This window comes from Tigheibacillus halophilus, assembly GCF_042683165.1.
GTDB classification, from domain to species: Bacteria; Bacillota; Bacilli; order Bacillales; family Amphibacillaceae; genus Tigheibacillus; species Tigheibacillus halophilus.
This window is the reverse complement of sequence record NZ_JBHUIZ010000013.1, coordinates 115343-228958: the sequence shown is the minus strand read 5'-3', so window position 1 is coordinate 228958 and position 113616 is coordinate 115343. Positions and strand designations below refer to the sequence as shown.

The 113616-nt window shown below is 42.0% G+C and carries 105 protein-coding genes, 3 pseudogenes and 1 riboswitch; of the genes and pseudogenes, 28 read left to right on the top strand and 80 right to left on the bottom strand.

The features are described 5' to 3' along the window. Window positions 1–475: 475 nt before the first annotated feature. Window positions 476–1855 (bottom strand): PTS transporter subunit EIIC, encoded by a 1380-nt coding sequence (locus tag ACFSMW_RS14520; protein WP_390356799.1) that lies wholly within the window; start codon window positions 1853–1855, stop codon window positions 476–478. Between the two features lie 521 nt (window positions 1856–2376). On the opposite strand from ACFSMW_RS14520, the gene ACFSMW_RS14515 reads away from it, so the two are divergent. Beyond that, complete coding sequence (locus ACFSMW_RS14515; protein ID WP_390356797.1) at window positions 2377–3003, top strand: C39 family peptidase; 627 nt, start codon at window positions 2377–2379, stop codon at window positions 3001–3003. An 89-nt stretch (window positions 3004–3092) separates the two neighbouring features. Here the strand turns inward: ACFSMW_RS14515 and ACFSMW_RS14510 are convergent, their stop codons facing one another. The 6 genes from ACFSMW_RS14510 to ACFSMW_RS14485 form a co-directional block, all read right to left on the bottom strand. Beyond that, entirely contained in the window at window positions 3093–3560 is a 468-nt protein-coding gene (locus ACFSMW_RS14510) for a flavodoxin (RefSeq protein WP_390356796.1), read from the bottom strand. Between the two features lie 282 nt (window positions 3561–3842). Then, window positions 3843–5429 (bottom strand): plasmid pRiA4b ORF-3 family protein, encoded by a 1587-nt coding sequence (locus ACFSMW_RS14505; RefSeq protein WP_390356794.1) that lies wholly within the window; start codon window positions 5427–5429, stop codon window positions 3843–3845. A 240-nt stretch (window positions 5430–5669) separates the two neighbouring features. Continuing rightward, window positions 5670–6005: a thioredoxin family protein gene (locus tag ACFSMW_RS14500; protein WP_390356827.1), complete on the bottom strand. Its 336-nt coding sequence runs from the start codon at window positions 6003–6005 to the stop codon at window positions 5670–5672. A 438-nt stretch (window positions 6006–6443) separates the two neighbouring features. Further along, a complete protein-coding gene (locus ACFSMW_RS14495; protein ID WP_390356825.1) occupies window positions 6444–6842 on the bottom strand; it encodes a spore coat protein in 399 nt (132 codons plus the stop codon). A 406-nt stretch (window positions 6843–7248) separates the two neighbouring features. After that, a complete protein-coding gene (locus tag ACFSMW_RS14490; protein WP_390356793.1) occupies window positions 7249–7506 on the bottom strand; it encodes a hypothetical protein in 258 nt (85 codons plus the stop codon). Window positions 7507–8213: 707 nt separating this feature from the next. Then, window positions 8214–9506, bottom strand: coding sequence for a glycosyltransferase family 2 protein (locus ACFSMW_RS14485; protein WP_390356791.1), 1293 nt, complete (start codon window positions 9504–9506; stop codon window positions 8214–8216). Between the two features lie 291 nt (window positions 9507–9797). Here ACFSMW_RS14485 and ACFSMW_RS14480 point away from each other — a divergent pair, with 291 nt between their 5' ends. Further along, a complete protein-coding gene (locus ACFSMW_RS14480; protein WP_390356789.1) occupies window positions 9798–10280 on the top strand; it encodes a uracil-DNA glycosylase in 483 nt (160 codons plus the stop codon). 438 nt (window positions 10281–10718) lie between these two features. Here the strand turns inward: ACFSMW_RS14480 and ACFSMW_RS14470 are convergent, their stop codons facing one another. The 5 genes from ACFSMW_RS14470 to ACFSMW_RS14450 form a co-directional block, all read right to left on the bottom strand. Next, window positions 10719–10871 (bottom strand): hypothetical protein, encoded by a 153-nt coding sequence (locus tag ACFSMW_RS14470; protein WP_390356786.1) that lies wholly within the window; start codon window positions 10869–10871, stop codon window positions 10719–10721. A gap of 207 nt (window positions 10872–11078) precedes the next feature. Continuing rightward, a complete protein-coding gene (locus tag ACFSMW_RS14465; RefSeq protein ID WP_390356785.1) occupies window positions 11079–11936 on the bottom strand; it encodes a MurR/RpiR family transcriptional regulator in 858 nt (285 codons plus the stop codon). Window positions 11937–11950: 14 nt separating this feature from the next. Beyond that, window positions 11951–13414, bottom strand: coding sequence for a PTS transporter subunit EIIC (locus ACFSMW_RS14460; RefSeq protein WP_390356784.1), 1464 nt, complete (start codon window positions 13412–13414; stop codon window positions 11951–11953). A 55-nt stretch (window positions 13415–13469) separates the two neighbouring features. Further along, window positions 13470–14363 carry an N-acetylmuramic acid 6-phosphate etherase gene (murQ, locus tag ACFSMW_RS14455; RefSeq protein ID WP_390356783.1) on the bottom strand — a complete coding sequence of 298 codons (894 nt, stop codon included), beginning with the start codon at window positions 14361–14363 and terminating at the stop codon, window positions 13470–13472. Beyond that, window positions 14350–15432 (bottom strand): DUF871 domain-containing protein, encoded by a 1083-nt coding sequence (locus ACFSMW_RS14450; RefSeq protein ID WP_390356781.1) that lies wholly within the window; start codon window positions 15430–15432, stop codon window positions 14350–14352. Before ACFSMW_RS14450 ends, murQ begins: the two co-directional genes overlap by 14 nt. A gap of 246 nt (window positions 15433–15678) precedes the next feature. Here ACFSMW_RS14450 and ACFSMW_RS14445 point away from each other — a divergent pair, with 246 nt between their 5' ends. After that, window positions 15679–16755: a MupG family TIM beta-alpha barrel fold protein gene (locus ACFSMW_RS14445; RefSeq protein ID WP_390356823.1), complete on the top strand. Its 1077-nt coding sequence runs from the start codon at window positions 15679–15681 to the stop codon at window positions 16753–16755. A 121-nt stretch (window positions 16756–16876) separates the two neighbouring features. Further along, complete coding sequence (locus tag ACFSMW_RS14440) at window positions 16877–17038, top strand: hypothetical protein (RefSeq protein WP_390356779.1); 162 nt, start codon at window positions 16877–16879, stop codon at window positions 17036–17038. Between the two features lie 246 nt (window positions 17039–17284). Here ACFSMW_RS14440 and ACFSMW_RS14435 read toward each other — a convergent pair whose 3' ends face one another. From ACFSMW_RS14435 to ACFSMW_RS14425, 3 genes are all read right to left on the bottom strand, one after another. Beyond that, a complete protein-coding gene (locus tag ACFSMW_RS14435) occupies window positions 17285–17506 on the bottom strand; it encodes a hypothetical protein (RefSeq protein ID WP_390356778.1) in 222 nt (73 codons plus the stop codon). A 55-nt stretch (window positions 17507–17561) separates the two neighbouring features. Beyond that, the gene (locus ACFSMW_RS14430) at window positions 17562–18074 is read right to left on the bottom strand and encodes a hypothetical protein (RefSeq protein WP_390356776.1); all 513 of its coding nucleotides are present in this window, start codon (window positions 18072–18074) and stop codon (window positions 17562–17564) included. Window positions 18075–18804: 730 nt separating this feature from the next. Further along, window positions 18805–19260: an 8-oxo-dGTP diphosphatase gene (locus ACFSMW_RS14425; protein WP_390356774.1), complete on the bottom strand. Its 456-nt coding sequence runs from the start codon at window positions 19258–19260 to the stop codon at window positions 18805–18807. A 183-nt stretch (window positions 19261–19443) separates the two neighbouring features. Here ACFSMW_RS14425 and ACFSMW_RS14420 point away from each other — a divergent pair, with 183 nt between their 5' ends. Beyond that, a complete protein-coding gene (locus tag ACFSMW_RS14420) occupies window positions 19444–19971 on the top strand; it encodes an AAA family ATPase (RefSeq protein ID WP_390356772.1) in 528 nt (175 codons plus the stop codon). A 73-nt stretch (window positions 19972–20044) separates the two neighbouring features. On the opposite strand, the gene ACFSMW_RS14415 is transcribed toward ACFSMW_RS14420, so the two are convergent. Beyond that, the gene (locus ACFSMW_RS14415) at window positions 20045–21340 is read right to left on the bottom strand and encodes an NCS2 family permease (protein WP_390356770.1); all 1296 of its coding nucleotides are present in this window, start codon (window positions 21338–21340) and stop codon (window positions 20045–20047) included. A 314-nt stretch (window positions 21341–21654) separates the two neighbouring features. Then, window positions 21655–21756, bottom strand: a riboswitch (purine riboswitch). A gap of 160 nt (window positions 21757–21916) precedes the next feature. Here ACFSMW_RS14415 and ACFSMW_RS14410 point away from each other — a divergent pair. After that, window positions 21917–23980 (top strand): thioredoxin domain-containing protein, encoded by a 2064-nt coding sequence (locus ACFSMW_RS14410; protein WP_390356821.1) that lies wholly within the window; start codon window positions 21917–21919, stop codon window positions 23978–23980. A gap of 90 nt (window positions 23981–24070) precedes the next feature. Next, window positions 24071–24205, top strand: coding sequence for a hypothetical protein (locus tag ACFSMW_RS14405; protein WP_390356768.1), 135 nt, complete (start codon window positions 24071–24073; stop codon window positions 24203–24205). Window positions 24206–24244: 39 nt separating this feature from the next. Here the strand turns inward: ACFSMW_RS14405 and ACFSMW_RS14400 are convergent, their stop codons facing one another. The 3 genes from ACFSMW_RS14400 to ACFSMW_RS14390 form a co-directional block, all read right to left on the bottom strand. Beyond that, window positions 24245–24484, bottom strand: coding sequence for a DUF362 domain-containing protein (locus tag ACFSMW_RS14400; protein ID WP_390356766.1), 240 nt, complete (start codon window positions 24482–24484; stop codon window positions 24245–24247). Window positions 24485–24686: 202 nt separating this feature from the next. After that, a complete protein-coding gene (locus ACFSMW_RS14395; RefSeq protein WP_390356764.1) occupies window positions 24687–25994 on the bottom strand; it encodes a DUF5068 domain-containing protein in 1308 nt (435 codons plus the stop codon). 348 nt (window positions 25995–26342) lie between these two features. After that, entirely contained in the window at window positions 26343–28520 is a 2178-nt protein-coding gene (locus tag ACFSMW_RS14390; RefSeq protein WP_390356762.1) for a DNA topoisomerase III, read from the bottom strand. A gap of 345 nt (window positions 28521–28865) precedes the next feature. Between ACFSMW_RS14390 and ytaF the strand changes: the two genes are divergently transcribed. Next, window positions 28866–29492: a sporulation membrane protein YtaF gene (gene ytaF, locus ACFSMW_RS14385; protein ID WP_390356760.1), complete on the top strand. Its 627-nt coding sequence runs from the start codon at window positions 28866–28868 to the stop codon at window positions 29490–29492. Window positions 29493–29536: 44 nt separating this feature from the next. Here the strand turns inward: ytaF and ACFSMW_RS14380 are convergent, their stop codons facing one another. After that, the gene (locus ACFSMW_RS14380; RefSeq protein WP_390356758.1) at window positions 29537–29827 is read right to left on the bottom strand and encodes a hypothetical protein; all 291 of its coding nucleotides are present in this window, start codon (window positions 29825–29827) and stop codon (window positions 29537–29539) included. Window positions 29828–30132: 305 nt separating this feature from the next. Here ACFSMW_RS14380 and ACFSMW_RS14375 point away from each other — a divergent pair, with 305 nt between their 5' ends. Beyond that, window positions 30133–31338 carry a dicarboxylate/amino acid:cation symporter gene (locus ACFSMW_RS14375; protein WP_390356756.1) on the top strand — a complete coding sequence of 402 codons (1206 nt, stop codon included), beginning with the start codon at window positions 30133–30135 and terminating at the stop codon, window positions 31336–31338. A 33-nt stretch (window positions 31339–31371) separates the two neighbouring features. Here ACFSMW_RS14375 and ACFSMW_RS14370 read toward each other — a convergent pair whose 3' ends face one another. Then, the gene (locus ACFSMW_RS14370) at window positions 31372–31515 is read right to left on the bottom strand and encodes a hypothetical protein (protein WP_390356754.1); all 144 of its coding nucleotides are present in this window, start codon (window positions 31513–31515) and stop codon (window positions 31372–31374) included. A gap of 129 nt (window positions 31516–31644) precedes the next feature. Between ACFSMW_RS14370 and ACFSMW_RS14365 the strand changes: the two genes are divergently transcribed. After that, on the top strand, window positions 31645–32430 hold the full coding sequence (locus tag ACFSMW_RS14365) for an HAD family hydrolase (protein WP_390356752.1): 786 nt from the start codon (window positions 31645–31647) through the stop codon (window positions 32428–32430). 55 nt (window positions 32431–32485) lie between these two features. Here ACFSMW_RS14365 and ACFSMW_RS14360 read toward each other — a convergent pair whose 3' ends face one another. The 7 genes from ACFSMW_RS14360 to fdrA all read right to left on the bottom strand — a co-directional run bounded on the left by ACFSMW_RS14360 (window position 32486) and on the right by fdrA (window position 42665). Then, window positions 32486–33748 (bottom strand): MFS transporter, encoded by a 1263-nt coding sequence (locus tag ACFSMW_RS14360; protein ID WP_390356750.1) that lies wholly within the window; start codon window positions 33746–33748, stop codon window positions 32486–32488. A gap of 338 nt (window positions 33749–34086) precedes the next feature. Beyond that, window positions 34087–34818, bottom strand: a complete 732-nt coding sequence (locus ACFSMW_RS14355; RefSeq protein ID WP_390356748.1) for a response regulator transcription factor — start codon at window positions 34816–34818, stop codon at window positions 34087–34089. A 3-nt stretch (window positions 34819–34821) separates the two neighbouring features. Next, window positions 34822–37440, bottom strand: a complete 2619-nt coding sequence (locus ACFSMW_RS14350; RefSeq protein ID WP_390356746.1) for an ATP-binding protein — start codon at window positions 37438–37440, stop codon at window positions 34822–34824. Between the two features lie 220 nt (window positions 37441–37660). Further along, window positions 37661–38596 (bottom strand): carbamate kinase, encoded by a 936-nt coding sequence (arcC, locus tag ACFSMW_RS14345; RefSeq protein WP_390356744.1) that lies wholly within the window; start codon window positions 38594–38596, stop codon window positions 37661–37663. Between the two features lies 1 nt (window position 38597). Then, window positions 38598–39509, bottom strand: a complete 912-nt coding sequence (locus ACFSMW_RS14340) for an oxamate carbamoyltransferase subunit AllH family protein (protein WP_390356742.1) — start codon at window positions 39507–39509, stop codon at window positions 38598–38600. A 1-nt stretch (window position 39510) separates the two neighbouring features. Continuing rightward, on the bottom strand, window positions 39511–40773 hold the full coding sequence (locus tag ACFSMW_RS14335) for a YlbE family protein (protein WP_390356740.1): 1263 nt from the start codon (window positions 40771–40773) through the stop codon (window positions 39511–39513). A 146-nt stretch (window positions 40774–40919) separates the two neighbouring features. After that, window positions 40920–42665, bottom strand: a complete 1746-nt coding sequence (gene fdrA / locus ACFSMW_RS14330; RefSeq protein ID WP_390356739.1) for an acyl-CoA synthetase FdrA — start codon at window positions 42663–42665, stop codon at window positions 40920–40922. Between the two features lie 310 nt (window positions 42666–42975). Between fdrA and ACFSMW_RS14325 the strand changes: the two genes are divergently transcribed. Further along, the gene (locus tag ACFSMW_RS14325) at window positions 42976–43857 is read left to right on the top strand and encodes an alpha/beta hydrolase (protein WP_390356737.1); all 882 of its coding nucleotides are present in this window, start codon (window positions 42976–42978) and stop codon (window positions 43855–43857) included. Window positions 43858–44051: 194 nt separating this feature from the next. Here ACFSMW_RS14325 and ACFSMW_RS14320 read toward each other — a convergent pair whose 3' ends face one another. From ACFSMW_RS14320 to ACFSMW_RS14255, 14 genes are all read right to left on the bottom strand, one after another. Then, entirely contained in the window at window positions 44052–44792 is a 741-nt protein-coding gene (locus ACFSMW_RS14320; protein WP_390356735.1) for a LytR/AlgR family response regulator transcription factor, read from the bottom strand. Continuing rightward, the gene (locus ACFSMW_RS14315) at window positions 44789–46528 is read right to left on the bottom strand and encodes a LytS/YhcK type 5TM receptor domain-containing protein (RefSeq protein ID WP_390356733.1); all 1740 of its coding nucleotides are present in this window, start codon (window positions 46526–46528) and stop codon (window positions 44789–44791) included. Before ACFSMW_RS14315 ends, ACFSMW_RS14320 begins: the two co-directional genes overlap by 4 nt. 152 nt (window positions 46529–46680) lie before the next feature. Continuing rightward, the gene (locus tag ACFSMW_RS14310; RefSeq protein ID WP_390356819.1) at window positions 46681–47637 is read right to left on the bottom strand and encodes a threonine ammonia-lyase; all 957 of its coding nucleotides are present in this window, start codon (window positions 47635–47637) and stop codon (window positions 46681–46683) included. Between the two features lie 28 nt (window positions 47638–47665). Continuing rightward, entirely contained in the window at window positions 47666–48037 is a 372-nt protein-coding gene (gene dhaM / locus ACFSMW_RS14305; RefSeq protein WP_390356731.1) for a dihydroxyacetone kinase phosphoryl donor subunit DhaM, read from the bottom strand. A gap of 4 nt (window positions 48038–48041) precedes the next feature. Then, complete coding sequence (gene dhaL, locus ACFSMW_RS14300) at window positions 48042–48662, bottom strand: dihydroxyacetone kinase subunit DhaL (RefSeq protein WP_390356730.1); 621 nt, start codon at window positions 48660–48662, stop codon at window positions 48042–48044. 53 nt (window positions 48663–48715) lie between these two features. Further along, window positions 48716–49711, bottom strand: coding sequence for a dihydroxyacetone kinase subunit DhaK (gene dhaK / locus ACFSMW_RS14295; RefSeq protein WP_390356729.1), 996 nt, complete (start codon window positions 49709–49711; stop codon window positions 48716–48718). Between the two features lie 101 nt (window positions 49712–49812). After that, entirely contained in the window at window positions 49813–51306 is a 1494-nt protein-coding gene (gene glpK / locus ACFSMW_RS14290) for a glycerol kinase GlpK (protein ID WP_390356728.1), read from the bottom strand. Between the two features lies 1 nt (window position 51307). Further along, window positions 51308–52144 carry an MIP/aquaporin family protein gene (locus ACFSMW_RS14285; RefSeq protein ID WP_390356726.1) on the bottom strand — a complete coding sequence of 279 codons (837 nt, stop codon included), beginning with the start codon at window positions 52142–52144 and terminating at the stop codon, window positions 51308–51310. A gap of 417 nt (window positions 52145–52561) precedes the next feature. Beyond that, entirely contained in the window at window positions 52562–52765 is a 204-nt protein-coding gene (locus tag ACFSMW_RS14280; protein WP_390356724.1) for a small, acid-soluble spore protein, alpha/beta type, read from the bottom strand. Window positions 52766–52884: 119 nt separating this feature from the next. Further along, window positions 52885–53841: a dipeptidase gene (locus ACFSMW_RS14275; protein ID WP_390356722.1), complete on the bottom strand. Its 957-nt coding sequence runs from the start codon at window positions 53839–53841 to the stop codon at window positions 52885–52887. A 68-nt stretch (window positions 53842–53909) separates the two neighbouring features. Further along, window positions 53910–54650 (bottom strand): gamma-glutamyl-gamma-aminobutyrate hydrolase family protein, encoded by a 741-nt coding sequence (locus ACFSMW_RS14270; protein WP_390356720.1) that lies wholly within the window; start codon window positions 54648–54650, stop codon window positions 53910–53912. Window positions 54651–54917: 267 nt separating this feature from the next. Beyond that, the gene (locus ACFSMW_RS14265; protein ID WP_390356718.1) at window positions 54918–56339 is read right to left on the bottom strand and encodes an APC family permease; all 1422 of its coding nucleotides are present in this window, start codon (window positions 56337–56339) and stop codon (window positions 54918–54920) included. Window positions 56340–56542: 203 nt separating this feature from the next. Then, entirely contained in the window at window positions 56543–57094 is a 552-nt protein-coding gene (locus ACFSMW_RS14260) for a chromate transporter (RefSeq protein WP_390356716.1), read from the bottom strand. Next, window positions 57091–57648, bottom strand: a complete 558-nt coding sequence (locus tag ACFSMW_RS14255) for a chromate transporter (protein WP_390356817.1) — start codon at window positions 57646–57648, stop codon at window positions 57091–57093. Before ACFSMW_RS14255 ends, ACFSMW_RS14260 begins: the two co-directional genes overlap by 4 nt. 286 nt (window positions 57649–57934) lie before the next feature. On the opposite strand from ACFSMW_RS14255, the gene tatA (ACFSMW_RS14250) reads away from it, so the two are divergent. After that, window positions 57935–58114 (top strand): twin-arginine translocase TatA/TatE family subunit, encoded by a 180-nt coding sequence (gene tatA, locus ACFSMW_RS14250; RefSeq protein WP_390356715.1) that lies wholly within the window; start codon window positions 57935–57937, stop codon window positions 58112–58114. Window positions 58115–58207: 93 nt separating this feature from the next. On the opposite strand, the gene ACFSMW_RS14245 is transcribed toward tatA (ACFSMW_RS14250), so the two are convergent. Together ACFSMW_RS14245 and ACFSMW_RS14240 are read right to left on the bottom strand one after the other, a co-directional pair. Beyond that, on the bottom strand, window positions 58208–58888 hold the full coding sequence (locus ACFSMW_RS14245; RefSeq protein WP_390356713.1) for an HAD family hydrolase: 681 nt from the start codon (window positions 58886–58888) through the stop codon (window positions 58208–58210). 185 nt (window positions 58889–59073) lie between these two features. Then, window positions 59074–59769: an N-acetylmuramoyl-L-alanine amidase gene (locus tag ACFSMW_RS14240; RefSeq protein WP_390356711.1), complete on the bottom strand. Its 696-nt coding sequence runs from the start codon at window positions 59767–59769 to the stop codon at window positions 59074–59076. A gap of 428 nt (window positions 59770–60197) precedes the next feature. Here ACFSMW_RS14240 and ACFSMW_RS14235 point away from each other — a divergent pair. Continuing rightward, a pseudogene (locus ACFSMW_RS14235) lies at window positions 60198–60662 on the top strand (hypothetical protein); the annotation flags it as partial. A 193-nt stretch (window positions 60663–60855) separates the two neighbouring features. On the opposite strand, the gene cyoE reads toward ACFSMW_RS14235, so the two are convergent. Beyond that, window positions 60856–61782, bottom strand: a complete 927-nt coding sequence (gene cyoE / locus ACFSMW_RS14230) for a heme o synthase (protein WP_390356709.1) — start codon at window positions 61780–61782, stop codon at window positions 60856–60858. A gap of 327 nt (window positions 61783–62109) precedes the next feature. On the opposite strand from cyoE, the gene ACFSMW_RS14225 reads away from it, so the two are divergent. Beyond that, on the top strand, window positions 62110–62571 hold the full coding sequence (locus ACFSMW_RS14225; RefSeq protein ID WP_390356707.1) for a CoxG family protein: 462 nt from the start codon (window positions 62110–62112) through the stop codon (window positions 62569–62571). 243 nt (window positions 62572–62814) lie between these two features. After that, a complete protein-coding gene (locus ACFSMW_RS14220) occupies window positions 62815–63063 on the top strand; it encodes a hypothetical protein (RefSeq protein ID WP_390356705.1) in 249 nt (82 codons plus the stop codon). 192 nt (window positions 63064–63255) lie between these two features. On the opposite strand, the gene ilvA is transcribed toward ACFSMW_RS14220, so the two are convergent. From ilvA to ilvB, 8 genes are all read right to left on the bottom strand, one after another. Next, window positions 63256–64251, bottom strand: coding sequence for a threonine ammonia-lyase (ilvA, locus tag ACFSMW_RS14215; RefSeq protein ID WP_390356703.1), 996 nt, complete (start codon window positions 64249–64251; stop codon window positions 63256–63258). A gap of 85 nt (window positions 64252–64336) precedes the next feature. Beyond that, the gene (leuD, locus tag ACFSMW_RS14210; RefSeq protein WP_390356701.1) at window positions 64337–64918 is read right to left on the bottom strand and encodes a 3-isopropylmalate dehydratase small subunit; all 582 of its coding nucleotides are present in this window, start codon (window positions 64916–64918) and stop codon (window positions 64337–64339) included. Between the two features lie 36 nt (window positions 64919–64954). Next, the gene (gene leuC / locus ACFSMW_RS14205; RefSeq protein ID WP_390356699.1) at window positions 64955–66391 is read right to left on the bottom strand and encodes a 3-isopropylmalate dehydratase large subunit; all 1437 of its coding nucleotides are present in this window, start codon (window positions 66389–66391) and stop codon (window positions 64955–64957) included. Between the two features lie 15 nt (window positions 66392–66406). Then, window positions 66407–67513 carry a 3-isopropylmalate dehydrogenase gene (leuB, locus tag ACFSMW_RS14200; RefSeq protein WP_390356697.1) on the bottom strand — a complete coding sequence of 369 codons (1107 nt, stop codon included), beginning with the start codon at window positions 67511–67513 and terminating at the stop codon, window positions 66407–66409. A gap of 87 nt (window positions 67514–67600) precedes the next feature. Further along, the gene (locus ACFSMW_RS14195; protein ID WP_390356695.1) at window positions 67601–69148 is read right to left on the bottom strand and encodes a 2-isopropylmalate synthase; all 1548 of its coding nucleotides are present in this window, start codon (window positions 69146–69148) and stop codon (window positions 67601–67603) included. Beyond that, on the bottom strand, window positions 69135–70175 hold the full coding sequence (gene ilvC / locus ACFSMW_RS14190; RefSeq protein ID WP_390356694.1) for a ketol-acid reductoisomerase: 1041 nt from the start codon (window positions 70173–70175) through the stop codon (window positions 69135–69137). The genes ACFSMW_RS14195 and ilvC overlap by 14 nt, the downstream gene beginning before the upstream one ends. 308 nt (window positions 70176–70483) lie before the next feature. Next, window positions 70484–71005, bottom strand: coding sequence for an acetolactate synthase small subunit (gene ilvN, locus ACFSMW_RS14185; RefSeq protein WP_390356692.1), 522 nt, complete (start codon window positions 71003–71005; stop codon window positions 70484–70486). Then, window positions 71002–72723 (bottom strand): biosynthetic-type acetolactate synthase large subunit, encoded by a 1722-nt coding sequence (gene ilvB / locus ACFSMW_RS14180; RefSeq protein ID WP_390356690.1) that lies wholly within the window; start codon window positions 72721–72723, stop codon window positions 71002–71004. The genes ilvN and ilvB overlap by 4 nt, the downstream gene beginning before the upstream one ends. A gap of 954 nt (window positions 72724–73677) precedes the next feature. Here ilvB and ACFSMW_RS14175 point away from each other — a divergent pair. Then, on the top strand, window positions 73678–74364 hold the full coding sequence (locus tag ACFSMW_RS14175) for a metallophosphoesterase (protein WP_390356688.1): 687 nt from the start codon (window positions 73678–73680) through the stop codon (window positions 74362–74364). A gap of 84 nt (window positions 74365–74448) precedes the next feature. On the opposite strand, the pseudogene ilvD reads toward ACFSMW_RS14175, so the two are convergent. Both ilvD and ACFSMW_RS14165 read right to left on the bottom strand, forming a co-directional pair. Further along, window positions 74449–76127: pseudogene (ilvD, locus tag ACFSMW_RS14170) on the bottom strand (dihydroxy-acid dehydratase). Window positions 76128–76246: 119 nt separating this feature from the next. Next, window positions 76247–77218, bottom strand: a complete 972-nt coding sequence (locus ACFSMW_RS14165) for a bile acid:sodium symporter family protein (RefSeq protein WP_390356686.1) — start codon at window positions 77216–77218, stop codon at window positions 76247–76249. A 272-nt stretch (window positions 77219–77490) separates the two neighbouring features. On the opposite strand from ACFSMW_RS14165, the gene ACFSMW_RS14160 reads away from it, so the two are divergent. Further along, entirely contained in the window at window positions 77491–78588 is a 1098-nt protein-coding gene (locus tag ACFSMW_RS14160; RefSeq protein ID WP_390356684.1) for a branched-chain amino acid aminotransferase, read from the top strand. 110 nt (window positions 78589–78698) lie between these two features. On the opposite strand, the gene ACFSMW_RS14155 is transcribed toward ACFSMW_RS14160, so the two are convergent. From ACFSMW_RS14155 to ACFSMW_RS14140, 4 genes are all read right to left on the bottom strand, one after another. Then, the gene (locus ACFSMW_RS14155) at window positions 78699–78965 is read right to left on the bottom strand and encodes a YciI family protein (protein ID WP_390356683.1); all 267 of its coding nucleotides are present in this window, start codon (window positions 78963–78965) and stop codon (window positions 78699–78701) included. A 124-nt stretch (window positions 78966–79089) separates the two neighbouring features. Next, on the bottom strand, window positions 79090–79452 hold the full coding sequence (locus ACFSMW_RS14150) for a cytochrome-c oxidase (RefSeq protein WP_390356681.1): 363 nt from the start codon (window positions 79450–79452) through the stop codon (window positions 79090–79092). Window positions 79453–79671: 219 nt separating this feature from the next. Then, on the bottom strand, window positions 79672–80502 hold the full coding sequence (locus tag ACFSMW_RS14145; RefSeq protein ID WP_390356679.1) for an aldo/keto reductase: 831 nt from the start codon (window positions 80500–80502) through the stop codon (window positions 79672–79674). 95 nt (window positions 80503–80597) lie between these two features. Further along, window positions 80598–80810 (bottom strand): hypothetical protein, encoded by a 213-nt coding sequence (locus ACFSMW_RS14140; protein WP_390356678.1) that lies wholly within the window; start codon window positions 80808–80810, stop codon window positions 80598–80600. A 272-nt stretch (window positions 80811–81082) separates the two neighbouring features. Between ACFSMW_RS14140 and corA the strand changes: the two genes are divergently transcribed. After that, window positions 81083–82030, top strand: a complete 948-nt coding sequence (gene corA / locus ACFSMW_RS14135) for a magnesium/cobalt transporter CorA (protein WP_390356676.1) — start codon at window positions 81083–81085, stop codon at window positions 82028–82030. A gap of 141 nt (window positions 82031–82171) precedes the next feature. Here corA and ACFSMW_RS14130 read toward each other — a convergent pair whose 3' ends face one another. Further along, window positions 82172–83533, bottom strand: a complete 1362-nt coding sequence (locus ACFSMW_RS14130; protein ID WP_390356674.1) for an FAD-binding oxidoreductase — start codon at window positions 83531–83533, stop codon at window positions 82172–82174. 181 nt (window positions 83534–83714) lie between these two features. Here ACFSMW_RS14130 and tatA (ACFSMW_RS14125) point away from each other — a divergent pair, with 181 nt between their 5' ends. Continuing rightward, on the top strand, window positions 83715–83897 hold the full coding sequence (gene tatA / locus ACFSMW_RS14125; RefSeq protein ID WP_390356673.1) for a twin-arginine translocase TatA/TatE family subunit: 183 nt from the start codon (window positions 83715–83717) through the stop codon (window positions 83895–83897). A gap of 172 nt (window positions 83898–84069) precedes the next feature. Then, complete coding sequence (locus ACFSMW_RS14120; protein ID WP_390356815.1) at window positions 84070–85044, top strand: proline dehydrogenase family protein; 975 nt, start codon at window positions 84070–84072, stop codon at window positions 85042–85044. A 213-nt stretch (window positions 85045–85257) separates the two neighbouring features. Here ACFSMW_RS14120 and ACFSMW_RS14115 read toward each other — a convergent pair whose 3' ends face one another. Then, window positions 85258–86670, bottom strand: coding sequence for a vWA domain-containing protein (locus ACFSMW_RS14115; RefSeq protein ID WP_390356672.1), 1413 nt, complete (start codon window positions 86668–86670; stop codon window positions 85258–85260). 255 nt (window positions 86671–86925) lie between these two features. Between ACFSMW_RS14115 and pxpB the strand changes: the two genes are divergently transcribed. The 3 genes from pxpB to ACFSMW_RS14100 all read left to right on the top strand — a co-directional run bounded on the left by pxpB (window position 86926) and on the right by ACFSMW_RS14100 (window position 89518). Next, the gene (gene pxpB, locus ACFSMW_RS14110) at window positions 86926–87642 is read left to right on the top strand and encodes a 5-oxoprolinase subunit PxpB (RefSeq protein ID WP_390356670.1); all 717 of its coding nucleotides are present in this window, start codon (window positions 86926–86928) and stop codon (window positions 87640–87642) included. Then, window positions 87629–88648, top strand: coding sequence for a 5-oxoprolinase subunit C family protein (locus tag ACFSMW_RS14105; protein ID WP_390356668.1), 1020 nt, complete (start codon window positions 87629–87631; stop codon window positions 88646–88648). The genes pxpB and ACFSMW_RS14105 overlap by 14 nt, the downstream gene beginning before the upstream one ends. Window positions 88649–88759: 111 nt before the next feature. Further along, the gene (locus ACFSMW_RS14100; protein WP_390356667.1) at window positions 88760–89518 is read left to right on the top strand and encodes a LamB/YcsF family protein; all 759 of its coding nucleotides are present in this window, start codon (window positions 88760–88762) and stop codon (window positions 89516–89518) included. Window positions 89519–89631: 113 nt separating this feature from the next. Here ACFSMW_RS14100 and rpiB read toward each other — a convergent pair whose 3' ends face one another. The 6 genes from rpiB to ACFSMW_RS14070 all read right to left on the bottom strand — a co-directional run bounded on the left by rpiB (window position 89632) and on the right by ACFSMW_RS14070 (window position 95386). Further along, window positions 89632–90087 (bottom strand): ribose 5-phosphate isomerase B, encoded by a 456-nt coding sequence (gene rpiB / locus ACFSMW_RS14095; RefSeq protein ID WP_390356665.1) that lies wholly within the window; start codon window positions 90085–90087, stop codon window positions 89632–89634. Between the two features lie 154 nt (window positions 90088–90241). Continuing rightward, complete coding sequence (gene glpX / locus ACFSMW_RS14090) at window positions 90242–91204, bottom strand: class II fructose-bisphosphatase (RefSeq protein WP_390356663.1); 963 nt, start codon at window positions 91202–91204, stop codon at window positions 90242–90244. Between the two features lie 25 nt (window positions 91205–91229). Then, window positions 91230–91886, bottom strand: a complete 657-nt coding sequence (gene dhaL / locus ACFSMW_RS14085; RefSeq protein ID WP_390356661.1) for a dihydroxyacetone kinase subunit DhaL — start codon at window positions 91884–91886, stop codon at window positions 91230–91232. 12 nt (window positions 91887–91898) lie between these two features. Next, window positions 91899–92903, bottom strand: coding sequence for a dihydroxyacetone kinase subunit DhaK (locus tag ACFSMW_RS14080; RefSeq protein ID WP_390356659.1), 1005 nt, complete (start codon window positions 92901–92903; stop codon window positions 91899–91901). Between the two features lie 60 nt (window positions 92904–92963). Continuing rightward, window positions 92964–94253: an MFS transporter gene (locus ACFSMW_RS14075; protein ID WP_390356657.1), complete on the bottom strand. Its 1290-nt coding sequence runs from the start codon at window positions 94251–94253 to the stop codon at window positions 92964–92966. Between the two features lie 23 nt (window positions 94254–94276). Further along, the gene (locus ACFSMW_RS14070; RefSeq protein WP_390356655.1) at window positions 94277–95386 is read right to left on the bottom strand and encodes an MDR/zinc-dependent alcohol dehydrogenase-like family protein; all 1110 of its coding nucleotides are present in this window, start codon (window positions 95384–95386) and stop codon (window positions 94277–94279) included. Window positions 95387–95675: 289 nt separating this feature from the next. Between ACFSMW_RS14070 and ACFSMW_RS14065 the strand changes: the two genes are divergently transcribed. Then, window positions 95676–96449 carry a DeoR/GlpR family DNA-binding transcription regulator gene (locus ACFSMW_RS14065; protein ID WP_390356654.1) on the top strand — a complete coding sequence of 258 codons (774 nt, stop codon included), beginning with the start codon at window positions 95676–95678 and terminating at the stop codon, window positions 96447–96449. A 130-nt stretch (window positions 96450–96579) separates the two neighbouring features. Here ACFSMW_RS14065 and ACFSMW_RS14060 read toward each other — a convergent pair whose 3' ends face one another. The 10 genes from ACFSMW_RS14060 to ACFSMW_RS14015 all read right to left on the bottom strand — a co-directional run bounded on the left by ACFSMW_RS14060 (window position 96580) and on the right by ACFSMW_RS14015 (window position 107052). Continuing rightward, window positions 96580–97599 (bottom strand): DUF1646 family protein, encoded by a 1020-nt coding sequence (locus ACFSMW_RS14060; protein WP_390356652.1) that lies wholly within the window; start codon window positions 97597–97599, stop codon window positions 96580–96582. A gap of 177 nt (window positions 97600–97776) precedes the next feature. Further along, window positions 97777–98313 carry a DUF6241 domain-containing protein gene (locus ACFSMW_RS14055; protein WP_390356651.1) on the bottom strand — a complete coding sequence of 179 codons (537 nt, stop codon included), beginning with the start codon at window positions 98311–98313 and terminating at the stop codon, window positions 97777–97779. A 253-nt stretch (window positions 98314–98566) separates the two neighbouring features. After that, window positions 98567–100054 carry an argininosuccinate lyase gene (gene argH / locus ACFSMW_RS14050; RefSeq protein WP_390356649.1) on the bottom strand — a complete coding sequence of 496 codons (1488 nt, stop codon included), beginning with the start codon at window positions 100052–100054 and terminating at the stop codon, window positions 98567–98569. 42 nt (window positions 100055–100096) lie between these two features. Next, complete coding sequence (locus ACFSMW_RS14045; protein ID WP_390356647.1) at window positions 100097–100921, bottom strand: carbohydrate ABC transporter permease; 825 nt, start codon at window positions 100919–100921, stop codon at window positions 100097–100099. 11 nt (window positions 100922–100932) lie between these two features. Beyond that, window positions 100933–101853, bottom strand: coding sequence for a carbohydrate ABC transporter permease (locus ACFSMW_RS14040; protein ID WP_390356646.1), 921 nt, complete (start codon window positions 101851–101853; stop codon window positions 100933–100935). Between the two features lie 68 nt (window positions 101854–101921). Further along, on the bottom strand, window positions 101922–103217 hold the full coding sequence (locus tag ACFSMW_RS14035) for an extracellular solute-binding protein (RefSeq protein WP_390356644.1): 1296 nt from the start codon (window positions 103215–103217) through the stop codon (window positions 101922–101924). Between the two features lie 195 nt (window positions 103218–103412). Further along, window positions 103413–104099 (bottom strand): bacillithiol biosynthesis deacetylase BshB2, encoded by a 687-nt coding sequence (bshB2, locus tag ACFSMW_RS14030; protein WP_390356642.1) that lies wholly within the window; start codon window positions 104097–104099, stop codon window positions 103413–103415. Window positions 104100–104121: 22 nt separating this feature from the next. Then, entirely contained in the window at window positions 104122–104478 is a 357-nt protein-coding gene (locus tag ACFSMW_RS14025) for a DUF1806 family protein (RefSeq protein WP_390356640.1), read from the bottom strand. Between the two features lie 17 nt (window positions 104479–104495). After that, the gene (locus tag ACFSMW_RS14020; protein WP_390356638.1) at window positions 104496–105701 is read right to left on the bottom strand and encodes an ROK family transcriptional regulator; all 1206 of its coding nucleotides are present in this window, start codon (window positions 105699–105701) and stop codon (window positions 104496–104498) included. A gap of 403 nt (window positions 105702–106104) precedes the next feature. Beyond that, window positions 106105–107052 carry an alpha/beta hydrolase gene (locus ACFSMW_RS14015; protein WP_390356636.1) on the bottom strand — a complete coding sequence of 316 codons (948 nt, stop codon included), beginning with the start codon at window positions 107050–107052 and terminating at the stop codon, window positions 106105–106107. 353 nt (window positions 107053–107405) lie between these two features. On the opposite strand from ACFSMW_RS14015, the gene ACFSMW_RS14010 reads away from it, so the two are divergent. Further along, complete coding sequence (locus ACFSMW_RS14010) at window positions 107406–108329, top strand: polysaccharide deacetylase family protein (protein WP_390356634.1); 924 nt, start codon at window positions 107406–107408, stop codon at window positions 108327–108329. A gap of 22 nt (window positions 108330–108351) precedes the next feature. Then, window positions 108352–109026, top strand: a complete 675-nt coding sequence (locus tag ACFSMW_RS14005) for a YkyA family protein (protein ID WP_390356633.1) — start codon at window positions 108352–108354, stop codon at window positions 109024–109026. Window positions 109027–109054: 28 nt separating this feature from the next. Here the strand turns inward: ACFSMW_RS14005 and ACFSMW_RS14000 are convergent, their stop codons facing one another. The 3 genes and pseudogenes from ACFSMW_RS14000 to ACFSMW_RS13990 all read right to left on the bottom strand — a co-directional run bounded on the left by ACFSMW_RS14000 (window position 109055) and on the right by ACFSMW_RS13990 (window position 111306). Continuing rightward, on the bottom strand, window positions 109055–109270 hold the full coding sequence (locus ACFSMW_RS14000; RefSeq protein WP_390356631.1) for a DUF3006 domain-containing protein: 216 nt from the start codon (window positions 109268–109270) through the stop codon (window positions 109055–109057). Window positions 109271–109600: 330 nt separating this feature from the next. After that, window positions 109601–110401, bottom strand: a pseudogene (locus tag ACFSMW_RS13995) (ComEC/Rec2 family competence protein); the annotation flags it as partial. Between the two features lie 245 nt (window positions 110402–110646). Further along, a complete protein-coding gene (locus ACFSMW_RS13990) occupies window positions 110647–111306 on the bottom strand; it encodes a response regulator transcription factor (RefSeq protein WP_390356627.1) in 660 nt (219 codons plus the stop codon). A gap of 415 nt (window positions 111307–111721) precedes the next feature. Here ACFSMW_RS13990 and ACFSMW_RS13985 point away from each other — a divergent pair, with 415 nt between their 5' ends. Beyond that, window positions 111722–112822, top strand: coding sequence for a C40 family peptidase (locus ACFSMW_RS13985; RefSeq protein WP_390356626.1), 1101 nt, complete (start codon window positions 111722–111724; stop codon window positions 112820–112822). 205 nt (window positions 112823–113027) lie between these two features. Further along, window positions 113028–113444: a DUF2569 family protein gene (locus ACFSMW_RS13980; RefSeq protein ID WP_390356624.1), complete on the top strand. Its 417-nt coding sequence runs from the start codon at window positions 113028–113030 to the stop codon at window positions 113442–113444. Window positions 113445–113616: the final 172 nt, after the last annotated feature.

Genomic DNA, 113616 nt, shown 5'->3' with positions numbered 1-113616 from the left:
TTATTCTATGATCAGGAACAATACAGGGTACGATTACTCGTACGTAGTCTCTATGGACGACTGATAATAATTATACTATAACATAATTCTCAGTTTTAAAAAATGGATTCCTGAGATTTATTTCGCATGCACAAAAATAAGTGAAATAATTTATCTTCTTTTTATGAACTTTTGAGTTGACTAATCGTAGGAAAGAGGGTGGGACAGAAACTAGCCAAAAACAGCTATAAAGTGCCATTTCACCTCAAGTTGATTGGGGCGAAAGGCGGCTGACTCCTTGAAAAAGAAATTCGCTTTTTCTGCGTGCGGCCTTTGCAGCCAACACTTGCACATCCCATGCCGGGGCGCCTGGCGTGCAAATCAACGAAATTGCGAAGCTGGATAAAAAAAGTTGGGCGGTTCCATGTCAAGATGGTACCGCTCAACTTTTTACATTTCCCAGGATTTTGTCTCACCCTCTTTTCATGAAATATTTTCAAATATCTTTTGCCATTTCCTCCTTGAATCCGAACAACCAGGTAAAAATGAATCCACCTGCATAAGCAATAAGTAATCCAAAGAAGTACAATAGATACTTGCCATCATCAATCAATGGTATCAATGACAGACCGGAAACGCCGATTCCTTTTGCAGCTGTGTGAACAACAGCTTGAAACGCTCCACCAAGCGCCCCTCCTAAACATGCCGTAATGAATGGACGCCCCAGCGGAAGTGTTACTCCATACAGAAGTGGCTCACCAATACCAAGAAATCCAACTGGAAGTGCACCCTTGATGATATTTTTCAGGCGTCTGTTTTTCGTTTTAGCAAAAATTGCCATTGCCGCTCCGACTTGACCTGCACCTGCCATGGCCAGAATCGCCAGCAAAGCTGTGTTACCGTACGCATTGATTAATTCCAAATGTATCGGAGTCAAACCGTGATGAAGGCCTACCATGACCAGCGGCAGGAAGAATCCCGCCAGAACAGCCCCTGCTACAACTCCCCCCGTGTCAATCAACGATGTCAATCCTTTTGTGATACCATCTGAGATCAGACCAGCAACAGGTATAACTGCATACAGAGAAAAGAAGCCCACAATGAGAACAGTAATTAAAGGAGTAAAAATGATATCTATGGCACTGGGTATAATTCTCCTGATCCGTTTTTCCAGAAATGCCATCAGCCAGGCAGCGAAAATGACACCGAATAGTCCGCCACGTCCTACAACCAACGGTTCACCATAGATGGTCACATCCGCTAGCATAGGGTTGAACAAGAACATCCCAGCAATGGCTCCTAACACAGGGGTACCGCCGAATTCCTTCGCAGTATTCCAGCCTACAAGGACAGCCAAATAAGTAAAGATACCGCTTCCAAGCAGAAGTAAAATATTCATCCATGTAGAATCTGTTCCGATATCCGCATTTTTCAAAAAGTTAGCAACACCATTAATGATACCCGAGGCAACCAATCCCGGAATTAACGGGATGAAAATATTTCCAATTCTTCGCAGTAAACTTTTAAATGGAGTACGGTTTTTCTTTTTCATGTTATTTCTTTGGACCGAAGCACGTTCCTCAAATGTCATTTCAGCCATATCGATTTCTGCCTCTTCCCCAACACCGAGACCTGTCATCTGACCCATTTCCTCAGCCACTTTATTGACGGTACCTGGCCCGACAATAATCTGCAATGTCTCATCCTGCACGACACCCATGACACCTTCCACATCTTTTAATGCTTTAAGGTCTACTTTACCTTCATCTTTTAAAGCTAACCGCAGTCGGGTCATACAATGTGTAATCCTCTGGAGGTTTTCTTTCCCGCCTACACCAGCAGTTATTCCCCTGGCCATTCGCTGTTCTTTCGTCATAACTATGACCTCCCCGTATTTTTTGATTGCTTCTAGCGATAACCTTTCGCCTTCTCCATTTTTGCAAGGCTGGTTACATCAAACAAAACAGCTGTTTTTCACGATATGACGCTTTAAAATGCTTCCCTCCCCTCCTTTCCATACTTGGGTAACACTCATCGCTCCTTCCCAATCAACCAGTATGTACAAGGGGTTTTTATACACATAGAGAAGGCGCAATTACGTCCATCTAGTCCGTTTATTTTATTTGTTGATCTTTTTTAAAATATCTATGTCAGACAACTTCCCTGCATTCATGAAGACATTTTTGTTTTTCTTTCATGTTGAGTTTGTCCAGCTTCTCTTCGTTCCCTCTGCTGTTTTATTTTTCTATAAGTCACTTTTTAATCATTTTATGAAATGGGTTTCATTTTAGACCTCTCTCCTACCCTCGTAAACATATGCAATTTTCGAAATGCATTGTCTTATTTGATACAATTATGTATAATGACAGCCAATAACCATTAGAGAGGACGTTTATCATGGACATAGATAACAAAGTACGGATTGACAATATTCCTGTGCTTTATCAATATCCTGAGCTGCCAACAGGATGCGAGGCTACGGCACTGGCGATGCTTTTGAATTGGGCGGGAGTGAAGGTATCACGTTTCGAAATAGCTGATGCTCTCCCCAAAGGTCCAAAAGTGCAGGAAGTGAATGGTATGTGGTGTGGGGCCCATCCGAATAAACATTTCGTCGGGGATCCATATTCAGATGATGGCAGTTTTGGCGTGTTTGAAAAGCCCATTTTATTCGTAGTCGAGAAGTACTTGCCTGGTAAAAGTATCGATTTGACAGGAGTGCATTTTGATCTGATCCTGCAGCAAATTGCACGTAACATTCCTGTTATGGCATGGACGACATTGAAGCAGCAAACGACATATCATAGTAAAACCTGGCGGGATGAAGAAGAAAACGAAATCAAATGGTATACTTATGAACACGCTGTACTTCTTGTCGGATACACCAATGAGCATGTCATCGCGCATGATCCAGATACAGGAAAAGTAGAAAACTATGAGAAGGAAAGATTCATTTTGAATTGGAAATCAATGGGATGTCGTGCAATCACATTGAAAAAACCTTCACACCCTGACATCAAATAAAAGCAATCAATTACTAAAAAAACGATGCTAAGCTCCCGGTTAACAACAAAAAAAAAGCGAGCGGATAGATGCTCGCTTTTTGCGTTCATTCACATATTCGAGACTTGCTCAGCAAGCATCGTGTCCAATAATTGTGCAAAATCTTCACAACGGGCAATATCTTCCTTGTCCGGTTCAAGATCTACTTTTAAACGCTCAGGAACAAGGACCGCACCAAGATTCTTCAGTCGGTCGTACATCAAGTCGATGGCGCCGCCAAAAGTTTCATAAAAGGAATCCGCAGAGCCGAATACACCGAATAATTTGCCATTCAAGTCGACGTCATCCAGTTCTTCATAAAAATCTTCTACCTCATACGGAAGTTCCCCATCATCCCAGGAATGCGTCCCAACAAGTATAGCATCATAATCAGGCAGGTTTTCCACATCTATTGCATCAAAATCGAACGTCTTCACTTCGACCTCATGTTGTTTGGACTCCAAATAAGCAACCATAGCCTCGGCCATTAATTCAGTATTCCCTGTGGAACTGGCATAGACGGTCAATATTTTGCTCATTTTCAAGTCACCTCCGCTTACTCTTCTACATCTATCATAATTGATAATAATTATTGTTTTCAATGTTTCCAGCATGTAAAAAGAAAAAATATGACAAAATTGTGTCTATGCACTTCTCATTTTTCTCATCGCTTCGGAGAATAATACTTAAAATTTCCATACAACCGGGATACTTTCTGTAAATGGCAGTTTCACCAAGCATCCGGTCATTTTTTCGCACCTATTCTATTCCGAAAAAAAAGAAGCCGGCACCTTCATTTATCCGGCCTCTTCTTTCATTTATCAGACTTTCTTTTCTATAAAAAGTTCCTGAACCAGCATGGCTGCAATCGGAAGTTTTTCCTGCACAATGATTGAAATTTGCAGTTTTTCAGCAAGCGGTTCAATTAAATCCGCTGTTTCTCCATCTGTAGCTACACGATACGGTAATGCGTCAAGCGCTTTTAACATCAGATAAAATTCTTCCTGATAATATTTTGCTGTATCCTCAGCTATTTTTTCCGGATTGGGAACCAAATGCTGATAATAAACATGTCCGTCTTTTTGGCTTGCTCCAACAGCGAAAATCGGATGTTTTTCATCTGAAGAAGGAATCGGCATCATCGCAAACTCAATAGTTGCTGAAGTTCTTTCCCCTATATCTTCCAATTGGGTGATGGTTGCTTCATCTACTTTTAAAGTGGCTTTGTTCACTTCAGGACTATCCATAAAAGAAGTTATATCCATAATATCATTTGTGAACACGACAGGATCACCCGCTTTTACAGGGACCCTTGCCAAAACGTTCCTTTCTTTGGAAAAAATGCTTGGCATTTCCGCGAGAAGCCCAGGTTCTTCACAAATATGGATTGCTTGTTCCACTGCAACATGCAACAGCCTTGCTTCTTCTTCCTGACGAAGTGCGGTTAATGGCCCCGACATATAACTCCTGAATTTTGGCCACGCTTTTTTTCCGCGGAATGGAATATCATTCGTTTTGATCAAGGCATGGTCTTGCTGACTTAGCATTTGCCTATCATCAAATAGAAGCATCAAGCAGTGTGGATACGGATTTTCCCCGAAACTGTCGGCACCGTTTTGCATGTGTTCCTTCATTGCTGCCAAGCCTTGTTTTCCAATATATACAGCTAATCCATATGGCTCCTGGCCAGAACCGAGCACAGAGCAGAATAAACATTCATCTGTCACTGGATCGACTACTGTAAATACATCATTTTTTGCAAGGGTTTCCCATGGTGCTGCGCGATAATAATCCTTTGTTCTTTTCAACAGTTGAGCCCATAAATGATTCCCATGATCAGGAACTTCTGAGATAACATGCGACAGACGTTCCTGCAGTGTTTCATTAATATCTTTAACAAGTTCCTTTGCCTCTGCAAGTGTTTTTGTCAACTGCTCTTCAGTCAATTCACGGCTGACGCTTCTTTTCGGAACAAAATTCCTTGCACCGGTACAGTATGGATACAGTACACCCTTCTCCGGGTGCATGATTTTTTCAACGACAATCTCGTGTTCCCAAACGATTTCATTTTCGTGTTCATTTTCAATATTATATGAATAAAGTGCCCGGTCTTTAACATTACCTAGCCAATCTGAAATTTTCACTACTCTTTCATCCAGATCATCATTATTTTTTTTCACAGGCATTTTATTGTAATTTGTAGACAAGGTTGGCCTAACGGTGACATTTTTCATACGCTTCCCATAGGATTTGGAAATGTCAAAACGGTGCATGCGAAAGCCATCCCAGTCAAATATCGTCTGCAGTATCTCGCTTAGCTCATTAAAAGTCATGTTGCTGTCTATTTCGATTTTGCGCCAGACTACTTCGTTTGTATGACGTAAATTCACACGTAATTCGTAAATCATGCTTTCACCTCCGCTTCAATTAGTTTACCATAGGCATACAGCGATGACTATGGTACATAAACCCTATTATTTGTGACATGTTTGCAATATTTGACATGAAACTTACTTATTTTTCATCTAGCTTTAAAGAACAGAATTTGAATGGAGGAAATTGAAAATCCCGAAATAACAGCGCTTTCTTCCCCCCCTTTTTTCATAGCTTTTGCTATAAATGCATTAAAAAAACGCGGCTGAGCTTGCTCACTCTGCCACGTTTTCATATACTCTGTTCAATTTTTCTTCCAGCAGGTCCAAATGGACTATTCTAGCTTCTCTTAAATATTCTTTACCTTCGATGAAAAGAATCAATACCGGTACGGTAAAAACGGAAAATTTTCCGGCAATGGCTGGCACGGATGCCGCATCTACCTTTCCCAGTTTTATTTTAGGGTACCTTTCCATCAACTCCTGTATTTGTGGGAGCAAGCCATGGCATACACTGCAATTGGGCTGGGTGATATATATAAAAGACATTTGATTTTCCGCAATGAAACTGTCAATTTTTTCTAATGTGTTCAATTGTTCCAAATGACGCATCATAATAACCTCCATCATAATGATCATAGCATAAAACAGAAGTTATACTCCGGGGTTTGCTCACCAAGCATGTTTTACATGTAGCTGATTTAAACGACGAACCAGTGATAAAACTAATATCAAAAAATAAGTAAAAACTACCTCTTTCGCCCGGCGATTATATTTCATTGCATCCTGCTACGAATGGATCAAGTATTGAGTGAGTGTATAGATTACTATATATAATTCTTTAATAAGGAATTTGGCAAAGTAAAATTTCATTCACAGGGAGGGCGATGCTCCTTTGTTTTACTTAAAGAGTTCCTGCTCTCGTTTATGCAAGATACTCCATCAAAGCAAAAAAAGATATGATTCCCATAAAAAATGAGGAATCATATCTGAACGAACAGGGGAATATTCGGGGGTGGAGTGGAAGTCTACTCAATTTATCATTTTTTATTAAAGTATGTCTAATCGAGCGACGATAGCAATTAATACTTGTAACAGGATTTGGGCATTAACAGCGATATCCGTATCAGTGGTCGTTACGTTAACACCGCGGGAATTTTCAATATATAGTTGCTGGTTGTTTACTTGACTGGATTTTATTTTTGCAAACAGATCCTGGGTAATCTCATCTTCGACATTGCTATCAGCAATGGAGATACTGACAACCAAAGCAATAGCAGCTTGAAGCGCTACCTGAATGTTAACAGACGCTTGGGTTTCTGTTGTCCTCACATCTACATCACAGGAATCCTTGATTACAATACATTCACTAGATTGTTGGACATTTTTTACTTGTGAATTCTGTCCCTGATTGACAGTATTATCATTATTAAACATCGGGTGATTCATTGTCGGATCTAGTGCGTTCCAATGACATTGTTTATCCTCCTGATGGCAGGGCTGACATTTACAGTGTGAACGATGGCATTTATTGCATGAACATGGTTCATGTTGTTTGCAACACTCTTGTGCTGTCTCTTGTTTCTGACACTCAGATTTACGCTGTAGAGATTCTGCTCTTCTGATTGCATAGTTTCTTTGATAACTCACTATTTCTCTCCTCCTTCTTGCGATTTACTATATGCTATGTTCCAAGTTCCGAATAGTAAGGGTGACTGTCCTATCATATATACCTTTTTTTACTTTATGGGCTAGGAAGATATAACAAATTAAAAGTTTAATAGGCAAAACAACCCCCGACAGCAATGAACTGTCGGGGGTTATCGTTTTCTGCTATTTCAAAGTTTACCATTCATCAATCTGCTGATTTTTTATTTTTGCCTTTTGTTTTGCTTTTTGTTTTGCTTTCTTGTTTCTCCACATCATCATCCTTATTATCAGAAACCAAATCTTCAACACTTTGTTTTAAACCTTGAACCAAATTTTTAATTCTTTCTTTATCCTCGCTCCCCAGCTTGCTGGCATCCAATTTTGCTCCGTGTTTTTTCAATGTAGTCTCTACAAGCAAATCGATAATCTGGTTAGAAACTGCTTTATGATTTGATTCACTCATTCATACCACCCCCCGAATTCGTTTTGATATATCTTATTCACACGAGGGATAATTGGTATCAATCATCGTCTAGTTCAGAATGATTTTGTACAATTATTTTATAGTGGACAACAGTATTGATAGGCAAAAACCGGTAATCAAAATCAGCCCCCTGAATCACTGCTAAAATAGCCGAGAGCTAATCAAATCGAATGTAGCATTCATTTAAGTCTAATTTTCAAGCTGATCCGAAAAATGGAAATGTGTTTATGGCTTGAGCAACTTGACCGCACGGGATATACATAGAAACATACAGTATATTATCAATCTATTCCATACCACGATAGGTTGAATCCCCAATCCATGATTAACCTCTTTGGAAAGCCGAATAACCGGCTTTCCACTTTTTTAACGTTCAAGTGTTTCATATACTATGATTTTCTGTATCTGCCCTCTGCCAATTTATTTTGGTTGTTTCGTTTACGAACAAGCGGAATTTATGATCCGATGGGATGCAGTCACTTACCTTGGCTACAAGGAAGAAAGCTTAACTATTGCCGAAAGGGCAGCAAATCGAATATTAGCTCTGCCAATTTTCCGATGTTATCAATCAAAAAACAGAATTATATTATTTCCCACATCAAACAGTTCATTTCAGACAAAAAGCTCTCTTGATCTTCCACAGCAAGAGAGCCTTTTTCTCACAGTAAAGAGATATCCTTTTTCAACTAATTGATTTCATCCATATCAAGTGAATGAATGAACGCATTCCATTTAGTCTGGTTCTGCCTTGTAATGCTTGCTGCGTGTTCCCGTACATTATAAACAGTAAAGTCACGAAAACAAAACCGGGACTTCTGGATTAGCCGGTTTAACAAACTGACATCTTCATACATTCTGCCATCTTCATAAGCGACGACCGGAAATCCACCGTATTTTTTTAATAAAGACGTGCGATATATTCTTGGTCCTAATGGAAAATGATAGGCACGTAATTGTTTCAAATTGGTAACAGAATTGCCTTGCGAAATACCCTTAAAAAGGACATCTCCTTCGCCGAGTTGTTTCCATCTCCGCAAATTACCGAAGAGCACCGATGTGTCTGCAGCAAGATTGGATAGGTTCTTTTTTATTATTTCAATGGCATCCGGATCCAACCAATCATCTGCATCCAATTCCAACACAAAATCAGTTTTCACATGCTGTAACAACTCATTCAAAGCTCTTGCCTTACCTCCATTGTCTTTGCTGAAAATAGTTACCTGTTTATATTGATGCCAATTTTCAAGGCGTTTCATAGAATTATCAGATGAGCCGTCATCTATAATAAGTATTTGTTCTGCCTGTTCAGTTTGTAACAAACATGAAGTGATTGCTTTTTCTAAATAACTGGCCATATTATAGTTTGAAATCATAATGGCAAGAGATGGTCCGCCAATTTCGCTTTTGTTCTGTAAATATTTTTCATTGAACGTTTGTTTTTCAACGATATTAGCGGCGTGACTTTTTCTTGATGGTTTGATAAGTTCTTTTTCCCAGCTAATAAAAGCAGGATCCACCTTGCAAAGCCATGCAGGGAAAAATGCTTCCTTGAATGGCAGCCGGTACTGTGGTATAAACGGCTGTTCTTTTAGAAATGCTGATTGTACAAGAACAGGCTGAGATAAACGAATCTGTTGACTTTTTTGCCATGTACCGATGATTTTTTTACCTTGTGGAAAATGAAATAAATCTGTATCGGAACGTTGAGAAATATAGTCAGTGTGTTGTAAGAACAAAAAATTGGCGTCTTTAAATTGATCAACCATATCATTTAACATGTTTCCAAGGTCACGATCATTCATGGTAATAAACCGAATCTGATTATCACCAGCATATTGTTTTGCAAGAAATATTTTTTGGTTTTCCAAAAACACATAAACAAATTTTATTCGGGCACTGAATTGTTTTAAAGAGTTTAATGCCCTGTCCAAAGCATACCTATCTGTATAATGAATTAATACTGCTATTGTATCCTTCAAGATACCCCCCCTTTTTTTCTGGACCTGAGCCAAATTTGATTGGCTTCTGGGGTTCCAAGCTGCACATTACATTGTATTACAGTATGAAAAGGATGTTCTTTTAGTTGTCCGAGCACAGGTGAGATTCAAAAGTGCCATAATTTTCAATGGTATGATGGCGATCACGATTAATAAAATCTAGGAGATGATAAGACAGTGTCTGATTTTTGCCCAATTATCTTACCTGAGGAACCAACACCTGCAGATTGTTCAGACTGCAAAGAATGTGGCTTGTATAAGCATGGGACTCGCATGGTTTGGGGGGAAAGCAATCCGAAGGCGTCTGTGATGGTTGTGCTTGATAATCCTGGAACACGCGAAGACAAGGATGGCAATGCATTCGTCTGCGGTACAAGACAGACTTTGCAAGAGGCCGTCCACCATGTCGGTATGAAGATGGATGACTTATATGTGACATTCATTTTAAAAAGAAGACCGGTAAAAAAATACGACAAAGAGATGACACGAAAAATTTGCATGCGGCATTTGGACCAACAAATTGAAAAGAAAAAGCCGCAATTTGTTATCTGTCTTGGAAATGTAGCAGTTCAATCATTTTTTAAAAACCAAGAGGCAGATGTCAAAACACTACGCGGCAGCTGGCATAATGTACGAGGTATGCAGACAACCACTGCCTACCACCCCTTAGCAGTGCGAAGACGCCCGAATCTTCGCTCCTACTTCTTGCAAGATTGGGAGTTCATAGCGGAACAGTATAGACATTTACAGGGCTAACGCTGAAAGTGCTTCAACATTTGAGCTGCTATTTCAAGAATATGTTAGCGGATATCCTTCAAAATAGATTATCTCAGCAATGCGTATATGCAGTGCTTTTCCATCTCCCACATGGAGCTGAATATGGTCAATTGCAACACCGGACAATTTTCCATGATGTTTGCCTGCGCTTGTCGCCACGAGTATTTACTTGCCGACATGACGGCTTAAATGATCCACATAAACCGGATCCGCTTGCGTGATATTTGGCAAAGCTAAATGGTGATGCGACAAGAATATATTCATTTAAGGAATCTATCTTGCTTTAGTATTACCAAAGAAGGCGCAGTATTCAAGAATATGAAAGAATAATTTGGCAAACCATATAAAAACCGCACCCCAATGATTAGATGTGTCTAACAATTGGGGTGCAATTCATCCTTCTGCGAGGGGTGTATATCAATCTTTATCTTTGTCAGCATCGTCATTATTCAATTCGTGCTTTCCCTGCTCCTTATTTTTGTCTCCCTGGGATTGGGACATTTTATTGGAATGCAATTCACCAGGGTTCTGATTATCGTATTCCTTCTTGTGTTTTCTATTTTCAGTCATACTGTTTCCTCCTCTATTCGGGTTGACACTTTAAATTTACCCCCTTAAGAACATCCCAAAACCTTGAGGAACGTTGCAGTGCTACAGGAATATTTGAAACCATTTATCAAAATGCAATCATGGTTGTGAAGCCCTGCATTCTTATGAGAGCTTTGGTTTATAAAAAAATGAGATACCACGCTAAAAAAAGCATGGTATCTCATAGGATCAGTTGTCCTTACGAAAGAATGTCTGAATGTTTATCTTTGACTCCTTCAACATATTCAAGATTTTTTTGGCATGTTTATTGACATAAGCGTAATAGAGCACATCAATTGTAAATAATTGGGCGACTAATGAAGTCGTTGCCGCACTTCTCAGCATGACCGCTTCACCACCATGATGAATGATCGGATATTCCACCAATCTTGTTAACGTACTGTTTTCATATTGGCAAATACCTACTGTATGCATCTTTTTTTTATTTGCTATCTCTACCAGCTTATTGACTTCATTCGTTTCACCGGAATTGGATATCGCTACAAACATGCATTGCTCTCCTGCACTGATTAAAGCAGAACTCAACAAATGGTGATCAAGTGTATGAACTACCGTCTTGCCGATTCTGGAAAACTTTTGCGTAAAGTCTTCAGCAACGACATGAGATGCACCTATCCCATACACATAGATCGTCGTACACTTATGAATCAATTCGGACGTTTCCTCAATACTTGTCCTATCCAAATGGTTCGCCGTTTGTGAAATGGATTGATTGAACCTCAAGGCTAATTTTTCAGCAAGTAAAGATACATCTTCATCTGGCGTAATATCTGTATACAGGTCTTCTTTCACACCAGATGCATCAGCATACAAGCGAATCTTCAATTGCGAAAAACCGGATAAACCGATAGAGCGGCAAAAACGGATGATTGTCGCGGGGCCCACCCCGATTTTTTTCGCTAGTTCACTTGTATTGTCATTTACTATGTCGACGGCATGATCAAGAATATATGCACCTATCTTTTTTTCCGCTTTTGACAGATCCTTCAATTTTGATTTGATTTGTAATATGATGTTTTCTTCCAAATTTGTTTCCAACCTTAATCTAAAGTAGTTTCCATCTGAATGTCTTTTGGCACACCGAACAGGTACGTGGCAAGGAATCCGCCAATATAGCCTGAAACAAGGCCTATGATGTAGCCAAACCAATGGCCGTTGGCAATCAATGGTATAAGCGGGATACCGCTTGGTCCAATGGCAATCGCTCCAATGTTGCCGATTCCTGCAATCACTGCTCCACCGATTCCCCCGCCGATACATGCGGTGATAAATGGGCGGCCTAAAGGTAATGTGACCCCATAAATGAGAGGTTCGCCAATTCCTAGAATGCCGACTGGCAAAGCACCTTTGATCAATTGAATCAACTTTTTATTTTTTCTGCACTTAATCCATAAGGCGAAGGCAGCACCCACCTGTCCAGCACCTGCCATAGCCAAGATAGGCAGTAATAGTGTAAAGCCCGATGAATTGATCATTTCTATATGAATCGGTGTTAATATCTGATGCAGACCAAACATGACCATAGGCAGGAAAAACAGCCCCAAAATAAATCCAGCAAAGACGCCGCCTACATTCAGCACCCAGGTGATAGATCCTACGAGAGCACTTGATACTACCCCTGCGACCGGCATAACGATGAAAATGGTGAACAAACCAACAACTAATAATGCGATAGTGGGCGTAATAATGATATCAACAGCATTCGGGATGATTTTATGCAATCTTTTCTCAACCAAGGATAATACCCATACGGCAAAAATCACACCGATGATGCCCCCCTGTCCGGCTGCCAACTCATGCCCGTTAAAAATATTGGTCAGCGGAGCTTCAGGATTCATTCCATTTAGCATGGTGGTTGCGCCAATGATACCGCCTAACCCAGGCGTAGCTCCAAATTCATTGGCACTATTGATGCCGACATAGATGACCAAATAAGCGAACAAACCATTTTTGATAATATTCAATGTCGCAATAATGCTTTCCCAATCTTGGCTGATACTGCCAGCTGTCATTAAATTAGAAAAAACTGCAGCAATACCTCCGATGATACCGGCACCGACAAAAGCCGGAATCAATGGAACAAATATGTTCGCAATGGATTTTAAAACGCGTTTGAATCCAGAATTCTTGTTGTACTTTGCTTTTTCCTTTGCTTTTACCTCAGCAGCCTTTGCTTCTACTGTTTCGCGATCAGTTCTCGTTGAATTTGTACGGCTTGCCACATTCTTCGGGAATGCTTCCCCTAGTTTAACACCCGCATCCGCGACCATGATATTGGAGACTTTGTTGACGATTCCTGGTCCCACAATCACCTGCAATGTATCATCTTCAACAACACCAAGAACGCCATCAATCGCTTTCAAGCCGTCCAAATCCAATTGACTATAATCCCTGATGGTCATCCGGACTCTTGTCATACAGTGGATGAGCTTCTCTACGTTCCCTATTCCCCCTACCTTCTCATAAATCTCTCTGGCAAGCCTTTGCTCTTTTGTTTCACTCATTTTAATATTCCCCCTGCGTTTTAAAAGTTACATAAGAGAGGTCGTTCAAAAAGCATTATCTTTCAATAACCTTTCTTATAAATCCCCTATTGTCATCTAATCTATTTTTGGCTTCGTTTTTGCTAAGATTCGTTAAAATCATCACAATCGCCAATTTAACATTTTTATCTGCTTCTTTGAAAAAACGGTCAGCTATTTCATAACTGCAATCAGTTGCTTGCATGATGATGGACTTTGAACGTTCTACTAACTTATCATTGGTAGGCTTGACATCGACCATCAAGTTCTTATAAACCTTCCCTATCCCTATCATGGAAGCGGTAGAAATCATATTCAGCACTAATTTTTGCGCAGTGCCAGACTTTAATCTTGTCGATCCCGTCAGCACTTCAGGACCGACTTCAACTTCCATACTCATTTCCGCATGCTTGCTTATTTCCGCATTTTTGTTGCAAGCAAGACTTGCCGTAGCAGCCCCTATTTTTTTGGCATATTCCAATGCACCAATTACATAAGGTGTCCTGCCACTGGCAGCAATCCCTATCACGGTATCTTTATTCGTCAAATGGATGTCTCTTAAATCCTTTTCTCCTAAAGTGAGAGAATCCTCTGCACCTTCAACCGCAACTGTCATTGCTTGCAAACCACCAGCAATCAACCCTTGTACCATAGACGGATCAGCACTGAACGTCGGCACACATTCAGCCGCATCCAGTATTCCCAGCCGGCCGCTTGTGCCAGCCCCTACGTAAACCAGATGCCCCCCTTGGTGAAATGATTCCTTAACAGCGTCTACAACCTTTTGAATCTGTGGTAAAGCTTTGCTTACACTTGCAGGAACGGTTTGGTCCTCTTCATTCATTAACCGTAAAACATCGATAGTGGATAAGGTGTCCAAATTCATTGTATTTTTGTTTCGTTGTTCCGTTGTAAGTCTATCTAAGTTCATGTTGTCCCTCCTCAGGTTTGTTTATCTTGAACTTTGTACCATCTTGTATAAAATCGAGCAATGGCAAATCTTTATCAATAACTTGTCCGATGACATTCACCCGTTGATCCGGTAAGCGTTCTTGTTTTATTATTTGGACTTCACCCTTGTATCTCTTGTATAGATTATTATCGATGGTGATACTCCCTCTATTTCTTTCGACGGTATGCTCAGGCTGTATCTCTTCATTTTTATGTGTCATCCTTGACTGCTCGCTGCGAATAACGTGTTTGGATACATCCAATCGATTTTGATGTCTTTTGTAAATATAGGCATCCCATTTTTCATTCCTTGCATTGCCGTGCAGAAGCAACATCCCCTGCTGAAGATAGGCTTCAAATTGTTTACACACCGCGTGTGAGATGCCTGGATCTCCGATATACACATCATCAACCAGGTAATCCCGTTTGAGAGATAACGATGATGAAAAAGGATTTTCATAGCGGTGAATTTCCAACGTAGGAAGGGTCTCATATAGCGGTAAACGTAAATTGCTATCACCCGGGACGAAGGCACTGACTTTCAATTGCTTGTTTTTTAGCCACATATTCTTTTCACGGAACCATTCTTCATCTAAACCAGTGTCGGGTCTTGGATAATAATTATGCCATACCTCAATATTGCTAAACTCAGCTTGATATTGCAGAAGTTGTTCATAATCGTTTTCCGTCAACGTGCTAGCATTTAAACCAACAGTAATATAATGGGATAATTTCGCGATTGATTCCATCTCAATCCCGTCATCCATTCGCAAGCCAGAGATACCGCTTTCAAAAATGGTTGCTGGATCATCTAAAGAGAGACCTATATGCTCTAAAGCGTTTCCTGAGATATCAATCATCAGTTTGACTTTTCTTCGTTGCACCATTTCCAACAATGCGTTTAAACGGGCGCTGTATTTTGAAATATCATCTTCAGGGAGATGAAGAGAAGTGAAAACGCCTTCAAAACCGATGTCAACCATACTATTGAAATAATCTTTTGTTTCCTTTGTTAAATCCTCATGAAGAAAAATAGAGAATCCAAACAACCAATCATCCCTCTCTTATTCGACAGTCACTTCTTGTGCGTCCTACTCCATAACTAAATCTAGATTGCATTTTATTTACAGGCTCATTTTACAGCATATGAAATATTATTTCAATATAAATTAAAAAAAATAATATTAAATGGAATTTGATTTCATTCAATCGTTATGTGAAACATAAAATAAGAAATATAATAAGATTGCAAACATATTATGATAGAGGAATCAAATAAGAGAGGAGCATGTGTGATGGTAAAGCTGGGACAATCCTTTTATCCAACACTAGGTTTGCAGAGAGCCGCTGAACAGTTGGCATCGGCCATTGACATGGGTTGTCAAGATCTGTTCACTTCCCTGCATCTTCCGGAGGGAACCACTGAAAATTGGACCGAAATGAAACACTTATTTCAAATAGCTAAACGGAGGGGGATAAGACTTTGTTGTGATGTTAGTCCAAGTACATTCAGACAACTTGAAGCATCTTCAGCGAATCTAAAGCCTTTTTTTGAATTAGGGATATTTTCTTTCAGGCTCGACTATGGTTTTTCTGTAGATGAGATTCTCGAGATTTCTAACCACCCTGACGTTACGATTGTAATGAACGCAAGTGACCTTACGGAAACTCAATTTCATGTTTTACTGCAGAAAGGAATTCAAGTTGCAAAATTGACGGCAATTCATAATTATTACCCGCGGCCGGAGACAGGTATGTCGCTTACCTATTATCGTGAGAAAAATAGGTTTTATAAGTCTTATGGCGTCCGAACTGGTGGATTCATCCCCTCACACACAACTCCGAGAGGTCCTATGAAGGAGGGGCTTCCCTCCATTGAGACTCATAGATATGCGCCTGTTTCTGTAGCAGTTGCAGAAATGGTTGCAGACGGTTTGACGGATATCATTTATTTCGGCGATCCAGCTCCTGCAAATGAGGATTGGAACACAGCGGCAGGTGTTGCAGATGGCACCATACCTTTGAGGGTGGAATGGGCTGTATCTCCAGGAGATGAGATAGTGCAATTGCTTCGGCAAGTACATACAAGCCGACGTGACTATGCTGATTTCGTAATCCGTTCTACCTATAGTACAGCTTATCCTGAACCAACTGGGGTTGCACTTGCACCTAACCATACGGCTGCGCGTCCGCTTGGCACCATAACAATAGATAATACAAACTATGGCCGCTATGCCGGAGAGCTGCAAATTACCAAAACAGATCTTTCTTCAGATAAGAGAGTCAACGTTATTGGAAGAGTAATTACAGAAGACCAGCCTCTGCTTCCTTATATAACCCCTCATACGCGGTTTACTTTTCAAATCAGTTAATATAATCCCCGCTTTGCTATTTTAACTTCCGCGTATGGATGAAGATTGCTTTACAATAGATGATGATTATAGTAGAATTTCAGCCTGACAGACGGATTGTTGTTAGGAGGGAATCTACGCAGTGCATGTCTTGAAGTGGATTATTTTCATTATTATCGCTCTATTTCTTTTGAAAATATTGCTCGGTGTGTTGATAGGCGCCGCTTTTATGGTTACCATTGGTCTTATCATTTTGGGTTGCTTTTATGCAGGCTGGAAATTATTGTTTAATGGAGGCAGTTAAAATTAGCTGCCTCATTTTCTTTTTGCGCCTCTTCTTTTGAAACAGAGAGTTCAATGAAAATAAGGCATCAATTGGATAAACTATCGATGACAGCCATATATTCCAATTGCCATAATGCAGTATCCTGCCTGCCTATATGAACGGCAGCCCATTCAAACAGTGTAAGCAATATGGTCCACAAACAGATATATCCTGCTTTTGCAACCCATTTACCGTTCACTGGAAAGAAATTCAAAAACAAAATATTTACGGCAGGCTTGCACCAAAAAGGACAACCAGCCATTTCCAGACAATATCTTTTTCAAAATACCAGTACAGCTGATATTTGAAATCCAAAAATGTATCGACTAACGCTGCAAATAATACTGCAAATACGGAAGTTGTATATATTTCCATTTTTGTAAGGTGTTTGGGTATAAAAAAAGCCGTACTGACGAGTAATGTCACTACAGCTGCCAGGAAAAGCATGTATTGAAACCTGCTTTCTATATGTCATGCAGACAGAGAATACGGAAATTGGCAGTTAACAATCGTATGATTGTTTTTTCTTCTCCATTTTTTTCTGTATGAAAGTACCTGTCAAAGCTCCTATCATACCAAAGAAGAGTCCGTTGATAACCGGACTGGCGAATACATTGTTATCCATATGGAATAATCTCATTTTATTTGTACCAATGATCAATCCGACATTCATCCCAACCACCATGCCGAGGAACATCCCTGTTAAACCAATGTTTGCTGAGGAACCTTGATCAGTATTGATTTCCTTTGCGTGATGATATGCTTGCCACATAGAAAAAGCCCATAGAGAAGGATAGAATAGACCCCATTCAAAATTCGTAACTTGGTGAGCCAGCAAAAAATGGCCTTGAAAGGTGTACTTTAATGCCAGATTTAAGTTGGACTTAAGGTTGAGTAAAACTTCAAAAACAAGAAGTGCAAAACCGATGACATAGTCACGATTATAAAGCTGACCAAATCCGGACATTACGAAAGACCATAACAATGCTGTAATCGGAGACTTCCTATTTTTCATTATTTCACCTTTTTATTTCCATTTATTTACACATATTTGGAAATATATACAGACGCCTGGCTATTCTTCTTCCGCACTACCGCTTTTTTCAAGGTGCCGAATCCTTTTGTAATATGTAAGAACAATAAAAAGCAGCAACGGATAAGCCAAAGCAGAATAGCTTAACCTCCACCATCCATAATGAAAATACCCCCACGGCTCCGGAAAAAGTGTTAGCCATTCATAGATCAAGATCCCTATTACCCATACGACTATATACGTAAACCGGTATCTTCGTTTCTTTTGAAAAGGATACCAGTTTAAAAACATCATATTAACCGGTGGTATCAAGAACAAGAGAGCGGGCATGGAATACAGATCGATTGCTTTACTGAAATACCAATAAGCTTGATATTTAGCATCGAGATACAGGTCGCACAATATTTGAAACGAGATGGTAAAAAACCATATATGTAAGATCTGATTTTGATTTAACCTTTTATTTGTTGAAAAGGCGACAGTATTAAAAAAAATGATTGCAATGATTAGGCCAACCAAGATGAGTAACCTCCGCTTAATGCTAAGAATCATTAAATATAGCCGATATGATTCAGTATGCCCGACACAATACAATAAAATGCTAAATCTGATCATCCCTCTGCATCTGGAAATCGTAAGAGGCCGGGAGTGTGGACTATCCACCATGCTTGCATGTTTGGTGAAAATCTTCTATGTCTGCGTAAATCTTCCTCTAAAGCAACTGGACTTCAACGGTTTCCCCTGTGTTTCGATAATAGCACTCGCTGAATTCATCTAATTCAAATACACGGAGCATCTTTTCAAAGTCATTTGCAAGCTTATAATTGCATAATTCTGTCCTTGGTATCCAAAACACATTTCCTTCGTGAGAGGCTTGCAGTTTTCCGGCGAACTCGTTAGCCTTATATAGGAAAACAACGTATCGTTCATTCTCCAGTGTCTGAAACTGCTTTACGCCACATAATTCTGGTGAAGTAATCGTCAAACCCGTTTCTTCATATATCTCACGGATGACAGAACCTGAAAAGGACTCTCCTCTCTCCACATGTCCACCCGGAAATGTGATCCCTGGCCAATTCTTATTCAGTCTGTCTTGCACCAGTATATTTCCTTCCTGATCATAAATCATGCACATATTTGTAAAAATGGCTTTTTCACTTCTGCTCATATCTGTCCCTCTTCCCCATCTTATTCCGCTTCCTATTTTTCTTTATGTGGTCCTTGTATAACGCTGCCATTCAACAATCTTGCTGTGAGCAGGCTACTGACAACTATATTGTATCAAAATTTCCCATAAGTACTGCAACAATGCTATGCTGAGGTTAAGCACCATACGAAAGGAGAAAAATGGATGATTATCATGATCAACGGTGCTTTCGGAGTCGGTAAAACGACGGTGGCCAACCGACTACAAAAAGAACTTGATAACAGTATGATTTTTGACCCTGAAGAGGTAGGTTTCATGCTGCGGAATATCATCCCTGATGATATCAAAAAACCTCAAGAAACAACTGATAATTTCCAAGATCTGTTGTGTTGGAAGGTTCTGGTCGTCGATGTGGTACGCTCACTAAGAACCGCCTATCAAAAAGATTTGATTCTGCCCATGACGATATATAATCTTGATTATTTACATTACATTTTGCAAGGTTTACGATCCTTTGATAACCATACATCTCATTTTTGTTTAACCGCAGCAGAATCAATCATCCATCAGCGACTGTTTGCGCGTGGCGAGCAAAAAGGAAATTGGTGTTTCCAGCAAACGGAAAAATGTCTCCGTGCTTTTCATGACCAAGCATTCGGACAATTCGTTGACACAAATCGAAAAACCATAGATGATGTTGTTAACATCATCCTCGAAACGGTAAAACAGTAGTCAATTTGTTTTTTCTTTAGGCTAAGTCAAATAAAATTTATTTATGTCGGGCTCCCCGCTCCACCTGGATCAGCTATGCGACAAATACGAAGTATAAAATAAATAGCAAGCAAAGCACATACATAATAGGATGCACTTCTTTAAAACGCCTTTGCGCTGCTAAAGATAAAGGATATAAAATAAAACCAAATGCAATACCTGTTGCGACACTAGATGTCAAAGGCATCATGATAACTGTTAAAAACGAGGGAATGACGATTTCCAGCTTACTCCAGTTTATTTTACTTATTTCCATTGCCATCAATGCCCCGACGATAATTAATGCAGGTGCTGTAATTTCTGTAGTAATAACGGCAAGAAGAGGAGAAAAGAATAAAGCAATTGCAAAACAGGCAGCAATAATGACTGAGGTAAACCCTGTTCTCCCTCCTACTGCAATACCTGCAGAGGATTCAACACTCGTTGCTGGTGTAGATGTCCCCAATATCGCGCCTATGACACCGGCTGAAGAATCCGCAAGTAATGCCCGGCCCACGTTTGGAATCGAATTGTTTTTCACCATCCCCGCTTGACTAGTAAGTGCGATCAATGCGCCAGCCGTATCAAAAAAAGCAACGAATAGGAATGTAAAAATAACCGCGATTACGTCAGGTGTGAAAATATCATGTAAATGAGAGAACACAACACCAAATGTTGGTGCTATACTCGGTATCTTTCCCACTATGGATGCAGGGACGTCAATCAAACCGACGAGCATTCCAATAACCGTTGTAATTACCATCCCATAGAAAATTCCGCCATTGATGCCGCGTACCAACATAATAATCATCATGACCAGACCAATGACCGCAAGTGCTGTCGTAGGTGAAGTCAAATTTCCGATTGAAATAAATGTATCTGGGTTAGAAACAATCATCCCCGCATTTTTCAAGCCGATGAACGCGATGAAGAATCCTATTCCGGAAGCAATTGCGTGTTTTAGATCCTGCGGAATCACATTGATGATTTTTTCCCGGATCTTCAATAAACTTAATATCATAAAGATGATGCCAGCTATAAAGACACCTGTTAAAGCGACTTGCCATGCGATCCCCATACCGATACAAACGGAAAAAGTGAAAAAAGAATTCAATCCCATACTTGGTGCAATCGCAATTGGATAATTGGCAAGGAGCCCAATAAGCAGTGTGCCGATAATTGCAATCAGAGCAGTTGCGGTAAATACAGCGCCCCTGTCCATACCGGATTGGCTAAGGATTAACGGGTTTACGACTAAGATATAAGCTACGGAAAGAAAGGTCGTCACCCCCGCCAGCGTTTCTTTTTTATAAGTTGTATTTCTTTCTCTGAATTGAAAGAAGTTTTTCATGATGTTCAATCTCCTATTCTGTCATAAAGTGACACTTCGTCCAGCATGCCTACCTGTTCACAACACCTGGCAGGCCGGAATCTGTCAGCGGATTATGGGCTGTTAACCCGATTTTTATACTTGAAGGCGCTATTAGTACAATTCGTTCTCGTAAAGCACATGGGAAGGTTTCGCAACTATTATCCACCGGCTTTTCTTCATAGTATTTCCTAGAAATGAGCCTTCCATGGCATTTTCGCTTTATTAATTTTTTTATAAAAAAAACTTTGGCCACAAGCGCCAAAGTTTCATCTACCAAAGGAATCAAAAATATCATCTATTTTCCCATTCCTTGTAGACAAGCTATTCATGGTAGCCTGGTAGAAACGTCCAAGCCATATTCTTGGACTTATACAAGGTAGCTATTCATTTTTAAACAATAGTGAAATGATAACAAGTTTATGTCAAGACGTCAATGTAAATATAGTAAACAAGCAAATAATACGATGAATGATGATAGCGATTTAAATTTCGAATCAACTTGGCGAATTGTGGTAAAGTAACCTTATATAGTTCATTGAAAAGAGGGTGACGCGTATCCCAGCTAACAGAAAACCCAACAGATTGATCGATGAGAAATCTCCATATTTATTGCAACATGCATATAACCCTGTTGACTGGTATCCATGGGGAGAAGAAGCATTCGATAAAGCAAAACAAGAAGGGAAACCGATTTTTCTTTCCATCGGCTACAGCACTTGTCATTGGTGTCATGTAATGGCGCGGGAATCGTTTAAAGACAACGAAATTGCTGCATATTTGAATAGGCATTATGTGTCGATCAAGGTGGATCGGGAAGAAAGACCGGACGTGGATTCCATTTACATGAAGGTTTGCCAGATGATGACCGGCCAAGGCGGGTGGCCTTTGACCATCTTCATGACACCCGACCAAATTCCATTTTATGCTGGAACTTATTTTCCTAAATATAGTAAATATCATCTTCCTGGACTGCTGGAGGCAATTACCCAGCTTTCGGAAAAGTATCGTCAAGATCCTGCGCATATCCACAAAGTGACTAAAAGTGTGCGAAGGGCGCTAAAAAAGACACAACAGACAAAAAGCAAACATCGTTTGACAAAGCAAAGTGTGGATGATGCATTCCAACAGCTTCGCGCTATGTATGACCATACACATGGGGGATTTGGAGGAGCGCCAAAATTTCCGCAACCGCAAAATTTACTTTTCCTGTTAAGGTACCACTATTTCAGCAAACAGCCTGAAGCGTTGGAAATGGTGGAACAGACACTCCATAAATTAGCAGCCGGGGGAATATACGATCACATTGGGTTTGGTTTTTGCCGCTACGCTACTGATGAAAAGTGGCTGGTGCCACATTTTGAAAAAATGCTTTATGACAATGCATTATTGTTGATGGCTTATACGGAATGCTATCAGGTGACCAAAAAAACGTTTTATAAGCGAATCGCCGAACAGATCATCCATTTTACCGCCAAAGAAATGACAGATGAAAATGGCGCTTTTTATACAGCGATAGATGCTGATTCGGAAGGTGTAGAAGGAAAATTTTATGTATGGGATCATCAAGAAATTTTTGATGTGCTGGATAATGATCTGGCCAATCTTTACACACGAGTATACCAAATCACACCTCAGGGAAATTTTGAGGGCAAAAATATTCCCAACCTTATTCAAATCGATAAAAGAATGATTGCTGAGAGCAGTCAAATGACCGAAAATGAACTGGATCAAGAACTTGAAAAAGCACGGATTAAATTGCAGGATGCCAGAAAGAAAAGAACCAGGCCGCATACCGATGATAAAATTCTAACGGGAAATAATGCTTTAATGATTGCTGCATTAGCTAAGGCAGGCAATGTTCTTGCCAATCAGCGGGCAATGGATATGGCTCATGAAACAATTGGCTTTATTGAAGAAAACCTCTACGCAAACGGGAGATTGATGGCCAGATACCGACACGGTGAAACAAAATATCATGCGTATCTGGATGACTATGCATTTTTATCATGGGCTTATCTGGAGCTCTACCAGGCGACACTTTCATTGGAAATGCTTCACAGAGGGAACAAAGTAATCGAAGCTATGACAAACCTATTTTGGGATGAAGAAAATGGCGGATTCTACTTCAGTGGTAATGATGCAGAAAAATTGATTGCGTCCGATAAGGAAGTATACGATGGCGCTCTCCCCTCCGGCAATAGCGTTGCAGGATATACGTTGGCCAAATTCGGGCATCTTACCGGCACAAGCCGTTTCTTGGACCAAGCAGAAGAAATGACATATACCTTCTTCGATGACATTTCACAACGGGCCGCCAATGCCTGTTTCTTCCTTCAAGCGGTGATCGCGCTGGAATTCCCCGCTAAAGAAGTGGTCGTCATAGGAGATTATTCTCAGCCTGGATATAAGGAATGGATCCACCGTTTCACCAAACAATTTTTACCTGATGTCAGCCTTTTGACTGCCGCTTTACCAGAACATTTTAACGATACCGCTGCTTTTGCTTCAGCATACAGACAAATCAATCATCAGCCAACTGTTTATGTTTGTCAACATTTCAGCTGCCAGCAGCCCACAACGGATTTGGAAGCGGCATGGGAACAAATCAAGAAGCATTAAAACGCAACAGTATCATTCGCTGCATCACTGGAAACATACTGCCAATTGTTTTATAATAAAGATAATTTCACAAAACAGGGGCTGTTACAAATGGTCAAAGTAAAAATGAATGTACAAACTGCGTACCACGGACAACTGTTTCGTGCAGGGAAAGTGTATGAAGTTGATGAAGAAACAGCTAAAAGATGGTTTGCCAGCAAGCTTGCCGAAGAAGCGAAAGACTAATATAAAAAACCCGCCGCTCGAAAAAGTGGCGGGTTTTCATTATCTGTTAGCGAAAAATTCTTCGGCGAGTGTCAGATATTTTTCCTGATCAGAAGTCAAATCATATTCTTCTACAATTGCATCTACTGGACATACAGCTTGGCATGCAGCACAGTCGATACAAATATCAGGGTCTATATAGAATTGATCCTCGCCTTCTTCAATGCAATCAACCGGGCAAACACTGACACATTCGCCTGATTTCTCACCTTGGCATGGATCCAGAATTACAAAAGCCATCTATTTGGTACCTCCCTAAACGTTGAATATGTAATTAAAATGTCTCATTTTCATCATACATGAGCTTTTGGGCTCACGCAAGCCCTTGAATCTGCGATTCTACAATTGTTCATATCCGTTTTGGGTAGGGATTCATTGGCAAAGCCGGCGTATATGCTGCCAAACAAAAAGCACCTTCTCCCCTGGAAAAGGTGCTTGTATTCTATTCATTTGGTAATTTAAATGAGGCTTTTTTGCCTTTCGAGATGTCTTTCGCTTCTTTGTTTCGCATCGGGCCGATTTCAATATCAAAGTCTTTGTCTTTCCAAATTTTATCATACTGCTCTTTATCAAGCACATAAACTTGGAGCAGCTCTCCTGAATCGTTCGCCTCGATCAAATCATTGATTGTATACATTTTCAACATACCTTCGTTGATCATCCACTGTGAACCATCATTCACTCTCAGTGTCGAGCTGATCCCGCTTAACCCGATATCTTCTTTTCCTTTATTATCCAAAAGGAACTTTACAGTCAGAATCACCACACCATTTTTGAAATTCTTGAAGCGGGGTGCTTCTACTTCATTTGGTGTAAATTCTGCAAACTGGTAGCCATCCAAGGTTACTGTGACATCACGCAGCTTCTCTTTTTTGCCGATATCACTTTTTTCTTTCAGCAGCTTCTTTTCGCCCATATCATTTTTAGTGGCGTCATCCTGGTAGAATTTCGCATTAGCGGAAGCTTTTTCAGCGCCTTTGTCGTTCAAGCTGATAGTGAATTTACCCTTTGAACCAATCGGGTTATCGAATTTCCCTTTCGTGCCTTGTGCAGGCGGTACATCAACTTGAATCGTACCCAAATCCATGATTTTATCGAAAGCATCCTTGCCGAACGGATAGGCAAAGTATCCTTCAGCCGTTTCTCCTGCTTTCACCACATAATCATTGGCAGGTGATAATACAGTGCTTAATTGATCCTCTTCCGGAATCAGTTCCTTGTAATTGGTATATGCCTTTGTTGCACCGGTGAATGTCCCATCCAACGAAGGCATATAATAAGCATCCTTGTCGCCCTTGTTCTCTACGGAATATTTTGCTAAAATGACACCTCCATCGGTTTGGTCATTGAATGGTATACTGAAATCTGTATGAAAATCATTCAGCTGCACAACTGTGTAAGCGTCCAATGATACAGAAATGTCTTTCAAATCATGTGTTTGTTTATCACTATTTTCAAAAACTGTCTTTGTGGTTCCCTCTGTTTGTTCTTCCATAAACGATATTAAGCCGGAAACATCATTGGTTGCTGTATTCTCTTTTTCTGTATCAGCTGATGCATCCTCTTCCGCCGCAGCTTCTTTTTCTGTTTCCTGTTCTTTCTCTTTTGTCTGATCCTCATTCTTAGTCTGGTCTTCTTTTTCAGCTGCTTCTGTTTTTTTGTCAGCTTTGACATCTTCTTTTCCACACCCGGAAATGAAGACTGCAGCCAATAACAGCACAGAAAATAGTGCTATCAGCTTTTTTGGCATCTTTTTCCCCTCCATCATTTTTCCTAAAATATACGTTAGCATAATAGGCAGTATTGTTCTATAGGCATTTGGTACCCGGAATATGCCTATTGTTCAGGAAGGAATAAGCCTGATATAAAGGGATTTTATGGATTACATTCGCGCACCGTTACATTATTTTCCTTCCGCTGCAAGCTGGGTAAAGGATTGAAGTATTTCTATGCAAACAAAACGTTTCCATCCATATAAAAAACAAGTACTTCATTATCAGTACCTCATAGTTCTAAAGTCCTTCGAAAAAAATGTTGAAAAAAGGGACAATCTTTTCTTTTCAGAAGCTGAAAAGAAAAAAGATTGTCCGCAATCCGCCTATTTTTTCAGTTTGGCCAGCGCTTCGGCAAGCGCATTGTTTTTGAATCCATCATCCTGTTTCTTTAAATATTTGTTTACTTCTTTACGGGATACATTATGTTTCTTCTCTTTATTTTTTCTTTCATTAAAAGTTGATAGCTTTTCTCTGTGACCGCACTTGCAGATGAACATCCGCCCTTCTCCCTCACCGCGCATTTCCATTTTCTTATGGCAATTTGGACAACGTGCATTGGTCACTTTGGCGATATTTTTCTTATATCCGCAAGCACGATCCTGGCAAACGAGCATACGGCCATTGCGGTTTTTCACTTCAAGCATCAGCTTGCCGCAATCCGGGCACTTTGTACCCGTGATATTATCGTGCTTGAACGTTTCATCACTCTCTTTAATTTGCTGTACAACCTCTTTTGTGTAGCCAATGATCTCTGCCATGAACTTACCTTTCATAAGCTTGCCCTCTGCGATTTTACTAAGTTTGTCTTCCCATTCAGCAGTCAAAATCGGAGAGCGCAAATCTTCTGGCACAAGGTCGAGCAATTGCTTACCTTTGGAAGTCAAATGAATATACTTCCCTTTCATTTCCATCATCTGATTATTAAACAATTTCTCAATGATATCCGCTCTAGTCGCCACTGTGCCTAAACCGCCGGCTTCATGCAGCGTCTGGGCATGTTTTTTGCTGTTCTCATTCATATAGCGGACCGGATTTTCCATAGCCTGCAGTAACGCGCCTTCTGTAAAACGCTCAGGTGCTTTCGTCTCTCCAGATGTCACACGCAATCCAATTAATTGCAGCTCATCGCCCTGTTTCAAAACAGGCAGCTTTTGCTCGTCATTATCTTCTTCCTCTAATTGTCCGCCTCGGTCATAAATTTCCTTCCAGCCGAGTTGTTTCACTGCTTTGCCTTTCGCAGTGAAAGTTTCACCGCCTATGTTCGCCGTCACAGTCATCTGCTCATATTCATAAGGATCAGACAAAACCGCCAGAAAACGTTTGACAACCAAATCATAAATTTTACGCTCTTTATCATCCAAATCTTCCAGAATGACCTGCTGTTCTGTCGGGATAATCGCATGGTGATCAGAAACCTTCGCATTATTGACAACAGTTTTTGGCAGTTTCCATTCCTTTTTCAGCAATTTGCTCGCTGTCCTGGCATATTGATCCACACCGCACGCTTTTAAACGATCTTTTAATGTCGGCACAATATCTGTGGATATCACACGTGAATCAGTCCGTGGATATGTCAGCACCTTATGCTGTTCGTACAATTTTTGCATGATGTTTAACGTCTGCTTGCCTGAAAAATTGAAAATACGGTTGGCATCACGCTGCAGTTCGGTCAAATCATAAAGTTGCGCCGCATGTTTTTGTTTATGTTTCTTTTGTATATCACGGATTATGGCAGATTTGCCCTGAATTTTGCCAGCAATGCTGTCAGCCTTGTCTTTATCAAAAATACGGTTATTCGCTTTTTGATCCAGCCACTTCAACATAAAACCTTTTTTTGTTTTTCCTTCGATCCCATAAAAGCGTTTTGGTTTGAATTGGCTGATTTCCTGCTCGCGAGCTGCAATCATTGCAAGTGTTGGTGTCTGCACACGGCCACTTGACAACTGTGCGTTGAATTTGGTCGTCAATGCTCTTGTCGCGTTCAATCCTACATACCAGTCCGCTTCAGATCGTGCTACAGCTGATTGATATAAATTTTCATATTGCTTTCCTGGCTTCAGATTTTTAAAACCGTCGCGGATAGCTTTATCAGTCACAGAAGAAATCCATAATCGGCTGATTTTTTTATGATCGATTCTTGCTTTTTCAATGATCCATCGGGCAACAAGCTCTCCTTCCCTGCCGGCATCTGTCGCAATAACGATTTCATTGACGTCCTTGCGATTCAACTGTGCTTTCACTGTTTGAAATTGTTTGCCGGTTTTTTTGATGACAATCAACTTCATATGCTTTGGAAGCATCGGCAAGTCATCTAGTTTCCAAGTTTTATATTTTTCATCATACATATCAGGATCTGCCAAGGTGACCAGGTGACCAAGTGCCCATGTAACGATATATTTCGAACCTTCCATATAGCCGTTGCCTTTTTTATGGCATTGCAGCACACGGGCTATATCCCGGCCTACCGACGGTTTTTCTGCTAAAACAACTGTTTTGCTCATTCTGTAAAATCCTTTCTGCGTATCTTTTCTTCTACTGTTACTTTACCATATGTTCGCATCCATGGCACTTAACTGCCACCCCATCAATAGCGGAATACTGGAAAAAGGCTTTAAAACCTTTTCAATTAAGATTACCTCCCTTTTTTCCTGTTGCGTAGTCATATACGCTTGCAGAAAGAACAAAAACAACCAGTGTACATTGCAGAAGACAATATGCGCCAGCTAGGTATATGCCCAATCAATTAACAATCATATACATAACATATCAACAGATTCAGGACGTTTTCCAATAGATGATCTCATATTTTGAATGGTCCCAATACATTTTGTAAAGGATATGGTGCGATGCTTTATTATACAGGCTTGATATTTCTGGTGATTGCCGTCAGTATCGATGGTTTTGGTGTCGGTGTCACCTATGGGATGCGCACTATACGCGTTCCCTTTGCAGGACTGCTTATCATCATGTGCTGCTCGGGTTTTGTCGTATTGGTCTCGATGACAATTGGTGATCGTTTGAGTAATATCATTTCACCGGATATGACCAAAATACTTGGAGGTTCTATTCTGATTTGTCTTGGTTTATTTTCTTTAGTGAATGTAATCCGTTCGTACCTGTCAAGACAGCAAACGAATATAGAAACAAAAAGTAAGAGCGGACTTACCGGAGTAAAAAAAGTATTGGCAACCCCAGACCAGGCAGACTTGGATCATTCCGGCATCATCTCATCAGGTGAAGCCCTACTGCTGGGAACTGCCCTATCGATGGATGCCTTCGGTGCCGGAATCGGCGCCGCCATTGTTGGCTATTCACCTGTAGTCACACCTGCGTTAATTGCATGTATGAGCGGCATTTTTCTCTTTTCCGGCATCAAGCTCGGAACATTGCTTGCCCAAAACAAAAAAATGCAGCATATGTCTTTCATACCACCGATTTTATTGATCTCCCTGGGGATTTTTAATTTGTTTTAGATAGCCTAATAGGAAAAAAGCGATACGCAAGGTATCGCTTTTTTTCATGATTGTTTGCCGGAACGCAGGTATACATCTAAAATTGGGGTGCACAAACCAGAAATTACAGCGGCGAACAGGAAACTGATTCCCCAGCCGCCTACTCCTGCCCCGAGCATCTCGATCTTACCGATCATTTTAGGCAACACAGCCATGATGACGCCGGTTACAAATATGACAATCAGTGGGAAATATGCCAGGTATACTGCTTTAGCAGAGGCTTTCAACAAAGCAAAACCGAGCAGCATCAAAATGACCAACATGACTGCGCCAATTGCCACTACTGGACCTACCAAAGTATTCACCTCATTTGTTGCTATGTATTTTTTAAAAATATTATGTCATCTTTCAGTTTACATGGAAGCCTGACGAAAGTCAAACACATTTTTATTGCGCAGATAGATACTTTTTTTAAATGAAACCACAATTTTGGAATATCCCTTGATCATTCACTCGGGATTACAATTCAAGGCAGAATGCAGGCGTTCCATTTGACACTTCCTTACACATGTTTGAAAACATTCATGAATACGATGAATATAAAGGGAAGGAGGAACATACCATTCCATCTTCTCACTATTTCTCATAAGGAGGAGGATGAATGAAAAAAAGTTTCGTCTGGCAAATTATCATTGCATTCATACTGGCAGTTATCGTAGGACTCATTTTCGGAGAACAGAGCAAATATGTACAGCCGCTAGGAGATTTATTTCTCAGACTCATTAAATTCATCATCGTACCCCTCATACTTTCCACTATTGTTGTAGGTGTGACTGGGGCTGGAGATGTCAAGAAACTTGGGCGTCTGGGAGGAAAAACAATCAGCTATTATTTAATTACCAGTTTTATAGCAATTTGTATCGGGATTGCTGCAGGCTATCTTTTCTCACCAGGAAATGTCTCACACGTCGCACTGGAAGCTGGAAGTGTGGAAGTCAATGAAACAGAAGGCGTTATTGCGACATTACTAGCCATCATTCCGACTAATCCGATTGAAGCTCTGACGAATGGTGACGTGCTGCAAATTATCTTTTTCGCCATCTTCCTTGGTATCGGGATTACAGTTGTCGGGGAAAAAGCTGCTCCAGTACAGCATTTTTTCGATGGTTTGGCAGAAATCATGTACAAAATCACAAACATGGTGATGCTGCTCGTACCATTAGGTATATTTGGTTTACTTGCTCCTATTGTTGGTGCTTATGGCATTTCAGTCCTGCTGCCATTAATGAAATTGATATTGGCTATGCTTATTGCTTGTATCCTTCATGCAGGTATCATCTATTCCATAGCCGTTAAAAAGCTTGGTAAGATGCATCCACTTGTATTTTTCAAAGGGATTTTCCCTGCAGCTGCCGTCGCTTTTACTACCTGTTCCAGTTCTGGCACATTGCCGATCACGATGGAAAACACGGAAAAAAACCTTGGGGTTTCTAAACAGACATCCAGCTTTGTTTTGCCACTCGGAGCAACAATCAACATGGATGGAACTGCCATTTATCAAGGTATTGCCGTCATATTCGTTGCACAGTATTTCAGCATTACACTTAGTTTTTCTCAGCTGGTCATTGTGGCCATTGTCGCTACTCTTGCCTCCATCGGCGCTGCAGGTGTACCTGGAGCAGGGATGATCATGCTTTCCATGGTTCTCGCAGCTGTTAACCTTCCACTGGAAGGCATCGCCTTGATTGCCAGTATCGATCGGATACTTGACATGATGCGCACCTCTGTCAATATTATTGGAGATGCTTCTGCAAGCGTCGTCGTTGATGTGTCTGAATCCAATCGGAGTAATGACATGGTCTCCTGAACCACCGTCAATTTCCAGAAAAAATTCCCTGTGTTATGATGTTCGCTTCATCTTAACTGATGCCAAGTTCATGTTTTCCACAACTCCACTGTTGACCAGGGTTTTATTATACCTGCCCATCTCAGATAAAATATAGCGGGCGTTAGCAAGCGCCCGCAAATCATCGCTTGCAGGCATTTTTCCTCCTAATGATTTTGTTTTATGCTAATATGGGGTTGTGTCCGCCGGTGCCACATGAAGTGGCAGACCAGTTCAAATTGGTCTGTAACATCGGTAGTTGATAACATTTAAATGAAGGAGTCCAACATGACATACAAAGCATTATTTCTCGATATTGACGGAACAACCCTGAAGTCTGACCATACCTGCACTGACTCGACCCGGCAGGCGATTCTCGAAACAAAACAAAACGGAATTGAAGTATTTTTCGCAACAGGAAGACCGATTCATGAAATTAAAAAACTGGCTAATAAGCTGCATATTGAATCATTCATCGGCTATAATGGTGCCTATGCGACTTTTCAAGATAAAATGGTTCTAAATGCGCCCATGGAAAAACAAACAGTCTCTGACATCGTGCATACAGCTCAAAAACTTGGACATGATTTCGTACTTTACACATATGACAGCAATTATTTCAGTTCGCTTGATGCGACATCCACAACAAGTTTTATCCAATTGTTCCAATTAGAAGAAAACAAGCTTTACCAAGCTGAAATACTTGATCAGGTCTTAGGGATGACATTAATCAATGTGCAGGAAGATGAACTGGATGATTACAAACTCGGTAAGGACATGCATCTTTCACAAGTCAATATCGAAGGAGCACAATCCTGTTTTGACGTGATTCGGGATCAGATGAATAAAGGGCAGGCAATTAAAGAAGTCATGCAAGAGCTTGGCTACACCGCTGAAGATGCCATCGCTTTTGGAGATGGCATGAATGATAAAGAAATGCTGCAAACTGCAGGTGCAAGCTTCGCTATGGCAAACGCCCACCCCGACTTATTCCAATACGCGAAATACCGTACTTCTTCTGTTGATGAGGATGGTATTTCCCAAGGGCTTAGGAAGCTTGGTGTAATCAATTAAGTTCCAAACAAAAAACAGCTGCTGCCACGAGGCAACAGCTGTTTCATTTTGTTGATTAAGATGCAGCGCCCTCGACGTTCGGACGATTATCTTCTTTGATTAAAGCTGCAGCGATTGTTCCAACGATAAGCAATGCACCTGCAAAGTAGAATCCCATGTTCAGGCTTCCAGTGATATCTGTCAGAAATCCGGTAATGTAAGGTGCCAGGATGGAACCGCACATTCCGATAAAATTGTACACCCCAAAAGATGTGCTGTATGCATTTTTCGGTGCGTTATCAGCAACAACTGCAACAAGTACAGGGTTTGTACTGATTTTGCCGAAAATTCCGTAACCAATCAATGCTGCGTATAATACATACATGTTATCAAAAGCGACAATGGATACCATTGCAATGATGGACAGCGGAAGCATAACCAGCAATACCGGACGACGTTTTCCCATGCGGTCGGCTATCCAGCTGAACAAAATGGATCCTGGAACCGCAGCCCATGGGACCAGGGAAGAAATAGTCGCCACTGCACTTCCAGTGATGCCGCGAGCATGCTGCAAATAATACGGCATCCAAGTAACAACTACAAAGAATCCATAAATCGCACAGAAGATCGTGATATATGCCAAAATCAAGTTTCTGTTTTTAAACAGATCTCCAAGCTTCAATTTTTCCCCGTTTGCTGCTTCAGCTTGTCTTTCGGCCTTCGATTTTGGATGGTCTTTAATGATCCACCACATTAGAAGACCTATAATGACAACAGGAATTGCGATAATGTAGAACGGCGCCCTCCAGCTCATTCCCATCGTTCCAACTGTTATGCTGGAAATATAATATCCTCCTGATAAACCGAACGCCATCCCGCTGTTGATGATCGCACTGCCGACAGTGAGATGTTTTTGCGGAATTGCTTCTGAAGACAGGCCATAGGATGGACCATAATAAAAACCTTGGAACACCCCGACCATCAGCCACATGAATATAAACAAGAAGAACGAAGGCATCGCGCCTGTAATAGCTGCAAACAAACCGAAAAGAATAATACCTGGTACCAACACCTTCTTCTTACCGATTTTGTCGCCGACAATACCGGATGGTATGTTCAAAGCTGCATAGCCCAGGAAAAATATACTACTGATCAATCCAAGCTGTGATGCCGATAAACCAAATTCGGCCTGGACATTGTCCATCACAGGGTTAAGCACGGAACGTGTTCCATAAATCGCAACCCATCCCAGGAAAAATACAATTACTGCTTTCACCCAATAAGGGATCAACTCTTTCTTTTTATGAGAGTCTGCCATTTCTGCGGATGATTTTGCCATCATTTTTTCCTCCTCAAAGTTTTTATATAGGTCGATAGCAAAGACTGGATATGATTTCTTTCTACCCTCATCATAATGGAATGGGCATTACAGTAGAATAAAAATGAAAGTGTTTGCATTACAAAAACATTAAAAAAAACGTTTTCAGTTTATTCGCCAAACTTCCTCTCCACTATCCTGCAATATCTTCAGCCCATCTGGGATTGCAAGAAGTTAGAACTTGGGGCGATAGACTGAACCTTACGTTTACCACACGTCAAACTTAAGGTTATGAACAAGTCGGTATTGCTTACCAGTGCAACAAAAAAACCGGCTGCGAGCCGGTTTTATATATTGGATCATGGCGTACCAGCGTGTACAGTTTCATTGTTCACGCTTTTAAGCATGTATCCAAGCCCAGGATATGTGATAATGTATTCTTCTTTATTTATCAGATTTTCTTTGACTTTTCTCCTGATTCTCGCAATGGCGACACGCAAATATTCAATATCGTCTCTGTACTGTGGCCCCCATACTTCCGAAAGAAGTGTTTCATGCTGAACCACCTTGTCAATGTTCATAGCCAGAATTTCCACAAGGAGAAATTCAGTTTGCGTCAATTTTAATTCAGACTGATTAATCCAGCAACGCTTGCTGCCCAAGTCAATTTCCAACTCCCCAGTCTTCACGCAGGAAGTGTTGACTGAATGCTGTTCAGCCGGACTATCCTGTATTCGTCGTAAAACGGCATTCACTCTCGCGAACAACTCATCCAAGGAAAATGGCTTAGTCAAATAGTCATCCGCACCAAGGTTCAATCCCTGTACTTTGTCTTTGGAATTGCTTCTCGCTGTCAGCATAATAACTGGTACATTGCTGAATTTACGCAACTCTTCCAGAACATAAAAGCCATCCTGACCGGGCATCATGATATCCAGCAGTACCAAATCAGGAGAAATCAAATCGAATTTCTCCAGGAGGGACTCGCCAGATTCGACTGTTGTCACATCATAGCCAACAGATTTCAAATTTGCTGAAATGAATCGTAAAATTTTTGCTTCATCATCTACTACACAAATTTTTTGTTTCAATGTTCATCGCCCCTTTGTCAATGGAAAATAAAGTGTAAATGTGCTCCCGGTATCCGGACTCGAAGATACCGTTATCTTCCCTTCATGTGCTTCCATAATACCTTTACAAATGGCAAGGCCAAGCCCTGTCCCCCCTGATCTCCTTGTTGCGGTTACATCAACTTGATAAAAACGGTTGAATATTTTTTCCAGATGCTCTTCTGATATGCCAATGCCATTATCTGAAACAGAGATGGTAAGATAATCATCATCTGTACTTAGAGTGACAGCGATTTTCTTTTCTGTTCTGTCATTATAACGTAACGCATTGGTAAATAGGTTCAATAGTACTTGCTGAACACGATGTTTATCTGCATAGAAAAATAGATATTCTGAAGCTTTATTATAAAAATTGAAAGAAGCATCCTCTCTGAGTGCCATTGGTACCAGTTCAAGTGATTCTTCGATGACATGATCTGCACGAATCATATTACGCTCCACATACATAGTACCTGATTCGATTTTCGAAATGTCCATCCAGTCATTGACCAGATGCTGAATCCGGTCGATATCTTCGTGTACCCCCTCCAGCAATTCTTGCTGAAAAAGTGCGTCCCATTCGACATCTGGCCGCAGCAGTGTCTCCACACTGCCCTTGATATTTGTAATGGGGGTCTTGAATTCATGGGATGTCAGGGAAATCAAATTGTTCTTGAGCGTGTCTATTTCTTCCTCTTTCGTGATATCCCTGATCAAGAGTCCTTCTCCCACAGACTTTTGATCAGATACAACGGAAAACTTGTTGAGCATATAAAAGTCTGTCTTCCCTGTCTCTTTTTTATATTCCAGCTTGAGCTCTCCATCCTCATTATTGAAAAATGATGCAAGTGTTTCTTCCTCCACCTCGAACATGGCAGTGAATCTCTTCCGTACATCATCCATGTTTTTCAATGCAGCACTACTATGTGATTCATTTTCAATAATGTTCCAGAAAAATTCATTCACATATTTAATCTGTTGCTGGTTATCAAGCAGCATGATCCCTTCGAACATACTTTCAAGTACTGCCTCAAGCTCAGCATGTTTATCCCGGTAAAGTTCATAAAGCTCTTTGTTCTGCAACATTATAGCCAATGATCTGGCAAATGTCTGTAAGAATTCCCTGTCGTTTCCAGTTACCGACTGGTCTTTATCCAGATTGACAGCAAGAAAACCTTTGCGGGAATTACCAAATACAATTGGTTCCACTAGCTGACTGGCACTAGGAGTGAAGGCATTGAAATATGTCTGGTAATCAGGAATGGCATGAATCTCCCTGCTGGTAACCGCCTTATCCTGATAAAAGACATGGATATCAAATTGGGTAAACTCTGTGATATCCTGTAGACAGTGCTGAATAAAATGTGCCATATCCCGTTCTGACGTCACGGAAGTAATCAGCTTATTCACAGCACTTAATTCATTATTTTTATTTTCCAGATTCGCCGTTCTTTCTTGGACCCGCTTCTCCAAATCAGCATTCAATCTCATCAGTTTTTCCCTGCCGTCAGAAATTTCCTCCATCAAGTCATTAAAATAAATGAGTAGTTGCTCCATTTCCTTAGGTCCTTGGATCGTCTGCTTAACTTCGACTGTTTTTTTCTTCTGGTAGCCTTTGGTATAATCTTTGATATACGTCAGCAATGCGCGTATGACCCTTTCTAACCGATGGGTCAAAATCAAACTGGCAGTTACGACAACAATACTGGTGATAAAGACAAATATCAGGATAGTCAAAATCGATTTTTTGTAGGTGTTAGTTATGACCGTTGTCGGGTTAGCAATCCAAATGGTCCAGTCCGGGTTGCTCAATTTCGCATAAGTGATAAATTCGCTTTTTCCATTATCAGATTTATAAGACATGCTTCGCTTTCCGGACCCTTTTTCTTTCTGCATGTATTTCACAACAGGTGAATCTGAGAAATTAGCAATTTCTGTTCTTGCATCAACATCCGGGTGGATGATGGCATTATAATCCTGATCAAGTACGACCGCATGGCTTGCTTTTCCCAATATCCTGCTTTTTACATAGGATTCCAATTCACTCAAATCCAGCCCGCCCAAAATGTATCCCTGCATTTTTCCGTCATCATTAAATATAGGAGAGACAATCGTGACAAGCAATTTATCCGTACCGCCCCTGCCATGGAAAATAGGTGAGATGACCGTATCCTTTTTTCTTAGCAGCTCTTTATAATAAGATCGGTCACTGAAGTCCAAGGACTCTCTTTTGGCGCCATCCGAATATACGTCCGGAAAAAACACAAGAGAATGCCCGCTTTTATCACCGACATATAAATTAAGAAATCCTGGATAGTTTTCTTTCACCTCTTCCAGTTTCTCTTTAATTTTGCCGTAATCTTTCTGCTCATATAGTTGCGAGATGTTCTGCGACATTGTCTGAATGATTCTTTCATGCTGTTGCACATAGTTTTTGATATAATCCTCCAAGAAGTCAGTCATACGTATCTGACTGTTCTGGTTTTCATTCACTAATGTTTTCACATGATAGATTTGAAAAATACCAAGCAGAACGATAGACAATAATCCAATCGTGAGAAAAGAGTATATGAGTTCTTTTTTAAATGATCTATTTTTTTTCATCACAAAACCTCGCTATGTGTGTTCCCGCGTTATCTGACAGCACTCTTCCTCAGTATAATCGATTTGGCAGCAGCTTGCATAGTGCATATGAGCACAAGGAAATGTTTAAAAGAGGCTGACTCTATTGTTAGTGAGAGACAGCCTCATGTTGAAGCATGGAAAAATAGAAGTCCTAGCGCTTACTTTTAGCTGGTAAGGCACTCGTACTTTTCCATGATTATTATGAGATTTGTGTTCCGGCTTTACCTTCCATTGCCAAGTCAGCCTGGTCCAATGAACAAATGATCGCTCTCCCACCTAATTCAGCGAATTTAATGGCAGCCTCCATTTTCGGTCCCATGCTTCCAGCAGAAAACTGTCCTTCTTTTTCATACTGTTTTGCTTCCGCAAGGCTGATGGCTCCCAGTGCTTTCTGATCTGGTTTTCCGTAGTTGACAAATACATTCTGCACATCTGTCAAGATCATCAACGTATCTGCTTTTGCTTCTTCGGCTAGCTTGAATCCGCTTCGATCTTTATCTATCACGGCTTCGATTCCTTTGTAAGTACCGTTTTCTTTTTTAATGACAGGAACACCGCCGCCTCCAGAAGCGATCACGATTGTACCGACATCGGTCAGTTTTTTAATCGTTTCAGATCCGAGAATCGATTTCGGGTATGGGGATGCAACGACCCGGCGATATCCGCGTCCCGCATCTTCCTTGACGATCCAGCCTTTTTCTTCAGCCAGTTTATTGGCTTCCTCTTCCGAGTAGAAAACACCAATCGGTTTAGAAGGATTTTCAAAAGCCGGATCATTTTTGTCCACTTCGGTCTGTGTCAGGATGCTGACGACTTCATTGGTTTGTCCTGCTTTATGCAACTCGTTTTTCAACGTCTGATCCATCATATAACCGATGAAGCCTTGAGACTCGGCACTGCAGACATCTAGTGGGAACGGAGGCACAACATCCTTCGCCTCTTCATTTTGTCTTAAAATATTGCCGACTTGCGGTCCATTGCCATGCGTCACAATGACGCTGTGTCCATTCTTGACAATTCTAGCGATGATTTCTGTGCTTTTCCTTACATTTTCAAGTTGATTTTCATATGTTGCAGCTTGTTTCGGCTGCAAAATGGCATTTCCGCCAAGTGCGATAACTACTTTTTCTCCCATTCTATTTCCTCCTGATTGCCAGTAATCCGATAAGCATGCCAAATAATGTGTCTGCACCGGAACTGTGACCCATTTCTATGAGTCTGCGCATTTTACTTTTTAAAAGCTGCTGATCGTCATTCATTAATTGGTCTACGACTTCAGTGACAGTGGAACTAAATTGTCCATTTATTGCATATCTCAGGTATTCCCTGCCAACATCTGTTGTCAGTTTCCCATTGTACACAAGCTGCTTCAGCACTTGTAAAAAAACACCGCTGTGTTGATTGGTTCCATATAAAACTGCAAGCATCCCGACGAGATGATCATCGCCGGACGGAGTCAGACCTTTCCCTCTGCCGATCAAAAACCGAAGTACTTCCTCGATTTCCGCAGGTTGACTTGAAAACACGACATCTATCAGACGACGTAAATTCTGCTCACTTTCGTTCTGGCAGGGCGCCCCTTCCAAATGTTGCAAAATGAATTCTTCTGCAAATATATCTAAACCAGTAGTGACGCCGTACTCCAGCAGGAAGGAAATGAAGGGTGTCAGATTTTTTTCAATGATAGGATCAGCCTGTTTCGCAGTATTAATAGATAATTTCATGGTCTTCGCATACTGTAAATCAATGTGATAATTCATGTCCAAAAATGCGATATATCCCTTTTCCCTTTCCCATTTTACAGATTCTTCCAATGTCAAATCGGCCAGCAATTTTCGTAATGCGTTGTGCTGCAAATGGATGCCAAAAGGGAGAGAACCATTCTTAGTTGTACCAATAAAGTATAAATTTTTGTCTATTTTGATGTTGAAACCATTATTGAAAATGCTATGGACGACTCCAAACTGAGAGCCGGTAAGAAGCAGAGGAATATGTTCATGATATTCCTCTGCATAAATCACCTTTGTCAGTTCCATTGTCGCTGACATATTAAATCAGTCCCAATTTTTCAGCGTATGCTTCCAATGCTTTTTCAAAACATTCCTTCGGCGCCCGAACTGTACCTGCACCCACCTGGCCGACGCCAGCTTTTTTATGTGCGATACCAGTGTTAATTACTGGCTCAATCCCTGTTTCCACTACTTTTCGAGCATCGATTCCAAGGCAAGCTCCTTGAAAATCCCAAGTAGGAATCGTGAAATTCGGATTATTGCCGATACAAATTTCAGTCATTTCATTACTTGTTTTCAATGCATCCTGGAATCCGCCCGCGCCAACGAAACGGGTTACACCAGGTGCTGCAATCATAGCCATACCGCCGACGCCGATTGTTTCAGTGATGGCACTATCACCGATATCAGGGTTTGCATCATCTTGGGAATACCCGGTAAAGAACAAGCCCTGTGGTGTATTGACAGGTGCTGTGAACCACTGGTCTCCCATACCGCTGATACGGATACCAAAGTCTTTGCCGTTTCGGCACATTGCTGTAACGACAGTACCTTCTTCAATTTTTCTTGCGCCATCCATCACCGCTTTGCCTGTGGCCATCATGATGTTCAAGAAGAACTGATCCGTATCAGCCAGGAATTGAATGACATCCTTGCGATCATTTTCATCCATATCGACCTGTACAACATACGGGCTGATTTCTTTAAGGAAAATCAATGATGCCGCGATATTGCGTTGATGGAATTCATCACCCATTGTGATTGCTTTGGCGATCATTACATTCAGGTTCATGCCATCTTCTGTCAGTTTTAATGCCTTTGAAAGAGTGGGTCCAAGTACATTTTGCATCCATTTCAATCGGTCGATAACTTCTTGAGAGTTAGCTCCGAAACGCAGGACTTTACCAATACCTTCGTTCATGATGCAGTACGCTTCATTACCTTCACTGCGATTTTCTACAACAAGTACAGGCATATTTGCAGAAGTGATGCCGCCCATTGGGCCGACTGCATTGACATGGTGGCAAGGAACGAATTTCACTTCGCCAGCTGCCAACATTTTTTCAGCTTGCACATCCGTCTCAGCCCATCCTTCATATAATGCTGCACCGATGCATGAACCTTGCATTGGTCCTGTCATATCTTCCCATTTGATTGGCGGTCCGGCATGTAAAATCACTTTTCCTTCACCGAATGCGTTGATTTTTTCTTTTGCTGGTACAACATCTACCAAAAATGGTGATGAACCGATGATTTTATCTATAACTGCCTCATTAGCTTCATTAATCGAATTGTATTTCATCTTCCTACACCTCATTATTATTTGATCAAGGGTGGCCAAGCCTGCCATTTATTATTTCCGGCAGGCCAGTCCCTTGTTTGCTGATGCTGTCCCTGACGTATAAAATCCGGAGCAAAGATGCAGCTGCATATAGCTGAATAGACCGATTATTTTAGCAGACTTAAAATCTTCCGCATTTTTTCATTGCCGCCAGCAATCGGTCGCCAGTCATAATGGACTACTGGTGCACCATTGGAAACAATTGCGTCGGTGAAGCTCTTCAAGCCGACATTGACAATGCGTGGCCTTTCCGTAACAAATGCCTTGATTTGTGCAGAAGTATCCAAATCGAACTGTTTAGTTGCTTTATAGTCAACCAGCTGCTTTTTAGGATCATCAATTTGCAATCCGATGATGCTAAGAGCTGTACGAACAGCTTCGTTATTGTTATCCTTCACAATAATACCGGCATCCTTGAGTCGGTCGATATGCCCTTCGTAGCTTTGAGGATCATTTTTCGTGCCACAGACAGAGGCAACGAAATACAACTGGCGTCCAGCTGCGTGAGCAATTTCACGTGCTTTTTCAATCGATGGCATCAATGCGCTCGCCATATCTTCATGGGATCCAAAACCAAGTACATAATCAAGTACGATGACAGCTGTTTTCTCATCTTCAGCAGCCTTCACGATGTATTTAGCTCGTGTTTCCGGATCAATCATCGGATGCGGTTTACCTTGTGTATACTTGTCATCTCCAAGGTCGACTACTTCATGGCCTTCGTGCTTCAACACATAGCCGTCTTCATTTTTGATATGTGTGCCAAGGCCGAGCGCGTCAGATACGAGCACAGCCGTTTCAGAAGCCAAAGTCCCGCCGGAGAACAATCCTTTGATTGCATTTTGTCCTTCTCTCAATTCGACACCGTCAACATGGTAATCCCCTGCGTTGTAATCCGCTTTGATTTCATTACCTCGGGCAAGATCAACAGCGATTTTTGCAGTTTCTGCTAAAGTGTATGCCTGATACACGTTACCTTCATGCTGTGTTGGTTTTTCACCTACAAAGATGGCAACAACTGGTTTGGACAGATTATGAAGCAATTCCAAAACCTCTTCACGAACTTCCTTAGCAGGCGGTTTGGAAATGATCGAGATTATTTCTGTTGCAGGATGATTTTCCAACGCCCTGATACCATCCATCATGGTGATTGCCCCTACTGGGTCCTTCAAGTCTCTTCCACCCGTTCCGATCGCATGGCTGACACCTTCACCCATCCGGTCGATCATAGCGGATACTTCCTGGATACCTGTTCCCGAAGCGCCGACAATACCGATTCTGCCTTTGTTGACAACATTGGCGAATGCCATTGGAATACCGTCGACAATGCCTGTACCGCAATCAGGGCCCATGACAAGCAAGCCTTTTTCATGTGCTTTTTGTTTTAGTTTCACTTCATCTTCCATTGAAACGTTGTCACTGAACAAAAACACGTGCAGTCCTTCGTCCAATGCTTTATCAGCTTCTTCAGCAGCGTATTGTCCAGGTACGGAGATTAACGCCATATTGGCATCAGGCAGTACGCTTTTCGCCTTATTCCACGTACGGACTGTTTCAAAATCAGAGGCGCTTGAGCTGATGGATTGGTCTTTTAAATATTGATCAACTTTTTCCAACACTTCCTCAACCTTGCCCTCATCGTCCGTATCGATGACAATGGCCATATCGTTTGCCTCGGCATTACCAAGTTCCTCAGTATAAAGACCGGCTTCTTTGAAAATATCCTTGTTGGCAGGTGTTGCCATCATGATTTGAACTTTGTTGACACCATCCGTTGCAGAAACAGAATTAGTCAGTAACATGAGATTGATAGAATCTTGATAAGAATTCTTCTTAATAATTGTATGAAGCATGTTTTTCACCTCTGTTTTTGTATTCAGCTCTGTTCATGAATCGGAACACATGCTGTCTGCTTCATCAAATTCACATCTAACATCTAACCACTTGCATTGTATCTCACATAGCATTACATTCGAATAAAATTGGAAGTGTTTACATTAAAAAAACATAAAAATAACCATGAATTCTACTTTTCTGACGTTTTCTGCCGTATGATGGAAGAAAAGTAAAGAATGCTGCACAGCCTGGAAAGTATTCGTGGCCTTAAAGCATTCATCATTCATCTTCTATCAATATAACCAACACATAAAAGAAGGGTGTTATATGTCGACTACATTCGTTTACAAACAGACTGATGATTGTCAAATGAAGGGAGAATTGTACCCGGCAAGTAATGAAAATGCCCCCCTGTTAGTTTATATCCACGGTGGCGGATTGATTTGGGGAACAAGAGAAGACATGAAAAAGGAGCAAATCAGGATGTATAATGCAGCTGGATTTCATGTTTTTTCCATTGAATACAGGCTAGCCCCAGAATCAAAGCTACCATCAATCATTGCAGATATTGCAGATGTTTTAAAATGGCTGCATTCTGATAAAAGCAATGAAATTGGTCATAACCGGGATAAAATTGCAGTAATGGGAAGCTCTGCCGGGGGTTATTTAGCTCTAATGGCCGGTACATTTACTGTGAAACCAGCCGCAATCATTTCTTTTTACGGATATGGGGATATTACGGGAGAATGGTATAAAAAACCAAGCTCTTATTTCAATCAAATGACTCAGGTTCCGAAGATGCTGGCTGACCAGCTTATCCAACCTTACACCATTGCCAGTTCTCCAATCGAAAAAAGATATGCTATTTATCTATATTGCCGCCAACAGGGTAAGTGGCTTGATTATGTTGTGGGAAATTCAACGGGCGATGGTTTACTCGATGAATATTGCCCTATCACAAAAGTGACTTCGGCATATCCGCCGACACTTTTACTGCACGGTGACCGTGATGAGGACGTCCCGTACGAGGAATCGGTCCGCATGCATAAGAAACTGGATGCACATGGCGTTAAAACAAAGCTTATCTCATTTCAAAACGCACCGCACAGTTTTGACAACAATATGCAGGAACAAGATGCTGTCAACGCTCATGAACAAGTCATCTCTTGTCTGTCGCAGTGGCTTCAGATTCCTATTGAAAAAAAATAGTGTTTGATGCGGAATGCAATGCTCGTTCCCAAAGCTGGCAATTGATTCGAGGCTTCGTACTATATCAAAGATTCGATAAACAAACACAGCCGTTGCACCTGCGCAATAGCTGTGTTTGTTTGCGCCTCCGTTCAAATTTCCCTGGCTTGATAACGCACTTGTGTATTCCTCAGCCTTTATCATCCTTTAGTGTGTTACCAGACAAGACGCTTCTTCAGCGTTTTAACGTAATTCCTGCTTACTGGCAGCTGGTCTTTCACATGGTGCAGTTCCAGCAAATATGCTCCATTGAACCAGGGAGACAATTTTTTGACATATTCCAGATTGATCAAATAGCTTTTATGAATGCGAAAAAATCCATACTGCACCAATTTTTCTTCCATTTCCCTCAGTGATGCCTTGATTTCGAATTCCCCTGTTTTAGCAATGATCTTTGTCATTTTATCTTCACGGAACATGTAATAGATGTGTTGAATCAATACGTAATTTATTTCCCCATCCATTTCAACAGCCAATTTTTTAGCAGGAGCCTCCACTGGCCCGCCGATTGATTGCAGCGGTGTCAGCAAATGCCTATGGAGCCTTTGTACCGTTTCTGCCAGTTCAGCTGCATCATATGGTTTGAGCAAATAATCGATTGCCTCTAAACGAAACGCCTTGGCTGCGAACTGGGGATAAGCTGTCGCGAATACAATGAGCGGCTTTTTCTTCAATTCTTGCAAAGAACGAGCTACTTCCAACCCGCCAATTTTCGGCATCTCCATATCAAGGAATACGACATCCGGCTGCAGCTGCACCGCCTTGATGACAGCTTCTTCACCATTGCGCGCCTCTCCTGCAATCTTGATAAAGTCATAGCTGCGCAGCAAAAAAGCCAATTCCTGCCGTGCATATCGCTCATCGTCCACTAACAGCGCCTTCATTTGTTCTCTCATCGGTTCACCTTCTTTTTTGGCAGCTTGCAAGCTACAGTCGTACCTTCACCAGGAATACTTGTAAACCGTAACCCCGCTTCCCGGCCAAAGGTCATTTCCATGCGCCGATTGACATTGTATATGCCCATCCCTGTTCCGCTTGCTGATGGAAGTTGTTTTTTTCCAACTACTTGCAAAACATCCTCAGACATTCCTACGCCATTATCTGTCACACTAAGTACAATATAATTTCCTTCATCTTTGAAACGGATCGTGACAAGACTATTTTCAAGCATGTTTTTAATACCGTGCTTGATCGCATTTTCGACAAGTGGCTGTAGTGTCAGGGGAGGGATTTTCCCATGCAATACGTTCTCATCAATATCATATACGATTTGCAATTTATCAACGAACCTTGCTTTCTCTATTTCCAAATAGGCTTTTACATGAAGCAGCTCCTGTTCAAGAGAAACAAGCTGTGCCGTTGTTCCATCTAAATTCTGCCGCAGAAACTTAGCAAGTGATGTCAACAAATGCCTCGCCTCGTCCGGATTAACTCTTACCAGGGATATGATGACATTCAAACTATTGAATAGAAAATGTGGACTAATTTGGGCCTGTAACGCTTTGATTTCCGCCTCTTTTGCAAGATTCAATGCATGTTCGGCCTCGGCAATTTCCAATTGATTGCTAAGAAGCGAACTTAAACCGCTCAAGAGCTGCTTTGTGACATGCGTGATCTCTTTTTCGGACTGATAATATAATTTCAGTGTGCCGATCGTTTTACCGCTTTGTTTCAACGGAGCGACAATACCCGCATAAAGCGGGCAGTCCGAATGCTTACAGTGGATGGCATGTTTCTCTGCAATGATAAGTTCGCCATCGGCTATGACCTGTTCTGTAAGATGTGTCTGGAGTGGCTGACCTGTTTTGTGATGGTCGCTGGCAACACCGACATGTGCCAAAATATATGTCCGATCGGTGATCGCTACTGCAGCGGGATGTATTTCCTTATAAAGGATATCACAAACAGCCTGCGCAGACTTTTCTGTCATCCCCTGTTTCAAATAACGCAAAGTCTGGTCAGCGATGCGCAAGGTCTTTTGTGCTTGTATAGCTGAGGCCTTCTCTTCTTCGCTGACAACACTACGAATAATCAACATGAACAATGCTGTACCGATTCCATTTGCTATAATCATTGGCAGTCCAATCATCTCGACCAACGCAAGCGCCTTTTCAAATGGCTTCGAAATGATTAAAATCATCCCCATTTGCATCGTTTCTGCCAGTGCTCCGATGGCAAAGGCTCTAATCAAAGTGAGATCTTTTCCCGAGCGGTGAAGTGCACCTGCCAGCAGTCCAGAGATAATCGTGGCTGTACTGCATGATACAGCAGTGAATCCGCCTAATGTCACGCGATGGAAACCAGCGATTATTCCGGCTCCAAGTCCGACCTTCATACCGCCAAGCAGACCAGCAATCACAATCCCTATGACCCGGGAATTCGCGATAGCTTCATCTGAAGCAAGTTCCCAATTGACACTGTTGAAATACAGCTTGTCAGTATCAAAAGCGACGCCAAAATACGTGCCTATGATTCCAAAAAAACCAAAAAATAACATGGCAAAACATTTCTGCTTCCAAGTTAATTGGTCGTGGTGAAGCATACCGCGGAAAAAACGGAACCTGGTCAAAATGAATGCAACTGCAATAATGATTCCAATTCGTTCCAGCATCGTCACCAACAGACTGAGCATTTCTTTCGTCCCCCTTATAGGTTGCTGACTTTTCTGCCATCCATCATTCTTTTATCTGGTACCTTCCCAATTGCTTAAAAATGGCTGTACAATGATTGTACAGCCAAACACGCATGCAGGGTCACCCTTTGCATACGCAAGAACCACACATGTCAGACAGATAACGGAAGCAAATTCGCTAATTGGCTCAGATCGATATTTCCTCCCGAAACAACACATACGATTCGTTTATGTTTTACATGCAGTTTATGATGCATTACTGCTGCAGTGGTGACAGCTCCTGAAGGCTCCACCACCTGCTTCATTCTTTCCATGATGAATTGTTGTGCTTGTCTGATTTCCGATTCACTGACTAACACCAGGTCGTCCACATACTTCTGTATGACTGGAAAAGTCAAATCACCTGGCTGACTTGAACGTAAACCATCTGCGATCGTTTCTGTTGGTCCGATGGCAATGAGTTTTCCTGCCTGTAAAGACCGATATGTATCATCAGCAAGTTCTGGCTCGATACCGATAACTTTTACAGCAGGATTGATCGCCTTTACAGCCGTCGCTATACCGGAAATCAATCCGCCTCCTCCGACAGGAACTAGTACGATGTCTGCACCTTTAACTTGCTCCATGATTTCCAGTCCGACTGTTCCCTGACCTGCAATAACCAACGGATCATCATATGGCGGAATGAATACCCCGCCATGCTTTTCAGCCAATTCCTTGGCACGTGGCAGCCTTTCTGCGGAAGTCCGGCCACAATATTCAATCTCGCCGTTATATGCCTTGATTGCGCTCACTTTACTAGCTGCAGCATCCTCCGGGACTACAATCCTCGCCTTGATGCCGAGTTGATTGGCAATATACGCAACCGCCTGCCCGTGATTACCGGAAGATGCTGCGGTAATGAACGCAGCACCCGATGTTACAGCTGCCTTCACCTTATTTGTTGCCCCGCGGATTTTAAACGAGCCAGTCTTTTGCAAATGCTCCGATTTTAAAAACACCTGATTGCCAGACATTTCATCGAGCTGTTTTGAAGTGATGACAGGCGTATTGTGAATGACGGCAGAAATATTTTCATGTGCCTGCCGAATATCTGTTATCGTAATCATATTTTGCAAATTTCCCTTCCCCTGTAAATTAAAAATCTTTTTCTACTGTTTTCTGTACTTCTTCCAATGATTTACCCATATTTGATTCCACTGCTGCGACATATGCGCTTTCCACAAGTGGTGTTTCCATGACGATGATTTGCTCGGTTTCCATCATTTCTACTGCCATTTCGGCATTCATTTTTGCACTGCCTAAATCATAGAACACAAGCACCCCAGCACCCTCATCCGCTTTTTTCATGGCAGCCATGATTTTATCAATGCTTGTTCCAATCCCATTATCTTCTGTTCCGCCGGCAGTTTCCACTGGAATATCGGTGATAACCTGTCCAATCAGTTCCTGAAGGCCTGCTGCAATTTTGGGGCTGTGTGAAACTAGCACAATTCCTACTTTTGCCATGTGATCATACTCCCTTCAAAACTTCAGCAAGTGCTGAAAAAATATAATATGAAGAGGCTGCTCCCGGATCGACTGCTCCTTTGGATCGCTCCTTGAAATAAGCGGCTCTTCCCTTTGTCGCCGTTAGATCTTTTGTTGCTTCCATTGCATTTTCTGCTGTTTCTACAAGTTTCCCTGCATCTAACGATGTGGCCTCCTGAAAATAATTGGAAACTGGCTCCCAGACATCGATCATTGTCTTTTCCCCTGCTTCAGCTTTCCCGCGCTGCTTGATACCTTCTGTTGCTGCCTGCAACGCTTTTGCGAAAACAGGTAAATCAACGGGATTATCATCTTTGCAGATCGTTGACAATCTTAAAAAGGCAGTCCCATATAAAGGACCGGAAGCGCCGCCAATCTTTGACATCAATGTCATTGCCGCATCCTTAAAAACCTCCCCAGGTGCTTGATAATCTGCATCGGATATTTTTTTTACAACCTCTGAAAAGCCACGTGCCATGTTGACGCCGTGATCCCCATCACCTGTTGCCTGATCAAGTTTTGTCAAGTGATCTTTTTTATCCTGAATATATTCATCTGCTTTACGCAGCCAGGAAACAGCCGAATTAGTGTCCATGATATTCATGAAAGTCCCTCCTTGCTATATTTTTTTCCGTAATCATCATCTTGCAAACCACGTTAGACACGAAAAGCTATTGCATCTGAAGGAGCATCGAGACATTTTTTGAGCTCGCTGTCAAGCTTCAGCAAAGTAACTGAACAGCCTGCCATCTCCAATGAAGTCATAAAATTCCCTACAAAGGTACGGTAAACGATGATTCCTTTTTCATGCAGTATTTTCTGTACTTTTCCATTGACAATGAAAAGCTCCATTTCCGGGGTTGCACCCAGGCCATTCACCATAACTGCCACTTCATTGCCCTCTTTGTATGGTAAATCAGTTATGATTTTCTCCGTCAGTTCCTCCGCAATTTCATCTGCGGTCCCTACTGGTTTGCGGTGAATACCTGCCTCGCCATGGATACCAATTCCAATTTCCATCTCATTGTCGGCAAGCTCGAAGCTTGGCTTTCCTACAGCAGGGACGGTACAGGAGGATAAAGCCATACCCATGGAACGTACATGATTGACAACTCGCTCAGCCATATCTTTAACCTCTTGTAAAGAAGCGCCTGCTTCCGCCATAGCCCCGGCAATTTTATGAACAAAAATCGTGCCGGCAATCCCGAGGCGCCCTGTCGTGAATTCACTGTCTTCCACTGCGACATCATCATTGACAATGACTTTTTCGACCTGGATACCTTCAGCCTCTGCCATCTCCATTGCCATTTCGAAATTCATGACGTCTCCACTGTAATTTTTAATGATCAGGAATACACCATTACCGCTGTCTGTTGCTTTAATGGCTTCCAATACCTGGTCAGGAGTTGGTGAGGTGAACATCTCGCCTGCCACCGCAGCGTCAAGCATGCCTTTACCGATATAACCCGCATGGGCAGGTTCATGACCGCTGCCGCCGCCACTGACTATCGCTACCTTATTTGCAACCGGAGCATCTTTTCGAGCGATGACAGAGGTTCCTTCCAATTGTTTGACCCTATTGGGATAAGCTGTAGTAAACCCTTCCAACATATCGAAAACTGTCTGATTTGGATCATTGATTATTTTTTTCATGTAAACTGCCTCCTTTTGATGATTTGCTTATACATATATTTGTATTTCTCTTTGTTGAAAAAAAGAAAGGATGTGTAGACCCTTTCTTTTATTTCGTTTCTTTATTTGAATTTCCTTGTTGCTTCTACAGCTTTTTTCCATCCATTATATAAATCTTCTCGCTCTTTTTGTTCCATATTTGGTTCAAAATCTTGGTCGATTTGCCATTGCTTGGAAATTTCTTCTTTATCCTTCCAAAAGCCTACAGCAAGTCCCGCCAAATACGCCGCACCAAGGGCGGTCGTTTCCTGGATCCTTGGCCGCTCGACATTTGTCCCAAGAATATCACTTTGAAATTGCATTAAAAAGTCGTTCTTGACCGCTCCGCCGTCAACGCGCAGTTTTTTCAATTCTATTCCTGAATCTTCATTCATGGCGTTCAGTACATCTTTGGTTTGGTATGCAAGAGACTCCAGTGTAGCACGTACAAAGTGTGCTCTTGTCGTACCACGTGTCAATCCGAAGACTGCACCGCGTGCATCACTGTCCCAATATGGTGTTCCCAATCCGACAAAAGCCGGCACCATGTATACACCATCCGTTGAAGCGACAGATTTGGCATATGCTTCGCTTTCCGGTGCACGCGATACTATTTTCAATCCGTCTCGCAGCCACTGAATGGCGGAACCTGCCACAAAAATACTTCCCTCAAGTGCATATTCCACTTTGCCATCCATTCCCCAAGCCAATGTAGTCAGGAGACCATTTTCAGAGCGTACACCATTTTCTCCTGTATTCATCAGCATAAAACAACCTGTTCCATAAGTATTCTTCGCCATGCCCTTTTCAAAGCAAGCCTGACCGAACAAAGCAGCCTGCTGATCCCCAGCGATACCTGCGATTGGCACTTCATGGCCGAAGAAATGATAATCAACGGTTTTAGCATAAACCTCAGATGAATCATGTACTTCTGGCATCATGCTTTTTGGGACATTCAGCATATGAAGCAGCTCGTCATCCCACTTGAGATCGAAAATATTGAACATCAATGTGCGGGATGCATTGGAATAATCGGTAATATGCGCTTTTCCACCGGAAAGTTTATAAACAAGCCATGTATCAATTGTGCCAAACAGCAGCTCGTCATTATCAGCCTTTTCTCGTGCACCTTCAACATTATCAAGGATCCATTTCACTTTCGTACCGGAAAAATACGGATCAAGCAGTAAACCTGTCTTTTCATGAACCATGTCATTATAACCTTGATCTCGCAGTTCTTTGCAAATATCTTCCGTTTGTCTGGATTGCCAAACGATCGCTTTGTAAATTGGTTTATTGGTATTCTTATCCCAGACAACAGCCGTCTCACGCTGATTGGTGATTCCTATGCCAGCGATTTGAGACGGTTCCATATCCGCTTTGCGAAGCACCTCAGCAATGCATGCCAAGGTAGACGTCCAGATTTCATTCGCATCATGTTCCACCCAACCCGGATGCTGGAAAAATTGTTCAAATTCCTTTTGGGCAACTTCAACAATTTCTCCATCATGGTTAAACAGAATCGCTCTGGAACTTGTTGTCCCCTGGTCCAATGACAGTATAAATTTTTCGGCCATTTCAATTCCTCTCCTTTGCTATATGAGCTTTTTTCTCGAATTCACGGTCTTTCTTCACTTCTATACTAGTTGCTGCAATAATTATTATCAATACAACAGCACTAAGGATCCAAAACCATATGGAAACTTTATTTGTGAATATGGCGTTGTAAAAAACACCACCATACATCCCGCCTATAATCGGACCAACAACCGGCACCCACGCGTATTTCCAATCTGAGCTCCCTTTCCTGAATATCGGAAGAACGGCATGCGCGATCCTTGGTCCTAAGTCACGCGCCGGATTAATTGCATAGCCGGTCGGACCACCAAGAGACATCCCGATTGCAACAATCAGCGCACCAACGATAACCGGATTCAATCCCTCAGTAAAATCATTTGCACCGATGAACAGCAAACCCATTACCAGTACAAATGTTCCGATAATCTCTGCCAGCATATTGGACAAATAGCTGCGCACAGCAGGTGTTGTAGAAAACACATTCAATTTCGCTTCCTGGTCTTCTGTTTCCCGCCAATGTGGGAGATATGCAAGAAACACAACCACCCCGCCTATAAATCCTCCAATCAGTTGCGCCAGGATATACATAGGAACTTTATCCCACGGAAAATCGCCGGCTATGGCGAATCCGAGCGTAACCGCTGGGTTTAGATGTGCTCCGGTGATATTTCCTACTGCGTAAACCCCAAGCATGACTGCTAGTCCCCAAGCGATGGAAATCAGAACCCAACCGGCATCAAAAGCTTTCGATTTTTTTAAAACAACGCCAGCTACGACACCGCCTCCAAAAATGATCAAGATCATCGTTCCAATGATTTCCGCTAAAAACTCAGACATGTATCGTCACCCTTTCGGCATCAAGATATATACCATTTCTGCACATATGTATTGTATTCCTTAAAAATTAGGTTGTAAAACCGTTTGCATAAACGAAAATGCAGAGCGCTCCCTAATTTCACAAGTTTGTTTGCTTTTCAATATGACATATTATCGTATTGAAGAACAACCTATCATTTCACAAATTTACTTTGAGCAGCTTAGACCCTGCTTCCTATACTATCTCCAGGAATCTGAACAGTATGAAGGTAACTTTTGTCTATAAAATTGTGCGTAATGAAGATAAGCGTTACAGTGGTTATTCAGGAGACCTTCATTATTGATCAGGCAATAACAGGAAATACACATATAACGCCTGGCTCGCCATTGTTAAATAAAACGAAAAAAGCAGGAGAAAAATCCCCCCGCTTTTTTAGACTATTGATGCTTGTTTGCCATTGTTTCTTCGGCGATTCTGATCATTCTTTTGACCATCTCGCCTCCCACTTTTCCGTTGTCTCTCGCGGTTGTGTCAGCCCCCAGCTCAACATTGAATTCCTGAGCGATTTCTTCCTTCATGTTGTCAACTGCGTTTTCGGATCCAGGGACAAGCAACTTATTGTTATTCCTGTCTTCTGCCATCGCTGATCACTCCTTGTGGGTTATGAACAGATCTTTTCCTGTTCAGTCTTACCTTGTGCCCGCAAGAGAGATTCATACTTGGTAATATGCTGTATTTTTGTTACTGATTGTTAATCCTCTTATCTAAAACCAGGTCTATGGTCCAAAAAGTTTTGAAAAGCAAACCCTTTTACATCTTCTTCTTTATAGCGTTTTAAAAGTTCATTGATAAAATTGGGGTATTTCCCTGCATGCTCCAGTCCGGTCACATGCATACTAATACCATCAAAATCAGAGCCGAAGCCAATTTGTTTCAAACCGCCCAGCTCACAAAAATGCTCCACATGCCGTAATAAGTCATCTATCGTTGCTTGGTCGCTGTCCTTTTTAATGAAGGGAGGGTTATACACTAAATGAATCAAACCATTCTTTGCAAACATCGCTTTGATCTGCTCGTCGTATAGATTGCGCGGATGATCACATATAGCCCTTGCATTGGCATGGCTGGCAAACGGATAATCGGACAGCTCAAGGATATCCCAAAAACCTTTTACTGTAGAATGGGAAACATCAGTGTATACTTGATTGGCGTTGTTCATGTTCACAACTTCTTTCCCAAGTTCTGTCAAGCCGCCTCCACGTGGTTCCCCGGCTCCATCGGCACATAGATTTGCATTGTTCCACGACATTCCCATATACAATATACCCTCGCGATACAGCTGGCGCAGCTTTACAAAGTCGTTTCCGAACGCATCTGCCCCTTCCAACGCTAAAACTGCCCCAATTTCTCCTGGCTGAAGGCGATCAAAATCTTCCCAGGATTTCATATGCTTCATTTCAGGGTGTTTATCCAGAATTTCTGTGTGAAACATGTCGATTTGCTCTAAAGCGTGCTGCCACTTTTCATCTGAAGGTACGTCCGGCTCAATAAAAATAGCAAAAAATTGTGCCATATAGCTTCCTTGCTGCAACCTAGCCAAATTAGTTTCCAATTCCGCTGCATGTTGAAATGATAATGGCAGCTTACCGTACGGCAAACCACGTTTGGCAAGCTGCAGTTTCAATAATGCATCGCAATGTGTGTCGATTATTTTCATGCTATCCATTCCCTTCTGTTTACTTATGTAGACTTGATAACCGTTATTTGTCCGCTCCCTATAGCTATTCATGCATTCTCCATGCCAGCGGTTTGGGCTTGGGCATTACAAGCCTCCACAAACCCTTTGAATATATTCATGGAAGGTGTATCTTTCTGTGCAGCCATATTTTCCGGATGCCATTGCAGACCAAGGACAAAATGATGCTGACTGCTTTCTATTGCTTCCACAATACCGTCATTCGCTTTTCCAGAAATAATCACAGGAGCTTTTACACGCCGATTGGCCTGATGATGGCGGCTGTTGACCTTTATTTTTTTACTTTCGACGAGCCGGTGAAGCAAACTATTTTCACGCACGTGGACAAAATGGGAGCCATGGGCGGACGGCGCTTTTTGTTGATGTTGAAGCAATAATTCTGTCGACTGGCTGTATATATCCTGGAACATGTCTCCCCCAAGCGCGATATTCAAGATTTGCGCACCGCGGCAGACACCCAAAATCGGCTTGCCCTGCTGAAGTACGTTGTCAACAAGCAGCATTTCAAAACGATCACGATCCGGGATGATCGTTCCAAGTTTTGGATGCGGCTCTTCATTGAACAGTGTCGGATCGATATCATAACCACCTGGCAAATATAATCCATCCACTCTTGATGCAATCTGTTCCACATCAGCATCGTCAAGCAAGTAAGGCAGAATAAGCGGCATCCCGCCTGCTTGCAAAATAGCTTTTACATTCGCTTCACTCATCATATAATAACTTTCATCCATCTCCATCGAGGCCGTGATGCCAATTAACGGTTTCATTTGAAATCCCCTCCATTTCCGGTAAACATTTCCTGATATCCAGCGAATTCCAATTCAGATCTCGCTTAGCAGCAAGCCGTAAGCTATATATGTATTGTCTAAAATACCACACACATCATCTGAGCAGACCAGCAAGTGAAAACAAATTCGCCAATTTTACCATGAGTCTTTCTAATTAAAATCATATCACCGAATTCGGACAATTTCAAAATTGAGAGAGCACAGAACAGTCCCCTTACGCTAAAGCGATAAAGGGGCTGTTCAGGTTTAATTTGGTATTTTTCCAATAATCCGTTCAATTTCATTGTCTAAATGTTGTTTCGCAAATTGTTTACCATATTTTTTAGTGGATAGTTTGTAAAGTATGACTCCTAAAATCGCCCAAAATAAAACAATCACCCACTCGTAAGGCCAAATAAGCGCCGAAGGCATGCCAGGCATGTACAGAATACCGATCCCCAGGCCCATCAATACAGCAATCGAGCCGATGATGATTCCACCCTTCAGATAGAAAGGCCGCTTCATATTCGGATATTTTCTGCGGAGCACAATAAAGGAAATAGCAACCATCAGCCATGCAACCACGAGCCCAAGTCCCCCTGCGTCTACAAACCAAACAAGCGCGGGGCGGCCAAGCAACGGCGCTACAGTGGATAAAACTGCAATTAAAACAATTGCCCGGTGCGGTGTATTATATTTCGGATGCAGTTCCCCCAGAAATCTTGGCAGCATACCAGCGCGGGCCATAGCATATATCGCTCTGCTGCCTCCCACATAAAAACCGATCCAGCTTGTCAAAATCCCGCCAATACCCCCAAGAAGCAAAATATTTCCCATCAAATCACTTCCGCCAAAAGCTTTTTTCATGGCATCTGCTGTCACTAAATTCGACTGGGCAATATCAGAGGGCCCCAGCACGCGCGATACACCGAAGATGATTGCAATATACCATAAAACAGCCAGAATGACCGAGATGATCAGCAAATACCCGATATTTTTCTGCGGCAAATCAATTTCCTCTGTCGCCTGTGGTATGACATCGAAACCGACAAACATGAATGGGGTCATAATGACAACTGTTAACAGCCCTGCCATCCCATTTTCAAAAAGCGGCTGCATGTTTTCAGTGTTTCCGGAAATCGAACTGCCGGTGATCAGAAGCACACCTGCCAGTAAAATGAGCAGTGTCAAGATGAAGTTGATGATCGTGGAGAATTTGATGCCTCTGTAGTTGATCCATGCAATGAAAATGGATCCTGCAATCCCCATTCCAGCCCATGTCATCGTCACATCCCAGCCGGCAATCGTATACATATATCCTTGGCTGTAGCGAGGTATCAAATATTCGAAAACGGTAGGCAACGCCACAGCTTCAAAAGCAACTACGGAAATATAACCAAGAACGACCGCCCAAGTGGTGATGAAACCCGCCAGGCTTCCCATTGCCTTGAAGCTGTATATCAATTCCCCGCCAGCTAAAGGCAATGCTGCTGCCAACTCAGCATACGTCAAACCGACAAATATGACCAGCATGCCACCGACCAGAAATGCAAGAATTGCCCCGATTGAACCAGCCTCTGTGATCCATAAACCCGCAGTTACCACCCATCCCCAGCCAATCATCGCCCCAAACGCCAATGCCAATACATCCCTGTTTCCCAATGTCTTCAGGAAACGTTGTTCGCTCATTTACTCCCTCCTGTTCATGGAAAAACAATTTTTTATGTTTAGGACAGTTCCATGTACAGTAAACAGTTTATTCTGCACATTCCAGGAAAATAACTCTCTACTCAGATAGCAAATTGAACCAGACATCGCCGGGGCTGGCGATGCCTGTTTCATTCCAATTTTTAATTGTATGGAGACTATGTTCCAGCAGCGCAATGTTAGACTTAGCCAGGGGATACACCACCCAAAAATACAGCACCATAGATAAGCGCTCCAAGAACAACATAAACTGGACTGATGCGCCATTTTTCCAGGGAGAAAAATCCAAGGACACCGATGATGGATGTATGAATCCATCCTACCTGTTCATAAGAATGAAAGAAGAAATCATATGTCATGACCGCCAGCAAAATGGCGATAGTCGGTCTGATGATCTGCGTCATAGCCTTTACTTTTGGTGAATCTTTATATTTCATCAATAACCCGAGCAGTGCGATCATCATGATCAACGAAGGTGCTATTGTTGCGAACAATGCGATAAGCGATCCAGTTATCCCGCCAACATCATAGCCAACATAAGCACCTAATTTGGTTGCAATTGGGCCGGGCAGCCCATTTCCTAACGCCACCATTTCACTGAATTCTGCGGTTGTTTGCCACCCGTAATGATCGACAACTTCCCTCTCAAGCAATGGGATGGTCGCTGGTCCGCCACCATATCCCAGCAAATTTGCAATAAAATTAGCTAAAAAAATCTTCCAATATAATAAAATCATCTTTCACCCGCCTGGTCCGATTTCTTTTTCCTGGAAAACATGGCGACAATGATGAAGGCTACAATTAAAATAGCGGGATGGATACCAAGCAGCTCCATTACCACAAAACTGATCACCAAATAAATAATCGTCATTAACCAGCCAAGCCCTGTCTTGGATTTCTTGACAAAATCCCAGGCAAGCACACCAATCATCACGCCAGCAATCGGCAAAACACCTCTGGCCATCCCCTGGACCCATGGCTTTTCCTTATATGTATTCAACACTGTCAGCAGCAGAATCATCAAAATGGCGGTTGGCAAAAAAGATGCAATCAACGCATTCATCAATCCCCAAAAGCCAGCTAGCCGCCAACCGATATATCCGGACATTTTTGTATTAATTGGGCCGGGCAACGTATTGCTCAACGCTAGAATATCGGAGAACTCCTCGTCATTCATCCAGCCGAACTTGTCGACAATTTCACGCTGCATCAACGGAACAGCAGAAAGCCCTCCGCCATACCCAAGCATCCCTGAACGGAAAAAGGCCATGAATAAATCTTTGTGATTGATTTTAATGTATTCTTTTTGTTGTTGTTCCTCTCCCACATTCACACAACCTTTTCATTTCTATAAAATCCATTTTAGCACAACAACTGTGCATCATCGATGAAAACCATTTCATGATTGTCATAAACATTCATTTCTTTTTCAAAATAAAAACCAGTACATCTACACATACTAAGTAAAATAATTCATTGATACATGAGACAACTTGGAATTGGCCAAGCCTTTGGATGCCTGGTGCAGTAAAGGAAAGGTTCTGTAATTCCTTGTTATCAAAAAAAGGAGGATTTTCATGTTATCCAACATAGGTATACCAGGGTTAATATTGATTCTTGTATTGGCACTAATCATTTTCGGTCCTTCCAAGCTTCCAGAAATCGGCAAGGCGGCAGGCTCTACTTTAAAAGAATTCAAGAAAGCAACCGGAGAACTATTAAGCGATGCGTCGGCAAAAAAAGATAAAGAACAATGAAATAAGGCCCCGACATGCTGCCGATGCAACAGAGCACTAAAAACCCGCCTGATTTCTTAGTCAAGCGGGCTTTTCTATATTCCAGCTATTCAGCTATTCTGATGCAACATTACCTGTATCGGAAAAAATGGGCCAATCATTTTCTTCAGCAATCTTTTTCATGTCTTTCGAAGGGTTCACAACGACAGGATGTTCCGCGAACTGAAACAAAGGGATGTCACTTTTACTGTCAGCATAAGCCCAGATTTCCTGCGCCTCTAAACAGTTTTGAAATATGAATTCCTCCACACGCTTCACTTTTTCAGTACCGTTGATTACGGTTCCGGTTTCTCCTGTGCAAATACCGTTCGGGTAAAACATTAATTCCGTACTGATAACAGGGACATCCAGCTCGACCCTATGTAAAAATGCTGCTAAAAAAGGCTCCAACGCTCCTGAAAGAACGATTACAGTATCTCCCTTTTCTTGATGTTCTTTGATTTTTTCTACAAGCGGCTTATTAATGTTTTCCTCTCCAATATCCAATAACCTGCTAAAAAAGAAATCCAATTCCTTTTTGCTTTTTCCCTTAAAAGTCCTCGCAAAAGTTTTGAAAAACTGTATACGAAAAGCATTTTTACCCTTGGATATCCCCGATGCAGCGGCTTTAGTCAAGCCTCCAGTCACCACAGTCCATTCCCGTGTCTTAAATTCTTTTTTTCCTGCGTCCAGCATGGCTTTGAAAGAACTGCCCAAGAATAAAGTGCCATCGAAATCAACTGTTACAATAGCCATTATCTTCACCTCTGAAATTGATTGTAGACCAGTTTTTCATTTCTGTAAATGAATTGACAGTGGCCTGGTAATAGACAGATTAGGCTATTCTGTCTTGATTTAAAAAGCAGGATACTATGGAGAGCATCCTGCTTCTTACCTGTTTTTCTATAGTTCTGTTTGCTTAGCCTCTTTTGTATTCCTTTTTATTTCACCCGTATTTTTTGACCAATTTGCAAGTACTGCGGATCAATTCCAGGGTTCAAATCAAGCAGCGCATCCACAGTCGTTTGATACATGACAGAGATGGACCATAACGTGTCACCTGCTTGTACGATATAAAATTGCTGACCTTGTTTTATGGATAAGCCAAGTGCTGCTGCCAGCCCCTTTGCGTGCCCTCTGGCCACTTTTTCCAAAAATGCATTTTGTTTCAAATTATTTGCATCTCCGCCATCGATAAAACCATTTTCAGTCAGCACAGCTGGCATAGCAGATTCTCGAAGCATATGAAAATTGTCTTCCTTTTTGCCGCGGTCTCGAAATCCACTGGCGAGAACGACTTGGTCATGAATCAACGTCCGCAGCCGATTCGTTTCTGCTTTGCTGCCATAGCTCCCGTTATAAATATAGGATTCGAATCCAGTGCCGCCTCCGGCATTGATATGAATCGAGAGTAAATAATCAGCATTCCAGGCATTCGCGTCGTTCGTACGCTGCCTCAATGACCTGTCAACATCACTCGTTCTGGAAAATTTCAGTGAATGGCCAGTGTATTCATTTTCCAATATCTGCCGCAATTTTAATGCAATGGCCAGCGTCAAATCCTTTTCCTTCATTCCATTGGCATTCGCACCAGGGTCAGAACCACCATGGCCCGGGTCGATAAAAATCTTTTTCATGCTATCCGCCTCCTTCTTCATGTTTGCTTCAAATATATAATCGAAACAAGCAAAAGAACGGGGGGCATTTTATCCATATCCAATCACCTGGACTAAATGAAAAAAACCCGCTGCGACTTAACGAAGACCGCTGAAAAAGCCTAAAAAGGCAAACTAGATTCTTTATAAAGCTCTAGTTTGCTTTTTTGTTGTAACGTTTAAATTAACCAATAAAATCCAAATAACCAACGGCTAATATAACTTATATGGCGGGAAGCACCGTTGATTTTCACTTCAGGTGGACGCTTTCCACGGGATTTTCGGCTGTTGCCTTTCCTGCAAGAGTCGCCACCTTCCGTTACAATCAACGGGATATGCGATTTCTTAAACAACTGTAGGCGGTGGCTCGGATGATCTCAAACCAGCAATCTCTATCGCTTAGTCCTTTTTATTCGGAAGCCCCTGATGCACGTCTTGGACATAAAACAGCTGATTCTTCCTTTTTTTGGATGATGAGTGAAGAACGGCTGATCACAGCCGCAGTAGTCACGACTGGAGAGAAAAACGATAGAAAACAGCTCCAATCCCTGATTGAAAAAAGTAAACGAGCAGGCATGAAAATCGGTACAATCATTTTATTATGGCGATGTGGACAAATGTAAAGTCTGCCTTTTCAAAGATGGGGTTACAGAGAAGACGCTAAAAGCAAGACATATTCTGTAAGCATGAAGTCAAATGTGCATACAGATCAAATAGAATTTCAGGAAAGCGACGGTTTTAAAGAAAAATCAAAAGAACGCTATAAAATAGAAGTTAAAAACAGTGAATTAAAACACAGACACGGGTATGATGTTACAGAATCCTCGGGTCAAATTGGCATGGAGTTACAAAGTGCCATGTCTATTTTCAAGTGAATAAAAAAAAGAATATTGAAGTTGATGAACTAAATCAGAGGGAAATACTCCTTGTGTTATTAGAAAATCCCCACTAAAAATCCAAAAAAGGAAATTTAGTGGGGATTTTAGTGTACAGAAAACCTATATCATAAAATCACCTTAGATTTTCAGTTGCTTTGACTTACCGCGGCGGGTTTCTTCCTATATTATGTTAAATTGTTACAGCTATCATCGCTAAAAATAGCAGCATCAAATAAAATAAAGAGGATTTAAATACGCGATTGGCCCAATGAAGGTTGTCCTTTTTGAAAAAACCCTTAAAACCGATTGCAAGCCACGCCAGGTTCAGTATCGTTGCGAAAATCACGAAAGGCCAGCCAAGCGAAGTCAAAAAGAATGGCAATGGCAATAAACATGCAATGTAAATGACAGATTGCCGCTTCGTCATATCAAAACCAAATACGACTGGTAACATCGGCACACCCGCTGCTTTATAATCATCATATCTGCGCATCGCGATAGAAAACGTATGCGGCACCTGCCAAATGAAAATGATCGCGAACATCATGATAGGAACAATATGGAAGGTCGAGGTCACTGCCCCCCAGCCGATCATTGGTGTCACGGCACCAGAAATGCTGCCGATGATCGTGTTCAAGGTATATTTTCTCTTTGACCAGAAAGTATACAGCACTACATAGACAAACCACCCAACTAATGCGTATATGGTAGCTTCCATTGTAGTTGCAAGTAAAAAGGCAAACCCTAAAACTGTAGCAATGATCCCCAGTGTCAACACGGTTTTCATTGAAAAGTTGCCTGTCACTGTCGGACGCATTTCCGTTCTTTTCATTTTTTTATCAAGATCCGCCTCATACCAGTTATTGAAAATAAGTGCCCCCGCCATGACAAATGTACTGCCTATCAAAACAAGCACTAAAGTACCCAAATGGTCAATCAGCAGTTCATCAGTAAAATAAAGAGCCAATAAAAATCCCGTCAATACAGGTAAGACGTTCAACATAAGTACAACAAATTTAACCAATGACTTTATATCCGCGATGATAGAGGAAACAGATTGCTTTTCTGTCGTCACCGCTTGGAGAGAAATGCCATCAGCACCATTTGATTTATTCAAAGCGTGCACCCCTAGCTAATAAATTCTTTTAAATTGATTGTTCCAAAGGAATTATAAATTAATTTTAGCAGAAATGCTGTTAAAACGCTATAAAACGTAACATAATCATACAAGGACAGTACAGGAAATTGTCAAGAATGTGACCAATTTAAATCATGGTTCTAATCAGCTTTTTTTTGACATAAGTTAGACAGTCGTTTTATTTTACCCCTTACCGGATATTTTTTGCTCAATATACCGTGTCTTCACCCGCTCCGCGAAACCTTACAGTAATTGCCGCGAAAATTAGTTTAGGAAGGATTATTTCATTTTTTAGGAGGTTTTTTTATGCCGAACACAAGCCATCAACTCAAATTGGATAGCCCGCTTGAGCAAGTATGGGAGTTTGTCAGTAATGTTGACAACTGGGCTCCTTTGGTAAAAGGCTATCATTCTCACCATAAACTAAGCGTCGAACAGTCAATTTGGACGTTAAAAGGAGAAGTCGGACGTATCCGTAAAACGATGAAGATCAAGATTGACATCGTGGAAATTACCGACTTTGAACGCATTGCATTTCGTATGAAAGGAATCACCGATAACCTTCATGGTTCTGGCAGTTTTTCAGCTAAGAAGCTGACAGAAAAGACCACATTAGTTACAGGGGAGCTATCCATAAAGGCGAACGGTTTGATTGGTCCCATGCTTAATCCTCTTATTACTTCCCTCCTGCCAAGGCAATTGAAGGAACTTGCCCGGTCAATGTGCTTTCAGATTGAAAAACAAAAACATCGTGCAGCTATATCATAGTCCTCATTTTCGATCCAAGCATATGGCCTGCAAATTATAATCTTAAATTAAAACTACGACAACACCCCCATAAATCTGACAAATTTACGAATTTTATATTATAGGTTTTAAATGTTTATTTATTGGGTATAGAAATATAGTGTAAAAATACAATGTCTGACTTTCATATTGTAAATAGGAAGCTTTAAATTTTATCAATTCAATTGCCTAGTATGTTGTGAAAGATACGGGGGAGAGAACACTATGAACAAACTGACGGGTGATGAGGCGGATTTACTACAAAAAGTGATTGAAGATAATGACCATGTTATCCAAGTGGGAAATAAACGCTATTATGTTACCATTATGGAAGAGCCGAAAGTACCGCAACCGAATAAAAACATACTGAAAGAAGAAGTTCAGGATTATCAGCTAAAGAAAAGAAATATACTTAAAGGAAAAGAATTTTCAATTGATGATGTCGTAGAAATGATTGATATGGGCATTATCTGATGGCAATGCAGCATTTGCTAGACTTTCGTAATGATTTCATTATATGTGAAGCAAGGGGAAGAACGTATACCTTGTTTAGCGCTGAAAAGAGAGAGACTCCGGTCTCTCTCTTTCATTCTTACAGCATTTCCTGGCAAAACTTTTCCCAATCCAAAAAATAAAACCCGCAACACAGCGGCAATTGGTTGGTCCCTAGACCGGGACAGCCAATTGCTTGCTGAGCGTTTGGATTTTTGCCATCGTGCTGATATCCATGTTTCCCCCGCTGACAATGATACCGCAATGTCGGGAGTTAATTTTATGGCGAAAAGCGAATAGTGCAGCCAAGGCCGCAGCTCCTGCTCCTTCGACCAATGTTTTATTGCGCTCGAGCATATATACGATCGCTGCAGCAATTTCTGCCTCTGAAACCGTGACAATGTCGTCTACATAATTTTGAATGATCGGCATTGTCAGTTCCCCTGGTTCTTTGACTGCAATTCCCTCTGCGATCGTTGATACTGAATCGAGTTTCTTCCTATTATTATAATGATACTTTTGAAACGCAGCATCCGCATTTTCAGCTTGCACTCCGATGATTTTAATATGACGATTGACATGCTTTGCCGCAGTAGCAATTCCGCTGATCAATCCGCCGCCGCCAATTGGGACAATGATTGTATCAATCTTATCTTCCTGCCTGAGCAGCTCCATCACCATGGACCCTTGACCTGCCATTACATCATAATCATCAAACGGATGCACATAAGTTGCACCAGTCTGCAATTTGCGTGTAAGCGACGCCTGGTACGCTTCCTGAAAAGATTCTCCTGTAAGAACTACTTTTGCACCATAGTTTCTAGTGGCTTCGACCTTTGCCTGTGGCGTATGCACAGGCATGAATATCGTTGCTTTCGCACCTAACTTGCGCGCAGCATAAGCCACTCCTTGCGCATGATTTCCAGCTGAAGCCGTAATGATGCCCTTTCGCAATTGGCTTTTGGACAGTTGCATCAACTTGAACGTTGCTCCTCTGAATTTAAATGCACCTGTTTTTTGCTGGTTTTCCATTTTGAAATAAACCTTTTTTCCGACAAGTTGATTCGTTGTCTCCGACGTCATTATCGGTGTACGGTGAACAATTGCCGCCAAACTTTTCCAAGCCTTATGAACACGTTCTCCTGTTAACAAATCCCCAAAACAGTTCACTCCCAGTGATAAGATTTTTTTACCTGATGTTTTCCAAGTCTATAATACTTTCGATTTTTTCTTTGGGAATTGGACAATCCTCATTCTACCTGGCACTTTCGAACGCTGAAATCTCATTTTCAAGCTGCAGTGTCAGTGCAATATCATCCCAACCATGGATCAGCTTTTCTTTATGATAGGCCGGGATGTCAAAGTGGACTTTTTCCCCACCGCTGACAGTGATCTCTTGTTCAGGCAAATCGACAATCAGTTCCAATTCCCCTTGCTTTGCAGCTTCCATCCACTTTTTTAAAGTTTTTTCCTCCATCTTGATTGGCACTATCCCGTTTTTCAAAGCATTATTATAGAAGATATCTGCAAAGCTAGGAGCAATGATGACACGGAATCCATAATCCAGCAATGCCCAAGGTGCATGCTCGCGAGATGACCCGCAACCAAAATTTTCACCGGCTAAAAGAATGCTGGCGCCTTTGTTTTCTGGAAGATTCAACTCAAACTCCGGACGCTCTGCTCCTGCATCATCAAATCGCCAATGATAGAACAAAAACTGCCCAAAACCAGTCCGCTCAATCCGCTTTAAAAACTGTTTCGGAATAATCTGATCCGTATCCACATTCGAACGGTCCATGGCGACCGCTTTCCCCTGATGAACTTGAATTGCTTCCATTTTATTCTGCCTCCTTTAGGGACAGTCCCCATTTTTTTATCCCTTTAACGCGTTATCCTGTTGGGTGACTGTTCCCACATTTGCATAGCTTCTTACATCGACAAAGTGTCCTTCGATTGCAGCGGCAGCGGCCATTTCAGGACTGACAAGATGTGTCCTTGCTCCATTTCCCTGTCTCCCTTCAAAATTACGGTTTGAGGTGGAAGCGCATCTTCCTCCTGGAGGGACAACATCGTCGTTCATGGCCAGACACATGGAACATCCTGCTTCACGCCATTCAAAACCTGCATCTTTAAAAATCTCATCAATACCTTCCTTCTCTGCTTGAAGCTTGACACTGAATGAACCAGGTACAACGATTGCCCGCACACCATCTTTCACTTTTTTACCAGCAACAATGCCGGCAGCCTTGCGTAAATCACCAATGCGTGAATTCGTACATGACCCAATAAACACATGGTCAACATGAATGGAGGTGATTGGCTGGTTCTCCTGCAAATCCATATAGGTCAGTGCTCGTCTTAAATCATCAGGATGATTCGATGTGTTAATGGAAGGTGTACTGCCATTAACTGGTGCACACATACCAGGATTCGTTCCCCAACTGACCTGCGGCTCTACCTCATCAGCTTGGATCGTTACAGTTTGGTCATACTCTGCACCCTCATCTGTTGCCAATGACAGCCATTCCTGAGCCGCTTTTTCAAACGCATCTCCCTGCGGTACATTCGCTCTGCCGCGCAAGTAATCGATAGTCGTCTGATCAGGGCTGATAAGTCCTGCCCTGGCACCGGCCTCAATAGACATATTACAAACTGTCATCCGTTCTTCCATTGATAAAGCATGCACCGCTTTACCAGTGTATTCCATCACATAACCAGTACCGAATTTGATACCGAATTTCGAAATAATGGCTAAAATCAAGTCCTTCGCCGTTACCCCTGGTCCCAAATCCCCTTCGACCTTAACATTTAATGTTTTGGGACGGTCTTGCCACAGTGTCTGAGTTGCCAATACATGCTCCACTTCACTTGTTCCAATACCGAATGCCAAAGCTCCAAAAGCACCATGTGTGGAAGTATGACTGTCACCGCAAACAATCGTTTTCCCCGGTTGGGTCAAACCCAGCTCTGGCCCAATAACATGAACGATTCCTTGATCAGGGTGAAACATGTCCGCCAGCGTGATACCAAAGTCATGGCAATTCGTTCTTAATGCTTCCATTTGCTTTTTCGAAACTGCATCCTTGATCACATCACGATTTTTCGTTGGCACATTATGATCAACAGTTGCATAGGTCAGCCCTGGCTGTCGCACTTTCCTGCCATTTAACCGCAACCCTTCGAATGCCTGAGGCGAAGTGACCTCATGGACTAAGTGCAAGTCAATATACAGCAGATCGGGCTTCCCTGTTTCTTCATGGACAACATGTTTTTCCCAGATTTTATCAATGATGGTTTGTGCCTGTTTCATATAATACACCTCCGATTATGCGTACATGCTGCAAATACTGTTGGCAACACTTTTTGCAGTCATATTGTCTATCAAACGATCGGTTATCTCCTTGGTTCCTACCACACGTTCGCCAGCGCCCGCTAAATCTGGTGTCCGATACCCTTGTTCTAATACCGTGTCCACTGCGTCTTCAATGTCTTTAGCTTCCTGTTCCAAACCGAAGGAATGACGCAGCATCATTGCCGCGGATAAAATCATGCCAAATGGATTTGCGATCCCTTTTCCGGCGATATCAGGAGCGGAACCATGCACTGGCTCATACATCCCCACTCCATCTGTACGAATACTGGCAGAAGGGAGCATGCCAAGAGATCCAGTAAGCACAGATGCTTCATCGCTTAAAATATCCCCAAACATATTTTCCGTGACAATGACATCGAACTGGTCAGGCTGGGTAATCAATTTCATCGCAGCCGCATCGACCAGAACATGGTCTACTTTTACATCAGGATATTGTTTTTGCTTCTCTTTGACAATCTCACGCCACATGCGGCTTGATTCCAGTACATTCGCTTTGTCAACAGAAGTGAGACGTTTTTTACGAGTCAGCGCACTTTGAAAAGCTTTATCGATGATACGCTCCATTTCCGTTCTCTCATAATAGAGCGTATCAACTACTGCATTGCCATCATTCGTCCGCTCGCTCGGCTGGCCGAAATAAATACCGCCTGTGAGTTCGCGAATGATCAACATATCACTTCCCTCGACGACTTCTTTCTTTAAAGGAGAAGCATCTAAAAGCGACGCAAAACCTTTCACTGGCCGCAAGTTCGCAAACAAGCCCAAAGTCTTTCGAATGCTAAGAAGACCCGCTTCCGGCCGCTGTCCTGACGGGTGATTATCCCATTGAGGTCCCCCAACAGCTCCAAGCAGTACTGCATCAGCCTGCATACATGCATCAACCGTTTCCTGCGGCAGCGGTGTTCCACAGGCATCGATAGCTGCACCTCCAATCAGATGCTCATGAAAAACAAAACGATGCCCGAACTCACTTGCCACAGCCTGCAAAACCAGCTTTGCTGATTCCATAACCTCCCTGCCGACGCCATCACCAGGTAATACAATAATCTGCTTCTTCATCTTGTTTTCCTCCCTTTGTGATGAACTATCTATCACTTCCATCCACCTTTGGAAATCCCTTTTCCTTTCTTGTAAGCATTCACTTTATTAAACCGGTGACTGAACTTTGCTCTCTTCCCGTGCCACCTGGATCAAATATCGGTTAACAGCGTTGAGGAACGCATTGGCAGAAGCTTCAAGCACATCCTGTGCGGTACCGCGGCCTTGCATGTTTTGCCCGTTAACCTGCAGTTGCACCCTTGCCTCAGCCAATGCATCTTTTCCCTTGCCAACTGAGTTCAGCTGATAATCCTGCAAATGTAAATCTTCTGCAATCAGCCGATCCATAGTCTGATAAATCGCTTCGACACTGCCTGATCCTGTAGATGCCGACTGCACGGTATTCCCCTGAGGGGATGTCAATGAAACAGTAGCAGTTGGAATATTTGAGGTGCCATATTGTACCTGAAACATTACCAGCTGATATTGTTCTACGGTACTGTTTTCAGTTTGTATATTCATCAAAATGGTGAATAAGTCATCATCAGTAACTTCCTTCTTGCGGTCCGTAAGTGATTTGAATGCCTCAAAAGCTTCCCCCACCTTTTCTTCGGCAAGCTCATAGCCCATATCCTTGATTTTTTCTTTGAAAGCATGCCGGCCAGAGTGTTTCCCCATAAATAATGTATCTGATTTCGCTCCGACCATTTCAGGTGTGATGATTTCGTACGTTTCTTTGTTCTTTAGAACGCCGTCTTGATGGATACCTGACTCATGGGCAAACGCATTTCGGCCAACTACTGCTTTGTTTCTTGGAATATGCATCCCGGTCAATTTCGCAACCAGATCACTCGTACGTTTCGTCTCTGAAAGATTCAGGCTGGTAGTATGTGGATAAAAGTCAGAACGTATCTTCAACGCGACAGCGACTTCTTCCAATGCCACATTACCCGCTCTTTCGCCAATGCCATTAATCGTACCTTCCACTTGGGTCGCACCATTTTCAACTGCTGCCAGTGAATTAGCTACTGCAAGGCCTAAATCATTATGACAGTGACAAGACAGATCGACTTTATCGATGGACGGAACATTTTCTTTCATATAGCGGAACATCTCGCCGTATGTTGCTGGGGTGGCATAGCCGACAGTGTCCGGCAAATTGATGACAGACGCACCTGCAGCAATTACTTTTTCAATGAGTTGTGCTAGAAAATCCCAGTCCGACCGTGAAGCATCTTCTGCCGACCATTCTACTTTCGGGAAACGCTGACGCGCGTATGTCACCATATCCACGGCTGTTTCCATCACCTGTTCCGGTGTCTTTTTCAATTTGTAAGTCATATGGATCGGTGACGTAGCAAGGAATATGTGCAAGCAAGGTTCCTCAGCTCCCCTCAACGCGTCCCAGGCAGTATCGATATCGGACTTCACTGCTCTGGCCAATCCTGTCACAGAAGTTGCATGGATTGTATCTGCAATTTGTTTCACTGCTTGGAAATCCCCTTTGGAGGAAGCAGGAAAACCTGCCTCCATCCGATCTACGCCGAAGCGTTCCAGTTGTTTAGCGATTTCCAACTTTTCCAGTGCATTCAAATTCACTCCCGGCGATTGTTCCCCATCTCTAAGTGTTGTATCGAAAATTTTAATTCGGGACATGCTGCTTCACTTCCTTTTGTTTAGTTTGTTTTTCCAATGGCTGTTTGACAAAAGGCATTAAAGCACGTAACTCCTTTCCGACTTTTGTGATTTGATGTTCATTTTCCTGTCTGTTGATTGCATTGAACTGAGGACGGTTTGCCTGATTTTCCAAGATCCATTCCTTTGCGAATTTGCCGGACTGGATATCAGTGAGTATTTCTTTCATACGTTCCTTTGTCTCTGCATTCACGACACGCGGACCGGATACGAAATCACCCCATTGTGCAGTATCTGAAATAGAGTAACGCATATTTTCTATACCGCCTTCGTACATCAAATCAACAATTAATTTCATTTCATGAAGCACTTCAAAATAAGCCAGCTCCGGCTGATAACCAGCTTCTGTTAATGTTTCAAAACCAGCTTTTATCAAATGCGTCAGCCCGCCGCATAATACTGCCTGCTCACCAAAAAGGTCCGTTTCCGTTTCTTCTTGAAAGCTTGTTACCAAGACGCCTGCCCGTGCAGCACCAATCCCTTTTGCATACTCGAGAGCAATTTGTTCCGCCTGACCGCTGACATCCTGCTGGATTGCGTATAATGCCGGAACACCAGCTCCTTCCTCAAACGTGCGTCTGACCAAATGTCCTGGTCCCTTCGGAGCTACCATGAACACATCTATATCAGATGGCGGCTGGATCTGGCTGAAGTGAATATTGAATCCGTGCGCAAAAGCAATAGCATTTCCAGGCTGCAAATGATCTTTGATGCTTTCGTTATAAACCTTAGTTTGCAATTCATCCGGCAAAAGCATCATCACTACATCAGCTTCAGCGACAGCATCAGCTACTGAATAAACAGCAAAACCATCTTCTTTCGCTTTCTCCTGAGATTTTCCTGGGCGCAATCCGATGACCACATCATATCCGCTGTCACGCAAATTCTGTGCATGTGCATGCCCTTGTGAGCCATAACCTACAACCGCGATTTTTTTACCTTGCAATACACCTGTTTGAATATCGTTATCGTAAAGAACTTTTGTCATGTAAATGACCTCCTGAAATTGTTTTTATTGAAAGCAAGGATACAGCCTTGCAATACAAGCAAATGTTGATGTTTGGTTTATTGCTCATCATATGATCCGCATGGTCTGGTAATCATGATTATTCACACCGTATCAGCTGCTCTCTAAAATTCATCACTGGAGAAAAATAAATCTTCAAATCTGATATTTGATATGCAATATATCGATTGAGAATACATATGCGCGATACCACGAATGTATGAGCAGTTTATTACGTTTGTCGACTTTTCAACGAATTGTTCTGTCGTGTTTTAGCAAGCCGCATATTCTTAAATCGTGTATGCTTTTTGAATATCAGTCACTTGCCGGGGCTGCTGGCCTCGTAAAAAGGCAGTTACACCTGTTCGCGCCAATTCTTTGATCCCATATGGTCTTAACAAGGTAATCAGCGCTTCGACTTTTTCAGGTTTACCTGTCACCTGTATGGTCAGACTGTCTTTGCTGACATCGATGATAGAAGCACGGAATGGTGTGATGATGCTTTGAATCTCTGCTCTGGATTGTCCACTGCCGCCCACCTTGATAAGGGCTAATTCTCTGGCTACAATCGCTTTGTCAGTAATGTCGGAAACCTTCAGTACGTCAATCTGTTTATGAAGCTGTTTAGTAAGCTGCTCCAGCTTCTGCTCGTCGTTAATATGGACGACAAATGTCATTTTGGAGATACCCTCTATTTCTGAAGCCCCGACAGTGATACTTTCGATATTGAACTGCCGCTTGTTCAGCATTCCAGTTATCCGGTTAAGCACACCGCCGCGATTTTGAACGGTTGCGGTTATAATCCGTTTCATTTCTTCACCCCTAACATTTCATGCAATGCTTTGCCAGGCGCTATCATTGGATAAACCTTTTCTTGTTGTGCGACTCTGAAATCTGCGACAACCGGGCCTTCTATAGCAAAAATTTCTGCCAGCGCCTGATCGACATCCTCCTCATGATGTACACATAGTCCACGGATACCGTAGCTTTCGGCAAGTTTTACAAAGTCTGGATTCGCTGTCAGCATCGAAGATGAGTACCTTTCTTCGTAAAAGCTTTCCTGCCACTGCCTAACCATGCCAAGCGCTTCATTATTGACAATGATTACCTTGACTGGCAATTGCAGTTGGCTGACAACTGATAATTCCTGCAACGTCATTTGGAACCCTCCGTCTCCGACAATGGAAACGACCAATTGGTCTGGAGCACCAAGCTGAGCTCCGATCGCTGCTGGGAAGCCAAATCCCATTGTTCCAAGCCCTCCGGATGTAACCCATCGATTCGGTGTTGCAAATTTATAGTACTGGGCCGCCCACATTTGATGCTGTCCGACATCCGTTGTAACAATCGCTTTTCCATCGGTAGCCTGATAGACTTTTTCCATTAGCCACTGCGGCGATACGTACTGTTTTGGTTTTTCATACCAAAACGGATATGTTTCATCATTTGCTTTAACATGTGCACGCCATCCATTTGTATCAGGCAGCTCCTCCACTGTTTCCAGCAGTGCAAGCAATGCCTCCTTTGCGTCAGCGACAACAGGTATATCTGTTGAAACGTTCTTTCCAATTTCTGCTGGATCGACGTCAATATGAGCCACTTTCGCCTTTGGCGCGAAACTCTTCAAGTTCCCTGTTAGACGGTCATCGAACCGGGCACCCACATTGATTAGCAGATCGCATTCCTGGATGGCCATATTCGCTGCATAGGATCCATGCATCCCGCCCATTCCTAGTGATAACTCATGCTCCCCAGGAAAGCTTCCCAAGCCTTGCAACGTCGTGACAACCGGTACCTTACACATGACTGCAAGCTGTTGCAGTTGTTCAGAAGCTTTAGCAAAAACAACACCGGCGCCTGACAGGATTAACGGTCTTTGCGCATTGCCAAGGGCTGCTGCCAACTTGATGATTTGCAGCGGATTGGGATGTTTTGTTGGCTGATATCCCTGCAAGTCGAAATCATCTGATCCCGGTTCATACACGACAGTTTCCGAAATGTTTTTCGGAATATCAACCACCACTGGGCCAGGTCTGCCTGTGTTAGCAATATGAAATGCTTCTTTTACGACTCGCGGAAGATCCCGTGCATCATTCACCTGATAATTGTATTTCGTAATCGGCATGGTGATGCCCATGACATCCGACTCTTGAAAAGCATCTGTGCCAATAACTTGATTGGAAACCTGCCCTGTGAATACAACGAGCGGCAATGAATCCATCATGGCATCCGTGATGCCAGTCACGAGGTTAGTGGCACCAGGCCCTGACGTTGCAAAAACGACACCAGGTTTGCCTGTCACGCGAGCATACCCTTCTGCTGCGTGAATCGATCCTTGCTCATGCCTGGATAAAATATGCTGAAACGGTGCATTACTGCGGTATAAAGCATCGTATATGGGAAGTACCGCTCCGCCTGGGTAACCAAAAATCGTATCCACATTTTCTTCGACCAACAGGTCGATCAACAACTCAGAACCAGTACATGCTTCTTTCACTGCTTGGGGATTTTGCTTTGCTTCACCTTTCACTTTCACATGCCTCCTTGACAATGATATATATTGCTGACAGAAAGTCTTGCTGAAAAACTTCTGTTCCAACCTCATTCATACCGGGCTTTTATGTCCCCTGTTCTTTTAAGTGAATCGTACGCCTTATGATCCAGCAATAGAACCATGGAATCCTCTTTGAATACGTAAGATTCCGTCAATTCAAAAACAGGAAATCCCACTTTTTTTACCAATGCAAAAAGGCTCTATTCGCCCCATACTTATGCATAAATGCAAAGCGGTTGGGGAGAAAAGAGCCAACTTTTCACGGTACCACCCAATTTTACAGTGTATTTGCAGACACTGCCTCATCAAGCCATGAAGGCTTGCTTTGGTAACAGGTACTGAAGGTTTCAGCACCTGGCCGTGCCTATTCGGAAAAAATTCCTTTCAGCAAAGCACTCAGGGATGATGTCGAAATGAGCTGTGTTTCCGGATTTTCACCATCGCCGGATCTCTTTGAACACTGAAACTCTATTTCTTTATTCCCGTCATCGATTTTATTTTTTCAGTTCGTTTCGTCGTTTAAGATTTTAACACCATTTCATCGTATTGACTGAAACTTTTGAAGTATTGATATTGCCGATAATCATATAACGTTTTTAAAGTTTGGTCAATACCTTTTTACAAATTAATTTTCACGTGTATTTCTGCAGTCTGTAACTGTATCCGCTTACATGAGCAATGTGTTAGCAAAGCTTGTGGTTAGAATGTTCATATTACATTTTAATGACATTTATTTATTGCATTCGGTATATCATTTTGACAACTAAAACCTCCCCCGATGGGACAAAATAGCTTTCTGGTAATTTAAGTACATGTGTGCAAAAATTGAGTAAGAATAACTGACATTTTCACTGGATTTAGACATGCATTTGTTTTAAACAAGAAATGCTTATCTTATTATTTCCGGTCAGCCACCAGGGAGGTAACAAATTGGAACGATTACTGGCAATTGGTGATATTCATGGGGAACTATCCCTTTTTGAAACACTACTGAAAAAAGCAGCTTATGATCCCCAAAAAGATCAATTGATTTTAATTGGGGATTATATCGACCGTGGCCCTGACAGTTGCGGCGTTCTGGAGAAAGTGATGGACCTTCATGAAAAAGGTGCTATCGTATTGCGGGGCAATCATGAGGAAATGTTGCTAAGCGCTATGGATGAAAGTTCAGGCTCTTTGGAGCATTGGCTTCGTAATGGGGCATCTGAAACGATTGCTAGCTACATGGGTGATGCCGCTGCAGAGAATGCAGCTGACGTGCTTGCGGATTCAGAAATCTTTAAAAAGCATGTTTGCTTTATCCGAGAACGGGACTACATTTTTCAGACGCCTGACTATTTATTCGTGCATGCAGGCTTGGATCCAAACCAACCATTATCAGAAATGGACAAGCATACTTTTGTCTGGATACGTGAACCGTTCTTCTCGGATTATCGAGGGGAAAAAACAGTTGTATTCGGCCACACGCCAACCGCATACTTACACGGTGACAATGACTGCCATACCGTTTATTTCGGAGATAACCGGATCATCGGCATCGATGGCGGGGCTGTGTTCGGTGGCCAACTCAACTGTTTGGAACTTCCAAGTAAACATGTCTTCAGTGTACATGCATAGCGTAACAAAAGAAAAACTGCCAGATCAAGGTGTTGCATCTGGCAGTTTTTCTTCTGTTCTGTGGGGCTGCCCCCGTTCTTACTGTTATTTAAAATCCGTTACAGCACCTTTTGAAGAGCATGATACGTTATGTGCATACTTGCCAAGGATGCCTTTTTTATACAATGGCGGAGCTGTCCAAGTCGATTTTCTTTTTTCCAGTTCAGCTTCCGATATGTTCATCGAGATTTCCTTGGCATCGGAATCGATGGTCACCTCATCCCCTGCCTGTAGTAATGCGATCGGTCCGCCGACCTGTGCCTCTGGGGCAATATGGCCGACAACAAGCCCATGGGTTCCGCCCGAAAAACGACCGTCAGTCAGCAAAGCGACTTTTTCTCCAAGTCCTTTTCCAACAAGCAGACTGGAAATAGACAGCATCTCCGGCATTCCTGGTCCCCCTTTTGGTCCGACATGACGAATAACAAGCACGTCCCCGCGTTGATCTTGCCAGCTTGAATCGCATCTGCCGCCTCTTTTTCGGTATTGAAAACGCGGGCAGGTCCAGTATGACGGGAAACCTTCACACCGGATACCTTCGCGACTGCACCGTTTGGTGCCAGATTTCCCTTCAAGATAATCAACGGACCGTCTTTTCTTTTAGGCTCGTCCAGCGGCATAATAACCTTTTGCCCTTCCACCAGATCAGGAACTTCAGCAAGATTCTCTGCAACGGTATTTCCTGTGACCGTTAAGCATTCTCCGTGTAAATAACCATTTTCATAAAGCAGTTTCATGACAGCTTGTACACCTCCGGCATGGTGTAGATCCTGCATCACATATTGACCGCTCGGCTTCAAATCAGCTAAGTGCGGAACTTTCTCTTGGATCCGGTTGAAATCGTCGATTGACAAATCCACATCGATAGCATGCGCCATGGCAAGCAGATGTAACACTGCATTTGTCGAACCGCCAAGGGCCATCACAACAGTGATCGCATTTTCAAATGCTTCTTTCGTCATGATATCCTTTGGATAAATACCTTTTTCCAGCAGCTTATAGACTGCCTCGCCCGCTGCAACACAGTCCTCACGTTTTTCCCCTGTTTCAGCCGGATTGGATGCACTTCCTGGCAGGCTCATTCCCATTGCCTCTACAGCCGATGCCATAGTATTAGCAGTATACATGCCTCCGCACGCACCCGCACCAGGGCATGCATGACACTCAATCGCTTTAAGTTCCTTGTCATCGATATCACCATTGTCATGTTTCCCTACACCTTCAAAAACAGAAACAAGATCAATATCTTTGCCATGAAGCGAACCCGGCGCAATCGTCCCGCCATACACAAATATTGCTGGAACTTCACTATTGGCAATCGCGATCAGACAGCCAGGTATATTTTTATCACAGGCGCCGATCGCCACAAGAGCATCCAGGCTTTCTGCCCCGACAACCGTCTCAATCGAATCCGCAATTACATCCCGGCTTGGAAGCGAATACCTCATTCCCTGGGTCCCCATCGAAATACCATCGGATACAGTGATGGTATTGAACATAAAGGGGACTCCTCCCGCATGTCTCGCACCATCTCTCGCTTTCTCCCCTAAATCGTTCAAGTGGATATTGCATGGGGTCACCTCACTCCATGTGCTTGCAATTCCGATCATCGGTTTCTCAAAATCACTATCCTGCAAACCTACTGCACGCAACATGGCCCTGTTTGGCGCTTTTAAATTTCCTTCACTGAACACCTTACTCTTGATACGCAAATCTTTTTTCATTTTAGTCCAACCTTTCTGCCCTTTAAAATGTAATATATTTCCGATATTAACAATTGAAATGTTCTCGTTTGCCATGTGGAAAGCCTTGCATGCCAACTGCATCCACAATGGCGTACGCATCAGCTGATCTGCCGGCTTCCGGCGGCTGAGGCTTCTGTTTGTTTCTTAGTGGTGCGCTTGCCCCACCATGTTGCAAGGATAGGCCCAGAGATATTATGCCAGACGCTGAATATTGCACTGGGAACCGCTGCAATTGGTGCAAAGTAAGCCAGAGCAAGCGTAGAACCGAGGCCGGAATTTTGCATACCGACCTCAATCGAAATGGCCTTCTGATCGTCAAAATTAAGCCGAAGCAGCTTTGCAACAAAAAAACCGACCAGCAAGCCCAAAACATTATGTAACATAACGATGGACAAAATCAGCAAACCAGTTTCGGCGATTGCTGTATTATTGACTGCCACTACTGCTGCGGCAACAGCAACAATACCGACGACAGAAACAAGCGGAAGTGCTTTGACGCTTTTTTCCACTTGCTTTCTAAACAGCAATCGTACGACAATTCCTAACACAATTGGCAGCAGAACAATTTGCACAATCGACATAAACATGGAGCCCGCAGATACCGGCAGCCATTTACTGGCAAAAAGCAATGTCAATGCCGGCGTCAATAACGGTGCAAGCAGCGTGGAAACTGCAGTGATCGTCACCGATAATGCTGTATTTCCTTTCGCTAAAAAAGTCATAACATTGGAGGCAGTTCCGCCCGGACAACAGCCGACAAGAATAACCCCAACTGCTACTTCTGCCGGTAATTGAAATGCAGTAGCCAAACCGAATGCAAGCAGCGGCATGATAGTGTATTGAGATATGACCCCGACCAGCACGCTTTTTGGCATTTTGATAATTCCTTTGAAATCATCGATTGACAAAGTGAGCCCCATTCCAAACATAATGATACCAAGCAACAGGGAAATATGTGGTGCGATCCACGTGAACCCGCTTGGCATGAAATATGCCCAAATAGCGAAGAGGATTACCCAAATGGCAAATGTGTTTCCTGTAAAAGCGCTGACTTTTTCTATCGTTTTCATTTTAATCCTCCTTGTGGCAATTTCTAAAGATTTTATACCTTATTATTTGAAAAATCAAGATGTTTTCTGAAATTAGTTTTTTCTTACATGTAAAACAACTGCGTAATTTTTCTTGGTTTGAGCCTTGTTTACCGGCATTTTATGTCAAATTGTCTTCCGTTAAAAAGCGAGAGTTTTCACATAAAACTGAAATAGTGAGCAATTGGGCTTGCACTCGCTAAAAAAAAGGATTATCATTGGTTACAAATTTTACAACAAGAGGGGATAGGAAAATGGATGAAGAAATGAGAGTATCCGTAAGCATGTGTGAAAACCACAAACAAAAGCCATCGACACAAGAACTGATATTTGGCCGTTCATTCACAGATCATATGTTCATCATGGATTTTTCCGATGAACTTGCATGGCACAATCCAAGGATCGTACCATACCAGCCTATATCCATCGCCCCATCTGCAATGGTATTTCATTACGGACAGAGCGTGTTTGAAGGGATGAAAGCTTATTTGAACCAGGAGGGAGAAGTACAGCTTTTCCGCCCGCAGAAAAATCTGCGTCGAATGAACCGCTCCAATGATCGTTTATGTATTCCAGAAATCGATGAAGCTTTTGTATTGAAGGCAATTAAGCAGCTTGTAGAACTGGAGAAAGAATGGGTTCCAAATGCGGAGGGAACATCGCTGTATATACGTCCGTTCATTATTTCAACAGAGCCCTTCCTCGGTGTCGCACCATCACGCCGTTATCAGTTATATGTAATTTTGTCGCCAGTGGGGGCTTATTACAAAGAAGGGATTAACCCTGTCAGTATCTTGGTTGAAAATGAATATGTGCGGGCAGTGGCTGGCGGGACCGGCGAAGCAAAAACCGGCGGAAATTATGCCTCCAGTTTAAAAGCACAAGAGATTGCTGCGAAAGACGGCTACTCTCAAGTTCTGTGGCTCGACGGCATTGAAAAGAAATATATCGAAGAAGTGGGCAGTATGAATGTATTTTTTAAGATTGACGGGGAAATTGTTACCCCTGCACTGAATGGGAGTATTTTGAGCGGTGTAACACGAGATTCCGTCATTCAATTGCTTAAACATTGGAATTTGCCTGTCACTGAACGGAAAATCTCCATGGAGGAATTATACGATGCACAGCAGGCTGGACGGTTAGAGGAAGCCTTTGGAACTGGTACTGCAGCGGTGATTTCGCCTATCGGAAAATTTGCGTGGAACGAGAAGCAATTTACTGTCAATGACGGTACGACAGGACCAATTGCCAAGCGCCTTTACGATACATTAACAGGTATCCAGTATGGGCAAATGGATGATCCATTTGGCTGGATTGAAAAGGTGACCGAAAAAGAAAACATTCATGCATGATTTTTTTAAACTACAAGGAAACAATAAACGGTCTTATCACTCTTTTTCTAATTGTACACCAGCAGATAACAGATGGCATACGCCATCTGTTATTTTATTTCCCTTTAAATCTAGCGGCCTTCTTGCATTTCCCATTCATGAATCTCAAAATCTCTCGCACCGCTAACAACATAAGGATCTTCTAAAACAATAGATGTTATGTCAGCAATATCATTCCCTTGGTAAATCACCATGCCGCCCCATCCATCGACAAAACGCCCTTTGACGAAGACATGCCCTTTCTCACCTTGTTCTTTCAAGAATGCCAGATGATCCGGCCGGTATTGTGCGCTTTTTTCTTCATCCTTCATCGGTAAAAACACTGCAAAATATTTCATCAACAATTTCCTCCCCCGCTAATATAACTCTATTATGGCATAGCCGGGAAAATTCCGTCCACAGAATAGGGAAATCATAACTGTTACAGTTGAACAGCGTACACTAAAAATATTTTAAAAGAAATTACAAATGAGATGCGATATTGATAGAAAAACAGAAAATGCCTAAAACAGTGATGACCCCGCCTATTGTCGCAGTGATGAAGAAAAATCCGCCAGCGCCGAGGATAGCAAATGCAATACTGAGCATCATGATTGGCAATCCGATATTATGAAGCCAAAAATGAAAATGAGCTAATTTCGTCTTTGCCAGGTTAGGAAAGATTTGATAGATAATACCCGCAAGCGCAAGCGACACCCAGCCAAGCAAATTCAAATGGACGTGGATCGTAGCCAAATCAAAAATATGTACTGCTGACATATAAAGTCCAAATGAAACACCGAGAGCAAAGTAAATAACCGATATCTTGATCAGCGTTTTTCCCACATTCTCCCTCCTTTGCATCTATTTATTTTATGCGAAGGGGCTTGGCCGACATGCTTTTTTTAAGCCAGGAGGTTCAGGGGAGATTTTTAAAGTGAAAGCAAAAAAGCCAAGACGTTGGCAAAACTCGAAAACATTTCTTTCCAGTTTTTCCAATTGTCTTAGCTGTTGTGATCATGGCCAACATACAATCAATATACGTTGAAAGGAGAATGCTTTTAGTTATTTTTCATCATAGCTGTCAGGATTTGTTCCACTTCGGTCATTCCTATTCAATGCATCGATGGCCCGCATATCTTCATCAGATAGGGAAAAATCGAACACATCCGCATTTTCCCTGATTCTATCAGCATGAATAGATTTAGGTATGGTTACCACATGGTTTTGCAAATCCCATCGTAAAATTACCTGAGCAATGGTTTTTTGATATTTTTCCCCTATTTCAGCCAATACTTGATTTTCAAAAAGCTGTCCCCGTTTCAATGGTGACCAAGCTTCCAGCTGGATATTTTGCCTTTCACAGAAAGATTTTAATGGTTGCTGTGTCAAGTGCGGATGATATTCCACTTGATTAACCATCGGCTTAACTTCTGCACCAGCCATCAGATTTTCCAGGTGATGCACATGAAAATTGCTGACACCGATCGCTCTGACCTTTTTGTCTCTATATAACTTTTCCAAAGCTCGCCAAGTATCTTTATAGCGTCCTTTGACAGGCCAATGTATCAGATACAAATCCAAATAATCAAGTCCTAATTTTTCCAGGCTGTCAGAAAAAGCTTGCAACGTCTTTTCATAACCCTGCTGGTCATTCCAAACCTTAGAAGTGACAAACAATTTTTCTCTAGGAATTCCCGCCTGTCTGATTCCTTCACCGACACCGATTTCATTTTGATAAAAAGAAGCAGTATCGATACTTCTGTATCCATATGAGATTGCTGTACGAACGGCATCTGTGGCAGTTCTGCCATCCTCTACTTTGTAAACCCCAAGCCCAAACCATGGCATCTTCACACCATTCGACAGAGTAGTTGTGTCATCCAACTGTTTCATCCAAACACCTCCTTTACTGAACTTTTATCCATCATATACCAGATGGAGGTGCACAAGCATGTGTTTTGCTTATAACTTGCCATTAACAATGGTTATCATATGACACGTTTACCGCTTCTGCCGGCAGTAAGAATTCCAGATATAGAAAATGTCCGCACTTTTTTCCTCCAAAAACAGTACGCAGTGATATAATTATTTTTTACTTCAAGTACACGAATATATCGCTCTGTAATATGGCCATCTCCGTCAACATAATAAATCAAAAGCGTCTGGGCCGTCTTCATTGCCTGAACCAATTGTTTTTTCAAAAAGCGAACCCTCCTAAGAAACATTTGTTCTCATTTTATCCGAAACAAATCAGCACATCAAGAACATTTGTTCCGTAAAATATTGCATATTTTTCTACAAATTGGGTATTTACATAAAGAATAGGTCCATGTTTGAACTTTGTGAGGACGTTGAATATCCAGTACTAAAGAACGGCTTTTACAGTCTGGAACAAACAAAGTATATTCCTCTGACTCAAACAACTTTATTTTATAAACAGACCTTTGGAATACTTTCAATAAGGAGCCATCAAATGATTCGAATTGCCGCCGTGACCGAAAATAACCAACTCATTTTGAATTTGACATTGGATACATTGCATCTCTCCAACTACAGCTGGTGCTGGATTGATTATAACGACCCAACAGCCGCAGAAATCAGATTGCTATCGACAAAGCTGCACTTCCATCCACTGGCAATCGAGGACTGTACTCACGGGAATCAACGTCCCAAGCTTGATTATTATGATGACTTTTCATTTTTTGTCACGCATACAGCCGCAACCGCAAGCAGCCAGGAAAATCAAATCAATTTTTTTCTTGCTGAAAAATGTATTGTTTCCTATCACAAGCAAGATTTAGAAGAAATCAATCAGGTTTGGAAGCAGCTTAGTCTGGATGAGAATGCAGAGGCATGGGATAAATACCGAATATTTTATGAAGTGATGGATAATGTGGTAGACAACTTTTTCCCTGTCATCTCCAGTTTGGAAGAGCAAATCAATGAAGTAGAAGAAAATACGGAAAACAACACAATGGATGTTCTGCTGGACAGGCTATTCGACCTGCGTCATCAACTGCTTGAGCTACGGCACAGCGTCAATCCAGTCAGGGACTTGTTTTACCGTATCGTCAATTCACACCATTTAAAAGGAATTCAGGAACGCAGAGAATATTTTGTAGATATTTATGATCATTTACTAAAAATATCGCAATTGGTCGATTCCAATCGGGAAATAACGAGTGATATCCGTGAAAGCTTTATCTCCAGAAATTCCTATCAGCAAAACAAGGTCATTCAAATGCTGACCATTGTCACATTCATTTTCGCACCATTGACATTCATCGCAGGAATCTATGGAATGAACTTTACCAATATGCCTGAACTAAAATGGCATTATGGCTATCCACTTATCATGGGATTCATGCTGCTGATCACCATCGGTATGGTGCTGTGGTTTAAGAAAAAAGGCTGGTGGTAATACCCCAGCCTCCAAAGACAGACTTGCAATTCCGTGATGACCGCCGGGAATCGAGGCGCTTTCAAGCGAACATGCAATACACAAGAAAAAATCCTTGCGAATGATTTCCGCAAAAACCACCAATGCCTGTACCCTCCTATTTTACGGCAGCACTTTCCCCGGATTCAATATCCCGTTGGGATCCAGCGCCTGTTTCAATTTGCGCATCACAAGCAGCGCATCCCCATGCTCTTTCTCCTGATATTTTTTCTTGCCGACGCCGACACTGTGCTCACCTGTACAAGTGCCGCCTCTTTCCAAAGCATAAGTAACGATATGTTCATTCACCTTGTCGGCTTGCTGTAAATCTTCTCTATTTTCAGGGTCAACCATCAATATGATATGATAGTTTCCATCCCCGACATGCCCAACGATACCTCCTGGCAACCCGGAAGCTTCCACTGCTTTTCGTGCATCTCTGATGGCCCCAGACATTTCTGAAATTGGCACACAAACATCTGTCACCATTTGTTTTTTGCCTTGATGGTTATGAATATAAGCGTATGCGACATGATGCCGGGCTTCCCATAGTCTGTTCATCGCTGCAGTATCTGATTCAAAATGAAGCGCACTGCAATGGTGGTCGTCCATAAGTTCTTTCGTTAAAGCAACATCTTGCTTTAGTCCTTCCTTGTTTCCATGAAATTCAAGAAATAATGTCGGTCCTTCCGGATAGTCTGTTTCACTATATCGATTGATTTGTTTCATTGATTCCTCATCGACCAGCTCGACCCGTGCAATCGGAATACCAGCTTGCAGCAAGGAAATGACAGCCTGCACACTTTCATCAAGTGTCTGAAAAGAAGCTCTTGCTGCCAAAGTATGCTCACTTATACCATGGATGCGCAGCGTCAACTCTGTAAAAATTCCAAGCGTTCCTTCCGAACCAACAAATAACCCGTTCAGGTTGTATCCCGATGAAGATTTTGCTGCGAGACTGCCTGTATGGATTACCATGCCATCAGCTAAGACCACTTCCATATCACGGACCTGATCGCGCATGATACCATATCTGACTGCTGAGGTCCCACTGGCATTGGTTGCCGCCATCCCCCCCAGTGTTGCATCCGCTCCAGGATCCACGGAAAAGAACATGCCATATTTTTTCAATTCCTTATTTAATTGTGATCTTGTTACCCCAGGCTGTACGGTTACAAGAAAATCATTTTCCCGTAAAGTAATTATATTGTTCATCAAAGAAAAATCGAGTGATATTCCTCCTGAATAGGGAATGATATTCCCCTCCAAGCTGGAACCATAGCCGAAAGGAACGACTGGCATTTGATGCCTGGCAGCCAGCTTCATGATTTCACTCACCTCAGCAGTTGATGCCGGAAAAACGACTGCTTCAGGCAAACATGGCTGGTGATAAGATTCATCCCGGCTATGCTGTTCGAGAAGTGTCTGGTTTTTGCTTATTTGCTTTTTGGGAATAATTTGATTCAATTCTTCGAAAAATGTCATTTCATAACCCCTCCGTCTGTTTATACTAACATTTCGAATAATTACAAGGAAACGATAATAACTAAGCTATCAAATAAGCTATCAAAAATTCATGCCGAGCACCGCAAACCAGCAATATTTATGATATACTAAAATCACTGGTATGAATTTTTTACATACCTTCTGAAGGGAGAAATTGACCATGCTTTCCAACATTGGCGTTCCAGGTCTCATTCTTATCCTGATCGTTGCACTGATTGTTTTCGGACCAAGCAAGCTTCCTGAAATCGGCAAGTCTTTCGGACAAGCCTTGTCTGCGTTCAAAAAATCAGCCAGTGAGATGATGAATGAAGACGATAACAAAAAAGACAATGAAACGAAATAAAATGAATGAACGCTGACATCCCCGTTCTGTTTGATGCGTGTGTCAGTGTTTTTTTAAAATATGCTTTTTTGCAAATTATGCAACATTTGGTTTCCAATAAAAATAATCCTGCTCTTGGACATATTTTGATATAATATAATAAAAATGGTTAAAGAGGGAATGCATAATGTCTATTACTTTAAAGAATTTCTTTATCGGCCTCTCGCAAAATCAAATTTTAAACAACATGGCCAAAAAATATGGTTTGAAGCTTGGAGCACAATCAGTTGTGGCGGGCACAAATATTGATGAAATGATTGAAAGCGTTTCAGAATTGAATACACATGGCATCTCAGCTACCATCGACAACCTTGGTGAGTTTGTTACAGAAAAAAAAGATGCTACTGACGCAAAAAATCAGATTCTTCATGTCATTGAGGCTATTCATGCCAACAATGTAAACGCACACATTTCTGTTAAGGCGACACAGCTCGGCTTGGATATCGATGAGGATTTCTGTTTTGAAAACATTAAAGAAATCGTATCCAAAGCGAGTAAGTACGACATTTTTATCAATTTTGACCAGGAAGATTACAGTCATCTTGCTCCGACATTCCGTCTGCTTGATGTGTTAAGCAAAGACTATGACAATATTGGAACCGTCATCCAGTCTTATTTCTATGAATCTATGGATAACATTGAGAGATATAAGGATTACCGTTTACGTATCGTCAAAGGTGCTTACAAAGAACCTGAAGAATTGGCTTTTCAAGATAAAAAAGATATTGATGAAAACTATTTAAAGCTGATTGAGTATCATTTGCAGCACGGCAAGTTCACATCGATCGCAACCCATGACCATCACGTCATCAATCATGTAAAACAATTTGTGAAAGCGCATGATATTCCTGCTGATCAATTTGAATTTCAGATGCTATACGGCTTCCGCAAAGATTTGCAATATGAGCTGGCAAAAGAAGGATATAACTTCTGCACCTATGTACCTTTTGGAAACGACTGGTACGCTTATTTTATGCGCCGTCTGGCAGAACGTCCACAAAACATGAACCTGATGTTGAAGCAAGTCTTTAATAAAAAAACAAATACACTAGTTGGTATCGGTGCTGGTGCCTTCCTGTTGGGCAGGCTCAGCAAACGTAAAAAATAATTCGTAAGCTGTCAAAAGGAACGTCAGGGTTTTATCAAACAAACCCTGACGTTCCTTAACTAATGCATATGATAAGCTGCGTTTCAAAGGATGTGCCGCAGCCTTTGCCCCACTTTATATCAAATTGATTTCCTGTACCGAATTCTAATATGACGGGGTGTGCACTATCATTGATTTGTGAATGACAAGAAATGTAATGTTAACCGATCAACATCACTTACTATTGCCATTTCTGATCTCATCCTTTGCTTCTCTGCTCTTCTTGCGGACCTCATTCCGATGATCAAGGCCATTTTTACGGAGGTTGTTCCTGAAATCCAATGCTGTTTGACGTGCATAGTTTCTTAAAGCCAACCCTCTTTTTCGAGCCTTGTCTCGTACGGTATAGCCCTTGACATCAAATTTTTCCTCTATATATCCTGATAAATGAATCAGATTGTTTTCTTCTTCCTGCGCCTGATTCACCATTTCATTTTCTTGCGAATGAAGTGCATTCAAGCGGTCTACTTCAGAACTGTTTATATCATTAAGATTTTCGACTTCCCAACTATTCCATTCATTCAACAGTTCGGTTTTTTCCTGTGTGAAATAATTTTCAAGCTCCTGTTTTGTACGGACAGTCGTATACGCTCCATTACCCGCTTCTGATACTTTTTTCAGCGCCTTCTGTCCCGCATCATCCACATCGAAACCAATGATGTTGACTACTGCCTGTATATCGGATTCATGCAATTTTTTGGCTTCTTGGACCGGGTCTCCTCCACACGTCTCCACCCCATCACTGACTACGTAAACGATATTTTCCACATTGTTTCCTGTCTCATTTTTCAGATCATTACCAGCATCTCGAATAGATGCGGCAAGAGGGGTCCAACCCGCCGGCGAGAATTTGGCCAATGCTTTTTTCATCTTCTTCTTATCGTAAGCTGACAAGGCATAGACTTCTTCCGAGCTTTTACATGATTTTGCTTTATCAGCATTGCTTCCAGTACCTTTATGCCCATATGCCCGCAATGAAACATGCACGCCTTCTGGCAGCTTGCTTAAAAAATCATTCACAGCTTCCTTCGCTGTATCCATCATTGTCCTGCCCCCGATTTTAGCCCCCATACTTCCACTGGCATCAAATAATATGGTTACATTAACCTGAGCACCATTCTGTTTCCCGGCTGGTCCAGTACTTTCTTCAGGAGTGGCTGAATTGCCGGCATAAGATGTGTCTACCTGGCTGAAAAATGCATGATAAGGCCGATAATCTTCAGCAACCAGTGCGAGCGTACGATAATAATAATCTTCCGCTTCCTTCCCTGGAGGAAAACGATCGATTTGTTTTTTCACTTCCTCAACATCATATTGATCCCCGCTGAATTCCCCCGGTTCTGCCTGCATCATTGCGACAGGATCTGTTTCTTTATATTTCTGCAGCTCTTTTTGTTCCTCTGCCGCTTTTCTTTCTGCGTCTGCAGCTTTTGCTTTGGCTTCTTCCATTTCAGCCGTACGATCTTCTGCTTTTTCCGCTGTTTTAGATTGTTTGTCAGCTTCAAGTGTTCCTTTTCCGTTCGAGCAGCCGGTCATCACTAAGAATACCACCAACAACATGAACAGCAATCTTTTTCTCATTACCATGTTTTTCCTCCAATTAACCTGTTTATCATCATTATTATAGGAATCATTTGAAAATTAAGCAAGAAAATATACTACGCTCCAAATCTGTGTCAAGAATTTGGAGCCAAAATACTTTCAAAAATATAAAACAACTCCGTATAATGGCACTATATCGTTCTAAATCTGTCAACTGTATGGAGATGAATACCTTAGAATTATTCTGTTCGTTGATTTTTTATTTCACGATTTATATTTTCAGGTAAGGGTGGGAAAACAATGGATTTCGATTTACAGCCAATTGGGGATAATGCAGTCATGGTTTCATTCGGAAACCAGATGGATATGTTGATCCACGAACAGGTACGTAAGCTTTCCGCACATCTTTCTGCAAATACTTTTGATTGGTTAACAGCATTCGTTCCGGCATATACCAATATAACTATTTTCTACGAACCACTGACGATCATGAAACATGTAACGAACACCTCACCTTATGATGAGATATGCCAGAGAATCTCATCTATCGTACAACAACTGCAAATGGAATCAGCCGAAGCTTCAAATATTATTGAAATTCCTGTCTGTTATGGTGGAAAACATGGTCCGGATCTTTCTTACGTCGCAGAAAAAAACCATCTTTCTGAAGACGAAGTAATTGCTATCCATAGCAAGGCAGAATATCTCGTTTACATGATCGGCTTTGCCCCCGGTTTTCCGTATATTGGAGGGATGTCATCAGCGATCGGTACACCAAGAAAGGTAACGCCACGGTTGAAAATACCAGCAGGTTCCGTTGGTATTGCAGACAAGCAGACTGGTATCTATCCAATTGCCTCCCCCGGCGGCTGGCAAATCATCGGGCAAACACCCAAATCATTATTCATCCCCGACGCTGCACAGCCAAGCTTGTTAAAAGCTGGGGACAAAATCTGCTTTAAGCCAATAGACGAAGAGACATTCCTGGAATGGAGGGAAATGCATGATTCTCATTAAAAAACCAGGCCTGCTTACAACCGTTCAAGATCAGGGCAGATATGGATTTCAGCATAATGGTGTCGTCACAAGCGGTGTGATGGATCGAATTTCATCTCAATTGGCTAACTGGCTTGCCGGGAACCACGCCAATGAGGCTGTCCTGGAAATTACGATGATTGGTCCCGTGCTCACTTTCTTAGACGAGGCACTAGTAGCCATTTGTGGTGCCGATCTTTCTCCGGAAATAGACGAAAAAAAAGTGAGAAACGGACGAACAATCTTTGTAAAAAAAGGCGCGGTGCTGCGTTTTGGAGAATGTAAAGCGGGGTGCCGCGCTTATTTAGCTATTTCTGGAGGATGCCATGTTCCTGAAGTTCTCCATAGCAAGTCGACTTACTTGCTGGCAAAAATTGGCGGCTATCATGGAAGACCACTGCAAAAAAATGATCAGTTGAAAACAGGCAAGCCATCAGGAGCAGCGCAGCAAATGCTCCAATCTCTTCAAGAAAAAATTTGTTGCAAACAACATTTTTTGGAACTACCATGGTCTCTCAACCCCAGTTTCAGCCCAGTTCTGGAAAGCGCAGAGAAGAAACCGCTAAAGATCCGTATATTAAAAGGCAAGCATTTTTACTGGTTTAACAAAGTTACCAGAGAAACATTTTTCCAAAGTTCCTTTCAGTTATCCAGCCAATCGGACAGAATGGGATATAGATTACAGGGGGCGGAGCTGGTCTGCAATCAAAATAGTGAATTGCTCTCCGAAGCGGTAAGATTTGGCACAATTCAGGTTCCTGGAGATGGGAATCCAATCGTCTTGATGGCAGATAGCCAAACAACTGGTGGTTACCCGAAAATCGCCGAGACAGCCAGCATTGATTTGCCTGCTCTTGCTCAAGCGAAGCCGGGAGACAGACTCGTATTCACCGAAATATCACTTACAGAAGCACATCGGCTTTTATGGGAAAGAGAAGAACGAATGAAAATCGCTGCATATCAAATTAAAAAACATTTTAACAGGTAATTTTTATCACGCAACGGTTTATATCAGCTAAGGCACTGTTTTAGGAAAGCTGTACCTTTTGCAATAATCAAACGAATAAACAACAAATCCATCTTAAAGGAGCTGATTGACATGTACCGTATTGATTTAAATTGCGATTTAGGCGAAAGCTTCGGTGCATATACAAAAGGAAATGACGAGGAAATTTTAAAATATGTTTCTTCCGCCAACATCGCTTGCGGCTTTCATGCAGGAGATCCAGTGATCATCAGAGAAACCGTCAAAAAAGCAATTTCCAGGGGCGCCGCTATCGGAGCACATCCCTCTACACCAGATCTGGTCGGTTTCGGACGGAGAAATATGGATATTTCTCCCGAAGAAGTGTATGCTGCCGTCTTATATCAAGTCGGTGCTGTACAAGGATTTGTCCAAGCTGAAGGCAGTGTCCTGCATCATGTCAAACCGCATGGTGCGCTTTACAACATGGCTGCAAAAAACTCGGCATTAGCAGAAGCTATTGCCCTGGCCGTTTACCGTGTAAATCCGGAACTCATACTATATGGGCTGGCAGGCAGTGAGCTGATAGCTGCTGGTAAAAAACTCGGCATGCCGACCGCAAGTGAAGTTTTTGCAGACCGGACATATCAAGACGACGGCTCCCTAACACCTCGAACAGAGGCAAACGCGCTGCTCACTGATAACGGCCAAGCTGCGGGACAAGTTATCCGAATGATCCAAGAGGGTAAAGTCGCTTCTCTCTCTGGTAATGATGTTACGATAGAGGCAGAAACAGTTTGCATACATGGTGATGGACCCCACGCGTTGGCGTTTGCCAAAACTATTCATCAACGTCTGTTGGAGAAAGGAATTCAGGTAGGATCTATTGATTAGGATGGTTGTCTTAATGGAATTGAAAAGAATACGTACTTCTTCAGGATGCAGGCGCATAAAAAAGGGCCGCCATACTGGGCGGGCCACTCTCTTCAATTCCATTCGATAAGACACTATTGCAGCTGCTGCAAGATTTCTTTTTCTTTCTTGATGATTTTATTGACCTTTCGTTCAGATCCTCCGGCCCATTTCACATTCAAATAAGCCTCCACAACTTTTTTAGCGAGTTCAGTTCCAATTATTTGTGCACCCATCGTGATGATTTGGGCAGCATTACTTAACTGAGCTCTTTCCGCTGAATAAGTGTCATGACAAAGCGCGGCGCGAATCCCTGGGTACTTTCCTGCTGCGATAGCGACTCCTATACCCGTACCGCAAATAAGTATTCCTCGATCCAGCTTTTCCTCACTGATTGCCTGTGCAACCTCAAATGCCACATCAGGGTAGTCCACAGCATCACAGGATGAACATCCATAATCGACAATCTCGTGTTCCATGCCAGCCAGGAACTTCTTGATATCCTCTTTTAAATAAAAGCCATTGTGATCGCTTCCGATGCCTATTTTCATAGTTTGCAGTACCTCCTAATGATGTAACTTGCTTCAAATGCATCACCGAATATTAAGTCATGCCCCTCTAGTGACGGCCAAAAAATGTTTTATGATGATTGCCTCCATCAGGGTATTATGAAGGACCTTAAATTTCGCTTGCAGATCATTTGAATCATTTGAAGCTATGTCTATGGGGCAATTGTTCCTCTACTTCAACAAATTGATAATGCTTTTCTGGTACATTCGTTGTATAAAAAGACTGTACCCTTACTTTATGTTCATCCCCGGGAATCAACCCCCGTAACAAAATACCATCAGTAATACCTGTGGCTGCAAAGAAACAATTGTCACTGGCTACCAAGTCCTCCAGAAGCAGCATCCTATCTGGCTCACTTATCCCCATATCAAGACATCTTTGTCTTTGTATTTCATTTTTAGGGAGCAGCTTTCCCTGGAAATCACCGCCTAAGATCCGCAATGCTACTGCCCCAATAACACCTTCAGGGGCGCCGCCCACACCTGCGACCATATCGATGTCTATTTCATCAAGGCATGTAGCCACAGCTAAAGTGATATCTACATCCGAAAACAGCACAACTTCAGCTCCAGTTCTCTGAACAGCCATCATGAGTTCCGCGTGTCTTGGCCGTTTCTGTACAGCGACTCGCAACTCTGTAATTTTCTTGCCATTAGCTGCTGCAACAGCTTTTAAGTTATCCCCTATTGGCACTTCTAAAGAAATTTTCCCTTTTGCTTTTGGTCCCACAGCGATTTTTTCCATGTACATATCAGGCGCATGAAGTAAGCTGCCGGAATCTGCTGCGGCGATAACCGTGATGGCGTTACCTTTTCCAGCTGCAACTAAAGCAGTGCCATCGATAGGATCGACAGCAATATCTATTTCAGGCCCAGACCCGGTTCCTACCTTTTCACCAATAAACAGCATCGGTGCCTCATCCATTTCTCCTTCGCCGATTTTTATTTCACCCGTAAAATCAATCAGATTCAAATGATTTCTTAATGCTTCTGTTGCCGCAGCATCTGCAGGATTTTTCCTCTGCTTTCCGACCCATGGATATGCGGCAACAGCAGCCTGCTGGGTTGCTTTCACAAATTCGGTGGCAAGTTCTGACATACACAACCTCCAATGATCCTTCCTGTTAGCTTGCATTCGCTATTTTCGTATCCAAGTATGCAGAGAAAGACGATAACAACAAAAATGCTGATGTCGCTCCCGGGTCCTGGGTCCCTGCTGAACGCTCTCCCAAACGACTGGAGCGTCCAAGCTTGGATGTTAAGGCAATGGTAGACTGCATACCTGTTTCCCCAGCTGCAACGGCTGCCTCAAATGCTCGTTGAAAATTTTGCTCCTGCTGCCAGCTTTCCTCCAAGGCTTCTCGGGCTGGTTCCAATGTATCAACCATGGTTTTATCCCCGATTTCGGCCTGTCCACGTTCCTTGACACCGTGACAAAAGGCACACCAAAATTCATACAGTTGCTCCTCATTGACAGCCACTTTTCCTTTCAATATTTTTCCACCGCGCATCAATGCGGTAGCATACAAAGGACCAACGGATGAGCCAACTGCGTTCAAGAATGTTTTGCCAACTTGGATACAGAGTTTCCCGCAATCTGCTTCCTCACCCAGGGTGCTGTCTAATTGTGCCAAAACTGCCTGCCAGCCAATAGACATTGTCACACCATGGTCCCCGTCTCCCAATTTCCGATCAAGTTCACATAGATAATCCTTTTGTTTTTCCATCAAATCAGCCACTGATTGAAAATATGTTATAAAATCTCCTGCTGAAAATTCCATCTTCTATCCTCCTTATTTCTGCACAAACATTGGACAGTCGACCGGATGGTCAACGAATTTCTTCAATTCTTCGTCTAGCTTCATCAACGTGATACTGCAGCCGCCCATCTCCAGTGAAGTGATATAATCACCAACGTATGAACGGTATATATGAATACCTCTGTCTGTTAACAGCTGTTCTACCTTTCTGTAAATGATATACAATTCCATTCTTGGGGTAGACCCTAATCCATTAACAAGAACTGCAACTTCATTTTTGCTCTCTAATGGCATATCTTTCAAAATGTCATTGACAAGACGTTCTGCAACCTTATCGGCTGTGGCTACAGGACTCTTTTCGATTCCCGGCTCGCCATGGTGACCAAGCCCGACTTCCATTTCTTCATCAGCTAACTCAAAGCTTGGTTTACCCGTTTGCGGCAAAGAACATGGTGATAGCCCCACTCCCATAGAACGTGTGTAATCATTCGCCTTTCTGGCTACTCTTGCAACCTCCTGCAAATCATATCCGTCATCTGCTGCTGCACCAGCCGCCTTATACACAAAAAATTCTCCAGCAATGCCGCGGCGTTTTTCCTTTTCCTCTTTTGAGGCTGAAGCGACATCATCCGTAGTCACGACCATTTCTACAGCAATATCTTCTTCCAGGTCAGCCATTTCAGCTGCCATACCAAAATTCATGACATCTCCGGCATAATTACCGTATAAATAAACAACACCTGCTCCCTTATGAATTGCCTTTGTCACTTCCAGAATGGGGTCTGGCGGCGGGGAAGCAAATATATTTCCTACAGCCACGCCATCTGCCATCCCGGAACCGACATATCCCATGAATGCGGGCTCATGGCCGGAGCCTCCCCCTATCAAAATGCCGACTTTATCGGCTGCCGTATTCTTGGCAGTGACCAGTGCACGATCATTTTCTGAAAGTCGTTTGATATGGTTTGGATGGGCTTTCACATAGCCTTCAATCATTTCTTCCACGACAAATTTCGGATCATTTATCAGTTTCTTCATACAAACCTACCTCTCTATCCATCTCTCTGCAGTATATTCTCCTTGCGGGTTGACACATCATTAACTGGAAACACTTGATCCCATCTTATCAGCAAGCACCTTTCCAGATTCTTTTTTTTCGTTTGGCAAGGTGAGAAATTTCGTCATGAATGCACCAATGAAATAGATGCCTGCCAGGATCCAAATGATGCCCGTATTACCAACCCAATCGAAGAACAGTGCGACCAGAGCCGGACCTACAAACACACATAATCCAGCGCCTAAATTCAAAATGGACATTGCTGCTCCTTTATCCGTTTGTACCAGGGACGGTACAAGAGCAGAAAGTGGCACATAACCAGCCAGGCAAGCACCCCATAGAATCCCAATAATTGAAATGACAGTTAGATTTCCACCAAAAACCTGTGGTGCATAAAATAGCATTAATGTGAAGATACCGCAGCCTACTCCGCCAAACCACATAATGGTATTACGCCATCCGAATTTATCACCAACAAAACCGAATATTAAATTGAAAGCAATATTGGAGATAAAAATAGTACCCCAAATATTAAGCCAAACAGTGGTTTCAATGCCGAATTTTGTCAGATAGATTGGCAGAAACAAGGGAAAAGCATATTGTGCTGCCTGGTTAATCACGCGGACAATTCCAGCGATTCCCACTTTTGGTTCCGTTTTAACAATAGTTATTCCTTTGATCAGTTCTTTTAATTTCGAGGATGCCTCTGTATTCGCATGAGCATTTTTTTCAATTTGATCGCGATTGACACCTATGGCTAGAAAAGCGCCGAGTGTCACCCAAACCAGTGCACTCCATAATGTGTTGATATGTCCCAGATGGGCGAGAGCCCAGCTGGAATAATAAGCACCAAGGACACTTAGCCCCCCAGTAAAAACAAACCAGAACCAGCCAACTGCTTTTCCCAATTGGTGCTGTGGCGTGCGGTATGCTATCCAGACCAAAAAAGAATAAGCAAACAACGGATACCCAAATCCCCTTAAAGCATATGTAGGTATCATAAGTCCGTAATTCAATTCTGGTATCGCAAAACCGACAAACCCAATCGTTCCTACAACATACATCAACCAGCCTATCAACATTGCCTTTCTCGGCCCGATGGCCTCCACAAGCACACCGGAAAACCAAGCTGATATCGCTATTGTCACCCCGTATGCTGTGGTCAGCAATGCTGCTTCTCTTACACTTAAACCGTTATCAACCAAATATGGACTAAGCCAGCCAAGCTCTAACCCGTCTCCCATCATGAAAATCAAAACCCCGACATATCCCCAGACAAGATGGGCAGGAATACCAATCCTGTCAAGTAAGCTTGCGTCTTTTGCCACCATTTTTCCAGCTCCCTTTTGATCGATTAAGGTATCAAAACTATTTTCAAAGATTTGTCTCCTTTTTTCATCAAATCGAATCCTTTTTCATAGTCTTCTAATTTCAACTGGTGGGTTACCACTCCCTCGGTCGGCAGCTCCCCTTTTGCAATCCCATCGATAACCAAATCGTAGCAATATGGACCCAGATGTGAGCCAAGCAGATCAAGCTCCTTACGGTCACTGATAATGCTCCAATCCACTGATACCGGTTCACCGAATACGCTGAATTCGACAAAGCGGCCAAGTTTTCGAATCATTCCAAGGCCCTGTTCAACTGATTTAGGGTGTCCAGTCGCTTCGATGTAAATATCGCAGCCGTATCCATCTGTCATGGCTTTGATTTCTTTTTCTACGTCTACTTCACTAGGGTTCATCACGATATCCGCGCCGAATTTTTTCGCCAGTTCTAAACGGTCTTCTTTTAAATCCAGCACGACTAGCGTTCCTGCGCCAGATCTTTTTGCTGCTCCAACCATCCCAAGGCCGAGAGTGCCCGCACCAGACAATACGACAAAATCTCCAAGCTGGATCTGTGCTCTTTGAACCGCATGCATGCTGCAAGCATATGGTTCGATCAAAATCGCTTGCTCCAGCGGTAAATCTTCAGGAACTTTATAGTTGATGGCTTCCTTGGTAAATTTCATATATTCTGCCATGCCGCCATTGACATTGTTTTGAAAACCATAAAGATCATGTTTTTCACACATCCAATATTGGCCGCGCTTACAAAAACGACAATCCCAGCAAGGTACGATTTGCTCAGAGATAACTCTGTCGCCAATTTCAAACTCGGTAACAGCGTTTCCTTTTTTTACAACCCTTCCGATAAACTCATGACCCGGAATCATTGGTGCTTTGATATACGGAGGCTGTTTCTCATCACCCCAAAAACTTGGTGCACCGCCATAAGCCTTGATATCGCCAGCGCAAATACCGCATCCTTCCACTTTTATGATGATTTCCTGGTCATCCTCGAGTTTTGGTGTTGCAACTTCTTCATAACGGTAATCTCCAGGTGCATATGCCACTACTGCTTTCATCGTTTTAGGCATTGCAATATCTTGCTTGACGTTTTTCTCCATTGTTTCTGCCATCATCCATTCTCCTTTGTGTTTGAATTATATTTCCACGCCGCATTGTCCCCAAATCGCCACGATTTAAGTATGTTCCCCCCCTTTTTTGCAATCGCTTTCATTTTATACCGTTATGATAACATATGGGAACACTTTGTCAATGTTTATTTTCGATTGTTTTCGTTTTATATTATTTCTTATCAAAAAAAGCTTGTCACATCAATTAATTGCCATAAGTTGAAAAAATCCTGAAAATAAAATACTATTAAATGAGTGATTGATATTATGGACCCATAAGGATGAACAATGAATGAAAATGTTTGTTACAGAACGAAGAGATAAAATCATGGAATTTTTGATTGATCAGCACCGGTTAACTGTTAAGGAGCTCTCAGCAAAAATCGGTGTTTCAGAAGCAACACTGCGATCCGATTTGAATAAAATGGAGGCAGAAGGGCTGCTGGTTCGAACGCATGGCGGAGCTGTGTTGAATGATACATCAGAAAAAACAGAGACAAGTTTTTCGGCTCGCGAAAAGCAGCACAAAGAAGAAAAAATGAAAATGGCTGTGAAGGCATTGGAATTCATTTCCGAAAAACAATGTATCTTGCTTGACGGCAGTTCTACAGCACTGGAAATCGCCCGGCAATTAAAGAAAGATCCGATGCGTTTAACAGTAGTCACCAGCGGGCTATATACAGCACTGGAACTATCAGATATTCCGGAAATTACAGTCATTATGATCGGCGGTATGGTGACGAATGAATCCAAATCTATCGAAGGGCTCATGGGTCTCAGTATTTTAGACAATGTGCATATTGACATCATGTTTACATCGGCTAATGGCTTTTCAGCAGAGAGCGGACTTACAGATTTCAATTTATATGAGGTACAAATCAAAAAGGAAATGGTCAACAGATCACGCAAAGTCGTTGCGTTGATTGACCATAGTAAAATTGGCCGCAATTCGAGCGCACCATTTGCCGCCACAAAGCAAATTGATGTTTTACTGACGAATACACAGTTAGAAGAGGATGTATCTAAAGAGCTAATTGCAAATCAAGTTTCATTTTATTCCGTTTAGCATCCACACCATACAAAAAACAGCGCATATCAATTGATGCGCTGTTTTTTGTATGGTCCCTTGTGAAAATCAATCTTTAAGCAGTTTGTATACCTATTCCTTTATACTGTTCATACGCCATAAAAGTCTATCAATGGAATATCAAAATGACAAAGAAATAAATAGCCATCACAATCAATCCGACAGGTAAACCAAATTTAGCCCACTCTGAACTTTTGATTTTCAATTTTCCTGCTGAAATGATATTCGGAATATTTCCTGGTACGAGCATTCCGCCACTAATAAGAAGCCCAAGCAAAATAGCTTTGATGGTCGGTCCGCTCATAGATGGGCTGATTTCAGCGGCTGCCAATGTGGCGTTATCCAACACAGCAGATATCATGTTGATCCAGTACAGGAGTAGCGGGCTCAAATGAAGCAGGAATTTTTCAATGAACGGCTCGAATCCTGCGCCGAGCAGTGTGAGTCCCATCACAAACAAGTAAATATTCAATGCTCGGATGATAATTTCTTTGTAGCTCTCTTTTTCCAGTGTGTCATCGTACAGACCATCTTCGCTTTTATTCGGCTTCACCATGAATGCCGCTAAAATACCAAACAAGATTATCGCAATGATGACATCTAAACCGATCAAATTGAACAGATAGAAGAAGCTTTCATTCAATTTACTGACGGTAATGGTGGATAGTGGTTCACCAATCGGCGTCAAGGCCGCCCCCAAACCGATTGAAAAACATGCCAGGACTACAAGTCTTACTTCTGAACCCCGGTCCAGCCGGAGCACACTTACAATAACGACCAGTACAATTGCAGCAATAATCGCGGTGATGATACTTGAAATCAATCCAAGAATGATGACTGTCAAAGCTAGAAAAAGCTTGAACGGTATTTTATTGCTTAATCCCAAAATACCTTTCTCGATCGGATCCTGGCCCCAGCGAAAAATCAAGCCAGCAATCAGTACTGCCAATGTAATATTAATCGGATCTTCTAACGCCTTAATCACAAGATCCATGTCGAGTACATTACTGACGAGCGCTGCTGCGATACCCATCAAGAATAAAAATGGTTCCAAGTGTTCCTCGACATACTTCACTGAAAACGGTAAAAATAACACCAATAACAAAATAATCGTCAAGCCAATGATCATGATACGACAACCCCATATTCACTAAGTATGTATCTTCCTCTTTATTGAAAGATAATTTAATTTTAACATTTATAAACAGAAATTTCTGTTGTAAAGCATCGCAATATACGTTTATTGTGTTATGAAAAAGAGTTATTTATTCTTGTTTTTGCGTTGATTCAACTTTCATCCCGACAATCATTCTTTGCCCTTGTTTTTCTGCATGTATTTTTTCTCTTGTTCTTTACTCAGCTTTCCTGTGGCTTTGCCAATACTCCCCCCTTGTATCTCCCACAAATCGTTATGGTCATTAACCACATTTGAAAAATCACCGTTAATCCAACGCTTCAAAATACTTCGATACAATTCACCGTGTTTTAATGTATGCTCCGTTTTATCCAACCCAGCTAGCAGCCATTTTATTCGTTCAGCAGTAATCTGGTAGAATCCCCATTTCTCCTCTGCACTTACTTTTTGATGTGACATTTTGTGTATATAGTTAATAAAATCTTTATCCTTTAATTCTTTTTGTTGGACGGAATCACCAAATGGATTCATATGCTTTGAAACCTCTGATTTTGCTTCATCCTTAACATCATTCATACTTGTCACGGCAGTATCCGATTTTTGGCCAGCCTCGCTTCTAGCATTAAAATCGGTAAAAATGACAATAAGAAAGATGATGATTCCTAAAACGGCCAGACTGACTATAGTGAGTAAAATCTTTTTATACATATTTTTCCCCTCCTTCCCCTTATCCTTAACAAGAATATTAGCACATTTCCGTTAATTATAATAGTTTACATTCCCAAAAATAAATAAGATGGAAAGGTAAAATCATTTACCAATCAAAAAAGCTGTTTCTAAAAGTAATACATCTACTTAGGAAACAGCGCTAGCTATTGAAAGCATCGTTGTAGAAAATCATCTCTGCGTTCTTATAAAAGTATAACGAAGATTTTTCATATAATAAACGAAGTATCCATGTTCAGCCTAAACTGTGAAGGTGATTTTTGACAACAGTCAACCGTTTACTTGTATGATCCAGCTTTTGTCTTGCGGCATTCAGTTTATGCTGCCGATCTTCTACCATTCGTTGCACTTCTTTAGCATTGGGACCTCCACAAATGAAGCGTCGTTCTACAAATACAGCCGGGTCAACGATGTCCTGCCATTCTTGTTCCGTGAGCTGAACGCCAATTTTACGGATGATTTCATTCATATCTGCAACACTCCACTCATGCAATTCTTTTCCTTTTTGCAATGATTCAGCCGCTACCAGGCTAGCAATATGGTGTGCCTTTCGAAAAGATACAGCATGGTCCCTTGCCAACACATCAGCAAATTCTGTGATAGTAATCATATTTTTCCTTGCTTCCGCTTTAGCACGTTCTTTATTGAATGTCATTGTTCTGACAACAGCATTCATCAGTTTCAACACGCGGGATGCTTTGTGAAAACTACGATATAGATGCGGCTGCAAATCATCTTCCGTATCAACAATATCACCATATGGTGTATTATGAAGCATATGGACGACCGTCATCGCTTCGCCAAGCGCACTGCTTGATAATGCCCTGGCGTGTTCAACGGATACCGGGTTACGTTTTTGCGGCATGATACTTGATATCTGTACGTAAGGTGCTGCCACGCTGATGAGACCAACCTCGAACGTAGCAAATCGAAGAAATTCTTGCACCCATCTTCCTGTATTTACCATTAAACTTGCGACGGCCTGTGCAGTTTCCAACAAATAATCCCCTGTTCCAATTGCATCATATGAGTTTTCCATGAGTCCATCAAACCCAAGCAAATCTGCAACCCTTTGTCTATTAATTGGAAATCCTGTCGTTGTAATCGCTGCAGCCCCAAGAGGAGAGCGATTAACTGTACGGAAGGCTTGACATAATCTCATTCGATCACGTTGTAAATTATCAAAAATAGCAGTTAGAAAATGGCCAAATGTAGTTGGCTGTGCCGGCTGAGTATGTGTATGTGCCGGCATCACAGAATCAAGATGATTACTTGCTTGACCGAGCAGCGCCTCACTCAATTGGGTTACATCCTTTAACAGTGACAAAATATGGCCTCGCAGTACAATCCGGTACATGCCTTCGCCCATATCATTACGACTTCGGCCCATATGCATTTTCCCTGCCAAATCGGTGCCTATTCTTTCCCCCAACTTCGCTTCGACCAGAAAAAATAAATCCTCATAGGCTGGTTGATATTCCAATTTTACAGGATCCATCGCCTCAACGGACGAGAGCCCGGCAAATATCTCATTTTTTTCCGATTCAGTCAGCAGATTTTGCTCATGCAGCATCACCACATGAGCCCGATGCAGCTCAAACATCACTTGAAATAAATGTTCCCGCTGCGCTATAAAAATCGGCTTCAGTAATTCATTGACATATGTTTTCCCAGGAAAAACCGATCCTTCATCCCGGACAAATGCGCTGTTATCATAAGTCATGCTCCCAACCACCTTCTTTGCAAATATGTCATACACTGTGGCTTACCCTTTCACACCTGACAATGAAATCCCTTCTACGATCTTTCGCTGGAAGAATAAAAACACGATAATCATTGGAACGACAGCCAGTGTGCTCATGCCCATTATCGTATTCCACATTATGCCACTGCTATCAGAAGTACCATACAGAGAGATCCCAACTGGCAGTGTACGCATTTCACTTGTTGCGGTAACAATGACCGGCCAGAGATAAGCATTCCAGTTACCAAGAAAAGTTAATATTCCCAATGCGGATAATGCAGGTTTGACTTGTGGCATAGCAATGCGCCACCATATTTTAAACTCCCCCATCCCATCGATTCGTGCAGCGTCAAGTAAATCATCTGGTATGCCAGACATGAATTGGCGCATGAGAAATACACCAAACGCTTCCATGATTCCTGGAAACATGATCCCCCAATAGGTGTCGACCCATCCAAAAGCACTGCTCATCACAAACCAGGGAATGACCAGCATTTCTGTCGGAATCATCATCGTACTTAATATCAGAAGAAATATCATTTTTCTGCCGGAAAAATGGAATTTTGCAAGCGTGTACCCGATTAGCGAACAAAATACCAAGTTAGTAATCGTAACAATAACGGCAACAACAAGACTGTTCCAGTACCAAGTAAAAAATTCTGTTTCCTTAAAAATGAACCGGTACGCTGAAAAATCGAATTTCTCGGGGAAAAAGGAAAATCTAAAAAAATCCGGCAAACTCTTAAACGATGATAATATCATCCAGACAAATGGAAATGCGACAATCACGACGCCTGCTAACAACAGCAGATGAATCATCATTTTACTGATCGTATGTTTTTTCATACTTTCCCCCCCTACAAATCCGTATTTCTATTCAAGACTTTTAGTTGGATTAACGTCACGATCATAATCATGATAAATAATACTACTGTAATTGCAGAAGCGTATTCCATGTTATAATCTCTGAATCCTTGTTTGTACATATATACAACGATACTTGAGGTACTATGCAACGGTCCTCCAATCGATCCGGAACTTCCTCCTGTCAAATTCACAATCTGTGTAAAGGTTTGCAATGATTGGATTGCACCAATAACTGTCAAAAAGAGAATAGTTGGATTCAACAAAGGGAATGTGATTTTCCAGAAAGATTTCCATTTACTTGCACCATCTATCTCAGCAGCCTCGTAATATTGTCTCGGAATTGCTTGCAGCCCTGCCAGGAATATCAGCATTGCAAAACCCGTCATTTGCCAGATCAACATGGCACTCACTGCAAATAATGCCTGGTCGGGATCAGAAAGCCAGCCTTGTTGTGGTATGTGCAGGGCTTTTAAAATCTGATTTAAAACACCGATATTGGAATCATACATCAATCTCCAAACCCAGCTGACTGCCACAATGGATGTCATGTATGGAAGAAAAAACACGATTCGGTAAAACCACTTGAATCTAGTAACTTGTTCGATCCCTAAAGCGATCAGCAAACCGAAGACTAATTGCAGGGGGACCGTAATAATTAAGTATAGAAATGTGTTCCATACAGAACGCCAGAAAATCGGGTCATGCAAAAGACGTACATAGTTTTCTATTGAGAAGCCATCTGCATCCTGTACTGAAAAAGACATGATAAAAGCATATACGGTAGGTAAGATGCGTATCCCCAAAAAGAAAAGAAGAGGAATGGATAAAAACACATACGCAATCATCGCCTGCCTCGTATGCATTTTCATCGGAACTTTTCTTGCCTCCATTAGCCCCCCGCCAAATTTCATTTGAATCCCCCCTTTAAAAGGATTTGGACACTTCATTGCGTGCAATCAAGCATCCAAAACCGGTCTGTCTACTTATTGAAATATGCATCCCTAACCTGCTGTTCTTCATCAACAAGCTTGTTGAATGTTTCTTCCACAGAAGCACCATTCAACAGAATTTGGTCTACAGCATTCAGAAAAATGTCCCTTTCCTTATCTTCTTTTACAAAAAACGTGGAATGCGCATCTTTCAAACCTTCCACAAATGGTCCGTATACAGGATCTTCCGTAATTGCTTTATCTTCAGCCAGGCTAGCAGCAGAAGGCAGCTCCCCAACATGGTCTAACCAGCTTTTTTGAGTATCCTCAGAAATAAGGAACTTCAAAAATTTCTCGCTCGCCTCTAATTTTTTACCTGTAACATCTTTGGTAATGGCATTTGTCCAATAAGAACCAAAATTGGACGCCATCCCGCCTTCTTCCTTCACAGGCAGGGTTGTTACCCCCCAATCAAATGCATTGGCCTCCTTATATGCAGAAATATTGAAGGAGCCGTCGATAATCATACCCGCACGGCCAGATTTAAAAGCAGTGTCTGGTGTTTCCAAAAACGTTGGATCCCCAAGATGTTCAGCTGTCGTCATGTCCATCCAAAATTTAAACGCTGCTAATCCTTCCGGTTTGGAATTCCATAAAACTTGCTTGCCATCTTCACTATATGGCTCCACCCCATATTGGCGCATAAGGACTTGCTGGATGACATGTAGTCCTTGCCCGCCAACATTCCATGCAAATCCCTCTTGCTCATATTTTCCATCTCCATCTCTCTTGGTCATCTTTTTCGAAGCTTCAACCAATTCCTTCCATGTTTTAGGGGGCTTCTGCGGATCAAGCCCCGCTTCTTTGAACAATTCCTTATTCCAGAAAAGCGCCAAAGATCTTACTGCAATCGGTAATGTATAGTATTTCCCGTCAATTTGCTGTGATTGAATCATAGGGATATAGTAATCCTCAATTTCTTTGTTGCTCATGAAGTCCTCAGGTATTGGCTGAATGAAATCTTGCTTCACATAATCTGGTATCCAGCCATAATATAAATTCACTATATCCGGCCCTTTACCCGCATGCATGGCAGCAGCCAGTTTGTCGTTATATTGGTCATATGGAAAGTCCTGGGCGACTACTTCGATATCAGGATTTTCTTTTTCAAATTTTTCTATCAAGCTTTTCATTTCTTTTACTTTCGAGTCGAATGTATACTGCCAGTATGTTATTTTTGTTTTTCCGGAATTTGACCCACTGCTGCTGTCTTTACTGCATCCCGTTAGCAAAAGCATTCCCACGATACATAAAAAACCTGCCAGCCAACAACCTTTTTTAAGCATGACATTTCCCCCTTTGTAATTAACGCAACTTTCGCAGTGAGATTTACCTTTTCCATCTGAGACAGTTTACCCTGAACGAAACCTATTACCTTTCATACGGAAAACCTCCTAGGTTATTCCAACTTGCGAAAGTTGAGCAATTATTCTAGCTATTAACCAAATAGTTAAGTAATGTCTGAATCTGATACAATCTTTCTATGAGACAGAGTCGGTTCCGAAATCATATACCCAGTATTTTTCTTTTATATACGCTTCCGGAATTTGTTTTATGCCATTTAGTTGGTTAGCCGTGACAGCGTTTAATTGATCAACGATATGTGATGTCTGGGATTTATGCGCTTTTAATGCAGATACTTTTTCACGGAACACATCAGACACATCCATTTCAATTGTCGGTTTCCCCAATATTTCGTAGCGATTTTTCGTTATTGCGGCCCCGAAGACGATCGGCCTTTTTGTCAAGGGCAATTGCTCTACTGCTGAAATAGTTGCTGCAGATAATGCATCATGGTCAGGGTGCACGCCGTGCTTTGGATAGAATGTATAAATAATAGCCGGTTCTGTTTCTAAGATGACTTGAAGAACGCTGCCTGCCAAATACATTTTATCTCTAAACTGCAACATCTTATCTTGCATTTTCCACAATCTGAGATCATGGATGCCAATGATATGGCAGGCTTGTCGCAATTCTTTCTCCCTTACATGTGGCAATGTTTCCCTCGTAGCAAAAAATGGCTTTCCCATCCTTCTCCCCATTTGCCCAAGGGTTGCACAAACCAAAGTTACCATATCACCGTTTTTCACATGGTGTATCAGCGTGCCGGCACTGACGAAGGATTCATCGTCCGGATGAGGAAATATTGCCAAAATGGATTGTTGCATATATTAACCTCCTTCCTGATGGCTATTCTCCACATTCAAAAGGTGTGAAGCTAAGCTCCAAGGCAATATTCAAATGTCCTACTTGGTCATGTCCGCCGAGAAGCAGCTTCCCATCAGACATCAATTCCCAATCAGTCAATCCCTGCGAATAGAGCCAGCCGTTTTCAAGTTTCAAGCCAACTTGATAAGGTCCAGTTCCGGTAATTTTTCCCTCTCGAAATTTCAATACACCATTCCTGACGTACGTACAGATCGCAATCTCCCCTGGTTCTTCAAGCTCCCTGTAGGAACCAGTGGATGTTTCAAGGTGAAAAAAAACGTCCTTGTGAACAAATTGATACAATGCCTGTTGGACTGCTTCTTTTTCAATTGCCTGCATCCTCCTCTTCTCCTTCCTCATAGTTTAAGAACGGTATCCCTTTCGCGCAAAAGCAATGATATCGCACCAATAACACCTGAGCGATCAGCGAGTTCAGTTAAGCAAATTTCAGTATCAAAGGGAACAAATTCTTTCACTGTTCTTTCTATGATCGGCAAAAACCAATGTCCACTCTTGGATAATCCACCGCCTAGAATAACCACATCCGGATTCAGTAAAACAACCGCATTAACAATTGCCAGACTGAGATGTTCAATTGCTTCCAACACTACTTTTTTACATAATCCATCCCCTTTCATCGCTAATGCAAATATTTCGGAAACAGATAAATTTTCCTTCTTGGGAAACAGCGGATGGGTCGTTAATTGCAACAACTCTTTGTACACATGCTGCTTTATCGCTGCACCGCCTACCCGTGATTCCAAATACCCATACCCTTTATAGGGCGGCATCCCATTCTGGGGCCTGCTTTGTTGCGTACCCGTCACCATGTAGCCAATTTCTCCTGCCCCCCAGGCAGTCCCGCGATATAGTTTTCCATCGATGACAATCCCGCTGCCAACTCCGGTACCAATTGCAATTAAAATAACATTGTCCTTCTGTTTGGCCGCTCCCAGCCATTGCTCCCCCAATGCACTGACATTGACGTCATTATCGATAATCACCGGAAAATCAAATAACGCCATTGCTTTTTCTTTTAATGGAAAGTTATGCCAGCCCAGAGAGGGTGCATCGATGACAACCCCTAATTCGTTATCGGTTATTCCTGGTACCCCTACCCCCATCCCCAAAATACGGTTTTTTGCCACTTTGCAGGTGGACAGCATCTCAAATACGACGCGCCGCAATTGTTTCAGAAAGCCGTTCTCCAGATACGCTGCAGTATCAAAATGTTTCTCACAAATGATGTTGCCATTTAAATCACTGATAGCAATGAGTACATTCGTTCCTCCAATATCTACCCCCAATACATAGAAAGCCTTTTCGTTGAATCGAAGATAAGTAGGCTTCCTTCCACTCTTAGTATGTTTGCGGGCAATCACAGATTCATATACCCACCCTTCTTTGATCAGTTCTTCTGCAATCGATGATACTGTCGGCTTGCTAATTTGCAGCTTCTTATAAATTTCTGCTCGCGAAATTGGTTCGAATTGTCTGACACAATTCAATATCAGCTTTTTATTATAGTTAATGTCATCCGTTTTTCGTGGATTTAGCTTCAATTCGAGATCCCTCGTTCATAATAGTTAGTTAATATTACTAACCATTATACATACGGTTTTTTGTAAATATTCCCATTGACTAAAAATTCTGTAACATTTTAAGTGAGGAAAACCACCTGTTTCTCCTTGGACAGACTATTTCTGAACGAGGCCTGCTTCCTCATTTGACTATAGACATGTATGAAACATGTACATCAGGATGCAAGGACAGTTGATACCCGCTACAGACGGATACTTAGCCGTCTGTAGCGGGATTTTTCTGTCAGTATCTTCTTGCGAAAATTGCGTGTTTTTCACTTCCACAAAGCTCCAGTGCGTCAGTTGTGTTTTCGAGACAAAAAAATATGCTCAAAGTAATCTTCCACTTTAAGCACAGTTCTCCTTCGGGTATATGGTTTAGGTTTTATTTCGTCAAAACTTTCGTCACAAATGCTTTAATCCGTTTTTCATATTCTGCTGTCATGTTATCGTACGCTTTCGTATGCCCTGCATCGGGTACGATCCATAATTCCTTGTCACCACCCGCAGCCTTATATATTTCGTGTCCCATCCTTGTAGGCACTAAATCATCGGCATCTCCATGAATGATTAATAACGGCAGTTTATTCTTCTTGACCTGTTCAATTGTTGAAGCTTCCCCAAAAGTATAGCCGGCTCTGATTTTGGAAATTAAACTTGTCACATCCAACAGGGGAAATGCCGGAAGATGATAGATGTATTTCAGCTGATGCGTAAGCTCAGCCTTTACACCGCTATAGGCACTGTCAGCGATAACTCCCTTCACCTCTGGTGGCAATTTTTCACCACTTGTCATCAGCACAGTTGCTGCCCCCATGGAATTACCATCGAGTATGATTTGTTCTGCTCCATACTTTTTAATCATCAAGCTGACCCAGTCTTTGATATCCAGTCGATCATGCCAGCCGTAGCCTATGTAGTCCCCGGCACTTTTGCCATGCCCGCGTGCATCCGGCAGCAAAACACTGAATCCCATGTCATGATAAAGTTTGGCATATTTTCCCATGTCATCACCCGTATTACGAAAGCCGTGTACAAGAATGACTAATTTATCTGTATCATTTTTAATGAATTTTGCTTTTAATTCCAAGTCGTCATACGATGTCATTTCCAATACTTCTTTTTCTTGTTTATCGTACCATGATTCCGATTTCTGCTGAAGGCTCGTATCCTTATTCCCAGCTTGCGCGTTGACTGCAGCAGATTCACTATGCAGCTTCACATCTGTGCCGCGCTTAACCCCCTGGTTATAAAAATAGTTTCCCGCAAAAGCCAGCCCTGCCAGCAAAATAAAAACAATAATGGCACTTATGACCATCCATTTTTTTTTCAAGTTTTATCCCCCCATTACACTTCTATCTCATAGCAGGAAATCTCTGTTTGTCCTGCCGCTATTTCCTCCGGCGTCTGAAATTTTTATATACCACCGTTTGGAAATCGTGCCTGTTTTGCTGTTATGTATTTATCAACTACTATACGTCACTTCGGAATGTTTTAGTAGATTTTTTATAAAAATCTCGGAAACTGCAAACTTTTTTGGACGGTCAAACGTCAAAAATACGTGACGGAATGAATTCCAAATTCTGCATATACAAACAGCGAATTTTGTAGTTTAATAGGTGTATATGCCGAAAAACGCCATTAAAGGAATACATAAAGTCAACATAATTGTAGGAGTTTTTACATATGAGTTCTGAAAAAAAGCACCGCAAACCGAAATGGCATCAAACAAAAAAGGGAATAGCCATTGCACTGATTTTCTTTGGATGTTTATTTGCATTAATCACTTTTACAGGTGGAAATTTCAAGGGTAAAGTAAATGATGTCTCTATCCCTGCCGTCTCCGCGCAAGGGTTGCATGTGGACATGAAGCCTAAGGATGATTTCAGCGAGTCCCATCTGCAGCAGACATATGCGGAGAAAATCAGGGAAGCACAATTGCAGAAACAGCGACAGAGGCAGGCAAAGAAGGATAAACGGGATAAAGCAATCTATTTGACGTTCGATGACGGCCCTTCGCAAGTGGCGGGAGAATTGCTGAATATACTTGATCAATTTGATGCCAAAGCAACCTTTTTCATGCTCGGCCCTCATATAAAAGAATATCCAGATGTCGTAAAAAGGATGACCGAAAAGGGCCACGCGGTAGGATCACATGGCATCACCCATGACGCCCACCTTTTCTACCAGTCGCCAAAAGCACCGGTTAAAGAAATGACCGAGGATCAACAAACCATCGCCGATGTCACAGGAGTGCACTCACAGCTGGTCCGTGTTCCTTATGGCAGCATTCCTTACCTAACTGATCCTATGCGTAATCAGCTTTCTCTGAAGAATTTCAAAGTATGGGATTGGAATATCGACAGCCGCGACTGGGAATTCATGAGCAGCAAATACGTCGGATATACGATTTCGCAAATTGTCCATGCCGAGCAATCTGGTGAAACACCGATTGTGCTCCTGCATGACAAGCCAGAAACTATCAAGTATTTGCCCGGCTTATTGAAATACTTAAAAACAAACAGCTATCAAACAAAAATATTGACAAACGATATGGCGCCATACACATTTAGATGTGAAGGCCGTTGCTATCCGATCAATGGCAGGTAAACCAATGCGGGAGGAGTCAAGCGTGTTCAAGAAATACAGTGTATTTGCCGGCTGCATATTCCTTGCTATCCTGTTGGCGGGATGCAATCATGATAAAAAATATGCCGAAAATATTTATTTTCACCTCGAAAAATCAGCCAAACAAGAAAGCACCTTCGCTAAAATACAAAAGGAATTACAGCAATCCAGTAAAAAGGAACAAAAATCATACGAAACTGTGCTCGCTCAAAATATAGAAGATGAGGTAGAGATTTCAAGCACCATCCAATCAGCAAAAAAAGAAAACCAGAAACAAAGTGAGCTGCTTCAACGGGCGAAAAAGGAGTTTAATAGTGCCTATGCCATTCTTGCTTCTGCTCGTACAGATGTCAGCAGCATCAAAAATAGCAAGCAAAAAGAGGCCGCCGGCAAACTCATGAAATTAGCCAAGAAACGAAATCTAAAGCTGGAAACATATTACCAGGAATATGCACTTTCCATCAAAATCAACGAGCAATTATATGAGGACATGCTAAAAAATGATTTTTCTGCTGAGAAACTCGATAAACAAATTAAAAAGCTGAACCAGCAATATATGAATATGAATAAAGAAGCAACAGCATTCAATAAAGCGACAAAAGCGTATAACCTTGCAAAATCATCCTATTATCATTTAACTGATCTACATGCAGAGGAAATGAAACAGGTACACACCTGACCGGTGTGTACCTGTTTTTCTTCTCTTATCAATCATCCCAAATTTCATCCATTAACGCTTCTATTTCTTCCCGGCGTTGCTTTGTAGTCTTCTTGTCAATAGTATATCGACCGTCCGAAAGCTGGAGAACGTCCCCAACCTTAGCTTTTTTTGGGAGCTTGGATTTGGAAATATTTACTGTGTTACCATCATCATCTTCGCATACAGCGAGTTTTTCTTCTAGTTGATCAATCGTATATCGCATAGATGCCTCCTATTTGGGAAGGAATGATGTTTTCGCTTTATAGGTCTTACTTTTATATTTGGCGGATACGTTGACATTTACCCGATAACTTGTCGAAGCTCGGCTAATTTTTACGAGAAGTGTCTTGCCTATTTTGCCTTGATAGACTGTATCCTTGGTCTTATAATGGAATACTGCCTTATACTTCGTTCCTTTGGGCAGCCCCTTCACATTAAGTTTCACGGTAGAATACTGTTTTGGACGCGTATTATTCAGCGTAGCAGTCATTTTATACGTAGCAGCTTTCTTCTTTGCGCTTTTCTTCGATGGAGTGGACGCACTTGCTGCTTTCACGTTGAACTTGATAGTAGAACCGTTAGCCGTTGCGACAATATTTCCTGACTTGTCGGTGCGGTATACTTTGACCTTAGCTTTCTTTAAACGGTTGAGCGTTTCTTTCGTTGGGTGTCCATAGCTATTTTTCCCGACTGAAATCACACCATACGCCGGCTTCACCTTTTTCAAAAATGCGGTGCTTGTGGAGCCCTTTGAGCCATGGTGGCCAACCTTCAGCACATTCGCATTTAGCTTCTGGCCTTTTTTCATCATGTCTTTTTCAGCTCGGTCTTGCGCATCGCCAGTTAATAGGAAAGTGTTTTTCTTATAGGTGACCTTCAGCACTGCGCTCCAGTCATTTGTATCCGATTTGGGGTAAGTCTTGACCGGACCCACAAACACTGCCTTCACAGATTTGACAGGAAGCTTTACATTTACCTTTGCTGTCTTGATTTTCAATTTTTTCTTTTTGACTGCGTTCAAAAAGTCTTTGTATGTCTTCGTTGTATGCGAAACTTTTGGTGCATACACGTTTTTCACTTTCAACGACTGAATAACTTTTGGCAGCCCGCCTATGTGATCGCTATCGGGATGTGTCGCGATCAACACGTCGATTGTTTTCACTTTTTTCTTTTTCAAATACTTAACAACCGTTGGACCTGCTTGTTTTTTCCCAGCATCAATCAATATGTTTTTGCCATCGGGTGTATGTATGAGCGTACTGTCGCCCTGCCCGACATCAATGAAATGAACCGTCATGTTTTTTGCTGCAGCCTGGCTGCCATTGGGCAGGACAAGCACAGAAAGCACGACCATGACACTTAATAAAATCTTCCATAATTTAGAATGATATCTCATTTTTCCTCTCCTCCACGAATAATAAGATACCACCAAAAGTAAAAAAGTGGAAGATTTATTTTACAAAAAAATCCAATATTGGATCGAACAGACCAAACAATTTTATAATAACAAACCAGACGTTCGTATTCTAATCCCAAATCATTACTTAAAGAGCAATCTGGGAATAAAAAAAGAGCAGTCTCAAATGACTGCACTTCCCCTCAACTCTCCATCAGCTGATGATAGAAAGCAATGGCATCTTTCCGATAATGGATGTTGATTTTATTATAAATAATGCTGACATAGTTTTTGATTGTCCCAATACTTAACCCCGTTTTATTGGAGATTTCTTGATTGGAGTATCCCTTGAACAGCAGCATGATGATATCCAGTTCCCGCTGGGTCAATTCGACCCCGAAACCACGTAATTTTTTATTGACAATATGCTGTTCATCCAGAGCCATCCCTTTGATATGCCGTACCATCATTTCGGCCACATCACCTGACAAAATGTACTGTCCTTTGTATGCATCCCGGACCGCTCTATATAAGTTTTCAGGCAGCAGTGTCTTTGAAAGAAAACCGCTCGCTCCCACTTCTAACGCCTCAATAACCAGCCTTTCTTCTGGTAAATTCGTCAAAAACACAATGTTCGGAACATACGCTAATTCTTTCATCTTTTTCGCAGCGGAAATCCCGTCCAGCTCCGGAATGTTAATTTCCATCAATACGACATCAGGCAGCAGTTCATCGACCAATTCAATAGCCGATACACCATCATTGGCGACACCGATAATTTCCATATCATCTTCCTGGCCAATCAATATCTGTATCCCTTCGCTAAATAATTTTTGATCTTCAACCAATAGAATGCGAATCAATGCGATTTCCTCCCAACCAATTCTTTGTAATTCTGGATGTTTTCACTTTCGTTTAAAAGAGTCACTGTATGATATTTCACTAAAAAGTCATATCATCGCATACCATTTTCTATTTTTCTCTATATCGATTTTCATATGAAGCAGCTCTGTCATTCTCTTTTAATCAATCCATCAATCTATTTATCGGCATATATTATCCAATCTTTATGTCTAGGTATAAAGAACTAAAAGTTTTTTCTCCCTTTTTCCAAATAGCTTTTATACTGCAGGTTTTACAAACTCAGACATAAAATTACAATTAGATTACAAAAGTCCTAATTGCCTACTATAAATCTACATAAATGATATAATTAAGAAAAATTTCAAGTAAAATTTTCCATATTTGTCGAATATATGAATGAGAGGAGATTTTCAATTGGGGAACAAAAAAATCTATATGGGCGTCAGCGCCAGCGCTATTGTTGCTTCAGCATTCTTTGCAGCACAAAGCGCCGATGCAGCATCTTATAGTGTAAAATCCGGAGATTCCTTATGGACTATTGCACAAAAGTACAACACAACGGTTTCTCATTTAAAGTCGATAAACAATTTATCGAGCGATCTTATTTTTCCTAAACAAGTTATCCAAACAGATAAAAAGGCAGCATCCAATACATCAAACACATCGAAAAATACAAGCAAAGCAAAAGGCAGTACCGCTTCATCTGGTAAAACTACATATACTGTTAAATCAGGTGATACATTGTCGGGCATTGCATACAAACATAATGTTTCCATCAGTAATTTGATGAAATGGAACAACTTGAATTCGACATTGATCTTTCCTGGTAATGTGTTTGTCATTAATGGCTCCGCAGCAAAAAGTTCGTCGTCTTCGTCTGCATCAAGCAATAAGACGGCTTCGAGTTCTTCCGGCAGTAAATCCGGTTCCGTCTACACTGTTAAATCAGGTGACACTTTATCCGGTATTGCGAGCCGATATGGTGTATCCGTAAGCAATTTGATGAAATGGAACAATCTGAATTCGACCCTGATCCTGATTGGACAAAAATTACAGGTCAATGGCTCAAACTCAGCTCCTGCTAAAACTACTGCCCCTGAAAAATCAAAAGTTTCAAGCAGTTCAGCGAGCTCGAGCAGCAGCTCATCCTTGTACAATGTCAATACACTGGTCAGCACTGCTCAAGCACAAAATGGTGTCAAGTATGCTTGGGGCGGTTCCAGCCCTAGCGGGTTCGACTGCAGCGGATTTATTTACTATGTCTATAAGAATGCAGGTTATGGCATAGGACGATTGTCAAGCGATGGATATTACAATCGGTCACACATGGTAAGCAATCCCCAGGTCGGTGATTTGGTGTTTTTCTCAGGGACCTATCGTGCCGGCATCTCCCATCTTGGCGTCTATTTAGGCGGAGGCAATTTCATTCACGCCGGATCAGATGGTGTTGAGATCAGTAACTTGAGCAATCCTTATTGGAAGAGCCATTTCGACAGCTATAAACGTTTCTATTAATTCTATCAAACTTGTAATCGTCAGATGTGTTTCAGAGACCTTCTTCCTTTCGGGAAGAGGGCTCTTTTTTTCTTGCCCGTCCCTAATTGTGGCGACACCTGCATGGAAATGATACTATAAAGAAAGTATTTATTGCTCACCTGCTTGTCTGTTGATCTGGCGCAAGGGCAATTTCGTACATACTCATAACGTTGGGAGAATCGGTATGTTGAAAAATGACACTGAAAAACAGGTTTTCAATACAGACAGCCGGTTGGCTATTCTTACAGGCTGGCTCATTTTGCCAGCCATCCAGGTATTTTTCACATTCACTGGTGCACTTGGGGCTGTAATGCGATACAATCCCACTGAGCTGGGACCATCCAACCTGTTTGCCTATGTTGTCTATGTCATTTATATCCTATTGACAATCGCGATCTGCTTTGTCTGGGGAAGACGCAAGCGGCAGCTTCCCCACTTCATGCTTGCATATTACGGTATTGACATCATCAGCAGATTGGTTTACATCGCTTTCTATGGTACTGCTATATTGAATAGCGAAATATTATTCATTCTTGTATCCTTGCTTTGGACGATTTATTTCTATCGTTCTAAACGGGTCAAGGCGACATTTATATTCTAGTCAATCCCCTTGTCTCATCCGGCAAGGGGATTTTGAACCATTGCAGCTGACGCCATATGAAAACGATGATTTTCCATTTGTCATACTTCGTTCACAGCGGCTTATTGATAGGCTTTTAGGCAACTGATACACTTATATCAGGATACATATCATATTTGTACATTGGAAAGTA

Excerpts from the sequence above, each read along its gene's own strand:
- ACFSMW_RS14520 (WP_390356799.1), bottom strand. The coding sequence starts at position 1,855 with ATGACGAAAGAACAGCGAATGGCCAGGGGAATAACTGCTGGTGTAGGC.
- ACFSMW_RS14515 (WP_390356797.1), top strand. The coding sequence starts at position 2,377 with ATGGACATAGATAACAAAGTACGGATTGACAATATTCCTGTGCTTTAT.
- ACFSMW_RS14510 (WP_390356796.1), bottom strand. The coding sequence starts at position 3,560 with ATGAGCAAAATATTGACCGTCTATGCCAGTTCCACAGGGAATACTGAA.
- ACFSMW_RS14505 (WP_390356794.1), bottom strand. The coding sequence starts at position 5,429 with ATGATTTACGAATTACGTGTGAATTTACGTCATACAAACGAAGTAGTC.
- ACFSMW_RS14500 (WP_390356827.1), bottom strand. The coding sequence starts at position 6,005 with ATGCGTCATTTGGAACAATTGAACACATTAGAAAAAATTGACAGTTTC.
- ACFSMW_RS14495 (WP_390356825.1), bottom strand. The coding sequence starts at position 6,842 with ATGAATCACCCGATGTTTAATAATGATAATACTGTCAATCAGGGACAG.
- ACFSMW_RS14490 (WP_390356793.1), bottom strand. The coding sequence starts at position 7,506 with ATGAGTGAATCAAATCATAAAGCAGTTTCTAACCAGATTATCGATTTG.
- ACFSMW_RS14480 (WP_390356789.1), top strand. The coding sequence starts at position 9,798 with ATGGTTTGGGGGGAAAGCAATCCGAAGGCGTCTGTGATGGTTGTGCTT.
- ACFSMW_RS14470 (WP_390356786.1), bottom strand. The coding sequence starts at position 10,871 with ATGACTGAAAATAGAAAACACAAGAAGGAATACGATAATCAGAACCCT.
- ACFSMW_RS14460 (WP_390356784.1), bottom strand. The coding sequence starts at position 13,414 with ATGAGTGAAACAAAAGAGCAAAGGCTTGCCAGAGAGATTTATGAGAAG.
- murQ (WP_390356783.1), bottom strand. The coding sequence starts at position 14,363 with ATGAACTTAGATAGACTTACAACGGAACAACGAAACAAAAATACAATG.
- ACFSMW_RS14445 (WP_390356823.1), top strand. The coding sequence starts at position 15,679 with ATGGTAAAGCTGGGACAATCCTTTTATCCAACACTAGGTTTGCAGAGA.
- ACFSMW_RS14435 (WP_390356778.1), bottom strand. The coding sequence starts at position 17,506 with ATGCTTTTCCTGGCAGCTGTAGTGACATTACTCGTCAGTACGGCTTTT.
- ACFSMW_RS14430 (WP_390356776.1), bottom strand. The coding sequence starts at position 18,074 with ATGAAAAATAGGAAGTCTCCGATTACAGCATTGTTATGGTCTTTCGTA.
- ACFSMW_RS14425 (WP_390356774.1), bottom strand. The coding sequence starts at position 19,260 with ATGAGCAGAAGTGAAAAAGCCATTTTTACAAATATGTGCATGATTTAT.
- ACFSMW_RS14420 (WP_390356772.1), top strand. The coding sequence starts at position 19,444 with ATGATTATCATGATCAACGGTGCTTTCGGAGTCGGTAAAACGACGGTG.
- ACFSMW_RS14415 (WP_390356770.1), bottom strand. The coding sequence starts at position 21,340 with ATGAAAAACTTCTTTCAATTCAGAGAAAGAAATACAACTTATAAAAAA.
- ACFSMW_RS14405 (WP_390356768.1), top strand. The coding sequence starts at position 24,071 with ATGGTCAAAGTAAAAATGAATGTACAAACTGCGTACCACGGACAACTG.
- ACFSMW_RS14400 (WP_390356766.1), bottom strand. The coding sequence starts at position 24,484 with ATGGCTTTTGTAATTCTGGATCCATGCCAAGGTGAGAAATCAGGCGAA.
- ACFSMW_RS14395 (WP_390356764.1), bottom strand. The coding sequence starts at position 25,994 with ATGCCAAAAAAGCTGATAGCACTATTTTCTGTGCTGTTATTGGCTGCA.
- ACFSMW_RS14390 (WP_390356762.1), bottom strand. The coding sequence starts at position 28,520 with ATGAGCAAAACAGTTGTTTTAGCAGAAAAACCGTCGGTAGGCCGGGAT.
- ytaF (WP_390356760.1), top strand. The coding sequence starts at position 28,866 with ATGCTTTATTATACAGGCTTGATATTTCTGGTGATTGCCGTCAGTATC.
- ACFSMW_RS14375 (WP_390356756.1), top strand. The coding sequence starts at position 30,133 with ATGAAAAAAAGTTTCGTCTGGCAAATTATCATTGCATTCATACTGGCA.
- ACFSMW_RS14370 (WP_390356754.1), bottom strand. The coding sequence starts at position 31,515 with ATGCCTGCAAGCGATGATTTGCGGGCGCTTGCTAACGCCCGCTATATT.
- ACFSMW_RS14365 (WP_390356752.1), top strand. The coding sequence starts at position 31,645 with ATGACATACAAAGCATTATTTCTCGATATTGACGGAACAACCCTGAAG.
- ACFSMW_RS14360 (WP_390356750.1), bottom strand. The coding sequence starts at position 33,748 with ATGGCAAAATCATCCGCAGAAATGGCAGACTCTCATAAAAAGAAAGAG.
- ACFSMW_RS14350 (WP_390356746.1), bottom strand. The coding sequence starts at position 37,440 with ATGAAAAAAAATAGATCATTTAAAAAAGAACTCATATACTCTTTTCTC.
- arcC (WP_390356744.1), bottom strand. The coding sequence starts at position 38,596 with ATGGGAGAAAAAGTAGTTATCGCACTTGGCGGAAATGCCATTTTGCAG.
- ACFSMW_RS14340 (WP_390356742.1), bottom strand. The coding sequence starts at position 39,509 with ATGTCAGCGACAATGGAACTGACAAAGGTGATTTATGCAGAGGAATAT.
- ACFSMW_RS14335 (WP_390356740.1), bottom strand. The coding sequence starts at position 40,773 with ATGAAATACAATTCGATTAATGAAGCTAATGAGGCAGTTATAGATAAA.
- fdrA (WP_390356739.1), bottom strand. The coding sequence starts at position 42,665 with ATGCTTCATACAATTATTAAGAAGAATTCTTATCAAGATTCTATCAAT.
- ACFSMW_RS14325 (WP_390356737.1), top strand. The coding sequence starts at position 42,976 with ATGTCGACTACATTCGTTTACAAACAGACTGATGATTGTCAAATGAAG.
- ACFSMW_RS14320 (WP_390356735.1), bottom strand. The coding sequence starts at position 44,792 with ATGAGAGAACAAATGAAGGCGCTGTTAGTGGACGATGAGCGATATGCA.
- ACFSMW_RS14315 (WP_390356733.1), bottom strand. The coding sequence starts at position 46,528 with ATGCTCAGTCTGTTGGTGACGATGCTGGAACGAATTGGAATCATTATT.
- ACFSMW_RS14310 (WP_390356819.1), bottom strand. The coding sequence starts at position 47,637 with ATGATTACGATAACAGATATTCGGCAGGCACATGAAAATATTTCTGCC.
- dhaM (WP_390356731.1), bottom strand. The coding sequence starts at position 48,037 with ATGGCAAAAGTAGGAATTGTGCTAGTTTCACACAGCCCCAAAATTGCA.
- dhaL (WP_390356730.1), bottom strand. The coding sequence starts at position 48,662 with ATGAATATCATGGACACTAATTCGGCTGTTTCCTGGCTGCGTAAAGCA.
- dhaK (WP_390356729.1), bottom strand. The coding sequence starts at position 49,711 with ATGAAAAAAATAATCAATGATCCAAATCAGACAGTTTTCGATATGTTG.
- glpK (WP_390356728.1), bottom strand. The coding sequence starts at position 51,306 with ATGGCCGAAAAATTTATACTGTCATTGGACCAGGGGACAACAAGTTCC.
- ACFSMW_RS14285 (WP_390356726.1), bottom strand. The coding sequence starts at position 52,144 with ATGTCTGAGTTTTTAGCGGAAATCATTGGAACGATGATCTTGATCATT.
- ACFSMW_RS14280 (WP_390356724.1), bottom strand. The coding sequence starts at position 52,765 with ATGGCAGAAGACAGGAATAACAATAAGTTGCTTGTCCCTGGATCCGAA.
- ACFSMW_RS14275 (WP_390356722.1), bottom strand. The coding sequence starts at position 53,841 with ATGAAAATAATCGACACACATTGCGATGCATTATTGAAACTGCAGCTT.
- ACFSMW_RS14270 (WP_390356720.1), bottom strand. The coding sequence starts at position 54,650 with ATGAAACCGTTAATTGGCATCACGGCCTCGATGGAGATGGATGAAAGT.
- ACFSMW_RS14265 (WP_390356718.1), bottom strand. The coding sequence starts at position 56,339 with ATGAGCGAACAACGTTTCCTGAAGACATTGGGAAACAGGGATGTATTG.
- ACFSMW_RS14260 (WP_390356716.1), bottom strand. The coding sequence starts at position 57,094 with ATGATTTTATTATATTGGAAGATTTTTTTAGCTAATTTTATTGCAAAT.
- tatA (WP_390356715.1), top strand. The coding sequence starts at position 57,935 with ATGTTATCCAACATAGGTATACCAGGGTTAATATTGATTCTTGTATTG.
- ACFSMW_RS14245 (WP_390356713.1), bottom strand. The coding sequence starts at position 58,888 with ATGGCTATTGTAACAGTTGATTTCGATGGCACTTTATTCTTGGGCAGT.
- ACFSMW_RS14240 (WP_390356711.1), bottom strand. The coding sequence starts at position 59,769 with ATGAAAAAGATTTTTATCGACCCGGGCCATGGTGGTTCTGACCCTGGT.
- ACFSMW_RS14225 (WP_390356707.1), top strand. The coding sequence starts at position 62,110 with ATGCCGAACACAAGCCATCAACTCAAATTGGATAGCCCGCTTGAGCAA.
- ACFSMW_RS14220 (WP_390356705.1), top strand. The coding sequence starts at position 62,815 with ATGAACAAACTGACGGGTGATGAGGCGGATTTACTACAAAAAGTGATT.
- leuD (WP_390356701.1), bottom strand. The coding sequence starts at position 64,918 with ATGGAAGCAATTCAAGTTCATCAGGGGAAAGCGGTCGCCATGGACCGT.
- leuC (WP_390356699.1), bottom strand. The coding sequence starts at position 66,391 with ATGAAACAGGCACAAACCATCATTGATAAAATCTGGGAAAAACATGTT.
- leuB (WP_390356697.1), bottom strand. The coding sequence starts at position 67,513 with ATGAAGAAGCAGATTATTGTATTACCTGGTGATGGCGTCGGCAGGGAG.
- ACFSMW_RS14195 (WP_390356695.1), bottom strand. The coding sequence starts at position 69,148 with ATGTCCCGAATTAAAATTTTCGATACAACACTTAGAGATGGGGAACAA.
- ilvC (WP_390356694.1), bottom strand. The coding sequence starts at position 70,175 with ATGACAAAAGTTCTTTACGATAACGATATTCAAACAGGTGTATTGCAA.
- ilvN (WP_390356692.1), bottom strand. The coding sequence starts at position 71,005 with ATGAAACGGATTATAACCGCAACCGTTCAAAATCGCGGCGGTGTGCTT.
- ACFSMW_RS14165 (WP_390356686.1), bottom strand. The coding sequence starts at position 77,218 with ATGAAAACGATAGAAAAAGTCAGCGCTTTTACAGGAAACACATTTGCC.
- ACFSMW_RS14160 (WP_390356684.1), top strand. The coding sequence starts at position 77,491 with ATGGATGAAGAAATGAGAGTATCCGTAAGCATGTGTGAAAACCACAAA.
- ACFSMW_RS14155 (WP_390356683.1), bottom strand. The coding sequence starts at position 78,965 with ATGAAATATTTTGCAGTGTTTTTACCGATGAAGGATGAAGAAAAAAGC.
- ACFSMW_RS14145 (WP_390356679.1), bottom strand. The coding sequence starts at position 80,502 with ATGAAACAGTTGGATGACACAACTACTCTGTCGAATGGTGTGAAGATG.
- corA (WP_390356676.1), top strand. The coding sequence starts at position 81,083 with ATGATTCGAATTGCCGCCGTGACCGAAAATAACCAACTCATTTTGAAT.
- ACFSMW_RS14130 (WP_390356674.1), bottom strand. The coding sequence starts at position 83,533 with ATGACATTTTTCGAAGAATTGAATCAAATTATTCCCAAAAAGCAAATA.
- tatA (WP_390356673.1), top strand. The coding sequence starts at position 83,715 with ATGCTTTCCAACATTGGCGTTCCAGGTCTCATTCTTATCCTGATCGTT.
- ACFSMW_RS14115 (WP_390356672.1), bottom strand. The coding sequence starts at position 86,670 with ATGGTAATGAGAAAAAGATTGCTGTTCATGTTGTTGGTGGTATTCTTA.
- pxpB (WP_390356670.1), top strand. The coding sequence starts at position 86,926 with ATGGATTTCGATTTACAGCCAATTGGGGATAATGCAGTCATGGTTTCA.
- ACFSMW_RS14105 (WP_390356668.1), top strand. The coding sequence starts at position 87,629 with ATGATTCTCATTAAAAAACCAGGCCTGCTTACAACCGTTCAAGATCAG.
- ACFSMW_RS14100 (WP_390356667.1), top strand. The coding sequence starts at position 88,760 with ATGTACCGTATTGATTTAAATTGCGATTTAGGCGAAAGCTTCGGTGCA.
- rpiB (WP_390356665.1), bottom strand. The coding sequence starts at position 90,087 with ATGAAAATAGGCATCGGAAGCGATCACAATGGCTTTTATTTAAAAGAG.
- glpX (WP_390356663.1), bottom strand. The coding sequence starts at position 91,204 with ATGTCAGAACTTGCCACCGAATTTGTGAAAGCAACCCAGCAGGCTGCT.
- dhaL (WP_390356661.1), bottom strand. The coding sequence starts at position 91,886 with ATGGAATTTTCAGCAGGAGATTTTATAACATATTTTCAATCAGTGGCT.
- ACFSMW_RS14080 (WP_390356659.1), bottom strand. The coding sequence starts at position 92,903 with ATGAAGAAACTGATAAATGATCCGAAATTTGTCGTGGAAGAAATGATT.
- ACFSMW_RS14075 (WP_390356657.1), bottom strand. The coding sequence starts at position 94,253 with ATGGTGGCAAAAGACGCAAGCTTACTTGACAGGATTGGTATTCCTGCC.
- ACFSMW_RS14070 (WP_390356655.1), bottom strand. The coding sequence starts at position 95,386 with ATGGCAGAAACAATGGAGAAAAACGTCAAGCAAGATATTGCAATGCCT.
- ACFSMW_RS14065 (WP_390356654.1), top strand. The coding sequence starts at position 95,676 with ATGAAAATGTTTGTTACAGAACGAAGAGATAAAATCATGGAATTTTTG.
- ACFSMW_RS14060 (WP_390356652.1), bottom strand. The coding sequence starts at position 97,599 with ATGATCATTGGCTTGACGATTATTTTGTTATTGGTGTTATTTTTACCG.
- ACFSMW_RS14055 (WP_390356651.1), bottom strand. The coding sequence starts at position 98,313 with ATGTATAAAAAGATTTTACTCACTATAGTCAGTCTGGCCGTTTTAGGA.
- argH (WP_390356649.1), bottom strand. The coding sequence starts at position 100,054 with ATGACTTATGATAACAGCGCATTTGTCCGGGATGAAGGATCGGTTTTT.
- ACFSMW_RS14045 (WP_390356647.1), bottom strand. The coding sequence starts at position 100,921 with ATGAAAAAACATACGATCAGTAAAATGATGATTCATCTGCTGTTGTTA.
- ACFSMW_RS14040 (WP_390356646.1), bottom strand. The coding sequence starts at position 101,853 with ATGAAATTTGGCGGGGGGCTAATGGAGGCAAGAAAAGTTCCGATGAAA.
- ACFSMW_RS14035 (WP_390356644.1), bottom strand. The coding sequence starts at position 103,217 with ATGCTTAAAAAAGGTTGTTGGCTGGCAGGTTTTTTATGTATCGTGGGA.
- bshB2 (WP_390356642.1), bottom strand. The coding sequence starts at position 104,099 with ATGCAACAATCCATTTTGGCAATATTTCCTCATCCGGACGATGAATCC.
- ACFSMW_RS14025 (WP_390356640.1), bottom strand. The coding sequence starts at position 104,478 with ATGCAGGCAATTGAAAAAGAAGCAGTCCAACAGGCATTGTATCAATTT.
- ACFSMW_RS14010 (WP_390356634.1), top strand. The coding sequence starts at position 107,406 with ATGAGTTCTGAAAAAAAGCACCGCAAACCGAAATGGCATCAAACAAAA.
- ACFSMW_RS14000 (WP_390356631.1), bottom strand. The coding sequence starts at position 109,270 with ATGCGATATACGATTGATCAACTAGAAGAAAAACTCGCTGTATGCGAA.
- ACFSMW_RS13980 (WP_390356624.1), top strand. The coding sequence starts at position 113,028 with ATGTTGAAAAATGACACTGAAAAACAGGTTTTCAATACAGACAGCCGG.